General features: G+C 57.9%; 107 protein-coding genes and 1 pseudogene (1 of these 108 cut by a window edge). 55 read left to right on the top strand and 53 right to left on the bottom strand.

Translation table 11 applies throughout. The annotated features are described in order from the left end of the window. The 5 genes in view from mdcE to mdcA are tightly spaced (at most 9 nt apart) and all read right to left on the bottom strand, a layout consistent with a single transcriptional unit that may run on beyond the window. Positions 1 to 720: the 5' portion of a biotin-independent malonate decarboxylase subunit gamma gene (mdcE, locus tag HMPREF3143_RS03855; protein ID WP_070531851.1), read on the bottom strand. The gene continues 81 nt to the left of window position 1, outside the view; only the first 720 of its 801 coding nucleotides appear in the window; the start codon lies at positions 718 to 720; its stop codon lies beyond the left edge, outside the window. Next, positions 720 to 1553 (bottom strand): biotin-independent malonate decarboxylase subunit beta, encoded by an 834-nt coding sequence (locus HMPREF3143_RS03850; protein ID WP_021242213.1) that lies wholly within the window; start codon positions 1551 to 1553, stop codon positions 720 to 722. The genes mdcE and HMPREF3143_RS03850 overlap by 1 nt, the downstream gene beginning before the upstream one ends. After that, a complete protein-coding gene (gene mdcC, locus HMPREF3143_RS03845) occupies positions 1546 to 1845 on the bottom strand; it encodes a malonate decarboxylase acyl carrier protein (RefSeq protein ID WP_023294711.1) in 300 nt (99 codons plus the stop codon). The genes HMPREF3143_RS03850 and mdcC overlap by 8 nt, the downstream gene beginning before the upstream one ends. A gap of 9 nt (positions 1846 to 1854) precedes the next feature. Continuing rightward, positions 1855 to 2712, bottom strand: coding sequence for a triphosphoribosyl-dephospho-CoA synthase (locus HMPREF3143_RS03840; protein WP_021242211.1), 858 nt, complete (start codon positions 2710 to 2712; stop codon positions 1855 to 1857). Continuing rightward, a complete protein-coding gene (mdcA, locus tag HMPREF3143_RS03835; RefSeq protein ID WP_021242210.1) occupies positions 2712 to 4367 on the bottom strand; it encodes a malonate decarboxylase subunit alpha in 1656 nt (551 codons plus the stop codon). The genes HMPREF3143_RS03840 and mdcA overlap by 1 nt, the downstream gene beginning before the upstream one ends. 228 nt (positions 4368 to 4595) lie before the next feature. Between mdcA and HMPREF3143_RS03825 the strand changes: the two genes are divergently transcribed. Genes HMPREF3143_RS03825 through HMPREF3143_RS03815 form a run of 3 tightly spaced genes read left to right on the top strand, consistent with a single transcriptional unit; the run spans position 4596 to position 6733 of the window. Then, positions 4596 to 5618 carry a hydrolase gene (locus HMPREF3143_RS03825; RefSeq protein ID WP_045417897.1) on the top strand — a complete coding sequence of 341 codons (1023 nt, stop codon included), beginning with the start codon at positions 4596 to 4598 and terminating at the stop codon, positions 5616 to 5618. Then, positions 5615 to 5833, top strand: coding sequence for a YheU family protein (locus tag HMPREF3143_RS03820; RefSeq protein WP_008503016.1), 219 nt, complete (start codon positions 5615 to 5617; stop codon positions 5831 to 5833). Before HMPREF3143_RS03825 ends, HMPREF3143_RS03820 begins: the two co-directional genes overlap by 4 nt. Before the next feature lie 30 nt (positions 5834 to 5863). Further along, on the top strand, positions 5864 to 6733 hold the full coding sequence (locus HMPREF3143_RS03815; RefSeq protein ID WP_008503017.1) for a phosphoribulokinase: 870 nt from the start codon (positions 5864 to 5866) through the stop codon (positions 6731 to 6733). Positions 6734 to 6818: 85 nt separating this feature from the next. Here HMPREF3143_RS03815 and HMPREF3143_RS03810 read toward each other — a convergent pair whose 3' ends face one another. Continuing rightward, complete coding sequence (locus HMPREF3143_RS03810; protein WP_008503018.1) at positions 6819 to 7223, bottom strand: OsmC family protein; 405 nt, start codon at positions 7221 to 7223, stop codon at positions 6819 to 6821. A 311-nt stretch (positions 7224 to 7534) separates the two neighbouring features. On the opposite strand from HMPREF3143_RS03810, the gene crp reads away from it, so the two are divergent. Next, positions 7535 to 8167, top strand: a complete 633-nt coding sequence (crp, locus tag HMPREF3143_RS03805) for a cAMP-activated global transcriptional regulator CRP (RefSeq protein ID WP_000242758.1) — start codon at positions 7535 to 7537, stop codon at positions 8165 to 8167. A 57-nt stretch (positions 8168 to 8224) separates the two neighbouring features. Beyond that, positions 8225 to 10312, top strand: coding sequence for a YccS/YhfK family putative transporter (locus HMPREF3143_RS03800; protein WP_070531838.1), 2088 nt, complete (start codon positions 8225 to 8227; stop codon positions 10310 to 10312). On the opposite strand, the gene HMPREF3143_RS03795 is transcribed toward HMPREF3143_RS03800, so the two are convergent. The 4 genes from HMPREF3143_RS03795 to ppiA all read right to left on the bottom strand — a co-directional run bounded on the left by HMPREF3143_RS03795 (position 10309) and on the right by ppiA (position 13472). Beyond that, complete coding sequence (locus HMPREF3143_RS03795) at positions 10309 to 11529, bottom strand: bifunctional acetylornithine/succinyldiaminopimelate transaminase (RefSeq protein WP_021242207.1); 1221 nt, start codon at positions 11527 to 11529, stop codon at positions 10309 to 10311. The genes HMPREF3143_RS03800 and HMPREF3143_RS03795 overlap by 4 nt on opposite strands. Positions 11530 to 11615: 86 nt before the next feature. Further along, the gene (gene pabA, locus HMPREF3143_RS03790; protein ID WP_059363970.1) at positions 11616 to 12179 is read right to left on the bottom strand and encodes an aminodeoxychorismate synthase component 2; all 564 of its coding nucleotides are present in this window, start codon (positions 12177 to 12179) and stop codon (positions 11616 to 11618) included. A 30-nt stretch (positions 12180 to 12209) separates the two neighbouring features. After that, positions 12210 to 12794: a putative adenosine monophosphate-protein transferase Fic gene (locus tag HMPREF3143_RS03785; protein WP_070531835.1), complete on the bottom strand. Its 585-nt coding sequence runs from the start codon at positions 12792 to 12794 to the stop codon at positions 12210 to 12212. A gap of 105 nt (positions 12795 to 12899) precedes the next feature. Then, entirely contained in the window at positions 12900 to 13472 is a 573-nt protein-coding gene (gene ppiA / locus HMPREF3143_RS03780) for a peptidylprolyl isomerase A (RefSeq protein WP_014885514.1), read from the bottom strand. 278 nt (positions 13473 to 13750) lie between these two features. Here ppiA and tsgA point away from each other — a divergent pair, with 278 nt between their 5' ends. After that, positions 13751 to 14935, top strand: a complete 1185-nt coding sequence (gene tsgA, locus HMPREF3143_RS03775; protein WP_055321993.1) for an MFS transporter TsgA — start codon at positions 13751 to 13753, stop codon at positions 14933 to 14935. An 18-nt stretch (positions 14936 to 14953) separates the two neighbouring features. Here the strand turns inward: tsgA and HMPREF3143_RS03770 are convergent, their stop codons facing one another. Further along, positions 14954 to 16255 carry a cytosine deaminase gene (locus tag HMPREF3143_RS03770; protein ID WP_059361429.1) on the bottom strand — a complete coding sequence of 434 codons (1302 nt, stop codon included), beginning with the start codon at positions 16253 to 16255 and terminating at the stop codon, positions 14954 to 14956. Between the two features lie 239 nt (positions 16256 to 16494). Here HMPREF3143_RS03770 and nirB point away from each other — a divergent pair, with 239 nt between their 5' ends. The 4 genes from nirB (at position 16495) to HMPREF3143_RS03750 (ending at position 21183) form a co-directional block, all read left to right on the top strand. Continuing rightward, a complete protein-coding gene (gene nirB / locus HMPREF3143_RS03765; RefSeq protein ID WP_070531832.1) occupies positions 16495 to 19038 on the top strand; it encodes a nitrite reductase large subunit NirB in 2544 nt (847 codons plus the stop codon). Next, on the top strand, positions 19035 to 19361 hold the full coding sequence (nirD, locus tag HMPREF3143_RS03760) for a nitrite reductase small subunit NirD (RefSeq protein WP_008503027.1): 327 nt from the start codon (positions 19035 to 19037) through the stop codon (positions 19359 to 19361). Before nirB ends, nirD begins: the two co-directional genes overlap by 4 nt. A gap of 134 nt (positions 19362 to 19495) precedes the next feature. After that, positions 19496 to 20869: a siroheme synthase CysG gene (cysG, locus tag HMPREF3143_RS03755; RefSeq protein ID WP_023326222.1), complete on the top strand. Its 1374-nt coding sequence runs from the start codon at positions 19496 to 19498 to the stop codon at positions 20867 to 20869. A 143-nt stretch (positions 20870 to 21012) separates the two neighbouring features. Further along, entirely contained in the window at positions 21013 to 21183 is a 171-nt protein-coding gene (locus tag HMPREF3143_RS03750) for a YhfL family protein (RefSeq protein ID WP_008503029.1), read from the top strand. 143 nt (positions 21184 to 21326) lie between these two features. Here HMPREF3143_RS03750 and trpS read toward each other — a convergent pair whose 3' ends face one another. From trpS to pilM, 12 genes are all read right to left on the bottom strand, one after another. Next, complete coding sequence (gene trpS, locus HMPREF3143_RS03745; protein ID WP_023298773.1) at positions 21327 to 22331, bottom strand: tryptophan--tRNA ligase; 1005 nt, start codon at positions 22329 to 22331, stop codon at positions 21327 to 21329. Then, entirely contained in the window at positions 22324 to 23085 is a 762-nt protein-coding gene (gene gph, locus HMPREF3143_RS03740) for a phosphoglycolate phosphatase (RefSeq protein ID WP_070531829.1), read from the bottom strand. Before gph ends, trpS begins: the two co-directional genes overlap by 8 nt. Then, positions 23078 to 23755, bottom strand: coding sequence for a ribulose-phosphate 3-epimerase (gene rpe / locus HMPREF3143_RS03735; protein WP_008503032.1), 678 nt, complete (start codon positions 23753 to 23755; stop codon positions 23078 to 23080). Before rpe ends, gph begins: the two co-directional genes overlap by 8 nt. Positions 23756 to 23796: 41 nt before the next feature. Beyond that, on the bottom strand, positions 23797 to 24609 hold the full coding sequence (dam, locus tag HMPREF3143_RS03730) for an adenine-specific DNA-methyltransferase (protein ID WP_070531826.1): 813 nt from the start codon (positions 24607 to 24609) through the stop codon (positions 23797 to 23799). A 67-nt stretch (positions 24610 to 24676) separates the two neighbouring features. After that, positions 24677 to 25978 (bottom strand): cell division protein DamX, encoded by a 1302-nt coding sequence (gene damX / locus HMPREF3143_RS03725; RefSeq protein WP_023294719.1) that lies wholly within the window; start codon positions 25976 to 25978, stop codon positions 24677 to 24679. Positions 25979 to 26070: 92 nt separating this feature from the next. Next, the gene (aroB, locus tag HMPREF3143_RS03720) at positions 26071 to 27159 is read right to left on the bottom strand and encodes a 3-dehydroquinate synthase (RefSeq protein WP_024907920.1); all 1089 of its coding nucleotides are present in this window, start codon (positions 27157 to 27159) and stop codon (positions 26071 to 26073) included. A 57-nt stretch (positions 27160 to 27216) separates the two neighbouring features. Next, entirely contained in the window at positions 27217 to 27738 is a 522-nt protein-coding gene (gene aroK, locus HMPREF3143_RS03715; protein WP_003861630.1) for a shikimate kinase AroK, read from the bottom strand. Between the two features lie 286 nt (positions 27739 to 28024). Further along, positions 28025 to 29263 (bottom strand): DNA uptake porin HofQ, encoded by a 1239-nt coding sequence (gene hofQ, locus HMPREF3143_RS03710; RefSeq protein WP_070531822.1) that lies wholly within the window; start codon positions 29261 to 29263, stop codon positions 28025 to 28027. After that, positions 29175 to 29579, bottom strand: a complete 405-nt coding sequence (locus HMPREF3143_RS03705) for a HofP DNA utilization family protein (RefSeq protein WP_032664745.1) — start codon at positions 29577 to 29579, stop codon at positions 29175 to 29177. Before HMPREF3143_RS03705 ends, hofQ begins: the two co-directional genes overlap by 89 nt. Continuing rightward, positions 29569 to 30024, bottom strand: a complete 456-nt coding sequence (locus tag HMPREF3143_RS03700; protein WP_070531820.1) for a HofO family protein — start codon at positions 30022 to 30024, stop codon at positions 29569 to 29571. The genes HMPREF3143_RS03705 and HMPREF3143_RS03700 overlap by 11 nt, the downstream gene beginning before the upstream one ends. A 3-nt stretch (positions 30025 to 30027) precedes the next feature. Beyond that, a complete protein-coding gene (locus HMPREF3143_RS03695; RefSeq protein ID WP_070531818.1) occupies positions 30028 to 30522 on the bottom strand; it encodes a PilN domain-containing protein in 495 nt (164 codons plus the stop codon). After that, on the bottom strand, positions 30519 to 31295 hold the full coding sequence (pilM, locus tag HMPREF3143_RS03690) for a pilus assembly protein PilM (protein WP_070531815.1): 777 nt from the start codon (positions 31293 to 31295) through the stop codon (positions 30519 to 30521). The genes HMPREF3143_RS03695 and pilM overlap by 4 nt, the downstream gene beginning before the upstream one ends. Positions 31296 to 31415: 120 nt before the next feature. On the opposite strand from pilM, the gene mrcA reads away from it, so the two are divergent. Beyond that, positions 31416 to 33968, top strand: a complete 2553-nt coding sequence (gene mrcA, locus HMPREF3143_RS03685; RefSeq protein WP_023326230.1) for a peptidoglycan glycosyltransferase/peptidoglycan DD-transpeptidase MrcA — start codon at positions 31416 to 31418, stop codon at positions 33966 to 33968. An 80-nt stretch (positions 33969 to 34048) separates the two neighbouring features. On the opposite strand, the gene nudE is transcribed toward mrcA, so the two are convergent. Next, on the bottom strand, positions 34049 to 34609 hold the full coding sequence (nudE, locus tag HMPREF3143_RS03680; RefSeq protein WP_008503041.1) for an ADP compounds hydrolase NudE: 561 nt from the start codon (positions 34607 to 34609) through the stop codon (positions 34049 to 34051). 324 nt (positions 34610 to 34933) lie between these two features. Between nudE and HMPREF3143_RS03670 the strand changes: the two genes are divergently transcribed. The 5 genes from HMPREF3143_RS03670 to pckA all read left to right on the top strand — a co-directional run bounded on the left by HMPREF3143_RS03670 (position 34934) and on the right by pckA (position 41093). Further along, positions 34934 to 37069, top strand: coding sequence for an intracellular growth attenuator family protein (locus HMPREF3143_RS03670; RefSeq protein ID WP_008503042.1), 2136 nt, complete (start codon positions 34934 to 34936; stop codon positions 37067 to 37069). Between the two features lie 67 nt (positions 37070 to 37136). Further along, complete coding sequence (gene yrfG, locus HMPREF3143_RS03665) at positions 37137 to 37820, top strand: GMP/IMP nucleotidase (protein ID WP_070531812.1); 684 nt, start codon at positions 37137 to 37139, stop codon at positions 37818 to 37820. Continuing rightward, positions 37817 to 38218, top strand: a complete 402-nt coding sequence (gene hslR, locus HMPREF3143_RS03660) for a ribosome-associated heat shock protein Hsp15 (protein ID WP_008503044.1) — start codon at positions 37817 to 37819, stop codon at positions 38216 to 38218. Before yrfG ends, hslR begins: the two co-directional genes overlap by 4 nt. Before the next feature lie 18 nt (positions 38219 to 38236). Next, complete coding sequence (gene hslO, locus HMPREF3143_RS03655; protein ID WP_161958630.1) at positions 38237 to 39121, top strand: Hsp33 family molecular chaperone HslO; 885 nt, start codon at positions 38237 to 38239, stop codon at positions 39119 to 39121. 352 nt (positions 39122 to 39473) lie between these two features. Next, entirely contained in the window at positions 39474 to 41093 is a 1620-nt protein-coding gene (pckA, locus tag HMPREF3143_RS03650; RefSeq protein WP_021242192.1) for a phosphoenolpyruvate carboxykinase (ATP), read from the top strand. A 66-nt stretch (positions 41094 to 41159) separates the two neighbouring features. Here pckA and envZ read toward each other — a convergent pair whose 3' ends face one another. Then, positions 41160 to 42506 carry a two-component system sensor histidine kinase EnvZ gene (envZ, locus tag HMPREF3143_RS03645; RefSeq protein ID WP_008503047.1) on the bottom strand — a complete coding sequence of 449 codons (1347 nt, stop codon included), beginning with the start codon at positions 42504 to 42506 and terminating at the stop codon, positions 41160 to 41162. Then, a complete protein-coding gene (gene ompR / locus HMPREF3143_RS03640) occupies positions 42503 to 43222 on the bottom strand; it encodes an osmolarity response regulator transcription factor OmpR (protein ID WP_001157751.1) in 720 nt (239 codons plus the stop codon). Before ompR ends, envZ begins: the two co-directional genes overlap by 4 nt. A 228-nt stretch (positions 43223 to 43450) precedes the next feature. On the opposite strand from ompR, the gene greB reads away from it, so the two are divergent. The 5 genes from greB to feoC all read left to right on the top strand — a co-directional run bounded on the left by greB (position 43451) and on the right by feoC (position 49488). Further along, a complete protein-coding gene (gene greB, locus HMPREF3143_RS03635) occupies positions 43451 to 43924 on the top strand; it encodes a transcription elongation factor GreB (protein WP_008503048.1) in 474 nt (157 codons plus the stop codon). A gap of 88 nt (positions 43925 to 44012) precedes the next feature. After that, a complete protein-coding gene (locus HMPREF3143_RS03630; protein ID WP_070531809.1) occupies positions 44013 to 46340 on the top strand; it encodes a Tex family protein in 2328 nt (775 codons plus the stop codon). Between the two features lie 319 nt (positions 46341 to 46659). Continuing rightward, a complete protein-coding gene (gene feoA, locus HMPREF3143_RS03625) occupies positions 46660 to 46887 on the top strand; it encodes a ferrous iron transporter A (protein ID WP_008503050.1) in 228 nt (75 codons plus the stop codon). 30 nt (positions 46888 to 46917) lie between these two features. Next, positions 46918 to 49236, top strand: a complete 2319-nt coding sequence (gene feoB, locus HMPREF3143_RS03620) for a Fe(2+) transporter permease subunit FeoB (protein WP_021242189.1) — start codon at positions 46918 to 46920, stop codon at positions 49234 to 49236. Between the two features lie 12 nt (positions 49237 to 49248). Continuing rightward, positions 49249 to 49488, top strand: a complete 240-nt coding sequence (gene feoC / locus HMPREF3143_RS03615) for a [Fe-S]-dependent transcriptional repressor FeoC (protein WP_008503052.1) — start codon at positions 49249 to 49251, stop codon at positions 49486 to 49488. On the opposite strand, the gene bioH is transcribed toward feoC, so the two are convergent. Further along, complete coding sequence (bioH, locus tag HMPREF3143_RS03610; RefSeq protein ID WP_008503053.1) at positions 49460 to 50242, bottom strand: pimeloyl-ACP methyl ester esterase BioH; 783 nt, start codon at positions 50240 to 50242, stop codon at positions 49460 to 49462. The two genes, feoC and bioH, sit on opposite strands and share 29 nt — an antisense overlap. 35 nt (positions 50243 to 50277) lie before the next feature. Here bioH and gntX point away from each other — a divergent pair, with 35 nt between their 5' ends. From gntX to gntT, 3 genes are all read left to right on the top strand, one after another. Further along, complete coding sequence (gntX, locus tag HMPREF3143_RS03605) at positions 50278 to 50961, top strand: DNA utilization protein GntX (protein ID WP_023345036.1); 684 nt, start codon at positions 50278 to 50280, stop codon at positions 50959 to 50961. Between the two features lie 61 nt (positions 50962 to 51022). Beyond that, positions 51023 to 51598 (top strand): Fe-S biogenesis protein NfuA, encoded by a 576-nt coding sequence (gene nfuA, locus HMPREF3143_RS03600; RefSeq protein WP_008503055.1) that lies wholly within the window; start codon positions 51023 to 51025, stop codon positions 51596 to 51598. Positions 51599 to 51914: 316 nt separating this feature from the next. Further along, positions 51915 to 53231: a gluconate transporter gene (gntT, locus tag HMPREF3143_RS03595; protein WP_070531805.1), complete on the top strand. Its 1317-nt coding sequence runs from the start codon at positions 51915 to 51917 to the stop codon at positions 53229 to 53231. A gap of 87 nt (positions 53232 to 53318) precedes the next feature. Here gntT and malQ read toward each other — a convergent pair whose 3' ends face one another. Beyond that, a complete protein-coding gene (malQ, locus tag HMPREF3143_RS03590) occupies positions 53319 to 55397 on the bottom strand; it encodes a 4-alpha-glucanotransferase (RefSeq protein WP_008503057.1) in 2079 nt (692 codons plus the stop codon). A 9-nt stretch (positions 55398 to 55406) separates the two neighbouring features. After that, positions 55407 to 57800 (bottom strand): maltodextrin phosphorylase, encoded by a 2394-nt coding sequence (gene malP / locus HMPREF3143_RS03585; RefSeq protein WP_070531802.1) that lies wholly within the window; start codon positions 57798 to 57800, stop codon positions 55407 to 55409. 587 nt (positions 57801 to 58387) lie between these two features. On the opposite strand from malP, the gene malT reads away from it, so the two are divergent. After that, complete coding sequence (malT, locus tag HMPREF3143_RS03580; protein ID WP_070531799.1) at positions 58388 to 61093, top strand: HTH-type transcriptional regulator MalT; 2706 nt, start codon at positions 58388 to 58390, stop codon at positions 61091 to 61093. A 96-nt stretch (positions 61094 to 61189) separates the two neighbouring features. On the opposite strand, the gene HMPREF3143_RS03575 is transcribed toward malT, so the two are convergent. The 3 genes from HMPREF3143_RS03575 to glpE are packed head-to-tail and all read right to left on the bottom strand — an operon-like array spanning position 61190 to position 63175. Then, complete coding sequence (locus HMPREF3143_RS03575; RefSeq protein ID WP_008503060.1) at positions 61190 to 61948, bottom strand: DeoR/GlpR family transcriptional regulator; 759 nt, start codon at positions 61946 to 61948, stop codon at positions 61190 to 61192. 16 nt (positions 61949 to 61964) lie between these two features. Further along, positions 61965 to 62795, bottom strand: coding sequence for a rhomboid family intramembrane serine protease GlpG (gene glpG / locus HMPREF3143_RS03570; RefSeq protein ID WP_070531796.1), 831 nt, complete (start codon positions 62793 to 62795; stop codon positions 61965 to 61967). Between the two features lie 47 nt (positions 62796 to 62842). Beyond that, positions 62843 to 63175, bottom strand: coding sequence for a thiosulfate sulfurtransferase GlpE (gene glpE, locus HMPREF3143_RS03565; protein ID WP_008503062.1), 333 nt, complete (start codon positions 63173 to 63175; stop codon positions 62843 to 62845). Between the two features lie 188 nt (positions 63176 to 63363). On the opposite strand from glpE, the gene glpD reads away from it, so the two are divergent. Continuing rightward, positions 63364 to 64872, top strand: coding sequence for a glycerol-3-phosphate dehydrogenase (gene glpD, locus HMPREF3143_RS03555; protein WP_070531793.1), 1509 nt, complete (start codon positions 63364 to 63366; stop codon positions 64870 to 64872). A gap of 88 nt (positions 64873 to 64960) precedes the next feature. Here glpD and glgP read toward each other — a convergent pair whose 3' ends face one another. From glgP to asd, 6 genes are all read right to left on the bottom strand, one after another. Beyond that, the gene (gene glgP / locus HMPREF3143_RS03550; protein ID WP_008503064.1) at positions 64961 to 67408 is read right to left on the bottom strand and encodes a glycogen phosphorylase; all 2448 of its coding nucleotides are present in this window, start codon (positions 67406 to 67408) and stop codon (positions 64961 to 64963) included. Between the two features lie 18 nt (positions 67409 to 67426). Further along, the gene (gene glgA / locus HMPREF3143_RS03545) at positions 67427 to 68860 is read right to left on the bottom strand and encodes a glycogen synthase GlgA (protein ID WP_008503065.1); all 1434 of its coding nucleotides are present in this window, start codon (positions 68858 to 68860) and stop codon (positions 67427 to 67429) included. Beyond that, a complete protein-coding gene (gene glgC / locus HMPREF3143_RS03540) occupies positions 68860 to 70155 on the bottom strand; it encodes a glucose-1-phosphate adenylyltransferase (protein ID WP_070531790.1) in 1296 nt (431 codons plus the stop codon). Before glgC ends, glgA begins: the two co-directional genes overlap by 1 nt. A gap of 17 nt (positions 70156 to 70172) precedes the next feature. After that, positions 70173 to 72146, bottom strand: coding sequence for a glycogen debranching protein GlgX (gene glgX / locus HMPREF3143_RS03535; protein WP_039024281.1), 1974 nt, complete (start codon positions 72144 to 72146; stop codon positions 70173 to 70175). Then, positions 72143 to 74329, bottom strand: coding sequence for a 1,4-alpha-glucan branching enzyme (gene glgB / locus HMPREF3143_RS03530; protein WP_045408609.1), 2187 nt, complete (start codon positions 74327 to 74329; stop codon positions 72143 to 72145). The genes glgX and glgB overlap by 4 nt, the downstream gene beginning before the upstream one ends. Positions 74330 to 74577: 248 nt before the next feature. Next, complete coding sequence (gene asd, locus HMPREF3143_RS03525) at positions 74578 to 75681, bottom strand: aspartate-semialdehyde dehydrogenase (protein WP_021242179.1); 1104 nt, start codon at positions 75679 to 75681, stop codon at positions 74578 to 74580. A gap of 177 nt (positions 75682 to 75858) precedes the next feature. Here asd and yhgN point away from each other — a divergent pair, with 177 nt between their 5' ends. Next, entirely contained in the window at positions 75859 to 76452 is a 594-nt protein-coding gene (yhgN, locus tag HMPREF3143_RS03515) for an NAAT family transporter YhgN (RefSeq protein ID WP_003861574.1), read from the top strand. Between the two features lie 136 nt (positions 76453 to 76588). Here the strand turns inward: yhgN and HMPREF3143_RS03510 are convergent, their stop codons facing one another. Together HMPREF3143_RS03510 and tusA are read right to left on the bottom strand one after the other, a co-directional pair. Beyond that, entirely contained in the window at positions 76589 to 76849 is a 261-nt protein-coding gene (locus tag HMPREF3143_RS03510) for a hypothetical protein (protein ID WP_021242178.1), read from the bottom strand. A 44-nt stretch (positions 76850 to 76893) separates the two neighbouring features. Further along, on the bottom strand, positions 76894 to 77136 hold the full coding sequence (tusA, locus tag HMPREF3143_RS03505) for a sulfurtransferase TusA (protein WP_017693840.1): 243 nt from the start codon (positions 77134 to 77136) through the stop codon (positions 76894 to 76896). Between the two features lie 167 nt (positions 77137 to 77303). Between tusA and HMPREF3143_RS03500 the strand changes: the two genes are divergently transcribed. Beyond that, positions 77304 to 77969: a 7-cyano-7-deazaguanine/7-aminomethyl-7-deazaguanine transporter gene (locus HMPREF3143_RS03500; RefSeq protein ID WP_008503072.1), complete on the top strand. Its 666-nt coding sequence runs from the start codon at positions 77304 to 77306 to the stop codon at positions 77967 to 77969. 72 nt (positions 77970 to 78041) lie between these two features. Then, the gene (locus tag HMPREF3143_RS03495; protein WP_008503073.1) at positions 78042 to 78599 is read left to right on the top strand and encodes a DcrB family lipoprotein; all 558 of its coding nucleotides are present in this window, start codon (positions 78042 to 78044) and stop codon (positions 78597 to 78599) included. Between the two features lie 4 nt (positions 78600 to 78603). On the opposite strand, the gene HMPREF3143_RS03490 is transcribed toward HMPREF3143_RS03495, so the two are convergent. Then, complete coding sequence (locus HMPREF3143_RS03490; protein WP_070531785.1) at positions 78604 to 79821, bottom strand: MFS transporter; 1218 nt, start codon at positions 79819 to 79821, stop codon at positions 78604 to 78606. A gap of 145 nt (positions 79822 to 79966) precedes the next feature. On the opposite strand from HMPREF3143_RS03490, the gene HMPREF3143_RS03485 reads away from it, so the two are divergent. The 20 genes and pseudogenes from HMPREF3143_RS03485 to acpT all read left to right on the top strand — a co-directional run bounded on the left by HMPREF3143_RS03485 (position 79967) and on the right by acpT (position 97053). Continuing rightward, entirely contained in the window at positions 79967 to 81016 is a 1050-nt protein-coding gene (locus tag HMPREF3143_RS03485) for an AI-2E family transporter (protein ID WP_008503075.1), read from the top strand. 336 nt (positions 81017 to 81352) lie between these two features. Then, the gene (locus tag HMPREF3143_RS03480; protein ID WP_008503076.1) at positions 81353 to 81742 is read left to right on the top strand and encodes a lipoprotein; all 390 of its coding nucleotides are present in this window, start codon (positions 81353 to 81355) and stop codon (positions 81740 to 81742) included. 69 nt (positions 81743 to 81811) lie between these two features. Continuing rightward, entirely contained in the window at positions 81812 to 82876 is a 1065-nt protein-coding gene (locus HMPREF3143_RS03475) for a class I SAM-dependent methyltransferase (protein ID WP_008503077.1), read from the top strand. A gap of 68 nt (positions 82877 to 82944) precedes the next feature. Next, positions 82945 to 83667 (top strand): beta-ketoacyl synthase chain length factor, encoded by a 723-nt coding sequence (locus HMPREF3143_RS03470; RefSeq protein WP_070531782.1) that lies wholly within the window; start codon positions 82945 to 82947, stop codon positions 83665 to 83667. Continuing rightward, on the top strand, positions 83664 to 84479 hold the full coding sequence (locus HMPREF3143_RS03465; RefSeq protein ID WP_008503080.1) for a lysophospholipid acyltransferase family protein: 816 nt from the start codon (positions 83664 to 83666) through the stop codon (positions 84477 to 84479). The genes HMPREF3143_RS03470 and HMPREF3143_RS03465 overlap by 4 nt, the downstream gene beginning before the upstream one ends. Next, positions 84460 to 84717, top strand: coding sequence for a phosphopantetheine-binding protein (locus tag HMPREF3143_RS03460; RefSeq protein ID WP_008503081.1), 258 nt, complete (start codon positions 84460 to 84462; stop codon positions 84715 to 84717). Before HMPREF3143_RS03465 ends, HMPREF3143_RS03460 begins: the two co-directional genes overlap by 20 nt. 12 nt (positions 84718 to 84729) lie before the next feature. Then, entirely contained in the window at positions 84730 to 84981 is a 252-nt protein-coding gene (locus HMPREF3143_RS03455; RefSeq protein ID WP_008503082.1) for an acyl carrier protein, read from the top strand. A gap of 6 nt (positions 84982 to 84987) precedes the next feature. After that, a pseudogene (locus HMPREF3143_RS03450) lies at positions 84988 to 85575 on the top strand (hypothetical protein). Continuing rightward, on the top strand, positions 85568 to 86929 hold the full coding sequence (locus HMPREF3143_RS03445) for a class I adenylate-forming enzyme family protein (protein ID WP_070531780.1): 1362 nt from the start codon (positions 85568 to 85570) through the stop codon (positions 86927 to 86929). Before HMPREF3143_RS03450 ends, HMPREF3143_RS03445 begins: the two are co-directional and overlap by 8 nt. Then, positions 86916 to 87269, top strand: coding sequence for an ApeI family dehydratase (locus tag HMPREF3143_RS03440; protein WP_070531777.1), 354 nt, complete (start codon positions 86916 to 86918; stop codon positions 87267 to 87269). Before HMPREF3143_RS03445 ends, HMPREF3143_RS03440 begins: the two co-directional genes overlap by 14 nt. Next, positions 87260 to 88951, top strand: a complete 1692-nt coding sequence (locus tag HMPREF3143_RS03435; protein ID WP_070531774.1) for a glycosyltransferase family 2 protein — start codon at positions 87260 to 87262, stop codon at positions 88949 to 88951. Before HMPREF3143_RS03440 ends, HMPREF3143_RS03435 begins: the two co-directional genes overlap by 10 nt. A gap of 3 nt (positions 88952 to 88954) precedes the next feature. Further along, positions 88955 to 89377, top strand: a complete 423-nt coding sequence (locus HMPREF3143_RS03430; RefSeq protein WP_008503087.1) for an acyl-CoA thioesterase — start codon at positions 88955 to 88957, stop codon at positions 89375 to 89377. Beyond that, the gene (locus HMPREF3143_RS03425; protein WP_023615798.1) at positions 89374 to 89979 is read left to right on the top strand and encodes an outer membrane lipoprotein carrier protein LolA; all 606 of its coding nucleotides are present in this window, start codon (positions 89374 to 89376) and stop codon (positions 89977 to 89979) included. The genes HMPREF3143_RS03430 and HMPREF3143_RS03425 overlap by 4 nt, the downstream gene beginning before the upstream one ends. Continuing rightward, complete coding sequence (locus tag HMPREF3143_RS03420; RefSeq protein ID WP_070531770.1) at positions 89948 to 92272, top strand: MMPL family transporter; 2325 nt, start codon at positions 89948 to 89950, stop codon at positions 92270 to 92272. Before HMPREF3143_RS03425 ends, HMPREF3143_RS03420 begins: the two co-directional genes overlap by 32 nt. After that, entirely contained in the window at positions 92269 to 92847 is a 579-nt protein-coding gene (locus HMPREF3143_RS03415) for a DUF3261 domain-containing protein (RefSeq protein WP_045372071.1), read from the top strand. Before HMPREF3143_RS03420 ends, HMPREF3143_RS03415 begins: the two co-directional genes overlap by 4 nt. A gap of 1 nt (position 92848) precedes the next feature. Further along, a complete protein-coding gene (locus tag HMPREF3143_RS03410) occupies positions 92849 to 94018 on the top strand; it encodes a beta-ketoacyl-[acyl-carrier-protein] synthase family protein (protein ID WP_032664764.1) in 1170 nt (389 codons plus the stop codon). Beyond that, positions 94015 to 94488 carry a hotdog family protein gene (locus HMPREF3143_RS03405; protein ID WP_008503092.1) on the top strand — a complete coding sequence of 158 codons (474 nt, stop codon included), beginning with the start codon at positions 94015 to 94017 and terminating at the stop codon, positions 94486 to 94488. Before HMPREF3143_RS03410 ends, HMPREF3143_RS03405 begins: the two co-directional genes overlap by 4 nt. Then, the gene (locus HMPREF3143_RS03400) at positions 94485 to 95216 is read left to right on the top strand and encodes a 3-ketoacyl-ACP reductase FabG2 (RefSeq protein WP_008503093.1); all 732 of its coding nucleotides are present in this window, start codon (positions 94485 to 94487) and stop codon (positions 95214 to 95216) included. The genes HMPREF3143_RS03405 and HMPREF3143_RS03400 overlap by 4 nt, the downstream gene beginning before the upstream one ends. Beyond that, entirely contained in the window at positions 95213 to 96442 is a 1230-nt protein-coding gene (locus tag HMPREF3143_RS03395; protein ID WP_058654976.1) for a beta-ketoacyl-ACP synthase, read from the top strand. Before HMPREF3143_RS03400 ends, HMPREF3143_RS03395 begins: the two co-directional genes overlap by 4 nt. Positions 96443 to 96444: 2 nt before the next feature. Next, a complete protein-coding gene (acpT, locus tag HMPREF3143_RS03390) occupies positions 96445 to 97053 on the top strand; it encodes a 4'-phosphopantetheinyl transferase AcpT (RefSeq protein ID WP_023326249.1) in 609 nt (202 codons plus the stop codon). On the opposite strand, the gene arnF is transcribed toward acpT, so the two are convergent. The 8 genes from arnF to HMPREF3143_RS03350 form a co-directional block, all read right to left on the bottom strand. After that, positions 97010 to 97390, bottom strand: a complete 381-nt coding sequence (gene arnF, locus HMPREF3143_RS03385) for a 4-amino-4-deoxy-L-arabinose-phosphoundecaprenol flippase subunit ArnF (RefSeq protein WP_032653795.1) — start codon at positions 97388 to 97390, stop codon at positions 97010 to 97012. The genes acpT and arnF overlap by 44 nt on opposite strands. After that, a complete protein-coding gene (gene arnE, locus HMPREF3143_RS03380) occupies positions 97387 to 97722 on the bottom strand; it encodes a 4-amino-4-deoxy-L-arabinose-phosphoundecaprenol flippase subunit ArnE (protein ID WP_023294741.1) in 336 nt (111 codons plus the stop codon). Before arnE ends, arnF begins: the two co-directional genes overlap by 4 nt. Then, positions 97722 to 99377, bottom strand: coding sequence for a lipid IV(A) 4-amino-4-deoxy-L-arabinosyltransferase (gene arnT, locus HMPREF3143_RS03375; protein WP_070531762.1), 1656 nt, complete (start codon positions 99375 to 99377; stop codon positions 97722 to 97724). The genes arnE and arnT overlap by 1 nt, the downstream gene beginning before the upstream one ends. Further along, the gene (arnD, locus tag HMPREF3143_RS03370) at positions 99374 to 100276 is read right to left on the bottom strand and encodes a 4-deoxy-4-formamido-L-arabinose-phosphoundecaprenol deformylase (protein WP_023294743.1); all 903 of its coding nucleotides are present in this window, start codon (positions 100274 to 100276) and stop codon (positions 99374 to 99376) included. The genes arnT and arnD overlap by 4 nt, the downstream gene beginning before the upstream one ends. Next, a complete protein-coding gene (gene arnA, locus HMPREF3143_RS03365; protein ID WP_008503100.1) occupies positions 100273 to 102255 on the bottom strand; it encodes a bifunctional UDP-4-amino-4-deoxy-L-arabinose formyltransferase/UDP-glucuronic acid oxidase ArnA in 1983 nt (660 codons plus the stop codon). The genes arnD and arnA overlap by 4 nt, the downstream gene beginning before the upstream one ends. Continuing rightward, entirely contained in the window at positions 102252 to 103235 is a 984-nt protein-coding gene (gene arnC / locus HMPREF3143_RS03360; RefSeq protein ID WP_008503101.1) for an undecaprenyl-phosphate 4-deoxy-4-formamido-L-arabinose transferase, read from the bottom strand. The genes arnA and arnC overlap by 4 nt, the downstream gene beginning before the upstream one ends. Before the next feature lies 1 nt (position 103236). Beyond that, entirely contained in the window at positions 103237 to 104376 is a 1140-nt protein-coding gene (gene arnB / locus HMPREF3143_RS03355; RefSeq protein WP_008503102.1) for a UDP-4-amino-4-deoxy-L-arabinose aminotransferase, read from the bottom strand. A gap of 326 nt (positions 104377 to 104702) precedes the next feature. Then, a complete protein-coding gene (locus tag HMPREF3143_RS03350; protein WP_008503103.1) occupies positions 104703 to 105206 on the bottom strand; it encodes a phenolic acid decarboxylase in 504 nt (167 codons plus the stop codon). A 99-nt stretch (positions 105207 to 105305) separates the two neighbouring features. Here HMPREF3143_RS03350 and HMPREF3143_RS03345 point away from each other — a divergent pair, with 99 nt between their 5' ends. Together HMPREF3143_RS03345 and HMPREF3143_RS03340 are read left to right on the top strand one after the other, a co-directional pair. Then, positions 105306 to 106187 carry a LysR family transcriptional regulator gene (locus HMPREF3143_RS03345; RefSeq protein ID WP_063618190.1) on the top strand — a complete coding sequence of 294 codons (882 nt, stop codon included), beginning with the start codon at positions 105306 to 105308 and terminating at the stop codon, positions 106185 to 106187. A gap of 32 nt (positions 106188 to 106219) precedes the next feature. Continuing rightward, on the top strand, positions 106220 to 107014 hold the full coding sequence (locus HMPREF3143_RS03340; protein WP_021242161.1) for an SDR family NAD(P)-dependent oxidoreductase: 795 nt from the start codon (positions 106220 to 106222) through the stop codon (positions 107012 to 107014). 5 nt (positions 107015 to 107019) lie between these two features. Here the strand turns inward: HMPREF3143_RS03340 and HMPREF3143_RS03335 are convergent, their stop codons facing one another. After that, positions 107020 to 107466 carry an NlpC/P60 family protein gene (locus tag HMPREF3143_RS03335; RefSeq protein ID WP_175441106.1) on the bottom strand — a complete coding sequence of 149 codons (447 nt, stop codon included), beginning with the start codon at positions 107464 to 107466 and terminating at the stop codon, positions 107020 to 107022. Between the two features lie 320 nt (positions 107467 to 107786). On the opposite strand from HMPREF3143_RS03335, the gene HMPREF3143_RS03330 reads away from it, so the two are divergent. Next, on the top strand, positions 107787 to 108446 hold the full coding sequence (locus HMPREF3143_RS03330) for an HAD family hydrolase (RefSeq protein ID WP_008503107.1): 660 nt from the start codon (positions 107787 to 107789) through the stop codon (positions 108444 to 108446). 84 nt (positions 108447 to 108530) lie between these two features. Here HMPREF3143_RS03330 and HMPREF3143_RS03325 read toward each other — a convergent pair whose 3' ends face one another. Next, positions 108531 to 109556 (bottom strand): TerC/Alx family metal homeostasis membrane protein, encoded by a 1026-nt coding sequence (locus HMPREF3143_RS03325; protein ID WP_008503109.1) that lies wholly within the window; start codon positions 109554 to 109556, stop codon positions 108531 to 108533. Between the two features lie 163 nt (positions 109557 to 109719). Continuing rightward, complete coding sequence (locus HMPREF3143_RS03320; RefSeq protein ID WP_008503110.1) at positions 109720 to 110118, bottom strand: potassium channel family protein; 399 nt, start codon at positions 110116 to 110118, stop codon at positions 109720 to 109722. Positions 110119 to 110433: 315 nt separating this feature from the next. Between HMPREF3143_RS03320 and HMPREF3143_RS03315 the strand changes: the two genes are divergently transcribed. Further along, positions 110434 to 111771 carry an MFS transporter gene (locus HMPREF3143_RS03315; protein WP_070531755.1) on the top strand — a complete coding sequence of 446 codons (1338 nt, stop codon included), beginning with the start codon at positions 110434 to 110436 and terminating at the stop codon, positions 111769 to 111771. Between the two features lie 34 nt (positions 111772 to 111805). Here HMPREF3143_RS03315 and HMPREF3143_RS03310 read toward each other — a convergent pair whose 3' ends face one another. Next, complete coding sequence (locus tag HMPREF3143_RS03310) at positions 111806 to 112543, bottom strand: IclR family transcriptional regulator (protein ID WP_021242157.1); 738 nt, start codon at positions 112541 to 112543, stop codon at positions 111806 to 111808. 169 nt (positions 112544 to 112712) lie between these two features. Here HMPREF3143_RS03310 and HMPREF3143_RS03305 point away from each other — a divergent pair, with 169 nt between their 5' ends. Both HMPREF3143_RS03305 and HMPREF3143_RS03300 read left to right on the top strand, forming a co-directional pair. Further along, complete coding sequence (locus HMPREF3143_RS03305) at positions 112713 to 113405, top strand: RraA family protein (protein WP_023345059.1); 693 nt, start codon at positions 112713 to 112715, stop codon at positions 113403 to 113405. Beyond that, a complete protein-coding gene (locus tag HMPREF3143_RS03300) occupies positions 113405 to 114343 on the top strand; it encodes an NAD(P)-dependent oxidoreductase (RefSeq protein WP_070531752.1) in 939 nt (312 codons plus the stop codon). Before HMPREF3143_RS03305 ends, HMPREF3143_RS03300 begins: the two co-directional genes overlap by 1 nt. Positions 114344 to 114586: the final 243 nt, after the last annotated feature.

The raw sequence follows: 114586 nt of genomic DNA, 5'->3' as shown, positions 1-114586 counted from the left end.
GTCCTGACGAGCGTCACTGATGGCCTGTTGCAGGGTGGATTTCACCAGCGTCAGATCGTTATCGGAGGGGGCATCCGGGTTGCTGATATCCAGCAGGTTAGAGAGCAGCCCCAGCGTGGCGTAGTTGCTGATGTCGTAGGCCATTGGCGGAATGGTCGCCGCCAGTTTTTCCAGCGCCTCGACGGTACGCAGCGTGATGCGCGCCGCAGACTCTTTGCCCATCGCGTGGATCAGCACGCCTTTGTCGTTAAAGGCGATCAGACGGTTAGCCTGGTAGCCGTGCGCCAGGAACGCGCCGGACATCGCCTTGCCTACGATAAGCCCAATCACCGGGTGACCGACCAGGCGGGCATTCGCATAGGCTGCTGCCGCACCGGCCAGCGCCTGATGAATCCCAAACGCCTCTTCGCGTCGGCCATAGGCCTGGCTTGGGACGTCGATCACCGCCACAATCGGGCGCTTCACGGGTTTGTCAGCATCCGCCGCGACGGTTTCACTGACCACTTTCGCCAGGGTCCAGCCTTCCAGCAGCCCCACTTCCCCTTTCGCCGCACGCGGGAAGTGGTTGTTGGCATCCGGCACCACGGCAACAAAGCGCACCGCCTCGCCGTTCAGCTCGCCGTCTGCCGCCTGGACGGACGGGCATAGCCCCTCGATACGTTTGGCGTTCGGGGCGAGGATGTCCAGCCAGCGTTCGCCACGGCTTATTGCGTTACTCATCATTTCACCTCCCGGGCAAAAAGCGCGTTAATCTGTTCGGCATCAGCCTGTTTGCGGGTGTCGAAATTCGTCAGACGGTTCAGGTAATCGTCGTAGTTATCGGTGCGATGTTTCGCGGGAACGCCTTTAGCAATCGCGTCGTTCATCGCCTGTTTCACCGCGTTGATACCGTCGCCGACGAGCGCATCCACCAGCCCGCTTTGATAGCGCACTTCACCGCCGGTCATGCTCCAGATAAACGGACGATCGCGGGAGTCGTACTCCTCAATGCCCGCCTCCTGTTCGATAACCTGCGGGCCGTTGAGGCCAAGACGCGCTTCGCGGGTCACGATCAGGTAGCTGCAGAGCGCCGCCGCGATGGACATCCCACCGAAGCAGCCCACGGTTCCGGCCACAATGCCAATAACCGGCGTGTAGCGACGCAGGTCCACAATCGCCGCGTGAATATCGGCAATCGCCGCCAGGCCGAGGTTCGCCTCCTGCAGACGCACGCCGCCGGTTTCGAGGCACAGTACCGCCTGAGTCGGAATGCCGTTGCGGTTATCCTCCGCCGCCAGCTCCAGCGCCGCCGCCATTTTGGCGCCGGACACTTCGCCCATGCTGCCGCCCTGGAACGCGCCTTCAATCGCCACGACGACGGCAGGCTTGCCGTTGATGGTGCCCTTCGCCACCACCATGCCGTCGTCCGCCTGCGGCACAATGCCCTGTGGCCCAAGCCACGGAGAAATAATGCCTTCAAACGGATCCAGCAGTTCGCGGTAGCTGCCCTCGTCGAGCAGGGCCTGCGCGCGCTGGCGCGCTTTCAGTTCGATAAAGCTGCTGTCATCACGCATGGCTCACCCCCTCAAAAACCTGTTCGATGCGAATGCGCGCCACGCCCGGCGTCGCGCCGAAGTCGTGGATGGTCAGCTTCCCTGCGGGCAGGCTGCTGACGGTTTGCAGACGGTTGAACAGCGCCTCCCAGCGCCCCCGGCTGTTGTCCACGGAGGTGGTGATATCAATGGTTAACGTCTGGCCCGGTTCGGCGGTGAAGAGCACCTCCATATCCCCGGAACCGACTACCCCTGCCAGCGCCCTGCCGCTTAACGTGCGGCTGGCTGGCACGGTCAATGTGATTTTTTCCATAACATCCTCTTAATGCTTTGAATTTGGCGTTTCGATGCGGTCGAGAAACAGCGTGGCGGCAAGCAGGTCGGCAGCGCCGCCCGGTGAGGCGTTGAGCGCCAGCATCTGACGGTCTAACCTCGCCAGCGCCTGCTGGCCCGCAGGCGTTGCGCTGCCGCCGGCATTCAGCACCGCACGGGCGCCGTCCTGCATAGCATCAAGCCCTTCCATTCCGGCACGTGACAGCACGCAGGTGTCGGTGAGTGAGGTCATGATGGCCATCAGCGCGTCGAGCCTGGCGTGCGTTTCGCTGCTGCCGTTGAGGCGGCTCAGACGAAGCTGCGGCAGCGCGCGCTGCATAACGTGCGGGAACGCCTGCTGCGCCTCTTCACGCGCGCCCGGCACGCGGTAACGGTGCGTGGCGCGCAGGCCTTTACTGAAAACCTTCGGCGCCGCGTCGTCCGGCAGTCTCGCCAGCTGTGCGGCGGTGCGGGCGACGTCTTGCGCCCTGGCATCACCACCGAGCATCGCCACCGCGCTGACCAGCAGCCCCAGCGCCCAAATCGCGCCGCGATGGGTGTTTACGCCACCGGTTGCGGCCATCATCTGCTGCTCGCCTTCGCGACCGAGTCGCCCGACGGTTTGCCGAAGTGCGATATCTGCCGGGCGCTGCCAGCTTTGCAGCGCCAGTGCCTGAAACGTGGAGGTCAGGCTGTGCGCGGAGCACTCCATCAGCGCAAGGGATAAATCGTGGTGCGCGCCGTTCCCCCGACTGTCCACCAGACCGGGTTTCGGGCTTAAACGTGCTTCGTCAATCAGACACTGCGTGGCGGTTCGCGCCAGCCATTCGGCACCGCCTTCAACCTGAATCTGGGGGAGAAGTTTCATTACCAGCTCCGGAATTTCGCAGGTGGGTTATAGAGACCGCCGGACCATTCCACGAGATCAGACACGCTGCCTGCCGCCAGCAGAGAGCGGGTGGCATCAGTGCGGCGAATCCCCATATCTTCCGGATAGAGCACCTTGCCGCTCTGACGCAGTTCCGCCACGCGTTTGGCATCCACGCCCAGACCGATGTCGGTGATCCCCGCGACGGCGGCGACCATGGCGCGACGCTCTTCCAGATCTTTCGCCCGATAGAGGTAGGCAATCCCCTCTTCCGTCAGCACGTGGGTGACGTCATCGCCGTAGATCATCACCGGCGCCAGCGGCATACCGGAGGCTTTCGCCACGTCAACGGCATCGAGTTTTTCCACGAAGGTCGGCTTCACGCCCGCCTGGAAGGTTTCCACCATCTGCACGACGAGTTTTTTGCCGCGCTGCATTGGGTCAGGTTCGGTGATCATGTTCAGCCAGGCTGGCGTGGCGTGGCGACGACCGTGCGGGTCGTGACCCATGTTTGGCGCACCGCCGAAGCCGGACAGACGACCACGGGTCACGGTTGAGGAGTTGGCGTAGCCGTCCACCTGCAGCGTAGAGCCGATGAACATATCCACCGCGTACTGACCTGCCAGCTGGCAGAACGCGCGGTTGGAGCGCATGGAGCCGTCGGCACCGGTAAAGAAGACGTCCGGACGCGCGCGGATGTACTCTTCCATCCCCAGCTCGCCGCCGAAGCAGTGCACGCTCTCGACCCAGCCGCTTTCAATAGCCGGGATCAGCGTCGGATGCGGGTTCAGCGTCCAGTGTTTACAGATTTTGCCTTTAAGGCCGAGCTGTTCACCGTAGGTAGGCAGCAGCAGCTCAATCGCCGCAGTGTTAAAGCCGATCCCGTGGTTCAGGGACTGCACCTGGTGTTCCGCATAAATACCCTTGATGGCCATCATCGCCATCAGGATGTGTTCCTGTTTAATCAGGCGCGGGTCGCGGGTAAACAGCGGTTCGATAAAGAACGGCTTATCGGCCACCACCACAAAGTCAATCCACGAACCCGGAATGTCCACGCGCGGCAGGTCACACTCGTCATCCACCAGCTCGTTCACCTGCGCGATGACGATGCCGTCATGGAACGCGGCGGCTTCCACCAGCGCCGGGGTATCTTCGGTGCTCGCCCCGGTATAGAGGTTGCCTTTGCGGTCAGCTTTAAAGCCAGCAATCAGCGCCACGTTGGGCGACAGGTCGACGTAGAGACGGGAGTAGAGTTCGATGTAGGTGTGAATCGCGCCGATTTCGAGCTGACCATCCTCCAGCAGTTGGGAGATGCGCAGGCTCTGCGTCCCGGAGAAGGAGAAATCCAGCTTGCGGGCGATGCCTTTCTCAAAGATATCCAAATGTTCGCTACGGCCAACGCTCGGCATGATCATATGCAGGTCGTGGACGATCTGCGGGTTCACTTCGGCCAGCGAGCGGGAAAGGAAATCGGCCTGCTTCTGGTTGTTACCTTCCAGCACGACCTTGTCGCCTGGCGCGATCAGTTTTTCCAGCATGGCGACGAGATCGCCGGTTGGCAGTACCTTGCCCTGCACCGGTACGGAGGCCAGACGACGCGCTTTTTCGCTGCGTCGCGTGTTCCATTGCCGGGTGGGTGTTTGCCCAGATAACATTATTAACCTCCTGATTCAGCTAATCATTTTGATTTGCTTAACGTTGAGTAGAGTGTGCGCTCTGGTGAGAAAGGCATCAATTAAGCGTAGAGCTGAATCATTAGCCTGAGAGTAATAATCAAGGTAAATATTTGTGATCGGGATCAGTTCATGTTTCGGAAATTCAGGCTAAACGGAGTACAATTCGGAAAGTATCGTAAATTTCCGACAAGAATCAGCATCGCGCCTATGACCCAAATCATTCCATCAGGCTTCGACATTGCCGCCGAAGACAGCACTGAGTTCGTGCCTATGCGCGGCGTCGCCAATCGCCATTTGCAGACCATGCTGCCGCGACTGATCCGCCGCAAGGTTCAGTTCACCCCACACTGGCAGCGGCTAGATCTGCCAGACGGTGACTTTCTGGATCTCGCCTGGAGCGAAGCGCCGGATCAGGCTCGACATAAGCCGCGGCTGGTGGTTTTTCACGGTCTGGAAGGCAGCCTGCATAGCCCGTATGCACACGGGCTCATTGAGGCGGCCAAAGCGCGCGGCTGGCTCGGCGTGGTGATGCATTTTCGCGGCTGCAGCGGCGAGCCGAACCGGCAGAAGCGTATCTATCACTCGGGTGAAACCGAAGACGGTACGTGGTTTTTACACTGGCTGCGGGACAACTATGGCACCGTGCCCACCGCGGCCGTAGGCTACTCGCTGGGCGGAAATATGCTGGCCTGCCTGTTAGCTAAAGAAGGGGAAAGCGTCCCGCTGGATGCCGCCGTCATTGTCTCCGCCCCGTTCATGCTGGAGCAGTGCAGCTACCACATGGATAAAGGCTTTTCCCGCGTCTATCAGCGCTACCTGCTCAACCTGCTGAAGGCCAACGCGGCGCGTAAGCTGAAGGCCTACCCGGACACCCTCCCGGTCAGCCTGCGCCAGCTGAAAAAGGTACGCCGCATTCGCGAATTCGACGACCTGATCACCGCGAAAATCCACGGCTTCGCCGATGCGATTGACTATTATCGTCAGTGCAGCGCCATGCCGCTGCTCAGCAAGATCACGCAGCCGACGCTGATCATTCATGCCAAAGATGACCCATTTATGGATCATCACTCGATTCCCGCTCAGGAATTCCTGCCCGACAACGTTCACTATCAGTTGACCGAGCACGGCGGCCACGTCGGGTTTATCGGCGGCACGCTGCGCCGCCCGAAAATGTGGCTTGAGGCGCGTATTCCTGACTGGCTAACCCCTTATCTGGACGGTGCAACATGATTATTCCCTGGCAGGATCTGGCTCCCGAAACGCTCGATAATCTGATTGAAAGCTTTGTATTACGCGAAGGCACCGATTATGGTGAACAGGAACGCTCGCTTGAGCAAAAGGTCAACGATGTAAAGCGCCAGCTGAAAAGCGGCGACGTGGTGCTGGTGTGGTCAGAACTGCATGAGACGGTGAATATCATGCCCCGCAACGCGTTTCACGGCTGATCTTCCACCCTTTTCAGTCAGGGAGTTGCTATGTCTGCCAGACATCCGGTTATTGCCGTTACGGGGTCGAGTGGTGCGGGAACCACCACCACCAGCCTCGCATTTCGCAAGATTTTCGCCCAGCTGAATCTCCGTGCGGCGGAGGTCGAAGGCGACAGCTTTCACCGCTACACGCGCCCGGAGATGGACATGGCCATCCGTAAGGCGCGCGATCTGGGTAAACACATCAGCTACTTCGGTCCGGAAGCCAATGACTTCGGCCTGCTGGAACAAACCTTTATTGAGTACGGCCAGAGCGGTAAAGGGCAGTCCCGCAAGTATCTGCATACCTATGATGAAGCCGTTCCCTGGAATCAGGTGCCTGGCACCTTTACCCCCTGGCAGCCCCTGCCGGAACCTACCGACGTGCTGTTCTACGAAGGATTACACGGCGGCGTGGTCACGCCGCAGCACGACGTGGCGCGCCACGTGGATCTGCTGGTTGGCGTGGTGCCTATCGTTAACCTGGAGTGGATCCAGAAGCTGACGCGTGACATGAGCGAGCGCGGCCACTCGCGCGAAGCAGTGATGGATTCGGTGGTGCGCTCCATGGAAGACTACATCAACTTCCTGACGCCGCAGTTTTCCCGCACCCATATCAACTTCCAGCGCGTGCCGACGGTGGACACCTCCAACCCTTTCGCGGCCAAAAGTATCCCATCCCTGGATGAGAGCTTTGTGGTGATCCATTTCCGCAATCTCGAAGGCATTGACTACCCCTGGCTGCTGGCGATGCTGCAGGGCTCGTTTATTTCTCACATGAATACATTAGTCGTACCGGGCGGAAAAATGGGGCTGGCGATGGAGCTCATCATGACGCCGCTGGTGGAGCGACTGATGGAAGGGAAACAGATCGCGTGAGTATTTTGCCCGGTGGCGCTGCGCTTACCGGGCCTACGGTCGTGCTTTTGTAGGGCGGGTCAGCGAAGCGCCACCCGCCAAAACATTAAGCCTCGATCACTTCATACGAATGGGTGATTTTTACCGCTTTCTCCAGCATTAACGCGACAGAGCAGTACTTCTCCGCAGACAGGTCCACCGCACGTGAAACCGCCGCGTCTTTCAGTTCTTTACCGGTGACCACAAAGTGCAGATTGATGTGGGTGAACAGGCGTGGCGCCTCTTCGCGGCGTTCTGACGTGAGTTTGACCTCACAATCCGTCACGTCATGACGGCCTTTTTGCAGAATCGACACCACGTCAATGGCACTGCATCCCCCTGCCGCCATCAGCACCATTTCCATTGGGCTGGGCGCTTTATCGCCGGAGTTACCATCCATCAAAATCTGATGTCCTGACGCGGACTCGCCCAGGAACGTTAAACCTTCAACCCACTTCACGCGCGCTTGCATATTCTTAAACTCCAACGTTGCATTTTTGGTGACAGATTACGCGTGCGTTACATTTCTCGCAATGGAAGGCGACCTGCATCATGCTGAAGCGAGACACCAGGAGACACGCGGCGAAAGCTATGCTAAAACACTCAGGATGCTACAGTAATACATTGACGTTACACATGTATGCAGAGGACATCAAACTTTACTGGCTGCGAAACGTTACGGTAGCCGACTTCCCAGGGTATGGGTAAGAATTCGATTGCAACCCCAGAGTCCGGATGCATCTGATGACTCTGGTGACAGCTTATAACAGAGGATAACAGCGCATGGTGCTTGGCAAACCGCAAACAGACCCGACTCTCGAATGGTTCTTGTCTCATTGCCACATTCATAAGTACCCATCAAAGAGCACGCTGATTCACCAGGGTGAAAAAGCGGAAACGTTGTATTACATCGTTAAAGGCTCGGTGGCAGTGCTGATCAAAGATGAAGAAGGGAAAGAGATGATCCTTTCTTATCTGAACCAGGGCGATTTCATCGGTGAACTGGGCCTGTTTGAAGAGGGCCAGGAACGTAGCGCCTGGGTTCGTGCAAAGACAGCATGTGAAGTGGCTGAAATTTCTTACAAGAAGTTCCGTCAGCTGATTCAGGTTAACCCTGACATTCTGATGCGTCTCTCTTCCCAGATGGCGCGCCGTCTGCAGGTCACCTCAGAGAAAGTGGGCAACCTCGCTTTCCTGGACGTGACGGGCCGCATCGCACAAACTCTGCTGAACCTGGCGAAACAGCCGGACGCCATGACCCATCCGGACGGCATGCAAATTAAAATTACCCGTCAGGAAATTGGTCAGATCGTCGGTTGCTCCCGTGAAACAGTAGGCCGTATCCTGAAAATGCTGGAAGATCAAAACCTGATCTCCGCCCACGGTAAAACCATCGTGGTTTACGGAACGCGTTAATTCCGCTTAAACGGCGTGCCATCGCAAGGTGTCACGCCGTTTTTGTCTCTACTCCTCATGTGGCGCAGGCTGATCTATCACCCGGAAGTTAACTACGCACTGCGACAAACGCTGGTGTTGTGTCTACCCGTGGCCATCGGCCTGATCCTCGGACACCTTCAGCAAGGCCTGCTCTTTTCCCTCGTGCCCGCCTGCTGCAACATTGCTGGCCTGGACACACCGCATAAGCGCTTTTTCAAACGACTGATCGTGGGCGGCTGCCTGTTTGCTGGCTGTAGCCTTGCCGTACAGCTTTTACTGGCCCGGGATATCCCGCTGCCGCTGATCCTGACGGTGCTGGCGATGACGCTCGGCGTCACGGCGGAAATCAGCTCGCTGCACGCCCGCCTGCTTCCCGCCTCGCTGATTGCGGCCATCTTCACGCTGAGCCTCGCCGGGAATATGCCGGTGTGGGAGCCGCTACTGATCTACGCGCTGGGGACACTGTGGTACGGGCTGTTTAACTGGTTCTGGTTCTGGCTGTGGCGGGAACAGCCGCTGCGCGAATCCCTGAGCCTGCTCTATGTGCAGTTGGCGGAATACTGCGAAGCCAAATACACCCTGCTCACCCAGCATACCGATCCGGAAAAAGCCTTACCGCCGCTGCTGACGCGCCAGCAGAAGGTGGTGGATCTGATAAGCCAGTGCTATCAGCAGCTGCATATGCTCGCCGCCAACAAGAACCACGAATACAAACGGCTGCTGCGCACCTTCCAGGTAGGCCTGGATCTGCAGGAGCATATCTCCGTTAGCCTGCACCACCCGCAGGAGGTGCAAAAGCTGGTTGAGCGCAGCCACGCCGAAGCGGTGATCCGCTGGAACGCGCAGACCGTCTCGGCACGCCTGCGCGTGCTGGCTGACGATATTCTCTACCACCGCTATCCCACGCGCTTTAACATGGAAAAACAGCTCGGTGCGCTGGAGAAAATCGCCCGTCAGCATCCGGATAACCCGGTCGGCCAGTTTGCCGCCTGGCACTTCAGCCGCATCGCCCGCGTGCTGCGCACCCAGCGCCCGCTTTATTCCCGCGACCTGATGGCGGATAAACAAAAACGGCTTCCCCTGTTGCCCGCGCTCAAAAGCTATCTGTCTCTCAAATCGTCCGCCCTGCGCAATGCCGCACGAATTAGCGTCATGCTCAGTATCGCCAGCCTGATGGGCATGGCGCTGCATCTGCCGAAGCCCTACTGGATCTTAATGACCGTGCTGTTCGTCACCCAGAACGGCTACGGCGCCACGCGGGTGCGTATTCTGCACCGGGCGGGCGGCACCATGGCCGGGCTGATCATTGCAGGCGTAACGCTGCACTTCCACGTGCCGGAAGGCTATACCCTGGCAGGCATGCTGGCGATCACGCTGGTGAGCTACCTGATTATCCGCAAAAATTACGGCTGGGCGATGGTGGGCTTTACGGTGACGGCGGTATACACCCTGCAGCTGCTTACGCTGAACGGCGAACAGTTTATTATCGCCAGGCTGATTGATACCCTGATCGGCTGCCTGATTGCCTTCGGCGGCATGGTCTGGCTGTGGCCGCAGTGGCAGAGCGGGCTGCTCAGGCAGAACGCCCACGACGCGCTGGAGGCCGACCAGCAGGCCATTCGCCTCATCCTGAGCGACGACCCGCAGCCCTCCCCGCTGGCGTATCAGCGCATGAAGGTCCACCAGGCGCACAACGCCCTGTTCAACTCGCTCAACCAGGCGATGCAGGAGCCGGGCTTTAATTCGCACTATCTGGCGGACATGAAGCTCTGGGTAACGCACAGTCAGTTTATCGTTGAGCACATTAACGCCATGACGACGCTGGCGCGCGAGCATACGATGCTGACGCCGGATCTGGCGCAGCGCTACCTGCAGTCGTGTGAAATTGCGTTGCAGCGCTGCCAGCAGCGTCTGGAGTATGACTCACCGGGCGAGTCGGGGGATTTAAATATTCTGGAAGCGCCGGAGACGTTAACCCACGGGCCAATGAGCACCCTTGAGCAACACTTGCAGCGCGTGCTGGGGCATCTGAACACCATGCACACCATTTCGTCGGTGGCATGGCGTCAGCGTCCGCATCATGGGGTTTGGTTAACGCGCCGGTTGAAACGAACCGAATATTAGCCTTTAACGATCTTTGCAACCGCCGCGGCAAAGCGGGTTAAGCCGTCTTCGATGTCTTTGTCTTCCACCACCAGCGACGGCGCAAAGCGCATCACGTCCGGTCCGGCGTTGAGCACCATCACCCCTTCGCGAGCGGCGGCGTGCAGGAAGTCGCGCGCTCGGCCCTTGTACTGCGGCTTCAGCTCGGCGCCAATCAGCAGCCCCATCCCGCGGATCTCGCTGAACACGTCGTACTGCTCGTCAATCTGCTTCAGGTGCTTCACAAACAGCTCGCGCTTCGCGCTAACGCCGTTTAGCACCTCTGGCGTGTTGATGATGTCGAACGCGGCCCCCGCTACGGCGCTCGCCAGCGGGTTACCGCCGTAGGTAGAGCCATGAGAACCGACGTGGAACGCGGAGGCGATCTCCTGCGTCGTCAGGACCGCACTCACCGGGAAACCGCCGCCGAGCGCTTTCGCGCTGGTCAGAATATCCGGCGTCACGCCGTAGTGCATATAGGCAAACAGGTCCCCGGTACGCCCCATCCCGCACTGCACTTCATCAAACACCAGCAGCGCCTGATGTTCGTCGCACAGCGCGCGCAGCCCTTTCAGGAATTCCGGGGTTGCCGCGGTCACGCCGCCTTCCCCCTGAATAGGCTCGACCACCACCGCGCAGGTGTGGTCGTCCATCACCGCTTTCACCGCGTGCAGATCGTTAAACGGCACATGGATGATGTCGGCTGGTTTCGGACCGAACCCGTCGGAATACTTCGGCTGGCCGCCAACGGAGACGGTAAAGAAGGAGCGCCCGTGGAAGGCATTGTGGAAGGCGATGATTTTGGTTTTGTACGGGCTGTGGCGCGTGGTCGCGTAGTAGCGCGCCAGCTTAAAGGCGGTTTCGTTGGCTTCGGTGCCGGAGTTCATAAACAGCACGCGCTCGGCAAACGTGGCATCAATGATCTTACGGCCCAGGCGCAGCGCCGGTTCGTTGGTGAACACGTTGCTGGTGTGCCACAGGGTTTCACCCTGGGTTTTCAGCGCCTCCACCAGCGCGGGATGGCAATGACCCAGCGCCGTGACCGCAATACCGCCCGCGAAATCCACATACTCCTTGCCCTGCTGATCCCAGACGCGGCTGCCTTTCCCCTTCACCGGGATAAATTCAGCCGGTGCATAAATCGGCAGAATCACTTCATCGAATGTCGCGCGGGTAATTGCTGGTTGTTCAGTTGCCATGTCATGCCCATCCATTTTATGTCACATTGATTGTGAAAATATAATCACAAAATATGCATAAAAAATCACAGCAAGGCAACAGATATTCAGCGATTAAGGAAATTTGCCAGCAGCGCGTGCCCCTGCTCGCTGAGGATGCTTTCCGGATGGAACTGCACGCCTTCGAGATCCCATTCGCGGTGACGAATCCCCATGATCTCCTGCGTATCGCTCCAGGCGGTCACCTCAAAGCCGTCGGGCAGCGTCGACGGGTCAATGACCAGGGAATGGTAGCGCGTCACGGTTAACGGATTATTGAGCCCCGTGAACACTCCGGTGCCCGTGTGGGTGACCGGCGAGGTTTTACCGTGCATGACTTTGGCGGCGCGCACGATGGTGGCACCAAAGGCCTGGGCAATCGCCTGATGGCCCAGACAAACGCCGAGGATCGGCAGCTTGCCGGCATAGTGCTGGATAACCTCCAGCGAAATACCTGATTCCGACGGCGTGCAGGGGCCGGGTGAAATCACGATTTTCTGCGGAGCCAGCGTCTCGATATCGGCCAGGCCAATCTCGTCGTTACGACGGACAACCACCTCTGCACCCAGTTCGCAAAAATACTGGTAAAGGTTCCAGGTGAAGGAATCGTAGTTATCAATCAGCAGAATCATGGCGGCTCCCGAAAAAAATGCCGCCCTATTCTACTCAGATTCCCGCGCTTCGCTCACTACTTTGGCAAAGATCGCGTTTAGCGCGGTTAAATCCCCCGTTGCGCCGCTGCGGTTAGCGGACACCCACTCCTCGGGATCGATATCGCGCCAGTCCAGTGAATAGCCCGCATGGAGCGCCAGCTGCTCAAAGAAAACGCGCTGAGCAATACCGTTACCACTCGAAAAAGGATGCAGCATGTTGATTTCACAGTAATAATGGCTAATTTTTTCAATGAACGCCGCTTTCTCAAGGCCAGCCAGATACTTTTCGCTTTCCAGCGCCGCCATCAGTTCATTACCCATCTTTTCGATGTATTCGAAATGGCAGAAGGGAATATCACCTTTGAAAATATCGTCGGTCCGGAACTCACCTGCCCGCTTCATCTCTCTGCGGTAGAGATGGCGGTGAATAAGGCACAGATGGGGTAACCCGGGCGCGGAAGGCCCAAGCGCCAGGCTCTCAATCTCGGGATCCGATGGACCATTACCTTTCTCAAGGAGACAACTGGCCTGAAAGTTGACGCTACGCTGCTGCTCCCAGAGACGGGATTTTTGCTTGTCGGTGAGTTTTTTCACTTAACGCCTCCCTGAATAGTCCGTTTGCCACAAGTATAAGCAGCAAAACGCGCTTTCGCAGGGAGGGGTCACAACACGGGCGAGCATCGCCCGCGTCGAAGAACGTTACGGCAGAACTTTTGCGGAGAGGATCACGACAGGTTTAGACGGCACATTCTGATACGGACCGACGTCATGGGTAGGCACCTGAGAAATCTTATCGGCCACATCCATCCCTTTCACGATTTTACCGAACACCGCATAGCCGAAGTCGCGCTGGCCGTGGTCGAGGAAGGCGTTATCCGCCACGTTGAGGAAGAACTGGCTGGTCGCGCTATCTTTGTCTGCGGTACGCGCCATAGAGATCGTGCCGCGCTTGTTCAGCAGGCCGTTGTCCGCTTCGTTTTTGATTGGCGGGTTCGGCTGTTTCTGCTGCATCTGCTCGTTGAAGCCGCCGCCCTGAATCATGAAGCCCGGGATCACGCGGTGGAAGGTGGTGTTGTTATAGAAACCACTGTTCACATAGTCGAGGAAGTTTTTCACAGAAACCGGAGCTTTCTGGCTATTCAGTTCCAGCTCAATATTCCCGGCGGAGGTGGTCAGCAGAACGTGAGGGTCCCCTTTTGCTGCCAGCGCAGCAGGGGAAACGGCAGAAAGAGCAAACACAGCTGCGACAGCCGCCAGTGTTGATTTGAGCATGAGAATTCCTTAACAAAGCGCAGTATAAAAAGCGAATGGCTTGATTCTAAAGAGCAGTATGAACGTAGACCAGCCTTTTACCTAATTTTACGAAATTGAAACAATTATTACTGCGCAAACGATTGGTTAGACCGCCGTTTAATGTGATTTAGATCACGTTAAAACCTGCAATGACATAATCATTACCCTTAAAAGATAGGAATGGATCACTTTAGCGACTAAAATCTGCCCGCTCTCAGCGCCCCTTCGGCGCTTTTCTTTTTTTGAACAGGCCAGACATGACTAACAGCAATCGCATCAAGCTCACATGGATCAGCTTCTTCTCCTACGCCCTGACCGGCGCGTTGGTGATCGTCACCGGGATGGTGATGGGGAATATCGCAGACTACTTCCAGCTGCCCGTTTCCAGCATGAGTAACACCTTCACCTTCCTCAACGCAGGGATCCTGATCTCTATCTTCCTGAATGCCTGGCTGATGGAAATCGTGCCGCTGAAAACCCAGCTTCGCTTCGGCTTCGTGCTGATGGTTGCCGCCGTGGCGGGTCTAATGCTCAGCCACAGCATCGCCCTGTTCTCAGCCGCCATGTTCGTGCTCGGCCTGGTCAGCGGGATCACCATGTCGATCGGGACGTTCCTGATTACCCATATGTATGAAGGCCGCCAGCGCGGCGCGCGCCTGCTGTTTACCGACTCCTTCTTCAGCATGGCCGGAATGATCTTCCCGATGGTCGCTGCCGTTCTGCTGGCGCGCAGCATTGAGTGGTACTGGGTCTACGCCTGCATCGGTCTGGTCTACGTTGCAATTTTCATTCTGACCTTCGGCTGCGACTTCCCGGTTCTGGGTAAAAAAGCGCAAACCACGGCAGAGCCTGTGGCGAAAGAGAAATGGGGTATCGGCGTGCTGTTCCTCTCCATCGCCGCCCTGTGCTACATCCTGGGCCAGCTGGGCTTTATCTCCTGGGTACCGGAATATGCCAAAGGTCTGGGCATGAGCCTGAACGACGCGGGCAAACTGGTGAGCGATTTCTGGATGTCCTACATGTTCGGCATGTGGGCGTTTAGCTTCATCCTGCGCTTCTTCGACCTGCAGCGCATTCTGACCGTGCTGGCGGGCCTGGCGACCGTTCTGATGTATCTGTTCATCAACGGTTCGCCGGAGCATATGCCGTGGTTCATTCTGACCCTGGGCTTCTTCTCCAGCGCCATTTATACCTCGATCATCACCCTGGGCTCCCTGCAGACCAAAGTGGCCTCGCCGAAGCTGGTTAACTTCGTTCTGACCTGCGGCACCATCGGTACCATGCTGACCTTCGTGGTGACGGGCCCGATCGTTGCCCACAGCGGCCCGCTGGCCGCGCTGCACACCGCGAACGGTCTGTACGCCGTGGTGTTCATCATGTGCTTCATCCTGGGCTTTGTGACCCGCCACCGCCAGCACAACGCGACAGCGGCATCGCACTAAACCCTGCGCCCCTTTGCATTACGCAGAGGGGCTGTTTCTGGCGAAACTGACCTCTTCTCCTCCGGTATCCATCTGGATCCAGGTCTGCGCCAGCTGCGTAGTGGCAATAATCCGCCCCTGACGAATCGACCAGCGCACCGGCACCTGACAGCGCACCGCTTCAAACCCGCTCTCCGCAGGCAGAATAATCAGGTTTGCCGGATTTCCCGTTTCAATACCGTAATCGCTCAGGCCGAAGGTGCGGGCGCTGTTATGGGTAATCAGGTTCAGGCCGCTGTCGATTTGCGGATAGCCCATCATCTGGCAGACATGTAGCCCCATATGCAGCACCTGCAGCATGTTGCCGGTGCCGAGCGGATACCACGGGTCGAAGACATCGTCATGACCAAAGCAGACGTTAATACCTGCCTCCTGCAGTTCTTTCACGCGGGTGATACCGCGACGCTTCGGATAGTCATCAAAGCGCCCCTGCAGGTGGATGTTGACAAGCGGGTTCGCGACGAAGTTAATCCCCGACATCTTCAGCAGACGGAAAAGCCGCGAGGTGTAAGCGCCGTTGTAGGCGTGCATGGCGGTGGTGTGGCTGGCCGTCACGCGCGGGCCGATGCCGGCCTCGTACGCCAGCGTGGCCACCGTCTCGACAAACCGCGACTGTTCGTCGTCAATTTCATCGCAGTGGATATCCAGCGGGCGGTCATACTTCTTCGCCAGCTCAAAAGCGATATGCAGCGACTGGACGCCGTACTCACGGGTGAACTCAAAATGTGGGATCGCCCCCACCACGTCGGCCCCCAGTTTTAACGCCTCTTCCAGCAGCGCCGCGCCGTTCGGGTAAGAGAGAATACCTTCCTGAGGAAACGCGACGATTTGCAGCGTTACCCACGGGGCCACCTCCTGCTTCACCTCCAGCATCGCCTTCAGGGCGGTAAGCGTTGGGTCAGAGACATCCACATGGGTGCGGACAAACTGAATGCCGTTAGCGATTTGCCACTTCAGCGTTTTCCAGGCGCGTGCTTTCACGTCGTCATGGCTGAGCAGCGCTTTGCGCTCCGCCCAGCGTTCAATGCCTTCGAACAGCGTGCCGGACTGGTTCCAGTTCGGCTCACCCGCCGTCTGGGTGGTATCAAGATGAATATGCGGCTCGATGAACGGGGGAATAGCCAGCCCACCGCGCGCGTTCAGTACCTCATAACTTTCGGCGTGGGTGTCGTCCATGGGGGTGATGTCACCAAATCGCCCGTTCTCGATGGCAAGTTGCCACAGCCCATCCCGACCCGGTAAACGCACATTCTGAACAAGCCATAACGGTGATGTAGACATACCTTTCCCCTCATAAACGCAGCTGATATTCAGGCGTATCGATTTTTGCAAAACCGCCCCTGATTTGTACACAAATTCAACGAACACGAAAAGCCTGCGATTTCCGCCACTTATAAAAATCCTGACAAATCAGTCATATACCACCTAAGGAGTAGGCGAAGGCGTATTTGATTTGCATCAATAAGCGCCGCTGCTGAATCGTTAAGGTAGGCAATAATAGAAAAGAAATCGAGGCAATAATGAGCAAAGTCAGACTCGCTATCATCGGTAACGGCATGGTCGGCCACCGCTTTATTGAGGATCTTCTCGATAAAGCCGATGCTGAGCAGTTCGATATTACCGTGTTCTGTGAAGAACCCCGCAAGGCATACGACCGTGTGCACCTGTCTTCCTACTTCTCCCATCATACCGCCGAAGAGCTCTCTCTGGTGCGTGAAGGTTTCTACGAGAAGCATGGCGTAAAAGTGCTGGTGGGCGAACGCGCTATCACCATCAACCGTCAGGAAAAATTGATCCACTCCAGCGCCGGCCGTACGGTTTTTTACGACAAGCTGATCATGGCGACGGGCTCGTATCCGTGGATCCCGCCGATTAAAGGCTCTGAAACGCAGGATTGCTTCGTTTACCGTACCATTGAAGACCTCAACGCCATCGAATCCTGTGCGCGTCGAAGCAAACGCGGCGCGGTTGTCGGCGGCGGCCTGCTGGGTCTGGAAGCGGCAGGCGCGCTGAAAAACCTCGGCGTTGAAACCCATGTCATCGAATTTGCGCCGATGCTGATGGCCGAACAGCTCGACCACATGGGTGGCGATCAGCTGCGCCGTAAGATCGAAAGCATGGGCGTGAAGGTTCACACCAGCAAGAACACCAAAGAGATCGTTCAGGAAGGGACTGAAGCGCGCAAAACCATGCGCTTTGCCGACGGCAGCGAGCTGGAGGTGGACTTCATCGTCTTCTCCACCGGTATTCGTCCGCGCGACAAGCTGGCGACCCAGTGCGGCCTGGCCGTCGCGCAGCGCGGCGGGATCATGATTAACGACACCTGCCAGACCTCCGACCCGGATATTTACGCCATCGGCGAATGCGCCAGCTGGAACAACCGCGTATTCGGCCTGGTCGCGCCCGGGTACAAAATGGCGCAGGTCGCCGTGGATCATATCCTGGGCAGCGAAAACGCCTTCACCGGCGCAGACATGAGCGCCAAGCTGAAGCTGCTGGGCGTGGACGTAGGCGGTATTGGCGATGCGCACGGCCGCACGCCCGGCGCGCGCAGCTATGTCTATCTCGACGAAAGCAAAGAAGTCTACAAACGTCTCATCGTCAGCCAGGACAACAAAACCCTGCTCGGCGCGGTGCTGGTGGGCGACACCAGCGACTTCGGTAACCTGCTCCAGCTGGTGCTCAACGCCATCGAGCTGCCGGAAAACCCGGACGCGCTGATCCTCCCGGCGCATGCCTCCAGCGGCAAGCCGTCCATCGGCGTGGATAAACTGCCGGACAGCGCGCAGATTTGCTCCTGCTTCGACGTCACCAAAGGCATGCTGATCTCCGCGATCAACAAAGGGTGCCACACCGTTGCGGCGCTGAAAGCGGAAACCAAAGCCGGTACCGGCTGCGGCGGCTGTATTCCGCTGGTCACTCAGGTGCTGAACGCCGAGCTGGCGAAACAGGGCATCGAAGTGAACAACAACCTGTGCGAGCACTTCGCTTACTCTCGCCAGGAGCTGTACCATCTGATCCGCGTGGAAGGCATCAAGTCCTTCGACGAACTGCTGGCGAAGCACGGCCAGGGCTACGGCTGTGAGGTGTGTAAACCCACCGTCGGCTCCCTGCTGGCCTCCTGCTGGAACGAGTACGTGCTCAAACCCGAGCACACGCCGCTGCAGGACACCAACGACAACTTCCTGGCGAACATTCAGAAAGACGGCACCTACTCCGTGATTCCACGCTCTGCCGGTGGTGAAATCACGCCGGAAGGGCTGGTCGCGGTGGGCCGTATCGCGCGTGAATTTAACCTCTACACCAAAATTACCGGCTCCCAGCGTATCGGCCTGTTTGGCGCGCAGAAGGACGACCTGCCGGAAATCTGGCGTCAGCTGATTGAAGCGGGCTTCGAAACCGGCCACGCGTACGCCAAAGCGCTGCGCATGGCGAAAACCTGCGTGGGCAGCACCTGGTGTCGCTACGGCGTCGGCGATAGCGTGGGCTTCGGCGTTGAGCTGGAAAACCGCTACAAAGGCATCCGTACCCCGCACAAAATGAAGTTCGGCGTCTCCGGCTGTACCCGCGAATGTGCGGAAGCGCAGGGTAAAGATGTGGGTATTATTGCCACCGAGAAAGGCTGGAACCTGTATGTGTGCGGCAACGGCGGGATGAAACCGCGCCACGCGGACCTGCTGGCGGCGGATCTCGATCGCGACACGCTGATTCAGTATCTCGACCGCTTCATGATGTTCTACATCCGTACCGCCGATAAGCTGACCCGTACCGCCTCCTGGCTCGATAACCTCGAGGGCGGTATCGACTACCTGAAATCGGTCATTATCGACGACAAGCTGGGTCTGAACGAACATCTGGAAGCGGAAATGGCGCGCCTGCGCGAGGCGGTGATCTGCGAGTGGACGGAAACCGTCAACACTCCGGCGGCGCAGACGCGCTTCAAACACTTTATCAACAGCACCCAGCGCGACCCGAACGTACAGGTTGTGCCGGAGCGCGAACAGCATCGTCCGGCCACGCCGTATGAACGTATTCCGGTCACGCTGGTGGAGGAAAACGCATGAGCCAGTGGGTAAACATCTGCAATATTAACGACATTCTCCCCGCCACCGGCGTCTGTGCGCTGCTGGGCAACGAGCAGGTGGCGATTTTCCGCCCTCGCCACGATGAACAGGTCTTTGCCATCAGCAATATCGACCCGTTCTTTGAGGCCAGCGTGCTCTCCCGCGGACTGATTGCCGAGCACCAGGGTGAACTGTGGGTCGCCAGCCCGTTGAAAAAGCAGCGTTTCCGCTTAACCGACGGACTCTGCATGGAAGATGAAAGCTTCTCGGTCAAACACTACGACGTCCGCGTGAAGGACGGCGAGGTGCAGCTGAAAGCGTAACCCCTCGCCTTTTCAATAGGAAAGGCTTATGACCCCTTATGGGTAACGGCAGGAAAAACCGTATGTTCTGTACGATTCCTGCTGTTATCCTGACGTCAATTCTTCCCCCGCCATGAATGCTGTGAGGTAACGTCGTGGATCACCTGCCGATTTTTTGTCAATTACGCAACCGCGACTGCCTGCTCGTGGGCGGCGGCGACGTGGCCGAGCGCAAAGCGCGCCTGCTGTTAGAGGCTGGCGCCCGCCTGACCGTGAATGCCCTTTCCTTCGCCCCCCAGTTTGAGGTTTGGGCCCAGGAAGGGATGCTCACGCTGGAACAGGGCGCGTTTAATGAATCCCTGCTGGACACCTGCTGGCTGACCATTGCCGCGACGGATGACGATGAAGTGAACCAGCGCGTGAGCGACGCCTGCGAAGCGCGCCGTATCTTCTGCAACGTGGTGGATGCGCCGAAAGAGGCCAGCTTTATCATGCCGTCGATTATCGACCGCTCGCCGCTGATGATTGCGGTATCGTCCGGGGGACGTTCGCCGGTTCTCGCGCGTCTGCTGCGGGAAAAACTGGAAGCCCTGTTGCCCCAGCATCTTGGCCAGATTGCGCATTATGCCGGGCAGCTGCGCTCACGCGTGAAGCAAACCTTCGCGACCGTGGGCGAGCGCCGTCGCTTCTGGGAAAAATTCTTTGTGAACGACAGGCTGGCGCAGTCGCTGGCGAATCAGGACACCAAAGCCGTTGAAGAGACGACCGAGCAGTTGCTAAGCGAACCGCTGGACCATCGCGGCGAAGTGGTGCTGGTAGGCGCAGGCCCCGGAGATGCGGGTTTGCTGACGCTGAAAGGGCTACAGCAGATCCAGCAGGCGGATATCGTGGTGTACGACCGTCTGGTCTCCGATGACATCATGAATCTGGTGCGCCGCGACGCCGACCGCGTTTTCGTGGGCAAGCGCGCGGGCTACCACTGCGTGCCGCAGGAGGAGATTAACCAGATCCTGCTGCGCGAAGCGCAAAAGGGAAAACGCGTGGTGCGCCTGAAGGGGGGCGATCCGTTTATCTTTGGACGCGGCGGTGAAGAGCTGGAAACCCTGTGCGATGCGGGTATTCCGTTCTCCGTGGTGCCCGGCATTACGGCGGCGTCCGGCTGTTCAGCGTACTCTGGCATTCCGCTGACCCACCGCGACTACGCTCAGAGCGTGCGTCTGGTGACGGGCCACCTGAAGACCGGCAGCGAGCTGGACTGGCATAACCTGGCCGCCGAAAAGCAGACGCTGGTGTTCTACATGGGGCTCAATCAGGCCGCCACGATTCAGGCGAAGCTGCTGGAGCACGGTATGAATGCGGATATGCCCGTCGCGCTGGTCGAAAACGGCACCGCCATTACGCAGCGCGTGGTGAATGGCGTGCTGACGCAGTTAGGCGAGCTGGCGCAGCAGGTCGAAAGCCCGGCGCTGATCGTGGTAGGCCGCGTGGTTGAACTGCGCGACAGGCTGAACTGGTTCTCCAATCACTAACGCATATTCCTCCTCCCCGGAGTAGTCCTTAAGCGGACTACTCCCCTCTTACCGCTACCGATAACATATCGCCCCGAAGTGGAACTTTTCCCTTTATTCCCTTGAGTTACATCCAATTTTCGTTTTAAAGACAAGGAATGCGTATGTTCAAACTGGCAAAGGCCGCCGTTCTGGTTGGCCTGTTATCGACTCTGACGGCCTGCACCGGTCACGTTCAAAACACCAAAAATAACTGCAGCTACGATTACCTGCTGCACCCGGCGATCTCCATTTCGAAGATCATCGGTGGTTGCGGCCCGGCGGCACAGCAGTAAGCGTTTTACAGGCGTAAAAAAACCGGGATATCCCGGTTTTTTAGTTTTGGAGAGTGTGTTTTTTGTCGGGTGGCGCTGACGCTTACCCGGCCTACACGGTCCCGTAGGCCGGGTAAGGCGAAGCCGCCACCCGGCACAGCGGCTTAAGGTTTCGCCACAAACCCAATCGCTTCATACACCGCTTTCAGGGTTTCGGACGCGCGCGCGCTGGCTTTTTCCGCCCCCTCTTTCATCACTTTCTGCAGGAACGCTTCGTCGTTACGGTAGCGGTGATAACGCTCCTGCAGCTCGGTCAGCATGCCGGAAACGGCATCTGCCACTTCGCCTTTCAGGTGGCCGTACATCTTGCCTTCGAAGTGTTTTTCCAGCTCAGGGATGCTCTGGCCGGTGACGCCGGAGAGGATATCCAGCAGGTTGGAGACGCCCGCTTTGTTCTGCACGTCGTAGCGCACAACAGGCGGCTCGTCGGAGTCCGTGACCGCGCGCTTGAGCTTTTTGACAACCGATTTCGGATCTTCCAGCAGGCCGATAACGTTGTTGCGGTTATCGTCAGACTTGGACATCTTCTTGGTCGGCTCCAGCAGCGACATTACGCGTGCGCCGGACTTCGGAATAAACGGCTCTGGTACTTTAAACACATCGCCGTAGAGCGCGTTGAAGCGCTGGGCGATATCGCGGCTCAGCTCCAGGTGCTGCTTCTGGTCTTCGCCGACAGGTACCTGGTTAGTCTGGTACAGCAGGATGTCTGCCGCCATCAGCACCGGATAGTCAAACAGGCCGGCGTTGATGTTTTCAGAGTAGCGCGCGGATTTATCCTTGAACTGCGTCATGCGGCTCAGCTCGCCGAAATAGGTGTAGCAGTTCAGCGCCCAGCCCAGCTGCGCGTGCTCCGGCACGTGAGACTGAACGAAGATGGTGCTCTTCTCTGGATCGATGCCGCAGGCCAGATACAGCGCCAGGGTGTCCAGCGTGGCTTTGCGCAGCTTCTCAGGATCCTGACGGGCGGTAATCGCATGGAGATCGACGATGCAGTAAATGCAATGGTAGTCATCCTGCATGCTGACCCACTGACGTAACGCGCCCATGTAGTTACCAATGGTCAATTCACCTGAAGGCTGTGCGCCACTAAAAACGATGGGCTTAGTCATTGTTCAATTCCTGATGTTCACTGTGCGAAAGCCCGAGTGCGGGCAACAAATCTTTGAAGCGGTCGAAAACGACGTCCGGCTCACTCAGCGTAATGGCTTCACCGTAGTTGTAGCCATAGGTTAACCCCACGGAAGGACACCCGGCCGCGCGGGCAGCCAGAATATCATTGCGGGAATCGCCGACAAAGAGCAGCTCCGCAGGCGTTAAGGATAATTTTCCTGCCACCAGCAGCAGCGGTTCCGGATGGGGCTTTTTGTTTTGCACGTCGTCGCCGCCCACAATCACGGAGAAATACTTCGCGATATTGAGCGCTTCCAGCAGCGGTGCGACAAACGGCGTGGGTTTGTTGGTCACCAGACCCAGCGGGATGCCCTTCGCGTGCAGCGCGCTCAGCGTTTCCTGAACGTCAGGGAACAGGAAGCTGCCCTCCTCGACGGTCTCTTCATAGAAACGATCGAACAGTTTGCGCAGAATACGCAGCTGCTCTTCCTGCGGGATATCCGCGTGATCGACGCTCGGTTTCCCCTGGGCGGAACGCTGCGACGCACGCTCCTGACGCGCCCACGTCAACGCGCGCGCCATCAGAACATCGGCGCCGTTGCCAATCCACGTGACGACGCGTTCTTCACCCGCAACGGGGAGTTCAAGTGCATACAGCGCCTGGTCGACGGCGCTCGTTAAGCCCGGCGCGCTGTCAACCAGCGTGCCGTCGAGGTCGAATGCCACACCCCGAATAGCCTGTAATTTATCCATGACTTACCTTCGCCAGCTCGCGGCGCATTTCATCGATGACTTTTTTGTAATCCGGTTGGTCGAAAATGGCAGAACCAGCAACGAACATATCCGCGCCTGCCGCCGCAATTTCACCAATGTTATTCACTTTCACGCCGCCGTCTACTTCCAGACGAATGTCGTAGCCTGACTCATCGATACGACGGCGGACTTCACGCAGCTTATCCAGCGTGTGAGGAATGAATGACTGGCCGCCAAAACCGGGGTTAACGGACATCAGCAGGATCACGTCCAGCTTGTCCATGACATAGTCGAGATAGCTCAGCGGCGTGGCCGGGTTAAACACCAGACCCGCTTTACAGCCGTTCTCTTTGATCAGCTGCAGCGTGCGATCCACATGTTCAGAGGCTTCCGGATGGAAGGTGATGATGCTGGCACCCGCCGCGGCGAAGTCAGGCACGATGCGATCAACCGGTTTCACCATCAGGTGAACGTCGATCGGGGCGGTAATGCCATAGTTACGCAGCGCCTTGAGCACCATCGGACCGATGGTCAGGTTAGGAACGTAGTGGTTATCCATCACGTCGAAATGGACGACATCCGCGCCAGCCGCCAGTGCGTTGGCGGTATCTTCACCCAGGCGGGCAAAATCGGCCGACAGAATTGAGGGAGCAATCAAAAACTGTTTCATCCGCTTCTCCTTGAAATGTGTTTACCGGCGGGCAAAACGGCTCAGGGGCGATAAAGAGCCAGGAGTTCGTCCACCTTTTTACGTGTGCCGCCGTTGCTGCTAATGCTACGCCGCACCTTAACCTGAAAATGCTTCGCGGCTTTGTACCATTCGCGCGTATCAGGCGTGTCGTGATTCGAAATTAACACCGGAATTCTTTTGCTGACCAGCTTTTCCGCCATCTCCGCCAGACGCGCCTGCTCGGCAGGGCTGAAGCTGTTGGTGTGGTAGGCGGTGAAGTTCGCCGTCGCAGACAGCGGCGCGTATGGGGGGTCACAGTAAACCACCGAATTGACGCCTGCCAGTTCCATACACTCTTCATAGGAGAGGCAATGAAACTCCGCGTTCTGCGCTTTTTCAGCAAAGTGATAAAGCTCGTCCTGTGGGAAATACGGGCGCTTGTAGCGACCAAACGGCACGTTAAATTCCCCGCGCAGGTTATACCGGCACAGGCCGTTGTAACCATGACGATTAAGATAGAGGAACAGCAGGGCTCTGCGGAACGGATCCTGGCTCTGGTTAAACTCCGCGCGGAACTGGTAGTAAACGTCCGGGTTATTGTTCTCGGGCGTAAACAGCTTGCGCGCCTCTGCGACATACTCATCGGTACGGAGCTTAACGATTTTATAGAGGCTGATAAGGTCGCTGTTGATATCCGCCAGGATATAACGAGAAAAATCGGTGTTGAGGAACACCGATCCCGCACCCACGAAAGGTTCGATAAGACACTCGCCTTCAGGCAGGTGCTTTTTAATATCATCGAGCAGGGGGTATTTCCCCCCTGCCCATTTCAGAAAAGCGCGATTTTTTTTCATGCTGACTAACTGATTACACCTTCTCCGGCTGTGGAGAAAGCTCCGACAGCATCCTGCGCTTTAAACATTACTTCAGATCGGCCTGAACCTGATGAATCGGCTTCGCCCATGGGTTCTTCGCCTGAACGTCAGCTGGCAGCGCCGCTACGGCACGTTTTGCTTCATCTTTTGACGAATAAACACCGCTCACCAGCACATACCACGGCTGACCGTTACGGGTCGTCTGATAAACAACATAGTTTTTCAGATTTGATTTCTTCGCCCAGCTGTTGAGGTTGTCGTAGTTAGACGAACTGCTCAGCTGCAGCGTGTAGTTGCTGGAAGGCGCAGACTTCAGCGAACCGACGTTACCTGCCGTTTTACCTGCCGCGCTGCTGGATGCGGTTGCCGTCGCGGCTGGTGCCGCTGTGGCAGCCGGTGCCGTGGTGGTCGCCGTGGCTTTCGGCGCAGTCTGCGTGACGGGCGCTTTAGCAGGCTCGCTCACCGCAGCCGTTTCCGTGCGTTTCGGCTGGGCCGGTACGGCTTTCACTTCAGGCGCTTTTACCACTGCCTGAGGTTTGGTTTCACGCTTAGGCTCAATCACTGCCTGCTTACGCTCAGGACGTGTTGTAGTCTGCGTCTGGTGCGGTTTGGTTTCCGTCGCGGCCGTTTGCGGCTGAGCGTTACCGCCGCGAATCGGGGCAACGGTTGCAGGTTCAGTTGGCAGCGTAGAGTTAACCACGACGTTATCAACCTGCTGCTGGTTCTGCGGCTGCGTCAGCGCATTGTTCAGGTCTCCCTGAACTTCCACACGCTGCTGACCTTCTGGCGCAACAGGTGCCTGACCCTGAGCTGGGGTTGAAGAAACGGGCGGCAGAGAAACATCCTGCGGCGCTGTGGTGTTACCGGCGGTCTGCTCTGCGGAAGTAGCACCCGGCGCTGGCTGTGCGCCATTCGCCTGATTGGACGCATCGTTACCGGAAAGGTTGATGCTCTTCTCAGCGGAAGCCGTTTGCTCGGTTGAGTTCGTTGACGGTGCTTTAAGCGCGGAGCCAATGCCGACAATCAGCAGCACAAGCACCAGAACGCCAAGGCCCATCATAATGTACTGGCGGGACGCCGGTTTTGGCGCAGCGGCTTTTTTACGTTTACGCGGGCGACGCTCTACAGGCTGTTCGTCCATTGAATCTTCTTCGGACTCATAATCCTCTTCTGCTCGCTCTTCGTGCGCGTTGCGGCTGCGCGAAGGGCGACGATCGTCTGCATCCAGATCAACATCGTCAAAGTTGATCTGCGGCTCGTTATCACGTTCTGAAGATTGACGAGAACGACCAGTACGACGATCGCTGGGATCGGGTTTCAGCTCGTCTTCTGGTTTGAATTCATCCATTTAACACCCCACTCAAAGGCTTATGCCAACGACTTTGCATTTCACCTGAAGCTAAACGACCACCTGCGACAGTGGCCTGACCTTTCTAGTTGTTACGCCTGCTGACAATCAGCGATAGCGCCAAGAACGACATCGTGCGGCACTCCGCCGCGCACTTCACTCTTCCCTATTGCAAGCGGGAGTACAAGACGCATCTCACCTGCCAATACTTTTTTATCGCGCATCATGTGGGGTAAATACGCTTGCGCCGACATCTCCTGCGGCCCGGTCACCGGCAAACCTGCACGCTCAAGCAGCGCAATGATACGTGCCGTCTCTTCCGGTTTGAACTGCCCAAGGCGTTCAGAGGTGCGGGCAGCCATCACCATGCCGGCCGCGACGGCTTCACCGTGCAGCCAGTTGCCGTAACCCATTTCGGCTTCAATCGCGTGACCAAACGTATGCCCAAGATTCAGTAAAGCACGTAAGCCCGTTTCACGCTCGTCTGCGGCAACAACTTCTGCTTTCAGCTCACAGCAACGACGAATGCAGTATGCCAGTTTAGCCTCATCAAGGCCCAGCAGCGCATCCATATTCTCTTCAAGCCAGCTAAAGAACTCGCCATCCAGAATAATGCCGTATTTGATCACTTCCGCCAGACCCGAAGCCAGTTCGCGCTTCGGCAGGGTTTTCAGACAGTCGAGATCCACCACCACCGATGCGGGCTGATAGAACGCGCCAATCATGTTTTTGCCGAGCGGATGGTTCACTGCCGTTTTGCCACCGACAGAGGAGTCGACCTGGGACAGCAGCGTGGTAGGGATTTGAATAAAGCGGACACCACGCTGATAGCTTGCGGCCGCAAAGCCGGTCAGATCGCCCACAACACCGCCGCCCAGGGCAAGCAGTGTTGTATCGCGACCATGCGGTTTTTGCAGCAATGCGGTAAAGACGGTATCCAGTACCGTCAGGCTTTTATACTGCTCGCCATCGGGGAGAATCACACTGTCGACTTTTACGCCCGCCTGCTCAAGCAGGTGGCGTACGCGGTCGAGATAAAGCGGAGCCAGCGTCTCGTTGGTGACCAGCATCGCCTGATCACCCGCTTTCAGTGGTAAAAAGGAAGCTGGGTCGTTAAACAAACCAGCCGCGATGGTGATAGGGTAACTACGTTCCCCGAGAGTAACTGTAATCCTCTCCATGACGCGACATCCACCTTTAATGCTTTTACCCGCAGGCGAGTGTATATAAAGCCAGAATCAGTTGCTTTCCAGCATATGAATAATCTGGTTTGCAACCACTTTAGCGCTCTGGTCGTCAGTACGAATGGTCACATCGGCAATCTCTTCATACAGCGGATTGCGTTCATCGGCCAACGCTTCCAGAACTTCGCGTGGTGGCGTTTCAACCTGCAGCAGCGGGCGCTTTTTATCGCGCTGCGTACGTGCCAGCTGTTTCTCAATGGTCGTCTCAAGATAGACCACTACGCCACGGGCGGAGAGACGGTTGCGGGTTTCGCGAGATTTCACAGAGCCGCCGCCTGTTGCCAGAACGATGCCCTGTTTTTCCGTGAGTTCGTTGATCACTTTTTCTTCTCGGTCACGGAAACCTTCTTCGCCTTCTACGTCGAAAACCCAGCCCACATCAGCTCCGGTTCGTTTCTCAATCTCTTGATCAGAATCGTAAAATTCCATATTGAGTTGTTGAGCTAACTGACGCCCAATAGTGCTTTTGCCGGCACCCATAGGCCCAACCAGAAAGATATTGCGTTTCTCTGCCATTTTATCGGTACTACTAAGACTATTCGTTAATGGTAATCCCCGCTTCGCAGACACCCGGCGTAGCAGGACATGAACTGAAACCTCATATGCAATAGAGCGAGAGTCAGACTAAAAATTATCTCAATACTCCGGCTTGTTTGGCAACTGATTAAATCACCGCGCCGGGCGCATAAGGTAATAAGACGTAAGTCCAACTCAAATCGGTACTCCTTGTATGCTAATTCATGCCCCACGTCAAACATCTGCAACAAACTGAATGCAAAATCATTGCGGGGATCGTTACCCGTCAGCGAATACCGACCAGACGTGGTGTAATAAACACCACTAATTCACGCCGTTCGTTGTCTTTCCCGTCATGGCGGAAAAGCGACCCAATCCAGGGGATGCTCCCAAGCCCCGGTACGCTGTCAGTGCCGGTTTTGTTCTTCTGGGAAAATATTCCGCCCAACGCCAGCGTTTCTCCACTTTTTACCTCCACCTGGGTTTCTATCTCCTGCTTATCGATAGCCAGCGTTTCGCCATCGGCCTGCTGCAGAACCTGTCCCGGCATATTTTCGCTGATGTGTAATTTCAGGCGCACGCGTCCCCCCGGCAATACTACCGGTGTGACCTCCATTCCGAGTACCGCCTCTTTAAACTCAACGGAGGTGGCGCCGCTTTCCCCGCTTGAGACCTGATACGGAATTTCGCTGCCCTGCTTAATGCTGGCAGGTTGCCCGTGCGAGGCCAACAGCCGCGGGCTGGCAATAATATCGACCTGCTGTTTTTGCTCCAGCGCTGAGAGCTCCAGATCCAGCAGCCGACCATTGATCCTCCCGATATTAAAACCCACGTGGCTGGTGGCGCTGGCGACGGAAAGATCGCTGCCCAGCGTCGTCAGTTGTCCAACCTTGCCCGCGTCAGTAGCGTCGGCGAGATTCCACTTCACCCCCAGTTCGCGCAGGCTTTTTTCGTTGATGGTCACAATATGCGCCGCCAGTTCGACCTGCTCGACGGGAATATCCATCTCGGCGGCCCAGCGCTGCAGCGTATCCACCGCAGCCTGGTTATCCCGAATCAGCAGACGGTTAGTACGTTTGTCGACGGATAAGCTCCCCTTTGGGCTCAGGAGTTTTTCCGCGGCTTTTTGCAGCTCCCCGGCATCCGCATAAGAAAAGGGAATGCCCTGAGTGACCAGCGGGGCATCAAGCTGTCGACGCGCCTGTTCCTGTTCTGAACGCTCCCGCTGTTCACGCTGCCAGGCCGCGGTATGCACGTAAAAAATGCCGCCTTCCTCGCGCAAGACGAGTCCGGCGCTGGAGACGACCGTCCGTAACGCCTGCCTCCAGGGAACGCGCGTCAGGTTAAGCGAAAGCGTACCGCTGACATCAGGCGATACCACCAGATTACGGTTCTCCTGTGCAACCAGGGCCTGTAACACCTGGACCACAGGCACGTCATCCACCACCAGCGTGACCGGTTTTGGCGCGGCGGCCCACAGCGGTTGGCTGAACGCCAGCAGCCACAGCATTATCCGTAAATTCATTTTTGTCCGTTCCTTCTCGTTGCCACGTCCATTTTCCCGGGTCACAGGTGTCACCCACATCAACTGCCAGCTCCGCTGCATTGACGGCGGTTATCCTCCAGCCAGCCGGGAAGCGCTCATGCATTTTCAGCCGGTGCCAGCGCTTTTCCCCATCCTGTAAAATGCCGATAGTCTCCTGCCCTTCCACCAGGCCGCGAAAGCGCCACTGCGCCAGCTCGCCAATGGCGCAAGGATCGTCCGGAGGACGAAACGGATCGCGCATACCGGTCAATAGCAGCACTGAGCAAACCAGCAAACATCGCGCGCTATTTCGCATGTTCCAGCTCCAGCTGCAGGCGTAACGCCCTACCTTGTGGCGCAATCGCGAAAGCGGCGATCTCCACATCCTGCTGTGCCAGCCGGGAAAAAAGCGCTGGAATGGCCTGCCACTCCGCATCCAGCGTCAGCTCCCCTCCATTCTGCAGCGGCTTCCAGTGAACCAGCGTCGTCTCATCGCCCTGAAAATTGAGCGGGGAGAACGGCGCCAGCTCCCGAGCCTTCGCAGAGTCCGGACGAAACGGCCCCTTTCTGACAACAGGCCATAACGATGCGTTAGTGCTTACATCCTCAATCAGCTGGCGTTGTTGTTCAGCACACTGCCTGTCTACCGGTCTGAGCAACACGCCCCACGCGACCAGCCCTGCCAGGAGACTCCCCAGGCACCAGCAGAGTACCCGATGCCAGGGACGGCTTTCGCACCAGCGTTCTAACAAGGTATTCACGCGTTACCCCTCGCTTTTGAGATGAAGCGTAAACATCCAGCGCCCCCGGCTATCCTGCCGAAGCTCGCCCGGTGTCCCGGGCGTAAAGCCCGCTATTTGGCCAAGCGCATCGCGCAGAGCAGAGAGGGCCGGCAAGGTGATGGCATAACCAGTCAATATCAGCGCAGGCGGCTGATAGCGCAGCTCTGTCAGCCAGACCTGTGAAGGAATGGCGCTGGAAAGGGATTCCAGCACCGGTTGCCATGCGCGTCGTTGCCTGGTTTGCACGGGTAGCTGCGCCTGTGCGGCCAGTTTTTGCCGGGCGACAAGCGCGTGCTGCACGGACTGCATTCCCGTCAGATCCGTTTGCAGCACGCGCAGTTTCACGAACTGGTTCATCCGCAGACAAACAATGACTACGAACATCAACAGTACTGTGCCGATACACATTGCGCCCCAGAAGCGCAGGCATCGCGCGCGCCGCTGCTGTCGCCAGGGCAGAAAATTCAGGATGCTCATCCGGGCACCTCGCTCATGGCCAACGCCAGCGCGACGGTATAATCAGCCCCGCATTCCGGCAGCGGAGCATGGCAGCGTTCCAGGATTTCCCATGGATCACGTTGGCAATCAAACAGCGCGATGTCATCCGGACCAAGCGCCAGCAGCGCCGCCAGCTCGGCCACGTTTTCTGCTTCGGTAGTTAAGCGGCGTCCCCACTGGTGGCGCATCGCCCAGAGCCACTGCCGATCGTCCCGCCAGGCGAGGCACTTCGCTGGCGCCACTGCGGGAAGAAGATTCGTCAGCGCGCTGGCATCCGGGGTAATGGTCACCAGCCGCAAACGCAGCGTTTTCGCCAGCGCCAGAAGGGTATCGACCTCGTTGTTTTGTGCGGCCGTCACGTGAAAGGTATTGCTGAAGGTATCCTGCGCGTAGTCGAAACAGAGGGTATCGGCAGACATCTCCAGTTCGCGGGCGAGCGCGCTACCCAGCCATGAGAGCTGCTCGCTGTCGCGCAGCGCAACGGTCGGGCGAGGAAGCGACCGCTGCAGAGTACGTGCTGCCGGGAAAGAGAGGAACACCCGATGGGCGTGCGGCAGCGTTTTTCGCCAGTCGCGCAACGCATCAACCAGCTGTTCTGGCTGACAAATTTTGCCGTCACGAATGATGCCTTCAGCCAGCGGGATTGCCCACCAGCGCCGCAGACGCCAGCCGGACTTCTCCCGGTCCAGCGCCACGATCAGCACCCTATCCTGTTGAATATGAACGCCCGTTTGCCATGTTTTGAAGGCCATGCTTTACGATCTCCTTATCGCCCGTCGCCCTGACGGCTATATCAATGAATCAGGCTTGCCTTTATACTACCGCGCGATTGTTTAGAAACTGCCCAAGTGAAACCAAATGGGAAATCTCCGGTGAAGTTCGTAAAGTATTTATTCATCCTTGCAGTCTGTTGCATTCTGCTGGGAGCAGGCTCGATTTACGGTTTGTACAAATATATTGAGCCACAGCTACCTGATGTCGCCACGCTTCGCGATGTGCGTCTCCAGATCCCGATGCAGGTCTATAGCGCCGATGGCGAGCTCATGGCGCAGTATGGCGAGAAGCGTCGTATCCCGCTGACCTTAAACCAAATTCCACCCGTGATGGTGAAAGCCTTTATCGCCACGGAGGACAGCCGTTTTTACGAGCACCACGGTGTCGATCCGGTGGGGATTTTCCGTGCCGCGAGCATTGCGTTGTTCTCTGGTCACGCCTCTCAGGGGGCGAGTACCATTACGCAGCAGCTGGCGCGTAACTTCTTCCTCAGCCCTGAAAAGACGCTGACCCGTAAGATCAAAGAGGTGTTCCTGGCGATCCGTATTGAGCAGCTGCTAAGCAAAGACGAGATCCTTGAGCTGTACCTCAATAAAATCTACCTGGGCTACCGTGCCTATGGCGTGGGGGCGGCCGCGCAGGTGTACTTCGGTAAGCCTGTTGAGCAACTCACCTTAAGCGAAATGGCCACCATCGCCGGTCTGCCAAAAGCGCCGTCCACCTTTAACCCGCTCTACTCGCTCGATCGCGCCACCGCGCGTCGTAACGTCGTCCTGTCACGTATGCTGAGCGAAGGCTATATCAGCCAGAGCGAGTACGACCAGGCGCGCAACGACGTCATTGACGCTAACTACCACGCCCCGGAGATCGCCTTCTCTGCGCCTTACCTGACCGAAATGGTTCGCCAGGAGATGGTGAACCGTTATGGCGACAAGGCCTATGAAGATGGCTATCGCGTGTACACCACCGTCACCCGTAAAGTGCAGCAGGCGGCGCAGGACGCGGTGCGCAACAACGTGATGGACTACGATATGCGTCACGGCTATCGCGGCCCGTCAAACGTGCTCTGGAAGGTGGGCGAAAGCGCGTGGGACAGCAAAAAAATCATCAGTACGCTGAGAGCACTGCCTACCTACGGGCCGCTCCTTCCTGCCGTGGTGACGCAGGCCGATCCTCAGGAAGCCGTTGCGACGCTGGCGGACGGTACGTCCGTCTCCCTGCGCATGGACGGTATCCGTTGGGCGCGTCCGTACCGCTCGGATACCCTGCAGGGCGCCACGCCGCGTAAAGTGACCGATGCGGTACAGACCGGGCAGCAAATCTGGGTGCGCAAGGTTGGCGAATCCTGGTGGCTGGCGCAGGTGCCGGACGTCAACTCGGCCCTGGTTTCTATCAATCCGCAGAACGGTGCTGTACTGGCCCTGGTCGGCGGGTTCGATTTCAACCAGAGCAAATTTAACCGTGCCACCCAGGCGCTGCGTCAGGTCGGTTCCAATATCAAACCGTTCCTCTACACGGCCGCGATGGATAAGGGCCTGACCCTCGCCAGCATCCTCAACGACGTGCCAATCTCCCGCTGGGATGCGGGGGCGGGTTCCGACTGGCAGCCTAAAAACTCCCCTGCGGAATATGCCGGCCCGATTCGTCTTCGTCAGGGTCTGGGACAGTCGAAAAACGTGGTGATGGTGCGTGCCATGCGCGCCATGGGCGTCGACTATGCCGCAGAGTATCTGCAGCGCTTCGGTTTCCCGGCGCAGAACATCGTTCGCACCGAGTCGCTGGCGTTAGGCTCAGCCTCCTTTACGCCGCTTCAGGTCGCGCGTGGATACTCGGTGATGGCCAACGGCGGCTTCCTGATTGACCCGTACTTCATCAGCAAGATCGAGAACGATCAGGGCGGCGTGCTGTTCGAGGCGAAGCCGAAAATTGCCTGCCCTGACTGCGATATTCCGGTCATTTATGGCAATACGCCGAAATCTGAAGTACTTGAAAACAAGGACATGGAAGACCCTGCCGTGTCGCAGGAGCAGCAGAACGGCGTGGTGCCGCAGCCGCAGCTCGAGCAGGCGAACCAGGCGCTGGTGGCGCAGACCGGCGCACAGGAATACGCCCCGCATGTGATCAACACGCCGCTGTCTTTCCTGATCAAAAGCGCGCTGAACACCAACATCTTCGGTGAGCCAGGCTGGCAGGGTACCGGCTGGCGCGCAGGACGCGATCTGCAACGCCATGATATCGGCGGTAAAACGGGGACAACCAACAGCTCGAAAGACGCGTGGTTCTCCGGTTACGGTCCGGGCGTGGTGACCTCGGTCTGGATCGGCTTCGACGATCACCGCCGCGATTTAGGGCGTACCACGGCCTCCGGCGCGATTAAAGATCAGATTTCCGGCTACGAAGGCGGCGCGAAGAGCGCGCAGCCAGCCTGGGACGCCTACATGAAGGCCGTTCTTGAAGGCGTGCCGGAGCAGCCGCTGACGCCACCGCCTGGCGTGGTGACGGTCAATATCGACCGCAGCACGGGCCAGCTCGCCAACGGCGGTAATAGTCGCGAGGAGTATTTCATCGAGGGCACACAGCCAACCACACAGGCGGTGCATGAGGTGGGTACAGAGATTATCGATAACGGCGAAACGCACGAGCTGTTCTAAATGTAAAAATGCCCGGTAAAAACCGGGCAACACAGCGTAGGCCGGGTCAGGCGAAGCCGCCACCCGGCTTTTTTTATGGCCTACAGCCGCCCCTGCCCCTTCAGCCACTCCCTTACCAGGAACAGCGCGCTCACGTTGCGAGCCTCATTAAAGTCAGGGTCTTCCAGGAGGTCCATCAGATGCGCCAGCGGCCAGCGAACCTGCGGCAGCGGCTCCGGCTCATCCCCTTCCAGCGATTCAGGATAGAGATCTTCAGCCACCACGATATTCATTTTGCTGGAAAAATAAGACGGCGCCATGCTCAGTTTTTTCAGGAATGAAAGCTCATTCGCCCCGAACCCCACCTCTTCTTTCAGCTCGCGGTTTGCCGCTTCAAAGACGGTTTCGCCCGGGTCTATCAGCCCTTTCGAGAACCCAAGCTCGTAAGATTCCGTTCCCACAGCGTATTCGCGGATCAAAATCAGATGATCGTCGACAATCGGCACAATCATCACCGCTTCGCGCGACGAGGGGCGCATACGTTCATAAACGCGACGCACACCGTTGCTGAACTCCAGATCCACACTTTCGACATTAAACAGGCGCGATTTGGCGACTGTTTCAACATTCAGAATGGTGGGTTTTTGTAGTGGTTTGCTCATCGTGATGGGTCTTAGCAGTGAGAACTGGCGTTATTGTGCGATACGCCGCACGGTTTCGGCAATGTCAATCGTTCTTTATTTACATTTATGCAACGTAGCAGGGATCAATCCTCAATTCAAAACAAATGTCAAGAGGTTGAAATGTTTCCAGGAATTTGCTGATATCGCGCCATAACAGGCTTTGCTATCATCACCGGTCACTGGGATGCGCTTCAGAATGCTCAAGTTCGACTCCATACTTGCCGATAGCCAGCCACAGACTCTCATTCAATGTAAAGGTGCTACTGACTACACCTGTAAGAAGATAAGTAAGATGGGGAAAGCATGAGCACCATTTTGATTGTTCTCGCTGCTATGCTGGCCGGCGCATTGGTTGCAGGGTGGTTGTACAGGCGCCGCATACAGCGCCGTTATCGCCTGCCTTTTTTAACTGCATTTGCGGGCGCGACCACGCGTAAACTCACGCAAGACGAGCGCGATGCGGTTGAAAACTATCTCGAAATCCTGAACCGTACTCAGCTCACGCCTGGGCCAACGGGTGCCACCGCTGCGCCCGTGGCGTTAAAGCTTAATGCGCAGAGTGATACCGTGCTCTGCGTGACGCGATCCATCACGCGCTACGGCATCACGACTGATGACCCCAACAAGTGGCGCTATTACCTTGATTCCGTCGAAGTGCATCTCCCTCCGTCCTGGGAGCAATACATTAATGACGAAAACAGCGTTGAGCTGATTCACACCGATTCATTGCCTCTGGTTATCTCGCTTAACGGCCACACGCTGAATGAATATCTTCAGGAAGCCCCGCGTTTTGCGCTGGAGCGCGCCAGTTCGACGCAGGCTTCTATTCGTGGCGAAGAGACAGAGCAGATTGAACTGCTGAACATTCGTCAGGAGACGCATGAAGAGTACGCCCTGAGCCGCCCGGACGGCATTCGTGAAGCCCTGCTGATCGTCGCCGCCTTCCTGCTCTTTTTTTTCTGCCTGCTGACGCCGGATGTGTTTGTCCCCTGGCTGGCGGGCGGTGCGGTGCTGCTGCTGGCGGGCGGGCTTTGGGGGCTCTTTGCTCCGCCGGCCAAAACCTCGTTGCGCGAGATCCACTGCCTGCGCGGGACGCCAAAGCGCTGGGGTCTGTTCGGTGAAAACGATCAGGAACACCTCAACAATATCTCGCTCGGGATTATTGACCTGATCTACCCGCGCCACTGGCAACCGTGGATCGCGCAGGATTTAGGCCAGAAAACCGATATTGATATCTACCTTGACCGCCACGTTGTGCGTCAGGGACGCTTCTTATCCCTTCATGATGAAGTGAAAAATTTCCCGCTTCAGCACTGGCTTCGCAGCACGGTCATTGCCGGGGGCGCGGCGCTGGTCTTAGTCATGCTGCTGCTTTTCGTACCGCTGGATATGCCCATCAAATTCACCCTGTCGTGGATCAAAGGGGCGCAAACCATTGAAGCGACCAGCGTCAACAAGCTGGATGAAGCCGGTGTACGCGTGGGAGACACGCTGCGCCTGAAGGGAACCGGGATGTGTAATATTCACACGCCGGGGGCATGGAACACGCGTCAGAACTCGCCGTTCATGCCTTTCGATTGCTCGCAAATTATCTGGAACGACGCACCGCCGCTGCCGCTGCCGGAATCAGAAGTGGTGAATAAAGCCACGGCGCTTACCCAGACGGTTAACCGCCAGCTGCACCCGAAACCGGACGATGATTCGCGCGTTAGTCCCGCACTGCGTTCGGCCATTCAAAAATCAGGCATGGTTCTGCTGGATGATTTTGGTGACATCGTTCTGAAAACGCAGGATCTCTGTTCTTCGCAGGATGAGTGCATACGTCTTAAAAATGCTCTGGTCAACCTCGGGAACAGTAAAGACTGGGACTCGCTGGTAAAGCGCGCCGAAGCGGGACGACTGGATGGCGTCAACGTGCTGCTGCGTCCGGTGAGTGCTGAATCGCTGGATAACCTGGTCGCCACCTCCACATCACCGTTTATGATGCGCGAAACCACCCGGGCGGCTCAGGCGCTGAACAGCCCGGCACCGGGCGGCTTTGTGATTGCAAGCGATGAAGGCAGCGACCTGGTCGATCAGCCTTACCCGCAGGTGGCGCTTTATGACTACCCGGCGCAGGAGCAGTGGAGCCAGTTCCAGCGCCTGGCGCAGATGCTGATGCAAACGCCGTTCAGCGCAGAAGGGATTGTCACGAGTGTTTATACCGACGCCAACGGCACGCGCCATATCGGCCTGCACCGGATGCCGGATAGCGCAGGTTTATGGCGCTACATCGGCACCTCTCTGCTGATGACCGCGATGCTGATCGCCATTTTCTGGAACGGCTTTATGGCCCTGCGACGCTACCAGCGCTCGCGCACCCGGCTTGCAGAGATCCAGCAATATTATGAAAATTGCCTCAATCCTAAGCTGATCCCCTCCTCTGAGAGCCTGATCTGATAACGTCGTTGCGCGACAAGATGTGCTACCCTGTCGCGCACGTTTCTTCTGGCTGGAGTTCCCCCCTATGCATCTTGATATCGACTGGCAGCAGGTCGACACCGTTCTGCTGGATATGGACGGCACGCTGCTCGATCTCGCCTTTGATAACTATTTCTGGCAAACGCTGGTGCCGGAAACCTATGGCGAGCAGCAGGGAATCTCCCCGGCAGAAGCGCAGGCATTCATTCGTTCGCAATATATCGCCGTGCAACATACGCTAAACTGGTACTGTCTGGACTACTGGAGCGAGCGCCTCGGTCTGGATATTTGTGCCATGACCACCGCCCAGGGACCACGCGCCGTGCTGCGCGAGGATACGGTTCCCTTCCTGGACGCGCTGAAAGCCAGCGGCAAGCGCCGTATTTTGCTGACTAACGCGCATCCACATAACCTGGCCGTGAAGCTGGAGCATACGGGACTGGCGTCGCACCTTGATTTATTACTTTCCACCCACACATTTGGTTATCCGAAAGAGGATCAGCGGTTGTGGCATGCGGTGAAGGAAGAGACCGGCCTGCAGCCGGAGCGCACGCTGTTCATTGACGACAGCGAGCCCATTCTGGATTCCGCGGCAAGGTTTGGCATTCGCTATTGTCTGGGCGTCACCAATCCTGACTCTGGCCTGGCTGAAAAAAGCTATCTGCGCCACCCGGGACTGAACGACTACCGCCAGATGATCCCCTCACTGACCGTGAAGGAGAGGCCATGAAAGAAAAACCCTCTGACGGGGTAAGACTGGATAAATGGCTGTGGGCGGCGCGTTTTTATAAAACGCGCGCTCTTGCCCGCGAGATGATTGACGGCGGAAAGGTGCATTACAACGGCCAGCGCAGCAAACCAAGCAAGCTGGTTGAGCTGAATGCCACCTTAACGCTGCGTCAGGGCAACGATGAACGTACGGTAGTGATTAAAGCCATTACCGAACAACGACGGCCCGCCCCGGAAGCCGTCCTGCTTTATGAAGAGACGGCGGAAAGCATTGAAAAGCGCGAGAAGACCGCGCTGGCGCGCAAAATGAATGCGCTGACCATGCCCCACCCGGACCGGCGACCGGACAAAAAAGAGCGCCGCGATCTGATGAAATTTAAACACGGTGAGAGCGAGTAACCCTCACCCGCACGAGAGATGAAAATGGCCCAACACGACCAATTACACCGCTATCTGTTTGAACAATTCGCCGTGCGCGGCGAACTGGTCACCGTATCCGAAACCTGGAAACAGATTCTGGAAAACCACAACTACCCGCTGCCGGTGAAGACCCTGTTGGGCGAACTGCTGGTTGCCACCAGCCTGCTGACCGCAACGCTGAAGTTTGCCGGCGATATCACCGTGCAGCTGCAGGGTGACGGCCCAATGTCGCTGGCGGTGATCAACGGCAATAACCAGCAGCAGATGCGCGGCGTGGCGCGCGTTCAGGGCGACGTGCCTGAAAATGCTGACCTCAAAACGCTGGTAGGTAATGGCTACCTGGTGATCACCATCTCCCCGGAGGAAGGTGAACGCTATCAGGGCGTGGTGGGTCTGGAAGGCGATACCCTGGCAGCCTGCCTGGAAGATTACTTCATGCGTTCTGAACAGCTGCCGACGCGTCTCTTCATCCGCACCGGTGAAGTGGACGGTCAGCCTGCTGCTGGCGGCATGCTGCTGCAGGTTCTGCCTGCGCAGGACGCGCAGACCAATGATTTCGAGCACCTGGCGACGCTGACCGAAACCATCAAGGCGGAAGAGCTGTTCAACCTGTCGGCGACCGACGTGCTGTGGCGTCTGTACCACGAAGAAGAAGTGACCGTCTACGACCCGCAGTCCGTGGAGTTTAAGTGCACCTGCTCCCGCGAGCGCTGCGCTGGCGCACTGAAAACCCTGCCGGATGAAGAGATCGACAGCATCATGGCGGAAGACGGCGAAATTGATATGCACTGTGACTACTGCGGTACGCACTATGTGTTCAATTCGATGGATATCGCTGAGATCCGCAACAACGCCTCCCCGGCGGATCCGCAGGTTCACTAAACCTCTTTCCCCTCACCCTCTTCCGTTTGGGAAGAGGGCTGGGTTGAGGGGTAAAAACCCCCCCCAAGCTGAATCGTTTTCCCAATGTAACTCTTACGTAATTTTCTTACGTGTATGCGATTACATTCACATTCTTTCCGATAAAATCACCAGCCTTTAACCTTTTCGGAACATTTTCCCCAACAAAAAAGCGATTCCTGCGATAATCCGCCTGCGCTGTGACTGGAGTCGCAGCGTTTTCCGTTAGTAAGGGTTTTGTCCAGATGCGTGAATCTATGAGCCCCGTCGCGGTAAACAACCTCAGAAAAACCCTACAATTTCAGGCAGTACATATTGGCTAAGGAGCAGTGATATGCGTGTTACTGGTTTAACCCCGCAAGATCTCAAGGCTTATGGTATTCACGACGTCCAGGAAGTCGTCTACAACCCCGACTACGATACGCTGTATCAGGAAGAGCTCAATCCAGCACTGGAAGGATACGAGCGCGGTGTGTTGACGAATCTTGGTGCTATCGCCGTCGATACCGGTATTTTTACCGGTCGTTCGCCGAAAGATAAGTATATCGTCCGAGACGAAACCACCCGCGATACGCTGTGGTGGGCTGACAAGGGCAAAGGGAAGAACGACAACAAACCGCTCTCTCCGGAAACCTGGCAGCACCTGAAAGGGCTCGTCACCCATCAACTTTCCGGCAAGCGTTTGTTTATTGTCGACGCTTTCTGCGGCGCTAACGCCGACACCCGTCTCTCCGTACGTTTTATCACCGAAGTGGCCTGGCAGGCGCATTTCGTGAAAAACATGTTTATTCGTCCAACCGACGAAGAGCTGCAGGACTTCACCCCTGATTTCATCGTGATGAACGGCGCGAAATGTACCAACCCACAGTGGAAAGAGCAGGGTCTGAACTCCGAAAACTTTGTTGCCTTCAACCTGACCGAGCGTATCCAGCTGATCGGCGGTACCTGGTACGGCGGCGAAATGAAGAAAGGGATGTTCTCGGTCATGAACTACCTGCTGCCGCTGCGGGGCATTGCCTCCATGCACTGCTCGGCGAACGTCGGTGAAAAAGGCGACGTGGCGGTCTTCTTCGGCCTGTCCGGCACCGGGAAAACCACCCTGTCTACCGATCCAAAACGTCGTCTGATTGGTGATGACGAACACGGCTGGGATGACGACGGCGTATTCAACTTTGAAGGCGGCTGCTACGCGAAGACCATTCGCCTGTCTGAAGAGGCCGAGCCGGATATCTTCCACGCGATCCGTCGCGATGCGCTGCTGGAAAACGTCACCGTGCGTGCCGACGGCTCCATCGACTTCGACGATGCGTCGAAAACGGAAAACACCCGCGTCTCTTACCCGATCTACCACATCGACAACATCGTGAAGCCGGTGTCAAAAGCGGGTCATGCCACGAAGGTTATTTTCCTGACGGCGGATGCGTTTGGCGTGCTGCCGCCGGTGTCTCGCCTGACGGCCAGCCAGACGCAGTACCACTTCCTCTCCGGCTTTACCGCCAAGCTGGCGGGTACCGAGCGCGGCGTGACGGAGCCAACCCCAACCTTCTCCGCCTGCTTCGGCGCAGCCTTCCTGTCGCTGCACCCGACGCAGTACGCTGAAGTGCTGGTGAAACGCATGCAGGCATCCGGCGCGCAGGCATACCTGGTGAACACCGGCTGGAACGGCACCGGCAAACGTATCTCCATCAAAGATACCCGCGCCATTATCGACGCCATTCTGGATGGTTCTCTGGACGACGCCGAAACCTTCACGCTGCCGATGTTTGACCTGGCGATCCCAACGTCGCTGCCGGGTGTGGATACGCATATCCTCGACCCGCGCAATACGTACGGTTCGCCTGAACAGTGGCGCGAGAAAGCGGAATCGCTGGCGAAGCTGTTTATCGAGAACTTCGAGAAGTATACCGATACCCCGGCGGGTGCTGCGCTGGTGAGCGCGGGTCCAAAACTGTAGCCCATGTCGGGTGGCAGCTTCGCCTTACCCGACCTACAAAAAAGGGTGGCTCGTGCCACCCTTTTTTCAACTCTCTTTCACCTGCCCCCGCGTGACCGGAACCGGCAACCAGGCGCGAATGCTCAACCCGCCCCGCTCGCTGGTACCAATCTCCAGCAACCCGTTATGGTTATCCACAATACGCTGCACAATCGCCAGGCCTAAGCCCGTACCGCTGGTGCTGCGCGCGCTGTCGCCGCGCACAAACGGCTGAAACAGATGCTTACGCTGCTCGGGCTTGATGCCCGGACCGTCGTCTTCCACCTGGAACCAGGCGCGGTTGAGTTCAGACCCGCTGCTGACTTTGATCCAGCCGTTACCGTAGCGCGCCGCGTTGACCACCATGTTCGCCACCGCGCGCTTAATGGAGAGCGGGTGCATACGAACCTGAATTTCACCGGCCTGAAGGTCAGTATCAATTTCACGCTCGTAGCCGCTTTCTGCCGCCACCACTTCACCCAGCACCGCGTTCAGGTCCGCCATTTCCATCGGCATCTCCTGGCCGGTGCGCAGGTAGTCGATGAACTGCTCGATGATGGCGTTGCACTCTTCGATGTCCTTGTTGATGGACTCGGCGAGATAACCGTCCTCTTCCCCCATCATCTCCGTCGCCAGACGAATACGCGTCAGGGGGGTGCGCAGGTCATGGCTCACGCCCGCCATCAGCAGCGTACGGTCATCCGCCAGCTGCTTCACGCCTGCCGCCATATGGTTAAACGCACGCGTCACCGAGCGGACTTCCGAGGCGCCATACTCGCGCAGCGGAGGAGGAATAATGCCTTTACCGACCTGCAGCGCAGCGTGCTCCAGGTCGACCAGCGGTCGGTTCTGTATTCGGATAAACAGCCAGGCTCCGCCTATCGCCAGCAGCATAATCGCCAGGGTATAGCGGAACAGCGGCGAGAAATCGCCCTGATGGATTTCGGTCAGCGGGACGCGCACCCAGATGTTGGGTGACAGCCAGGTTTTCAGCCAGACAACGGGCGAGCTTTTGTTGACCTCGACGCGCACTTCCGTCGGGCCACCCAGCTGCTGCGCCATCTGCTGGCTGAGAAATTCGTAGTGCTGCGCCCAGCGCAGACCCGCGTCTTCCGCCGCTTCATTCGAATAGAGCGAGATGCCCAGTTCACGGTAGATTTCACGACGAAACGCCGGGGGAACAACCAGCTGCGTGCCGTCCTCCAGCTGCAGCTTATCGGTCATCAGCATACGCACTTCGTAGGCCAGGACCTTATTAAACTGCTGGAGGCTCGGCAGGATCGCAAAGTTCAGCACCACCAGGTAGGTCGTCACCAGGCTGACGAACAGCAGGGTGACGATCAGTAACAGGGTGCGGGCAAACGAGCTTCGCGGCGAGAAGCGCATTCGCCTCATGCTTTAGAGCCGTCCGGGACGAACACGTAGCCCAGACCCCACACGGTCTGAATATAACGAGGATGCGCCGGATCTTCTTCCACCATGCGGCGCAGACGGGAGATCTGCACGTCGATGGAGCGTTCCATTGCGGAGTATTCGCGACCGCGCGCCAGGTTCATCAGCTTGTCGCGGGAGAGCGGCTCACGCGGGTGGCTAACCAGCGCTTTCAGCACCGCAAACTCGCCGCTGGTGAGCGGCATTGGCTCGTCTTCACGGAACATTTCGCGCGTGCCGAGGTTCAGCTTGAACTTGCCGAAGGCAATAACGGCTTCTTCCTGCGACGGTGCGCCCGGCAGCTCGTTCGCCTGACGGCGCAGCACGGCGCGAATGCGCGCCAGCAGTTCACGCGGGTTAAACGGTTTTGGAATGTAGTCGTCGGCGCCGATTTCGAGGCCCACGATACGGTCAACTTCTTCGCCCTTCGCCGTTACCATAATGATCGGCATCGGGTTGCTCTGGCTGCGCAGACGGCGGCAGATAGAGAGCCCGTCTTCGCCTGGCAGCATCAGGTCGAGAACCATCAGATGGAAAGATTCACGGGTCAACAGACGATCCATTTGCTCAGCGTTCGCGACGCTGCGAACCTGGAAGCCCTGCTCGGTCAGATAACGCTCCAGCAGCGCACGCAGGCGCATGTCGTCATCCACGACCAGAATTTTATAGTTTTCTTGCATTGTGTGTACTCCCAAAGGTTCGGATAGTCTTTGTAACAGCGTATTCTAAAAAAGTGCACGTATTCGACCAGTTAATTCTGGTATAAATTCTAGTCGAAATTGTTACAAAGCATATTTAACAGCAGCTTATCTTTTCATTTCACCACATAAATTATTATTAATCCTGTCTGTTACACTGTGTGGTACGTATTGTGCGCAAAACAGAGAACCGGCAGCAAAGGCAGCACCATGAAAACGCCCCTGATCACCCGCGAAGGGTACGAGAAGCTCAAAAAAGAGATGGATTTCCTCTGGCGCGAAGAGCGTCCTGAGGTGACCAAAAAAGTGACCTGGGCCGCGAGCCTGGGCGATCGCAGCGAAAACGCTGACTACCAGTACAACAAGAAGCGGCTGCGCGAAATTGACCGCCGTGTACGCTATCTGACGAAGTGCCTTGAGAACCTGAAAATCGTCGATTACTCCCCGCAGCAGGAGGGCAAGGTCTTCTTCGGCGCGTGGGTGGAGATTGAAAACGACGACGGTGACACCCTGCGTTTTCGCATCGTCGGTTACGATGAAATTTTTGGTCGTAAGGATTACATCTCCATCGACTCCCCGATGGCCCGCGCGCTGCTGAAAAAGGAAGTGGGCGATCTGGCCGTCGTGCAAACCCCAGCCGGTGAAGCCAGCTGGTACGTTAATGAGATCGTCTACGTAAAATAGTCCGAGAGCGCCCTCCCCGGCTGGCATTTTGCCGTGTCAGCCCGTATAACTATCCCCTGATTTTTTCGACTCAACAGATGATAAAGCCATGATGAAAGATTCGCTCTGCCGCATTATTGCGGGTGAACTTCAGGCCAGAGCCGAACAGGTAGAAGCTGCCGTTCGCCTGCTTGATGAAGGGAACACCGTGCCGTTTATTGCACGCTATCGTAAGGAAGTCACCGGCGGTCTGGATGACACGCAGCTGCGTAACCTGGAGACCCGTCTGGGCTATCTGCGCGAGCTGGAAGAACGTCGTCAGGCGATCCTCAAATCTATCGGCGAACAGGGCAAGCTGACCAGCGAGCTGGAAAGCGCCATTAACGGCACCCTGAGCAAAACCGAACTCGAAGATCTCTATCTGCCGTACAAGCCGAAGCGCCGCACGCGCGGACAAATTGCAATTGAAGCGGGTCTTGAGCCGCTGGCCGACCTGTTGTGGAACGAGCCGTCCCACGATCCGGATACCGAAGCGGCGAAATTCATCGACGCCGACAAAGGCGTAGCGGACACCAAGGCCGCCCTCGACGGCGCACGCTACATTCTGATGGAGCGCTTCGCTGAAGATGCCGCCCTCCTCGCTAAAGTGCGTGATTATCTGTGGAAGAACGCCCACATCGTCTCTACCGTCGTCGCGGGTAAAGAGGAAGAAGGCGCGAAATTCCGCGACTACTTCGATCACCACGAACCGATTTCCACCACCCCTTCCCACCGCGCGCTGGCAATGTTCCGCGGCCGTAACGAAGGCGTGCTGCAGCTCTCCCTGAACGCCGACCCGCAGTTTGACGAGCCGCCGAAAGAGAGCCACTGCGAGCAGATCATCATCGACCATCTTGGCCTGCGCCTGAACAACGCCCCGGCTGACAGCTGGCGCAAAGGCGTGGTGAGCTGGACCTGGCGCATCAAGGTGCTGATGCACCTCGAAACCGAGCTGATGGGCACCGTGCGCGAACGCGCCGAAGATGAAGCCATCAACGTCTTCGCCCGCAACCTGCACGACCTGCTGATGGCCGCCCCTGCTGGCCTGCGCGCGACCATGGGTCTCGATCCGGGTCTGCGTACCGGTGTAAAAGTCGCTGTCGTTGACGGCACCGGCAAGCTGGTCGCCACCGACACCATCTATCCGCACACCGGCCAGGCAGCGAAAGCGGCCGTCGTGGTGGCGGCGCTGTGCGAAAAATACAACGTCGAACTTGTCGCCATCGGCAACGGTACGGCGTCCCGCGAAACCGAACGTTTCTATCTCGACGTGCAGAAGCAGTTCCCGAAAGTGACGGCGCAGAAAGTGATCGTCAGCGAGGCCGGGGCGTCCGTCTATTCTGCGTCCGAGCTGGCGGCCCAGGAGTTCCCGGACCTGGACGTTTCCCTGCGCGGTGCGGTCTCGATCGCTCGCCGCCTGCAGGATCCGCTGGCGGAACTGGTGAAGATCGATCCGAAATCGATCGGCGTGGGCCAGTATCAGCATGACGTGAGCCAGACTCAGCTGGCGCGCAAGCTGGACGCGGTGGTGGAAGACTGCGTAAACGCCGTTGGCGTTGACCTGAACACCGCCTCCGTCCCTCTGCTGACCCGCGTAGCGGGCTTAACCCGCATGATGGCGCAAAACATCGTCGCCTGGCGCGATGAGAACGGCCAGTTCCAGAACCGTCAGCAGCTGCTGAAGGTAAGCCGTCTGGGGCCAAAAGCGTTTGAGCAGTGCGCGGGCTTCCTGCGCATCAACCACGGCGATAACCCGCTCGATGCCTCCACCGTTCACCCGGAAGCGTACCCGGTGGTGGAACGCATCCTGGCCGCCACCCAGCAGGCGCTGAAGGATCTCATGGGCGACAGCAGCGCCCTGCGCAACCTGAAAGCCGTTGATTTCACTGACAACAAATTTGGTGTGCCAACCGTTACCGACATTATTAAAGAGCTGGAAAAACCGGGCCGCGATCCGCGTCCTGAGTTCAAAACGGCGACCTTTGCTGACGGTATCGAGACCATGAACGACCTGCTGCCAGGGATGGTGCTGGAAGGTGCGGTGACCAACGTCACCAACTTTGGCGCGTTTGTGGATATCGGCGTGCATCAGGATGGCCTGGTCCATATCTCATCCCTTGCCGACAAGTTCGTTGAAGACCCGCACACCGTGGTCAAAGCGGGCGACATCGTGAAGGTCAAAGTGCTGGAAGTGGATCTGCAGCGCAAGCGTATCGCCCTGACCATGCGTCTGGACGAGCAGCCGGGTGACACCAACGCGCGCCGCGGCGGCAACGGCGGGGGCCGCGAGCAGCGTCCGGCCGCGAAAGCCGCGAAGCCGCGTGGACGTGACGCCCAGCCTGCAGGCAACAGCGCGATGATGGATGCGCTGGCGGCCGCGATGGGTAAAAAACGCTAAGGTTGTACATGCCCGGTGGCGCTACGCTTACCGGGCCTACGGTTTTGTAGGCCGGGCAAACGCAGTGCCGCCCGGCAAGCAGGCCGCAGGGAATTAAAATAAATAGCGTGTAGCCATATTTAAACCACGAATTATCACCACGTTAACAAATACCTCTCTTTTCGTTTTCCCGGCATTTCAGCAAATATTGAGCAAGGTCAAACAGGCCGTAAATTAATACCGTAAACAACATTCCGTCACAGTTTTAATATTGCTGATAAAAACTATTCTCATTATCATCGCATAGTAGATAATTTAACCTTTCGTGGAATCAGGCGTTATGCAATTCACTCCAGACAGTGCATGGAAGATTACCGGTTTTACCCGCGAAATTAGCCCGGCCTATCGGCAAAAGCTGCTGTCGCTTGGCATGCTGCCCGGCTCGTCATTCCAGGTCGTACGCGTGGCGCCGTTAGGCGATCCGGTTCATATCGAAACCCGACGCGTGAATCTGGTCCTGCGTAAAAAAGACCTCGCGTTAATAGAAGTCGAAGCCTTATCCCGATAACAAGCCAGCGGTTTCAGTGAGTCCAGAAAAATGAAAAAGTTAACTATTGGCTTAATTGGCAATCCTAATTCCGGCAAGACTACGCTTTTTAACCAGCTGACCGGGGCTCGCCAGCGCGTGGGCAACTGGGCGGGCGTAACGGTTGAACGTAAAGAGGGCCAGTTCACGACGACAGACAACCAGGTGACGCTGGTTGACCTTCCCGGCACCTACTCCTTAACCACCATTTCGTCGCAAACTTCGCTCGATGAGCAAATCGCCTGTCACTACATTCTTGGCGGCGATGCGGATCTGCTGATCAACGTGGTCGATGCCTCGAACCTCGAGCGTAACCTCTATCTGACGCTGCAGCTGCTGGAGCTGGGTATCCCCTGCATCGTGGCGCTCAACATGCTCGACATCGCAGAGAAACAAAAGCTACGCATCGACGTTGATGCCCTCTCCGCGCGCCTCGGGTGCCCGGTCGTTCCGCTGGTCTCGACGCGCGCGCGCGGTATTGATGCGCTGAAGCTGGCCATTGACCGTCACGCGGGAAATCGCGACGTTGAGCTGGTGCATTACGCCCAGCCTCTCCTGCGCGAAGCCAACGTGCTGGCGCAGGAGATGGACAAAGCCATGCCTGCGAAACAGCGCCTGTGGCTTGGCCTGCAGATGCTGGAAGGGGATATCTACAGCCGCGCTTATGCCGGTCATGCGGCCGATAAGCTGGACGTGACGGTGGCCCGTCTTAGCGACGAGCTGGACGACCCGGCGCTGCACATCGCCGATGCCCGTTACCAGGCTATCGCCTCGATCTGCGACGTGGTCAGTAACGCACTGACGGCAGAACCCAGCCGCTTTACAGCGGCGGTGGATAAGATTGTGCTCAACCGCTTCCTCGGTTTGCCCATCTTCCTGCTGGTGATGTACGTGATGTTCCTGCTCGCCATTAACATCGGTGGCGCGCTGCAGCCGATTTTTGACGCCGGTTCCGTCGCGGTCTTCGTGCACGGCATTCAGTGGGTGGGCTACACCCTGCACTTCCCGGAATGGCTCACCATCTTCCTCGCGCAGGGGATCGGCGGCGGTATCAATACCGTTCTGCCGCTGGTGCCGCAGATCGGCATGATGTACCTGTTCCTCTCGTTCCTGGAAGATTCCGGCTACATGGCGCGCGCGGCGTTCGTGATGGATCGTCTGATGCAGGCGCTGGGCCTGCCGGGCAAATCCTTCGTCCCGCTGATCGTCGGCTTCGGCTGTAACGTGCCGTCGGTGATGGGCGCACGCACGCTGGATGCACCGCGCGAGCGTCTGATGACCATCATGATGGCGCCGTTTATGTCCTGCGGTGCCCGACTGGCGATCTTTGCGGTCTTTGCGGCAGCCTTCTTTGGCCAGCAGGGCGCGCTGGCGGTCTTCTCGCTGTACGTGCTGGGCATCGTGATGGCGATCCTGACCGGCTTAATGCTGAAACACACCATCATGCGCGGTGAAGCGTCGCCGTTCGTGATGGAGCTGCCGGTGTACCACGTCCCCCATCTGAAAAGCCTGGCGATCCAGACCTGGCAGCGCCTGAAAGGCTTCGTCCTGCGCGCCGGTAAGGTGATTGTGATCGTCAGCGTTTTCCTGAGCGCCCTGAACAGCTTTACCCTGAGTGGACAGGCAGCGGATAACATTAACGACTCTGCCCTCGCCTCCGTCAGCCGCGTCATCACGCCGGTCTTCAAACCAATTGGCGTGCATGAGGATAACTGGCAGGCAACCGTCGGGCTATTTACCGGCGCGATGGCAAAAGAGGTGGTTGTCGGTACCCTGAACACGCTCTACACCGCCGAGAACATTCAGGAGCAGGAATTTAACCCGGCGGAGTTTCACCTCGGTGACGAACTGCTGGGTGCCGTAGAGGAAACCTGGCAAAGCCTGAAGGACACCTTCAGCCTGAGCGTGCTGGCGAACCCGATTGAGGCGAGCAAAGGCGACGGCGAGATGGCGACCGGTGCCATGGGCGTGATGGGCGAGAAGTTTGGCAGCGCGTCCGCGGCCTACAGCTACCTCATCTTCGTTCTGCTCTATATTCCATGCATCTCCGTGATGGGGGCGATTGCCCGCGAGTCCAGCCGCGGCTGGATGGGCTTCTCCATCCTCTGGGGATTAAACATCGCGTATTCACTGGCGACGCTGTTTTATCAAACCGTCAATTTCAGCCAGCACCCGCGCTACAGCCTGGTCTGCATTCTCGCGGTTGTGCTGTTTAACGTGATCGTTCTCGGCCTGCTGCGGCGGGCACGCAGCCGCGTCGACATCGACCTGCTGGCAAACCGTAAAACCGCGGCGACCTGCTGCAACAGCCCGGCAGGCGACTGTCACTAAGGAGCACACCCCATGGCATCGTTGATTCAGGTTCGTGACCTGCTGGCACTGCAGGGGCGAATGGAGGCGAAACAGCTGAGCCTCAGCCTGCATACGCCGCAGCCGATGATCGACGCCATGCTGGAAAGACTGGAAGCCATGGGGAAAGCGGTGCGCATTCAGGAAGAGCCGGACGGTTGTCTGTCCGGCAGCTGTAAACATTGCCCGGAAGGAAAAGCCTGCCTCAGGGAGTGGTGGGCACTGCGCGAATAAAGGCGGAAAGCGCCGAACAAAACTCGCCAGGATGTGAAATAAATGGCGCGTGTGCCGCTTTAGCTACCACCATTGATTGGCTTTCCGGCCACAGGTTATCCAGCAGTGGCACCACCTTACGCGGAACCAGCCCGTCCAGATAGCCATACATACGCAGGTGCGGAAGCGCCAGCGACGCCAGCGGTTCACGCAGATCGATCGTCTTGAGTATCTCAAGCCCCCCGTTAAGCACCTCAACGTCAGGCATCGGCAGCGACAGCACGGTCTGCTTCAGCGTGCGCGCGTCCTGACGCGCGGTTTCTGTACCCATCGTCTGCAGCGCGAGAAAACGCTCGACCGTCCGCTGGAAATCGTCGCTTAGCTGCTGCTGGAATCCTGCCAGCACTTCAGGCTTGATCCCCGGCCACGCGTCCTGCGCGCTAAAGCAGGGTGACGAGGCAACGGTAACCAGCGCGCTCACGCGCCCGGGGTTATCCAACGCAATCTTGCTTGCCACCAGCCCGCCCAGGCTCCAGCCCAGCCAGACAGCGTTTTGCGGCGCGGCGTCCAGAACCTGCTGCGCCATCTCATCAAGCGACATCGCGCCAAAGCCGCGGCTGCGGCCATAACCCGGCAAATCCACCAGATGCAGCGTAAATTGCGAGGCAAGTTCCTCGCTTACGCAACGCCACACTTCAGCATTCAGTCCCCATCCGTGCAGCAGCACAAGATGGCAATTTCCCGTTCCGACGGTCTGCCACCACAGCGTCTTCATCAGTTACTGTTCTCTTTTTCACATGGAGGTTGCACATGCTAACAGTACCTGGGTTGTGCTGGCTATGCCGAATGCCGCTGGCACTCAGCAGGTGGGGCATCTGCTCCGTCTGTACGCGATCGCTGCAATGGCGTATCGGGATCTGTCCACAATGTGGTTTACCGGCCACAAATCCCTCTTTGCCCTGTGGCCGGTGCCTGAAAAAATCCCCGCCGTGGAGCGCGCTGGTGGCGGTGGATGATTATGTTCCGCCGCTGAGCAGGCTGATTCACGCGCTGAAGTTTTCCGGCCAGAGTTCCCTGGCACAGCCCCTTGCGCGACTGCTACTGCTGGCGGTTTTGCAGGCGCGGCGCCACCGCGCACTGCCGAAAATCGACAGGTTGGTGAATGTCCCCCTCTACCGACGCCGCCACTGGCGACGCGGTTACAATCAGAGCGACCTGATCTGCCGTCCCCTCGCCCGGTGGCTTGGCTGTCAGTATGATGCCCGCGCGCTGACGCGTGTTCATGCCACCGCCATCCAGCATCAGCTCAGCGCCCGGCTTCGCAAAAGAAACCTCAAAAATGCCTTTCGCCTTGAATTGCCGGTCGACGGTCTCCATATCGCGATTGTGGATGATGTCGTCACCACAGGCAGTACCGTTGCTGAACTTTCCCGACTGCTTTTGCAAAGCGGCGCCGCGTCGGTTCAGGTATGGTGTCTGTGCCGTACCTTGTAGCCCTTCTTCAATGGGCGTATGATTATACCCAGGTAATTTAGTCAACTATTAGGCCAAAGCTATGATCCGTATTTCCGATTCTGCACAAGCGCACTTTGCCAAACTGCTGGCAAATCAGGAAGAAGGGACGCAGATCCGTGTGTTTGTGATCAATCCAGGCACGCCGAATGCAGAATGTGGTGTTTCTTATTGTCCTCCGGACGCCGTGGAAGCCACCGACACTGCCCTTAAATTTGAACAGCTCACCGCCTATGTTGATGAGCTGAGCGCACCGTATCTTGAAGATGCGGAGATCGACTTCGTCACCGATCAGCTGGGTTCTCAGCTGACCCTGAAAGCACCGAACGCGAAAATGCGTAAAGTGTCTGACGATGCCCCGCTGATGGAGCGCGTTGAGTATCTGCTGCAATCCCAGATTAACCCGCAGCTGGCTGGCCATGGCGGTCGTGTTTCCCTGATGGAAATCACCGACGAAGGTTTTGCCATTCTGCAGTTTGGCGGCGGCTGTAACGGCTGTTCAATGGTCGATGTCACCCTGAAAGAAGGGATCGAGAAGCAGCTGCTGAACGAGTTCCCGGAACTGAAAGGCGTGCGTGACCTGACCGAACACCAGCGCGGCGAGCACTCTTACTACTGATTCATTGCCCGTCTGTATTGCCCGGTGGCGCTGCGCTTACCGGGCCTACAAAACCCTGCTCCCCCTCTTCGCTCCCCTCTATATGTTGACCTGCGTCTCATAATTCACATTTTGCCTTCCAGGGTGATTCTCAATCACGCCATGTTACCCGTATCATTCTCATGGGCACTAAGCACACTCATAACAGCCGACTAAACTTAATCGTTTAAAAGGCATCAGTATTAGTGCCGTTACTTCTCTGTTCCCAGTTGGGACAACCGGAATTTGTCGTTGAAACAATGACGTTACCCATAACAATTCAAAGGCCAGGTAAATCATGCCATTAGTCATCGTTGCTATCGGTGTTGTGTTATTACTGCTCTTGATGATCCGCTTCAAAATGAACGGATTTATCGCTCTGGTTCTGGTGGCACTTGCAGTCGGTCTGATGCAGGGGATGCCGCTGGTAAAAGTTATCAGCTCGATTAAAGCCGGTGTCGGCGGCACGCTCGGCAGCCTGGCGCTGATCATGGGCTTCGGCGCCATGCTCGGTAAAATGCTGGCGGACTGCGGTGGCGCGCAGCGTATTGCCACCACGCTTATCGACAAATTTGGTAAGAAGAACATTCAGTGGGCAGTGGTGTTAACCGGCTTTACCGTTGGTTTCGCGCTGTTCTATGAAGTAGGCTTCGTGCTGATGCTGCCGCTGGTGTTCACCATTGCGGCTGCCGCGAGCATCCCGCTGCTGTATGTCGGTGTGCCAATGGCCGCGGCGCTGTCCGTGACCCACGGCTTCCTGCCGCCGCACCCGGGCCCAACCGCTATCGCGACCATCTTCCACGCCGACATGGGTAAAACCCTGCTGTTCGGTACGATTCTGGCGATCCCAACGGTGATTCTGGCAGGCCCGGTTTATGCCCGCTTCCTGAAAGGGATTGATAAGCCTATCCCGGAAGGTCTGTACAGCGCTAAAACCTTCACCGAAGAAGAGATGCCTAGCTTTGGCGTCAGCGTCTGGACCTCTCTGGTACCGGTGATCCTGATGGCGATGCGCGCCGTGGCAGAGATGGTTCTGCCAAAAGGTCATGCGTTCCTGTCCGTTGCAGAATTCCTGGGTGACCCGGTGATGGCAACGCTGATTGCCGTGCTGATCGCGATGTTCACTTTCGGTCTGAACCGCGGCCGCTCCATGGATCAGATCAACGACACGCTGACCTCTTCCATCAAAATCATTGCCATGATGCTGCTGATCATCGGCGGTGGCGGTGCGTTCAAACAGGTTCTGGTCGACAGCGGCGTGGACAAATACATCGCTGCCATGATGCATGAAACCAACGTGTCGCCGCTTCTGATGGCCTGGTCTATTGCCGCGGTTCTGCGTATTGCGCTGGGTTCTGCGACCGTTGCAGCGATCACCGCAGGCGGCATCGTTGCGCCGCTGATTGCCACCACGGGCGTGAGCCCTGAGCTGATGGTTATCGCCGTCGGTTCCGGTAGCGTGATTTTCTCTCACGTAAACGATCCGGGCTTCTGGCTGTTCAAGGAGTACTTCAACCTGACGATCGGTGAAACCATCAAGTCCTGGTCCGCGCTGGAAACCATTATTTCGGTGTGCGGTCTGGTCGGGGTGCTGCTGCTGAATATGGTGGTCTGATGCCCTAAGTCGGGTGGCGGCTACGCCTTACCCGACCTACATGAGCACTGCCTGATAATAAAAAACCCGCCACTGGCGGGTTTTTTATTACTTCTTACCAGCAGCTTTTCGCCGCTTATCCAAATCCTTGATCAGCCTGTTCACCCCATCATCGGCAAACATCGCCTCAAGCGTGGTGGACAGCTTGCGACGCCAGTTCTTGTACTGATAGCTGGTACCCGGAATGTTCACCGGCTCCGCCATATCAATCCAGTCTTCCGGCTGCAGGCCCAGCAGGGCGCTATTGCTGTCGGCAATATAGCGCTGCAAACCGCGGTTGAGTGTCGCAGTCATCGCCATCAGCGACGCTTTATGCCCGGCGCGCTTCGGCAGACAGCCATGCTTATGCAGCGCATCCAGCAGCCCCTGTTTGGAGAGCTCGCGATCCTGATACAGGCCGCGTAACACCTCTTCGTCAGGATACAGGCCCAGCGTTTTGCCAAGGGTCAGATCGCCGCTTTCCCAATAGCCACGAAGCGTAGGAAGGTCATGCGTCGTCGCGACTGCCATTGACTGTTCAGGGTACGCTTGCGGCGCGCGGAAGGTTTTCTCATGGTCGTTTTCAAAATAGAGCACTTTATAGGAGTAGACGCCGCTGTCGCGGAGCTTGCTGACAATCTCCACCGGCACGGTACCGAGATCTTCACCGATCACCATGCACTGGTGACGCTTGCTTTCCAGGGCCAGGATCGACAGCAGATCGTCAACCGGATACTGCACGTATGCCCCGTGATCCGCCGTTTCACCGTACGGGATCCACCACAGGCGCAGCACGGACATCACGTGGTCAATACGCAGCGCCCCGCAGTTCTGCATGTTGGCGCGCAGCAGGTCGATAAACGGCTCGTAGGCGCGCGCCGCCATGACGTGTGGATCCATCGGCGGTAAGCCCCAGTTCTGGCCGAGCGGCCCCAGGATATCCGGTGGCGCGCCGACGGAGGCCTTCAGGCAGTAGAGTTCACGGTCGCACCAGGTTTCCGCGCCGCCCTCTGCCACACCTACGGCCAGATCGCGGTACAGGCCAATCGGCATTTTATAGCCCTGGCTCACCTGCCAGCAGGCGGCAAACTGGCTGTACGCCAGCCACTGCAGCCACAGGTAGAAGTCCACTTCATCGGCATATTTTTTACAGAATGCTTTCACTTCCGGCGTGTCGACGGATTGATACGCTTCAGGCCAGACCGGCCAGCCCCAGCGCATTTCGTCCTCTTTCACCTGATACGCGTGCAGCGCATCGAACGCCGCCTGCCAGTACAGGCTCTCGCCCTCCTGCGTCACGAACTGGCGGAACGCCGCCATCTGCTCGTCATCGCGCTGCGAAAAGCCTTTCCACGCCAGACGCAGCGCGGCCATTTTCAGCGCCGTGACGGTGGAATAGTCCACCCAGTCGGCTTCGCGCGCCTGCTTCAGCGCCTGCTGCGTGGTACTGAGTTTCCACCAGGCCTGCGCCTCTTTGCTGTTTTTGAAGTCATCTAAGGCGTTAACGTCGATATAAATCACGTTCAGCCAGCGACGGGAGGACGGGCTGTACGGGCTGGCGCTCTCCGGGTTGGCCGGATAGAGGGCGTGGATCGGGTTGAGGCCGATAAACGCGCCGCCGCGCTCGCCCACGGATGCCAGCATGTTCTTCAGATCGCCAAAATCACCGATCCCCCAGTTGCTGTCGGAGCGCAGCGTGTAGAGCTGCACGCAGGCGCCCCACAGCTTTTTCCCTTCGAGCAGCGCCTGCGGCTCGTAGCAGCGTTTTGGCGCGACGATCACCCGGCAGTGGAAACGCCGATCGTCCTGGGTGAGCGTCAGGGTGTGGTAGCCCTCCGGCAGCTTCGCCGGAAGGTTAAGGGTTTTGCCGCCGGTGGCGTGGCCTTTGTGCTGATGCCCCTCTTCGGTCGTGAGCAGCCAGCTAAACTCGCCGCGCCCTTCCACCGCGAGCGGCATCTTTTTACCTGCGGTGAATACCTTCACGTTCGGCACCGGCGCAGCCGACGCTTTCGCGTCGGTTTTGTGCATGGCATCCAGCAAACGTCTTTTGGTGTCGGCGCCAATAGACTGTGGTTTGCCGTGAGCATTAATGTAACTGAGGCTAATTCCCGCCGCCTGCGCGGCACTGTCCAGACGTTTACTCTCCATCGCGCTTCCTTAGCGTTTTGCCTGCCAGATACGGGCCTGATAATCACGGATTGAGCGGTCAGAGCTGAACATACCGCAGCGCGCGGTGTTCAGGATGCACGCGCGGGTCCACGCTTCCTGGTCGCGATACAGCACGTCGACCTGTTTTTGCGCTTCAACGTAGGCCGTGAAGTCCGCCATCACCAGATACGGGTCACCGCCGTGTTTGTCCATGCTGTGCAGCATCTGGTCAAACGCGTGCTTGCCGCCGTCGCTGTATTTGCCGCTCTCCAGCTCCTTCAGCACCGCGTCCAGCACTTTGTCTTTTTTACGCCATTTCACCGGGTCGTAGCCTTTGGCCTTGATGGCTTTCACCTCTTCCACGGTGTGGCCGAAGATAAAGATATTCTCTTCGCCCACCTTCTCGGCGATTTCGACGTTCGCCCCGTCCAGCGTGCCGACGGTCAGCGCGCCGTTCAGCGCCAGCTTCATGTTGCCGGTACCGGAGGCTTCTTTTCCTGCGGTTGAGATCTGCTCGGAGATATCCGCCGCCGGGATCAGCATTTCAGCCGCCGAGACGCAGTAATCCGGCAGGAACACCACCTTCAGCTTGTCGCCCACGTTCGGATCGCTGTTGATCGCCTCCGCCACTTTATTGATGGCGAGGATAATGTTTTTCGCCAGGTAGTAGCCCGGCGCCGCCTTCGCGCCGAACAGGAACACGCGCGGCACGCGGTCAGCCTGCGGGTTCTCGCGGATCTCTTTGTACAGCGCCAGAATGTGCAGCAGGTTCAGGTGCTGACGTTTGTACTCGTGCAGGCGTTTGATCTGGATATCGAAAATCGCATTTGGGTTGATCTCAATCCCGGTGCGCGCTTTCACGAACGCCGCCAGGCGAACTTTGTTCTCCAGCTTGATCGCGCGGTACTGTTCGCGGAATTTCGCGTCGTCAGCGTATTTTTCCAGGTTGATGAGCTGGTCCAGATCGTTCGCCCACTCTTTCTTCAGGGTCTTGTCCAGCAGCCCAGCCAGCAGCGGGTTGCACTGCTTGATCCAGCGACGCGGCGTAATGCCGTTGGTCACGTTGTGGAATTTGGTCGGCCACAGCTGGTGGTATTCCGGGAACAGATCTTTGACCACCAGATCCGAGTGCAGCGCCGCCACGCCGTTCACCGCAAAGCCGCTCACTACGCACATGTTCGCCATGCGTACCTGCTTATCGTGAACCACCGCCAGCTTCGCCCAGACCGCTTTGTTGCCCGGCCAGGTTTTATCCACCAGGGTTTTAAACTGGTCGTTAATCTTGTTGATGATCTGCATATGGCGCGGCAGCAGCGCTTTCACCAGCTTCTCATCCCAGCACTCAAGCGCTTCCGGCATCAGGGTGTGGTTGGTGTAGGCAAAGGTACGGCTGGTGATGGCCCAGGCGTCGTCCCAGCTCAGCTGATGCTCGTCAATCAGCACGCGCAGCAGTTCCGGGATGGCAATGGTCGGGTGCGTGTCGTTGAGCTGAATGACTTCGAAGTCCGGCAGCTGCGCCAGCTTGCGGCCCGCCAGGTGATGGCGACGCAGAATGTCCGCCACGGAGCAGGCGCACTGGAAGTACTGCTGCATCAGGCGCAGCTTTTTACCGGCCCGGTGGTTGTCGTTCGGGTAGAGGACTTTGGTCAGCTTCTCGGCGTCGATGCCCTGCTGCTCGGCACGCAGGAAATCGCCGTCGTTAAATTTGGTCAGGTTAAACGGATGGGCGTGCTTCGCCTGCCACAGACGCAGCGGCTGCGCCACGCCGTTACGGTAGCCAAGCACCGGCAGATCCCAGGCTTCGCCGGTAATGGTGAACGCAGGCTCCCAGAGACCTTGTTTCGTCACTTTCCCGCCAATGCCAACCTGCACGTCCAGCTGCGCGTTATGGCGGAACCACGGGTAGGTATTGCGATGCCAGTCGTCCGGCGCTTCCATCTGATGGCCGTCAGCGAAGGACTGACGGAACAGGCCGTACTGGTAGTTCAGACCGTAACCAATCGCCGACTGGCCGACGGTCGCCATGGAATCCAGGAAACAGGCCGCCAGACGACCCAGGCCACCGTTGCCCAACGCCGGGTCAATCTCTTCTTCCAGCAGATCGGTCAGGTTAATGTCGTGTTCTTTAAGAACGTCACCAACCTCCTGATACCAGCCGAGGTTCAACAGGTTGTTGCCCGTCAGACGGCCAATCAGGAACTCCATTGAAATGTAGTTTACATGGCGCTGCCCGTTTGCCGGTTTTGCCAGAGGTTGAGCATCCAGCTGCTCTGCGAGCGCACCGCTCACTGCCTGCCACCACTGGTGAGGCGTCATCTCGTTTGCAGCATGAAGGCCAAAACGCTGCCACTGACGCGTCAGGGCAGCCTGGAATTGAGCTTTGTTGAAGGTAGGCTGTGACATAGGGGATCGGCATCCTTTAGAAAGAAAACACAAGTTGGCGCTAGTGTGCCTGGCTCATTTCACCTCTTCCTCCTCCCGTAGGGGATTAGACAGGGAGGAGTAGCGGGGATGAGCAGAAAAGTGTGATCAAGGCCACTCTCAGAGCATAGTTCGAGTGTGCCCGGAAGATAAAAAAGTAACCGAGGAGAATGTCAAAGAAATGAAATGCAGTTTCGGATGAAATTAAACCCTGCCGAAATAATTACTTACCTGGAATAATATTTTTGCAACAGGATGTCATGACCAGGAAAGGTATTATTCTCGCTGAACTTTACCCACCCTTTATTAAATTTGACGTCACTATCCCTTCCTGAAACCAGTTTCAGCGCAGCCGCAGCACAACCATACAAGCCAGCATTGACGCGGCATTAAAGCCCTTTCCAGAAAGTTCCATCATCTGCCTGAATGTTTTGTGACAGAGTGCAAATTCAGAGCCACCAAATCCAGACATAACTTGCAATAGTTCTCTTTCTGACCGACCTTATATCGTATTAATTACGAAGCGCAAAAAAATAAAATCTCTCGTTCCCCACAGTGAAGTGAAACCTATGTTGATTCCGTCTAAATTAAGTCGCCCGGTTCGTCTTGACCATACAGTGGTCCGCGAGCGTCTGTTGGCTAAACTTTCCGGCGCGCATAATTTCCGACTGGCGCTGGTTACGAGCCCTGCAGGTTATGGAAAAACAACGCTCATCTCGCAATGGGCCGCAGGTAAGAGCGATCTTGGCTGGTACTCCCTTGATGAGGGCGATAACCAGCAAGAACGTTTTGCCAGCTATCTGATTGCCGCCATACAGCAAGCCACCCATGGACACTGCGTCGCCAGTGAGGTGATGGTGCAAAAGCGCCAGTACGCCAGCCTGTCCTCCCTTTTCTCTCAGCTGTTTATCGAACTGGCTGAATGGCATCGCCCGCTTTACGTGGTGATTGATGATTACCATCTCATCACTAACCCGGTGATTCATGAATCGATGCGTTTCTTCCTGCGCCATCAGCCGGAAAACCTGACGTTAGTGGTGCTGTCACGCAACCTGCCGCAGTTGGGTATTGCCAACCTGCGCGTGCGCGATCAGCTTCTGGAAGTGGGTAGCCAACAGCTTGCTTTTACCCACCAGGAAGCGAAACAGTTCTTCGACTGCCGCCTGAACTCACCGATTGAGGCCGCCGAAAGCAGCCGTCTGTGTGATGACGTCGCGGGCTGGGCCACGGCGCTGCAGCTGATTGCCCTCTCTGCCCGGCAAAACAACAGTCCGGCGCATCAGTCAGCGCGCCGTCTGGCCGGCATCAACGCCAGCCACCTCTCTGATTACCTGGTGGATGAGGTGCTGGACAGCGTCGATCCCTCGACGCGTAATTTCCTGCTGAAAAGCTCGCTGCTGCGCTCCATGAACGATGCGCTGATCGTGCGGGTGACGGGCTGTGAAAACGGTCAGCTTCAGCTCGAAGAGATTGAACGTCAGGGCCTTTTCCTGACGCGCATGGACGATCCCGGCGAGTGGTTTAGCTATCATCCGCTGTTTGGTAGCTTCCTGCGCCAGCGCTGTCAGTGGGAGCTGGCGGTTGAACTGCCGGAGATCCACCGCGCCGCTGCCGAAAGCTGGATGGCACAGGGCTTCCCGAGCGAGGCCATCCACCATGCGCTGGCCGCCGGTGATGCCAGTATGCTGCGCGATATCCTCCTCAATCACGCGTGGGGCCTGTTTAACCACAGCGAGCTGACCCTGCTGGAAGAGTCACTCAAAGCCCTGCCGTGGGAAAGCCTGCTGGAGAATCCGCGTCTGGTGCTGCTGCAGGCCTGGCTGATGCAGAGCCAGCATCGCTACAGCGAAGTGAACACCCTGCTGGCGCGCGCCGAGCAGGAGATGGAAAGCGAGATGGATACGACCCTGCACGGCGAGTTCAACGCGCTGCGCGCTCAGGTGGCCATTAACGACGGCGACCCGAACGAAGCGGAACGGCTGGCGATGGTCGCGCTGGATGAACTGCCGCTGGCCAACTTCTACAGCCGCATCGTGGCGACCTCCGTACACGGCGAAGTGCTGCACTGCAAGGGCGATCTCACGCGCTCGCTTTCACTGATGCAGCAAACCGAACAGATGGCGCGTCGTCATGATGTCTGGCACTACGCGCTGTGGAGCCTGATCCAGCAGAGCGAGATTTTATTCGCGCAGGGGTTCCTGCAGGCCGCCTGGGAAAACCAGGAGAAAGCGTTCCAGCTGATTCGCGAGCAGCATCTGGAACAGCTGCCGATGCACGAGTTCCTGCTGCGTATTCGCGCTCAATTACTGTGGGCATGGTCGCGTCTGGATGAAGCAGAAAGCTGCGCCCGCCAGGGTGTGGATGTTCTTTCCAGTTTCCAGCCTCAGCAGCAGCTGCAGTGCCTGGCGCTGCTGGTGCAGTGCTCGCTGGCGCGCGGCGATCTCGATAACGCCCGCAACCATCTTAACCGCCTGGAAAACCTGCTCGGCAACGGCCAGTATCATAGCGACTGGGTGTCAAACGCCGACAAGGTCCGGGTGATTTACTGGCAGATGACCGGCGATAAAAAATCCGCCGCCAACTGGCTGCGTCAGACGCCAAAACCGGAATTTGCCAACAACCACTTCCTGCAGAGCCAGTGGCGTAACATTGCCCGCGCGCAGATCCTGCTCGGTGAATTAGAGCCCGCAGAGATTGTGCTGGAAGAGCTGAACGAAAACGCGCGCAGCCTGCGCCTGATGAGCGACCTGAACCGCAACCTGCTGCTGCAAAACCAGCTCTACTGGCAGGCGGGCCGTAAAAACGATGCCCAGCGCGTGCTGCTGGAGGCGCTACAGCTGGCTAACCGCACCGGGTTTATCAGCCACTTTGTGATTGAAGGGGAAGTGATGGCCCAGCAGCTGCGTCAGCTGATTCAGCTCAACACGCTGCCGGAGCTGGATCAGCATCGCGCCCAGCGTATTCTGCGCGAGATTAACCAGCATCATCGCCACAAGTTTGCGCATTTCGATGAGAACTTCGTTGAACGTCTGCTAAACCACCCGGAAGTGCCGGAGCTTATCCGCACCAGTCCGCTTACCCAGCGCGAATGGCAGGTTCTGGGGCTGATCTATTCTGGCTACAGCAACGAGCAGATTGCCGGCGAGCTGGCGGTGGCGGCGACCACCATCAAAACGCATATCCGCAACCTGTACCAGAAGCTGGGCGTGGCGCATCGACAGGATGCGGTGCAGCATGCGCAGCAGCTGTTGAAGATGATGGGGTACGGCGTTTAGTTTTGTGCGGCCTGATGCCCTCACCCCGCCCTCTCCCACAGGGAGAGGGAGAACAATTTGTAGGTCGGGTAAGCGCAGCGCCACCCGACACAACCGTTAGCACAGTTCCAGCTGCAAATTATTATCTTTAATTACCTGCATCACGCCCGCTGGCGGCATCACGTCGGTATAGACCGCATCCACCATGCTGATGCTGCCCATGTTCACCATCGCGTTACGGCCAAACTTCGAGTGATCCACCACCAGCATCACGTGGCGTGAGTTTTCAATGATCGCGCGCTTGGTGCGCACCTCGTGGTAATCAAACTCCAGCAGCGAACCGTCGCTGTCGATGCCGCTGATGCCCAGAATGCCGAAGTCGAGGCGGAACTGAGAGATAAAGTCGAGGGTCGCTTCACCGATAATCCCGCCGTCGCGGCTGCGTAGCTCGCCGCCCGCGAGGATGATGCGGAAATCGTCTTTTTGCATCAGGGTATTGGCGACGTTCAGGTTGTTGGTGACCACGCGCAGGTTCTCGTGATCCAGCAGCGCATGGGCGACCGCTTCCGGCGTGGTGCCGATATCAATAAACAGCGTCGCCCCGTTCGGGATCTGACTGGCGACCTTGCGGGCAATGCGCTCTTTCTCCGCCGTCTGCGTCGCTTTTCGGTCGTGCCAGGAGGTGTTGACCGAGCTGGACGGCAGCGCCGCGCCGCCGTGGTGGCGAAGAATACGGTTCTGATCGGCCAGGTCGTTCAGGTCACGACGGATGGTTTGTGGGCTGACGGCAAACTGCTCCACCAGCTCTTCGGTGCTGACGTATCCCTGTTTTTTTACCAGTTCGATAATGGCATCATGACGTTGTGTTTGTTTCATCAATTATCCCTGAGAATTATGTTCGTTTTCGCGCATGGAGGGTGTCGGCAAAGGCCATCGCCGGCCCCACGGCCAGCCCGGCGACGTGCGCACCGTTGGCGATAGACATACCAAACAGATCAAACCATCCGGCAATTAGCCATATTAACGCAAAGGTTATCAATCCGCGTTGCAGATAGATGCCGCTTTGCGGATCGCGCTCCCCGCGAAGCCAGACGTAGCCCATCAGGGCATAGACGACACCCGACAGCCCGCCAAACCACGGGCCGCTGAACTTGTGCTGTACGTAGCCGCTCAGCAGGGCGCTGATGATGGTGATAACGATCAGCTTGCCGCTGCCCAGACGCTTTTCAACGGCACCGCCGAGATACCACCACCAGAGCAGGTTAAAGAGGATATGCATCACCGAGAAGTGCATCAGCGCGTGGCTAAAGTAGCGCCATACGTCAAACTCAAGCGACGGATCATAGGGCCACGCCAGGGCAATCATCACGCTCTGGTCGCCGACCACGTTCATGATAATGAAGACAATGATGCAGGCCGCCATCAGCAGCAGCGTAAACGGGCCCGCGCGCTCGCGAAGGGTGGCGAGGAAGGGGAAGCGGCTGTAGTGCAATCCGCTGCCGGTCTGGCCGGACTGCCAGCTTGCCGCCAGATAGCGCGGGTCGCCAGGGTTCTCAAGAAAACGCGCCAGCTCCTCGTTTACCCGCCCGGCCTGGCTCTCATCGGCCAGCCAGACGTCGGTCTGCGTATGTTGCTGAATAGTGAGAATAACGCCCTGCGTCGCCATATAGTCGACAAACGCCTGGGCGACGCGCGGGTTGGTAAAAGAGGTGATCATCAACATGGGCAGCGGTCGCTTATTTCCACACAAAAGGGGACAGTATAGCGGGATCAGCGCTCAAACGCGTATTCCACTTCCGCCGGGAAATGACGATGCCAGGCATCGAAACCGCCGTCGACGCTGTAAACCGCGTCGTAACCCTGCTGAAGCAGATACTGCGCCGCGCCTTTGCTGCTGTTGCCGTGGTAGCACATGACCATCACCGGCGTGTCGAAGTCGTTATCGCGCATAAACGCGCCCAGCGTGTCGTTGGTAAGATGAAACGCGCCCGGCGTATGGCCCATCGCAAAACTCTGCGGATCGCGGATGTCCACCAGCACCGCTTTTCCCTGGTGCATCTTCTGGTGGGCTTCTTCTACGTTAATACATTCAAACTGATCCATGGTGTTCTCTTAACAGTGGTCAACGACAAGATTTTACCCCGTAGTGTACGTCCTGGCGGCGGGTAAACGCCATTATGTTATCCATATCACTCTAAATTGTTTTTTTGATGTTACCAAAAGCGCGTTCCTTTGCTATTATGAGCGATATCGAACATTTCTGAGCTTTAACGAAAGTGCATGAGGGTGTTATGGAAACCAAAGATCTGATTGTGATAGGCGGTGGCATCAACGGTGCCGGTATTGCGGTCGATGCCGCAGGACGCGGTTTATCCGTACTGATGCTGGAAGCTAACGATCTCGCCTGCGCGACGTCGTCCGCCAGCTCCAAACTGATTCACGGTGGCCTGCGCTACCTGGAACACTACGAATTCCGCCTGGTCAGCGAAGCGCTGGCCGAACGTGAAGTGCTGCTGAAAATGGCCCCGCATCTGGCGATTCCGATGCGCTTCCGCCTGCCCCATCGCCCGCATCTGCGTCCGGCGTGGATGATCCGCATTGGTCTGTTTATGTACGATCATCTGGGTAAACGCACCAGCCTCCCGGGTTCGAAAGGGTTGCGTTTTGGCTCAGAATCGGTCCTTAAGCCTGAAATCGTGCGCGGATTCGAATATTCCGACTGCTGGGTGGATGATGCCCGCCTGGTGCTGGCGAACGCGCAGATGGTTGAGAAGAAAGGCGGCGAGGTGAAAACCCGCACCCGCGCGACCGCTGCCCGTCGTGAAAACGGCCTGTGGATTGTCGAAGCGGAAGATATCGATACCGGCGAGAAGTTCAGCTGGAAAGCGCGCGGCCTGGTGAACGCCACCGGCCCGTGGGTGAAGCAGTTCTTTGACGAAGGTATGCATCTGCCATCCCCGTACGGCATTCGCCTGATAAAGGGTAGCCACATTGTGGTGCCGCGCGTGCATACCCAGAAGCAGGCCTACATCCTGCAGAACGAAGACAAGCGCATCGTGTTCGTCATCCCGTGGATGGACGAATTCTCGATCATCGGTACCACCGACGTGGGGTACAAAGGCGATCCGAAGAACGTCGAGATCGACGAGAGCGAAGTGAACTACCTGCTCAAAGTGTATAACGCGCACTTTAAGAAACAGCTGTCGCGCGACGACGTGGTCTGGACCTACTCCGGCGTGCGTCCGCTGTGCGATGACGAATCCGACTCACCGCAGGCCATCACCCGCGACTATACGCTCGATATTCACGACGTAGACGGTCAGGCGCCGCTGCTGTCCGTGTTTGGCGGCAAGCTCACCACCTACCGCAAGCTGGCCGAGCACGCGCTGGAAAAACTGGCGCCGTACTATAAAGGCATTGGCCCGGCATGGACCAAAGGTGCGGTACTGCCCGGCGGTGATATCGGCGATAACCGCGATGATTACGCCGCGAAGCTGCGCCGTCGCTTCCCGTTCATCACCGAAGGGATGGCGCGCCACTATGCCCGCACCTACGGCAGCAATACCGAGCTGATCCTGGGTGATGCAAAAGAGATTGCCGATCTGGGCGAGCATTTCGGCCACGAGCTGTACGAAGCCGAGCTGCGTTATCTGGTTGAGCACGAGTGGGTGCGTCGTCTGGATGATGCTATCTGGCGCCGTACCAAAGAAGGGATGTGGCTCAACGCCGAACAGCAGTCTCGCGTGGCGCAGTGGTTACTGCAACATGCGGGAAAGCGTGAGCTGTCGCTGGCGTCCTGATGTGAAAAAACGCCCGGTGGCGCTACGCTTACCGGGCCTACGGGATCAAGTAGGCCGGGTAAGGCGAAGCCGCCACCCGGCTTTGTTTTTACAACCTCACCGGATCAATATGCCAGATCGTCTCGGCATACTCCTTGATGGTCCTGTCTGACGAGAAATAGCCCATATTGGCGATGTTGTACATCGCGGCGCTGGTCCACTTCTCAGGCTGGCGATACAGTTCGTCCACCTTATCCTGACAGTCGACGTAGCTACGGTAATCCGCCAGCACCTGGTAGTGATCGCCAAAGTTAATCAGCGAATCCACCAGATCGCGGTAGCGGCTCGGTTCATCAGGGCTAAACACGCCGGTTGCAATCTGCGTCAGCACCTGACGCAACTCTTCATCCTCTTCGTAATACTGACGCGGCGAGTAGCCTTTCCTGCGCAGCGCCTCTACCTCTTCCGTCGTATTACCGAAGATAAAGATATTCTCTTCGCCCACGTGCTCCAGCATCTCGACGTTCGCCCCGTCCAGCGTGCCGATGGTCAGCGCGCCGTTAAGGGCAAATTTCATGTTACTGGTGCCGGATGCCTCCGTGCCCGCCGTGGAAATCTGCTCAGAGAGATCCGCCGCCGGGATGATCAGCTGCGCCAGGCTGACGCTGTAGTTCGGAATGAACACCACCTTCAGCTTGTCGCCAATGTCCGGATCCTGGTTAACCACCTTCGCCACGTCGTTGATGAGATGAATAATGTGCTTCGCCATGTAGTAGGCCGACGCCGCCTTACCGGCGAAGATCTTCACACGCGGCACCCATTCGGCCGTCGGGTCGGCCTTAATGCGGTTGTAATGGGTGATCACGTGCAGCACGTTCATCAGCTGACGCTTGTATTCGTGGATGCGTTTGATCTGAACGTCAAACAGCGCTTTCGGGTTTGCCACCACGTTCAGGTGCATCGCCAGCCAGACCGCCAGACGCTTTTTGTTCAGCAGCTTGGCTTCGCGCACGGCTTTGTTCACCGTCGGGAAATCAATATGCTGTTCCAGCTCGCTCAGCTGGCTCAAATCGGTACGCCAGGTGCGGCCGATATTCTCGTCCAGCACCTCAGAGAGCGGCTGGTTGGCCAGCGCCAGCCAGCGGCGCGGGGTGACGCCGTTGGTCACGTTGCAGAACCGCGTCGGGAAGATCTTCGCGAAGTCCGCAAACAGCGACTGCACCATCAGGTTCGAGTGGAGCTCGGACACGCCGTTGACCTTGTGGCTGATGACAACCGCCAGCCAGGCCATGCGCACGCGACGACCGTTCGACTCATCAATGATGGACGCGCGGCTCAGCAGGCCGGTATCGTTCGGATACTGCTCCTGCAGCGTCTTGAGGAAGTAGTCGTTAATCTCAAAGATAATCTGCAGATGGCGCGGCAGGATTTTGCCAAGCATGTCCACCGGCCACGTCTCCAGCGCTTCGCTCATCAGCGTGTGGTTGGTGTACGAGAACACCTGGCAGGTCACCTCAAAGGCGTCGTCCCAGCTGAACTTATGCTCGTCGATCAGCAGGCGCATCAGCTCCGGAATAGAGAGCACCGGGTGGGTGTCATTAAGGTGGATCGCGGTTTTCTCCGCCAGGTTGGCGTAGGTTTTGTGCAGCTGATGGTGGCGGCTGAGGATGTCCTGAATGGTCGCCGAAACGAGGAAATACTCCTGACGCAGGCGCAGCTCGCGGCCTGAGTAGGTCGAGTCATCCGGGTACAGCACGCGGGATACGTTCTCGGAGTGGTTTTTATCCTCCACCGCCGCGAAGTAGTCACCCTGGTTAAATTTACCGAGGTTAATTTCGCTACTGGCCTGAGCGCTCCACAGGCGCAGCGTGTTGGTGGCATCGGTGTCGTAGCCGGGGATGATCTGGTCGTAGGCCACGGCCAGGATCTCTTCCGTTTCCACCCAGCGGGATTTTTTTCCTTCCTGCTGAATACGCCCGCCAAAGCGCACCTTGTAGCGCGTGTTGTGGCGCTTGAACTCCCACGGGTTGCCATACTCCAGCCAGTAGTCCGGGGACTCTTTCTGACGCCCGTCGACGATGTTCTGTTTGAACATGCCGTAATCGTAGCGAATACCGTAGCCGCGGCCCGGCAGCGCCAGCGTCGCCAGCGAGTCGAGGAAGCAGGCGGCAAGACGTCCCAGACCGCCGTTACCGAGGCCCGGGTCGTTCTCTTCGTCGATCAGTTCTTCTAAATCTAACCCCATCTCTTCCAGTGCGGTTTTGACGTCGTCATAAATACCGAGCGACAACAGCGCATTGGACAGCGTGCGGCCAATCAAAAATTCCATCGACAGATAGTAAACCTGACGCGTCTCCTGCGAGAGCTGGGCGCGGTTTGAGCGCAGCCAGCGTTCAACTAAGCGGTCGCGCACCGCAAACAGGGTGGCGTTCAGCCACTCGTGCTTGTTGGCAATAACCGGATCTTTCCCGATGGTGAACATCAGCTTGTAGGCGATGGAGTGCTTTAACGCCTCAACGCTGAGCGTGGGTGAAGAGTAGCTAAATGGAGCGTTCATATCAGTAACTTCGCCTCGTTACATCAAGCGTTGATAGAGATCGCGGTATGACTGCGCCGCAACGTGCCAGCTAAAGTCCATGGACATCGCCTGGCGTTGGACGTAGCGCCACAGCGATGGACGGGACCACAAGACGAAAGCACGCCGAATCGCCCGAAGCAGCGACCAGGCATTACTGTCCTCAAAGACAAACCCGCTGGCGATACCGTCCGCCAGGTTTTCCAGTGAGCTATCCGATACCGTATCCGCCAGCCCGCCCGTGCGGCGCACCAGCGGCAGGGTGCCGTATTTCAGGCCGTAAAGCTGCGTCAGGCCGCAGGGTTCGAAACGGCTCGGCACCAGGATGACGTCCGCGCCGCCCATAATGCGGTGCGAAAATGCCTCGTGGTAGCCAATCTGTACGCCCACCTGCCCCGGATGTTCCGCGGCGGCGGCAAGGAAACCTTCCTGCAATACCGGGTCGCCCGCGCCGAGCAGCGCCAGCTGCCCGCCCTGCTCCAGTAAACCGGGCAGCGCCTCCAGCACCAGATCCAGCCCTTTCTGGCTGGTCAGGCGGCTTACGACGGCGAACAGCGGCACTTTGTCGTTAACCTTCAGGCCCATCGCAATCTGCAGCTGGCGTTTGTTTTCCGCTTTGTCTTCCACGGAATCACGACCGTAGCGCGCCGCCAGCAGGAGATCGGTTTCCGGGCTCCAGATCTGTTCATCCACGCCGTTCAGAATGCCCGACAGGCGGCCTTCGCGGTGGCGCTGCTGCAGCAACCCTTCCATGCCGTAGCCAAACGCCGGCTGGGTGATCTCACGCGCGTAGGTTGGGCTCACCGCCGTGATGTGATCGGCGTAGTACAGCCCCGCCTTCAGGAACGAGATCTGCCCGTTAAACTCCAGACCGTGCATGTTAAAGAACGACCATGGCAGATCGATGTCATTCATGTGATGGGCGTAGTACATCCCCTGATAGGCCAGGTTATGCACGGTAAAGACCGATTTCGCCGGGTGGCCGCGCGCGGCGAGATACGCCGGGGCAAGCCCGGCGTGCCAGTCGTGCGCATGCACCACATCCGGACGCCAGAACGGATCCAGCCCCGTCGCCATTTCTGCTCCAACCCAGCCGAGGAGCGCAAAGCGCAGCACGTTGTCGGTATAGGCGAACAGGTTCGTATCGTGATACGGGCTACCCGGGCGATCGTATAAATGCGGCGCGTCGATCAGGTAAATCCCTACGCCATTGTAATGTCCAAACAGCAGGGTAATGCGTCCGGCAAACGTTTCACGGCGGGTCACCACTTTTGCATCAGGTATACCGCGCCGGATATCCGGAAAGGCGGGCAGCAGGACTCGGGTATCCACGCCTCCGGCGATTTGCGCCGCCGGTAATGCGCCAAGCACATCTGCCAGACCGCCCGTTTTTAATAACGGGAACATCTCAGAACATACGTGTAAAACCTGCATCATCGCTCCTGTTTGATTTGCAGCTTCCGCAACATTTCCCGTGTGACTAACACGATCCCCTCTTCCGAACGGTAGAAACGACGCGCGTCTTCTTCCGCATTCTCCCCAATGACCATCCCTTCAGGGATGACGCAGGCACGGTCGATCACGCAACGACGCAGACGACACGAGCGCCCTACCCAGACGTCCGGCAACAAGACTGCCGAATCGATATTACAGAATGAATTTATCCGCACGCGCGGGAACAGCACCGACTGCACCACGACCGAACCGGAGATGATGCACCCGCCGGACACCAGCGAGTTCAGCGTCATGCCGTGGCTACCGGAGCGGTCCTGCACGAATTTGGCTGGCGGCAGCGACTCCATATGGGTACGAATCGGCCAGTTCTGGTCGTACATATCCAGTTCAGGCGTGACCGATGCCAGATCGAGGTTCGCTTTCCAGTACGCTTCCAGCGTGCCCACATCGCGCCAGTACGGTTCCGCATTCGGGTCGGACTGCACGCAGGACAGCGGGAAAGGATGTGCATACGCCATGCCAGCTTTGGTGATTTTCGGAATGATGTCTTTACCGAAGTCGTGGCTTGAGTTTTCGTCTTTGTCGTCTTCTTCCAGCAGCTCATAAAGATAATCTGCGTCAAAGACATAGATCCCCATGCTGGCGAGCGATTTGGTGTCATCGCCCGGCATGGTTGGCGGGTTCGCCGGTTTTTCAACGAAGTCGATAATTTTGTCGTCGGCATCCACGTGCATGACGCCAAACGCCGTCGCTTCAGCAACGGGCACAGGCAGACACGCCACGGTGCAGCGCGCCCCTTTTTCGACGTGGTCGATCAGCATGTGGGAGAAATCTTGCTTGTAAATGTGGTCCCCGGCGAGGATCACAATGTATTCCGCGTTATAGCGACGAATGATGTCGAGGTTCTGGGTGACCGCATCCGCCGTTCCGCGATACCAGTTCTCGCCGTGAACGCGCTGCTGCGCAGGAAGGAGATCGACAAATTCGTTCATCTCTTCGCTGAAGAATGACCAGCCGCGCTGAATATGCTGCACCAGGGTGTGCGACTGATACTGCGTGATGACGCCAATGCGGCGAATGCCCGAGTTCAGGCAGTTGGAGAGCGCAAAGTCGATAATACGGAACTTACCACCAAAGTGAACGGCCGGCTTGGCGCGCTTGATGGTCAAATCTTTCAGACGGGTACCACGCCCGCCCGCAAGTATCAGGGCAACCGTTTTTAATGGTAGCTGGCGTGCCAACATTAAGGGATCGTTCTTCTCTAATCTAACCATGACTAACTCCTTTTTTATCATCTTTGGAATACGCACACTCCGTGCGCAGGCCCGTGCCAGACAGCCATTACTACCGGATTATCCGCTCCGGCAAAGGGGGGAACGGCTCGCCACTCCCCGTCAGGTAAAACAATCTCTGCGACGTCATCCGTCGCGTTCAGCGTGACCAGCCATTTATCCGACAGCAGGATTTGCAGGCGGGGTACGCCGTGTTGCCACTCTTGCGCGCTTAACGGTTGCGCGTCTTTATTCAGCCAGCGAACGTTGCCGTCACCCTCTTCCCACCAGCTGTTGGCGGTCAGCGCGGGGATCTGCTGGCGAAGATGGATCAGCGCAGCGGTAAAATGAATCAGCCCGCTGTTGGCTTCACCCCAGTCGAGCCAGGTTAAGGTGTTGTCCTGGCAATAGGCGTTGTTGTTACCGTGCTGGCTGTGACCATGCTCGTCGCCTGCCAGCAGCATCGGCGTGCCCTGCGACAGTAAAAGCGTTGTCAGCAGCGCATGAACGCTGGCGCGTCGCCGCTCTATCACATCCAGACTTCCGCCTAACCCTTCTATACCATGATTAAAGCTATGGTTATTGTTAGTGCCATCGCGATTCTCTTCGCCGTTCGCCTCATTGTGTTTCTGATTGAAACAAACGCAGTCCCTGAGCGTAAAACCGTCGTGCGCCGTCAACAGATTAACGGTGGCCGACGGACGTTTGCCGTCGCGCTTAAAGAGATCGCTCGACGCGGCAAAGCGCCCGGCAAATTCCCCCAGCGACAGGTTCCGCTCCAGCCAGAAGCGGCGTACGGCGTCGCGGTAGTGGTCGTTCCACTCGGCAAACAGCGGCGGGAAATTCCCGACCTGATAACCGCCTTCACCGATGTCCCACGGCTCGGCAATCAGCTTCACCTGCGAGAGCACCGGACAGTTTTTTATCGCCTCAAACAATGGCGCCTGCTGGCTGAACGCCGGCGTGCGTCCCATCACCGGCGCCAGGTCGAAACGAAAACCGTCGACGTGGAACGTCTGCACCCAGTATTTCAGGCATTCATACGCAAAGTGCGTGACCGCCGGATGGCTGAGATTGAGCGTGTTACCGCAGCCGGTCCAGTTCTCATAATCGCCATCGTGCCTGATCCAATAATAGCTACGGTTATCAATTCCGCGCATGGAGAGCGTCGGGCCGTCGAGATCGCTTTCTGCGCTGTGGTTCAGCACCACGTCCAGAATGACCTCAATGCCCGCCGCGTGGAGCGCCTTCACCGCATCGCGGAACTCGTCCCGCGCCTTTTCCGGATGGACGGCATAGCGCGGCTCGAGCGCGAACATCGCCAGCGGGTTATAGCCCCAGTAGTTGCTCAGCCCCAGCCGCTGCAGACGCGGCTCGCTGGCAAAATGGGCGACGGGGAGCAGTTCCAGGGCGGTGATGCCGAGGTGTTTCAGGTAGGCGATCATGGTGGGATGCCCGAGCGCCTTGTAGGTGCCGCGCATCTCTTTGGGGATCGACGGATGCAGGTACGTCAGCCCTTTGACGTGGGCTTCATAAATGACGGTCTTGCCCCACGGCGTCTGCGGCGGGGCATCGTCTTCCCAGTCATAAAGATCGTTCACCACCACGCTTTTTGGCGCGACGGGCGCGCTGTCGCGGTGGTCAGGCTCGCCGTAGCCCACGTGGAAGAGCGGGTCATCTTTAAATTCACCGTCCACGCGGTGCGCGCACGGGTCAATCAGCAGCTTCGCCGGGTTAAACCAGTGCCCCTGCGCGGGATCCCACGGACCGTGAACGCGAAAGCCATAGTGCATACCGGGCCGTCCTCCGGCCAGGTAGCCGTGCCAGGTATCCCCCGTGCGCGCGGGTAAATCGTAACGGTGCTCGTTACCTTCCCCGTCAAACACGCACAGTTCAACCCGCTCGGCGTGAGCGGAAAAGAGGGTGAAGTTCACCCCTTTTCCGTCAAAATGCGCCCCGAGCGGTTCGGGTTTACCTGCCGTAAGCTGCGTCATTCGCCCTCCCGCATCAGCCAGATGGTGCCAAGCGGCGGCAGCGTCAGGCTCAGGGAGTTGGGTCGCCCGTGGCTTTCAATGGCGTCGCTCTGTACCAGCCCACCGTTACCGGCGTTGCTGCCGTGGTAGTGCATCGAGTCGGTATTCAGAATTTCGCGCCATTTGCCCGGCTGATTAATGCCGAAGCGGTAATGTTCGCGCGGCACCGGCGTAAAGTTGCTGGCGACGATGATCTCGTTACCCGCTTTGTCACGACGCACAAAAACAAACACCGAGCGCTCGTGGTCGTCCACCACCAGCCATTCAAAGCCGTACGGATCGAAGTCGAGCTCGTGCAGCGCTTTGTGGTGGCGATAGGTCAGGTTCAGATCGCGCACCAGACGCTGCACGCCGTGGTGCCAGTTGTCGCCGCCTTCCAGCAGATGCCAGTCGAGGCTGGCGTCGTGGTTCCACTCGCGCCCCTGGGCGAACTCATTGCCCATGAACAGCAGTTTCTTGCCCGGGAAGGCAAACATCCAGCCGTAATAGGCGCGCAGGTTGGCAAACTTCTGCCACGCGTCGCCCGGCATGCGGTCGAGAATCGATTTTTTACCGTGTACCACCTCATCGTGCGACAGCGGCAGCATGAAGTTTTCGGTGTAGTTGTAGAGCATCCCGAACGTCAGCTTATCGTGATGATACTTACGGTAAACCGGATCCAGCTTCATGTAGTCGAGCGTGTCGTGCATCCAGCCCAGGTTCCACTTATACCAGAACCCCAGGCCGCCCAATGACGGCGGACGGGAGACGCCCGCAAAGTCGGTGGACTCTTCCGCCATGGTCACGGCACCGTCCACCTGCTCGCCGATAATGCGGTTGGTATTACGCAGGAATTCAATCGCTTCCAGGTTTTCGCGGCCGCCAAACTCGTTCGGGATCCACTCCCCCTCTTTGCGGCTGTAGTCGCGGTAGATCATCGACGCCACCGCATCCACGCGCAGGGCGTCAATACCAAACCGCTCGATCCAGTACAGGGCATTCCCGACCAGGTAGTTTGAGACCTCACGGCGACCGTAGTTGTAGATCAGCGTGTTCCAGTCCTGGTGATAGCCCTCGCGCGGATCGCTATGCTCGTACAGCTTCGTGCCGTCAAACTCTGCCAGCGCAAAATCATCCGCCGGGAAATGGCCCGGCACCCAGTCGAGGATCACGTTCAGCCCGGCGGCGTGCGCGGCATCAATGAAATAGCGGAAGTCGTCGCGGGTGCCGAAGCGGCGGGTCGGCGCATACAGCCCGGTGGGCTGATAGCCCCAGCTGCCGTCGAACGGATGCTCGTTGACCGGCAGCAGCTCAAGGTGGGTAAAGCCCATCCATTTGGCGTATGGCACCAGCTGGTCGGCAAGCTCCCGGTAACTCAGCCAGAAGTTGTTATCGGTATGGCGGCGCCAGGAGCCGAGATGGACTTCATAGACGGATATTGGCGCATCAAAACGGTTGGCCTGTTTACGCTCCTCCGTCTGGACGACCTTCTCCGGCAGGCCGCAGATCAGCGACGCGGTATCCGGGCGCATCTGCGCTTCGAAGGCATACGGGTCGGCTTTAATGCGCAGCTTGCCGTGGGCGTCGATCATCTCGAATTTATAAAGCTGCCCGTGGTGCGCCCCGGGGATAAACAGCTCCCAGATGCCGGTTTCCCGACGCAGGCGCATCGGGTGACGGCGGCCGTCCCAGTAGTTGAACTGGCCGACAACGGAGACGCGCTGGGCATTGGGCGCCCACACGGAGAACCGCGTGCCGGTGATGCCGTCCATGGTATCGGCATGGGCGCCCAGCGTTTCATAAGGACGCAGATGCGTCCCCTCGGAGAGCAGCCAGGCATCCATCTCTTTAAGCAGAGGGCCAAAGCTGTAGGGATCGTCAATCAGGTTCTGCTGGCCGTGCCAGAGAACGGCGAGCTGATAGCGAAAAGGGTTTTTACGACGGGGCATCACGCCCGAGAAGAAGCCACGGGAATCGAGGCATTCAAGGTTACCGACTTTGCGGCCGGTTTTGGGTTCAATCACCCAGACTTCTGTGGCATCCGGCAACAGGGCACGAACTTCCAGACCTGCCTCAGTACGGTGCATCCCAAGCACAGAAAAGGGGTCAGCGAAATGACCCGCAATAAGCGCATTAATCACGTCTCTATCCACACGATCGGACATGGTATTCATCCTGTTTTTATGTCGTCCTTTTTAAGCGCTCCGGGACGACTTTTAATGTGACCTGAACGGGACAGCACAAAAATGTGCATCCATTCTGCTCCGTTCGAACCTCAGGTAAGAAATGACTCTTCCTTAAAGCATAGCCAACGCTCTAAATGACTCCTGATAAAAAATAAGACATACGCGTGTTACTCCATGTAGTACGCAAAAAAAAGGGGTGAAAATCACCCCCGGTATTTAACAAATTATTACGCCAGCTGGCGCAGCATGCGGCGCAGCGGCTCAGCGGCGCCCCACAGGAGCTGGTCACCGACGGTGAACGCGGAGAGATACTCCGGCCCCATGTTCAGCTTACGCAGACGGCCAACCGGCGTGGTCAGCGTGCCGGTCACCGCTGCCGGGGTCAGCTCGCGCATGGTGATATCGCGATCGTTTGGCACCACTTTCGCCCACGGGTTGTGCGCGGCCAGTAGCTCTTCCACGGTCGGAATAGACACATCTTTTTTCAGTTTAATGGTGAAGGCCTGGCTGTGGCAGCGCAGCGCGCCGATACGCACGCACAGACCGTCAACCGGAATGGTGTTCGCGGTATTGAGGATTTTGTTGGTCTCGGCCTGGCCTTTCCACTCTTCGCGGGTCTGGCCGTTATCCAGCTGCTTGTCGATCCACGGGATCAGGCCGCCGGCCAGCGGTACGCCAAAGTTATCCACCGGCAGCTCGCCGCTGCGGGTCAGCTCGGTCACTTTACGCTCGATATCGAGAATAGCCGACGCCGGGTTTGCCAGCTCGGTCGCGACGCTCTGGTGCAGCTGGCCCATCTGGGTCAGCAGCTCGCGCATGTGACGCGCGCCGCCGCCGGACGCCGCCTGGTAGGTCGCCACGGAGACCCACTCCACCAGATCCTGCGCGAACAGGCCGCCGAGGGACATCAGCATCAGGCTGACGGTGCAGTTACCGCCAACAAAGGTTTTTACGCCGTTGTTCAGGCCATCGGCGATCACGCCCTGGTTAACCGGGTCGAGAATGATGATGGCATCGTCTTTCATGCGCAGCGAAGAGGCCGCGTCAATCCAGTAGCCCTGCCAGCCGCTTTCACGCAGCTTTGGATAGATTTCGTTGGTATAATCGCCGCCCTGGCAGGTCACAATAATGTCGAGTGCCTTCAGCGCTTCCAGATCGTAAGCATCCTGCAACGTGCCTGTGGTACCACCAAAGGACGGAGCAGCCTGGCCGAGCTGAGAAGTGGAGAAGAAGACCGGGCGGATAGCGTCGAAATCGCGCTCTTCAACCATGCGTTGCATGAGTACAGAGCCGACCATACCGCGCCAGCCGATAAAACCAACGTTTTTCATAGCATTTTTTTCCTGCTGAGGGTGTGTGCTGATTGTGCAAGCCAGTATTGAACTGGGATATGCTTCACATTACAAAATGCTGCCAAAGTCGCAAGCGAAATTAATCGATGATTGCCCGGCAATCAGAAATACAGCTAATCATCATAATAACCTTAGAGAAATTCAGGGATAATTTACATGAGTGAAATCATTTCCGCAGCGGTTTTATTGATCCTGATAATGGATCCCCTGGGTAACCTGCCGATCTTCATGTCGGTGTTGAAGCACACCGAGCCGAAGCGCCGCCGGGCGATCATGATCCGCGAGCTGCTTATCGCCCTGCTGGTGATGTTTATCTTCCTGTTTGCGGGTGAAAAAATCCTCGCGTTCCTGAACCTGCGCGCCGAAACCGTGTCGATTTCCGGCGGGATTATTCTGTTCCTGATTGCGATTAAGATGATTTTCCCGAGCGCGGAAGGCAGCAGCAGCGGCCTGCCTGCGGGTGAAGAGCCGTTTATTGTGCCGCTGGCGATCCCGCTCGTCGCGGGGCCAACCATTCTGGCGACGCTGATGCTGCTGTCGCACCAGTATCCGAACCAGATGAGCCATCTGGTCATTGCCCTGCTGATTGCCTGGGGCGGGACGTTTATCATCCTGCTGCAGTCGTCCCTGTTCCTGCGCCTGCTGGGCGAAAAAGGGGTAAACGCGCTGGAGCGCCTGATGGGGCTCATTCTGGTGATGATGGCAACGCAGATGTTCCTGGATGGGATCAGGGCGTGGATGAAAGGATGACGTTCTCCCTCTCCCTGTGGGAGAGGGCATCAGGCCGCAGAGGCCGTATGCTTGCCGGGTGGCGGCTTCGCCTTACCCGGCCTACAACGGCTCTAGTCCCGTAGGTCGGGTAAGCGTTAGCGCCACCCGACTTTTTTCACAGTGGCAAGATGCCTTCATTTGTACGCAACCAGCGCGGTGCTTTCAACATACCGCTATACAGCCCAACTAAGCCTTGCAACAAATCTCCAGCCACTCTTTCATCACTCTCTGAAAGTGAACGAGCCAACAGCAACTGTGTTAATAGCGGGCAATAGCTTCCCAACTGTTCAACTTCCGGTTCGAAGGCAGGGACGTCCAGAGGCAGGTCATCTACCGTTAAACTCGCTTTTAAATATTCAGGAACAGGTTCAAGCATGGGTGCGGCCTGATACCCTCAACCTCCCCCCAAATAAGTGAGGGCTACCCCTTACGAATCAAATACCGGTACGGCAGCGTTTCCGTCTGCTGTGCCACCAGCTCATGCTCCATAAAGGTACAAAAACCGGGAATGTCGCGGGTCGTGGCCGGGTCGTCGGCAACGATCAGCAGCGTTTCACCGGTCTGCATGTTGCGCACGGTTTTACGTACCATCATTACCGGTTCCGGGCAGCGAAGGCCCTGGGCATCAAGAGTGTGGTCTGGGCTGGAAAACAGGTCGGTCATGATCTTCTCGGTCAGGTAAAAACGGCTGTAGTTTACGCCCCGTTGCGGTCAATGCAAACCAGGTTAACGATTGCGTAAAAACTAACCATTGCAATGTCCCGCCAAAGCAGTATCATGCTGCGGTTTTTATTGGGTTCCCTCACCCCAACGTATAAAAAGGTCACAATATGACGCAGTTTTCTGAATCACAGCGCGTAAAAGCGTTGTTCTGGCTTTCGCTTTTCCATTTGCTGGTGATCACCTCCAGCAACTATCTGGTGCAGCTCCCTATCTCCATCTTTGGTTTTCATACCACCTGGGGCGCGTTCAGCTTTCCGTTTATTTTCCTCGCCACCGATCTGACCGTGCGTATTTTTGGCGCACCGCTGGCTCGCCGCATTATTTTTGCGGTCATGCTCCCGGCGCTGTTCATCTCGTACGGGGTTTCGTCCCTGTTTTATATGGGAAGCTGGCAGGGTTTTGAGGCGTTAACCCACTTCAACCTGTTTGTCGCCCGTATCGCCGCAGCAAGCTTTATGGCCTACGCGCTGGGGCAGATTCTGGACGTGCACGTGTTTAATCGCCTGCGTCAGAATCATCGCTGGTGGATGGCACCCACCGCCTCCACGCTGTTCGGTAACGTGAGCGATACGCTGGCCTTCTTCTTCATCGCCTTCTGGCGTAGCCCGGATGCGTTCATGGCCGAACACTGGATGGAAATCGCGCTGGTGGACTACTGCTTCAAGGTGCTCATCAGCATTGTGTTCTTCCTGCCCATGTACGGCGTGCTGCTGAATATGCTGCTGAAAAGGCTGGCAGATAAATCTGAAATCACGGCATTGCAGGCTGGTTAAGGGTTCGCTTTATCAGTTGTGATAAGATGAGCGAATGAGCCGTTATGGCCGTTTATCGAAAGGAAGAAGTCAATGCGCAATCTGGTTAAATATGTCGGGATTGGCCTGCTGGTTGTGGGTCTTGCAGCCTGTGATAACAGCGACACGAAAACGCCTGCTCAGGGCGCATCCGCAGAAAGCAATGCGACCGGCCAGCCGGTGAATCTGATGGATGGCAAACTCAGCTTCTCTCTGCCAGCCGATATGACTGACCAGAGCGGCAAGCTGGGCACTCAGGCGAATAACATGCACGTTTACTCCGACGCAACCGGGCAGAAAGCGGTCATTGTGATTGTGGGCGACGACACCAGCGAAGATCTGGCCGTCCTGTCCAAACGTCTGGAAGATCAGCAGCGCGGCCGCGACCCGCAGCTGCAGGTCGTGACCAATAAATCCATCGAGCTGAAAGGCCATAAGCTGCAGCAGCTGGACAGCATCATCTCCGCGAAAGGCCAGACCGCGTACTCCTCTGTCGTGCTGGGCAAGGTCGATAACAAACTGCTGACCCTGCAGATCACCCTGCCAGCGGAAGATCAGCAGAAAGCGCAGACGGCTGCTGAAAACATCATTAACACCATCGTAATTCAGTAACGTTTCACGATGATGACGTGGCCTCCGGTGCCTGCACCGGGGGCCATTTTTTTAGCCGCCACGTCAGCAGCAATGCCATCATGACCAGACCCGCCGCGGCGAGATAGATCACCGGTACCCCCGCTTGGGCCATTACCAGCCCTGCCAGCGGCCCGGTAATGCCCAACGACATATCCATAAACACCGTATAGGTCGCCAGCGCCGCCCCCTGGTTCTGCTGCGGCACCGCTTTCACCGCGACCACGCCCAGCGCCGGAAAGACCAGTGAAAAACCGGCTCCCGCGAGAAATACGCCCATTTTCGCCATCCAAGGCGCGCTGGCTACGCCGGTCAACAGCAGCCCGACAATCTCTACCGCAAAGCAGATCGTCGCCACGTTCAGCCCGCCCAGACGGTTGATGCCGTTAGGGAAAAGCAGGCGCGCGCCAACAAACGCACAGCTGAACAGGGTTAACGCAAAGGCCGCGCCGTCCCAGCCTTTGGCGTCATAGAAGAGGGTAATGAAGGTGGCGATGACACCGAAGCCGGTGGTCGCCAGCGCCAGCGCCATCCCGTATGGCCAGACCCGCCCGAGCACCGCCCGGAACGGCAGCGGTTTGCCCTTGCTGGCCTTCACTGTCGGGCGCGGCAGCGCAAACAGTATCGCCACAAGCGCGACCGCCATAATGGTGACGGCCAGGCCATACAGCCCGCCAAACGCATAGCAGGCCACGCCGAGCGGCGCGCCGAGCGCCATCGCGCCGTAGGTGACAATCCCGTTCCAGGAGATCACCCGACCAATGTGTGGCGTCCCGACAACCCCCACGCCCCAGAGCGTCGAGCCGGTTCCCGCCAGGCTTTGCCCGATACCGAGGATGACGCGGCCCAGGCAGAGCAGCACCAGGCTGACCAGCGGCCAGTGGCTGGCTGAGGCAGCCAGCAGGTAGCTCAGGCCACTGAGGAAACAGCCGCACAATCCCACCACCACGATGCTTTTTGGACCGAACGTGTCCGCGTAGCGCCCGGCATGCGGGCGGCTCAGGAGCGTGGCGAAATACTGCAGGCTAATCACCAGCCCCGCCCAGAAGGCACTGAAGCCCATGACGTCATGGACATAGCCCGGCAGAACCGCCAGCGGCAGGCCGATGGTGAGATAGCTGGCAAAGTTAAAAATCACAACGGAAACGATGCGCAGATTGAGGCGCAGTCCGCTCAGTGCCGGTTCAGCGGCAGGTTCGGGCATGGGGTTCTACCTGGATTTTTTACAACAGTGTTTCACTATTACCACGCCCCAATAAGAAAATCAGCAGCGACTTTCAGATTAACGGTGCCAGACGAAGCGAGGCCCGGGCACTACACTTACCGGGTCATCACATTAAGGAACGCGCATGATCGCTAACCCGTCCGACAAAGCAGGACTCCACATCTTATTAAAGCTCGCCTGTCTGGTGGTTATCCTTGCGGGTATCCATGCGGCCGCCGACATCATAGTTCAGCTCCTGCTGGCGCTCTTTTTTGCCATTGTGCTTAATCCTCTGGTCACCTGGTTTCTGCGCCGGGGCGTTAGCCGCCCGGTAGCCATCACTATCGTCGTCATCGTGATGCTGATTGCCCTGACGGCGCTCTTCGGCGTGCTGGCGGCCTCGCTGAGTGAATTCTCCACCATGCTGCCGCAGTACAACAAAGAGCTGACGCGGAAGATCGTCGCACTCCAGGAGATGGTGCCTTTCCTTAATCTGCATATCTCACCCGAACGGATGCTGCGCAGGATGGACTCCGAGAAGGTCATGACCTACGCCACCACCTTGATGACGGGGCTTTCCGGCGCGATGGCCAGCATTCTGCTGCTGGTCATGACGGTGGTGTTTATGCTGTTTGAAGTCCGCCACGTCCCGTATAAGCTGCGCTTTGCACTGAATAACCCACAAATTCACATTGCTGGCTTACACCGGGCGCTGAAGGGCGTCTCTAAATATCTTGCGCTGAAAACGCTGCTGAGCGTCTGGACCGGGATCATCGTCTGGCTGGGGCTGATGCTGATGAACGTGCAGTTCGCGCTAATGTGGGGCGTGCTGGCGTTTCTGCTGAACTACGTGCCCAACATTGGCGCGGTGCTTTCCGCCGTGCCGCCAATGATTCAGGCGTTTCTGTTTAACGGTTTCTACGAATGTATGCTGGTCGGCGCGTTATTCCTCGTGGTGCACATGGTGCTGGGCAATATTCTCGAACCACGCATGATGGGGCACCGGCTCGGCATGTCGACGCTGGTCGTGTTTTTATCCTTACTGGTTTGGGGATGGCTGCTGGGCCCGGTCGGTATGCTGCTCTCGGTCCCCCTGACCAGCGTGTGTAAGATCTGGATGGAGACCACCAAAGGCGGCAGCAAGCTGGCCATTTTGCTCGGGCCGGGAAGGCCGAAAAGCCGGTTGCCCGGGTAGCTGACCTACCTTTATAGGTAGGTTTAAACCGCCAATAATCCGCCTTAAATTACCGCGTTCATAACCTGTCGCGGTATTTTTATTTGCGTTAAGGAAATATTAATTCTGTTTTTGTTTACGTCGGTCGCATTACGTTGAAACGCATATCATGATTTAACGCAAATTAAAAAAAATGAAATTGTTAATTATTTTCCATGTTATTATGCCCGCCTTCGCGTCAACGTAATGCAAACCTTAATATTGATTAAAAAAACATCTGGCACATAAGAAACGCCGGATGAATATTATTTGTAAAAACCACTACCTTTAATTGTTATTATTGATATGGAGTTGTTGATGAAAAAGATCGTTAAATGGTGTGCTGCCGCCGTATTCGTTGGCGCACTGGCAGGCTGTGCGCGTACTGCCCCAATCGCTCAGGTTCACTCTACTGTGAGCGCGGGTCATACCGCCGACCAGGTAAAAACAGCGATTTTGAAAGCAGGACAAAAACGTGACTGGATCATGACGGAAGCCGGTCCGGGCGTTATCAAAGGTCGTCTGCAGGCGCGCGACCACTCGGTCGACGTTCGTATTCCTTATTCCGCAACAAGCTATTCCATTAACTACGAAAGCAGTATGAACCTGAAAGCGGCTGACGGTAAAATTCACAAAAATTATAACCGTTGGGTGAATAACCTCGACCACGATATTCAGCTGAACCTCTCCGCGGGCGCCGCACTGTAATATTTTTCTAAAGTCGGGCCGCATATGGCCCGATAACCCTTATTTCTTGCCCTGAAAGGTTACGCAGCAATGTACGAAAAGGATACGCTCAGCGCACTGGATGCCATTACCGAAGCGCAACGCATCGCTTTTGCTCCGATGTTATTTCAGACCGCGCTTTGTCTGCGTAACTCAGGCATTCTCGCCTGGCTCGATAAACAAGGTAAAGAGGGTGCCAGCCTCGAGGAAATAACCGAACACAGCACGCTCGGCAGCTATGGCGTCAGCGTACTGCTGGATATGGGATTAAGCGGGCGGATCGTTACCCAACAGCATGGACGTTATTTTCTGGCGAAAGTGGGCCACTTTTTACTGCACGATGAAATGACCCGCGTAAATATGGATTTCACTCAGGACGTTTGTTACAAAGGGCTATTTCACCTGGCGGACGCCCTGAAGGAAGAAAAACCTGCGGGCTTAGCGGTGTTTGGCAACTGGCCAACCATCTATCCGGCATTATCCCAATTACCGGCACAGGCGAAAGAGAGCTGGTTCGCCTTTGATCATTACTATTCCGACGCCGCGTTTGATGCCGCTTTGCCATATATATTCGCAAGCTCGCCGACAAAATTGTACGATGTGGGCGGAAATACGGGTAAATGGGCGTTACGCTGCTGCCGCTATGACGAAAATGTTGCCGTGACGATCCTCGACCTGCCGCAGCAGATAGCGCTGGCGCAGGAAAACATCGCAAAAGCAGGTTTTTCTCATCGTATTGGATTCCATGCTGTCGATATGCTTAGCCCAGCAGCCTTGCCGGGTGAGGCCGACGTCTGGTGGATGAGCCAGTTTCTGGATTGTTTCTCTCCGGATCAGATTGTCGCCATGCTGACGCGCGTCGCACAGGTCATGAAGCCAGGCGCACGTTTGTGCATCATGGAGCTTTTCTGGGATGCCCAGAAGTTTGAAGCGGCCTCTTTCAGCCTGAATGCCACCTCGCTCTATTTCACCTGTATGGCGAATGGCAATAGCCGGTTTTACAGCGTAGAGGCGTTTTATCGTTACCTGGAGAGCGCAGGTTTCAGCGTTGAACAGCGTCTGGATAACCTTGGGGTCGGTCATACCCTGCTGATATGCACCAAACGTGAACAATAGAGCAGCTTAGCTGCCCGGGTGGCCAGGTCTGCCCTTTGAATACGGTTTTTTTTCGCGGACGCGCGTAGATGAAATTTTCACTGAACATTATCGACTGGCAGGCGAGAGCCCCAGGACTCAGCGATGCCACAGAGTGGCAGGCGTGGTCACGCCTGCAGCTGCCCGTCGATCCAGCGGCCCCGCTTCCCCGGCTGACCGCTTTACCCATGATGACCGCGCGCCGCCTCAATTCAGGCAGTAAGCTGGCGGTGGACATTGGTCTCGCTATGCTGCAACACCACGCCATTGATGCCGTCGTCTATTCCAGCCGCCACGGCGAGCTAGAGCGCAACTACCGTATTCTGCATGCTCTGGCGACGGGGCAATCCGTATCGCCTACCGACTTCGCCATGTCCGTGCACAATTCGGCGGTGGGCAATCTCACGATTACCGCACGCCAGGCTATCGTCTCGTCATCCATTTCTGCCGGGCTGGACACCTTCCAGCAGGCATTATGTGAAGTCCTGAGCCTGCTGCAGGCGGGCTACTCCCGCGTCTTGCTGGTCGATTTTGACGGCGCACTGCCGGAATTTTACCACCCGGCGTTACCGCACCAGATGCCCACCTGGCCCTACGCGCTGGCGCTGGTGATTGAATCCGGCAAGGAATTGCAGTGTGAAACCCGCAGGGGCAGCACGGGGGATGAACCCGCCCTTCCGCAAAGCCTGGTGTTCCTGCAACGCTATCTCAGCGAGGCACGCCAGTTTGTGGTACCCGGCGAACGTTTGCTGTGGCAATGGACGCGCGCATGAACCGCCTGACTGCCCGAATTAACTGGTTATGGCGTCTGGTGATGACCGGATTCTGCTTCGTGCTGTTTGGCGTGGGCGGGCTGCTGCTGTCACTGGTATGGTTCAACCTGCTGCTGATCGTCCAGCGCGACCGCACCAACCGCCGTCGCCTTGCGCGGCGCAGCATTGCGGCCAGCTTCCGCTTCTTCCTGACCGTTGCCCGTGGCCTCGGGGTACTGGACTATCGCATTCACAATCTTGACGCCCTGCGCAACGATCGGGGTTGTCTGGTGGTGGCTAACCACCCCACGTTAATTGACTACGTGATTCTGGCATCGGTGATGCCGGAAACCGACTGTCTGGTTAAAAGCGCGCTGCTGCGCAATCCGTTTGTCAGCGGCGTCATCCGCGCGGCGGATTACCTGATTAACAGCGAAGCCGAGCCTCTGCTGGCTGCAAGCCAGCAGCGTCTGGCTCAGGGCGACACGCTGTTAATCTTCCCGGAAGGCACACGTACCCGGTCTGGTGAAGCTATTTCCCTCCAGCGCGGCGCAGCAAATATCGCCGTGCGCTGTAACAGCGATCTGCGGGTGGTGCTGATCCACTGTAGCGAACATCTGCTGGATAAAAAAAGTCGCTGGTATGATGTGCCGCCAGAAAAACCTGTCTTCACCGTGGATGTCCGCGACCGCGTGAACATCGACGAATTTTACGATGCAAATGAACAAGAACCGGCGCTGGCGGCAAGGCAGTTAAACCGGCATCTACAGCATCGATTAACATCAGGCCTTCAATCTTTGTCAGGAATTAATGATGCAAGCGCTTTATCTTGAAATTAAGAATCTCATTATCACCACGCTGAATCTGGACGAGCTTACCGCAGAGGATATTGATACCGATGCCGCGCTGTTTGGCGATGGGCTGGGTCTCGACTCTATCGACGCGCTGGAACTGGGTCTGGCCGTGAAAAACCAGTATGGCGTGGTGCTTTCTGCTGAAAGCGAAGAGATGCGCCAGCACTTCTTTTCCGTCGCCACGCTGGCGTCCTTTATCAACGCTCAACGCGCCTGAGATGTGATCACGATGACCGAACAAGAAACCATTTATCAGGAAGTCTGTGGCCTTCTGACCCGACTGTTTGAAATCGACCCGCAGGATATTACCCCTGAAGCCCGTCTTTACGAAGACCTGGAGCTGGACAGCATTGATGCGGTGGACATGATTGTTCATCTGCAGAAGAAAACGGGCAAGAAAATCAAGCCGGAAACCTTCAAATCGGTTCGTACCGTTCAGGATGTGGTAGACGCCGTCGAACAGCTTCTGCGCGAAGAGTAAGACGTCGTGCGCGGCGGACGGACATTCCCGATCATCCCACTTCTGACGGGGTTGATGCTGCTGGCGTGGCCCTTCCTGATTGGATTTGGGCTGGCGCATAACAGCCTGCAGTGGCTATTACCCGTGATGGCTCTGGTGTTACTGCTGCGGCTGCGTCAGGCGCAGCGGAACACAAGCCCGATGCGGTATGTGGTGCAGTGCGTGGCGCTGGCGGGGATCGCCCTCTGCACGGCAAGCTACCTGCTGAAAGCCCACCAGTGGCTGCTGCTCTACCCGGTGGTCGTCAACCTTGTCATGCTGGCCGTGTTTGGCGGCTCGCTGTGGACAGCGATGCCGCTTGTCGAACGACTGGCGCGCTTGCGCGAGCCAAACTTGCCCCCGGAGGGCGTGCGCTATACCCGTTAGGTGACCCTCGTCTGGTGCGGTTTTTTCGTCGGCAACGGCACGATGGCGCTGTTTACCGTCCTCCACGGCGACATGCATCTGTGGACGCTATGGAACGGTATGGTGGCTTACATCCTGATGGGGATGCTGATGGCAGCAGAGTGGCTGGTGCGCCAGCGGGTGATAAAAAAAGAGATGCACAATGACTAACCCCCTTCCGCTGGGCCAGTGGTTAAATGCGCCGCGCCCTGACGACACGCCTGTTGCCTGGCTTGACGATCGTACCTGGACGCTGGGCCAGTTGCGCCACGATGTAACCTTACTGGTCGAGACCCTGCGTCAGCAGGAAGGCGAGCGCTGGGCGCTGTGCTTTGAAAACAGCTACCTGTTTATTGTTGCGCTGCTGGCCTCGCTGCACGCCGGTAAAACACCGGTCATTCCCGGCCATAGCCGCGTCTCGCAGCTTGAAGAACAGCAATCTTTGTTTAGCGGCGTTCTGAGCGATCGAACGCTTGGTTTTCATGGGAAACAGATTGTGGTGGCCTCCAGCCACCAGACAGCCAGCCACTGGGTGCCTCTGTCAGCCATTGACGAAAACCGCTTCGTTGAACTGTTCACCTCAGGCTCCACGGGCACGCCGCGCCGGGTGGTTAAGCACATCGTCAGTCTGGATCGCGAAGCCCGCCTGCTGGCTAACCGCTTTGGTGAGCGTCTGGCCGGATGCAGCATTGTGGCCTCGGTCGTACCGCAACACCTGTATGGCCTGACATTCCGTATCGTCTTGCCGATGGCGCTGGGCCTGCCGCTGCATGCCGCGATGCTCTATTACGCAGAACAACTGGCCGCTCTGCCTCCTGACAGGCAATACCTGTTCATCAGCAGCCCGGCGTTCCTGAAGCGCCTGGATACCGAGCTTGCCGCGCCGCCCGTCAGGATGCTGATTTCAGCAGGTGGAATGCTGCCCTGGCGTGACGTCTCGACCACCTCCGGCTGGCTTAACCTTTGGCCGGATGAAATTTATGGCAGTACCGAAACCGGGATCCTCGCCTGGCGCCATCGTCAGGAGGATAACGTGCCCTGGCTACCGTTCCCCGGCGTGATCTTCCATCAGGAAGATGACGCCTGTCGCGTTACGTCGCCACTGATCCATGAGCCAGAAGGGCTCCAGCTCGACGATATCCTGCACTTCGACAGCGAGGGGCTTTTCAGCATCGCCGGTCGCCGCGGGCGAGTGGTCAAAATTGAAGAAAACCGCATCTCGCTTAACGAGATCGAACGCCGCCTGCTGGAGCTCGACGGTATTTGCGAAGCGGCCGCCCTGCCGGTCACGCGCGGGGGTCGTCAGGGGATTGGCGCCCTGCTGGTTCTGGATGAAACGGCCCGTCAGCGCGGGTATGTGCAGGATAAAAAAGCGCAGGAGTTCGCCTGGCGTCGCGCCCTGCTGCCGTGGCTTGAACCTGTCGCGGTGCCGCGCTACTGGCGCATCGTTGATGAAATGCCGGTAAACAGTATGAACAAGCGTGTCTATGCGCAGTTAGAGGAGTTATTTCATGAAAATTCATGAAATTGAGCGCCACCAGACACAGCCGGAGAAGCTGGAGATCGTTTTGCATCTCGACGCAACGCTGTTCTGGTTTCAGGGCCATTTCGCCGTACAACCGCTGCGGCCCGGCGTTGCGCAGCTTGACTGGGTGATGCACTACGCCACGACGTTACTGGCACCGGGCTATCGCTTTCACAGCATTCAAAACGTGAAGTTTCAGGCACCACTGCTGCCGGAAACCACGGTGACGCTGATGCTTGAGTGGCATGCCGAACGTCAGATGCTGACCTTCAGCTATCAACGCCATGCCGGGGCTGAGCGCCACACCGCCAGCAGCGGGAAAATTCGTCTATGTCAGTAATCTTTCGTCCCTGCGTGCTGATCCCGTGCTACAACCACGGCGCGATGATTGCCAGCGTATTGTCACGTCTCGCGCCGTTCGGCCTGCCGTGCCTGGTGGTGGATGACGGCAGCGACGCAGTCACCCGTCAGGAGCTTGAGCGCCTGGCGGCGGCGGAGCCACAGATGACGCTGGTTCGTCTGGCGCAAAACGCCGGAAAAGGTGCCGCGGTCATCAGAGGGCTGGAGGAGTGCGCGCGGACGGGCTACACCCACGCCGTGCAGGTGGATGCGGACGGTCAACACGCCATCGAAGATATCCCCAAACTGCTGGCGCTGGCGGAGCGCCACCCGGACGCGCTGATTTCCGGCCAGCCCATTTACGATGACTCTATTCCGCGCTCACGACTTTACGGGCGCTGGATCACCCACGTCTGGGTGTGGATTGAAACCTTATCGCTGCAGCTTAAAGACAGCATGTGCGGCTTTCGGGTCTATCCGGTTTCACCCACGCTGCGGCTGGCAGCGCGCGAACCGCTCGGCAAGCGGATGGACTTTGACACCGAAGTGATGGTTCGTCTCTACTGGCAGGGCAACACCAGCGTCTTTCTGCCCACGCGCGTGACCTATCCGCAGGACGGTTTGTCCCACTTCGACGCGCTAAAAGATAACGTGCGGATCTCCCTGATGCATACCCGGCTCTTCTTCGGCATGCTGCCCCGCATGCCCGGCCTGCTTTTCCGTCGACGCCGCCAGCACTGGGCGCAGCAGGACGAGGTCAAGGGTCTGTGGGGGATGCGCCTGATGCTGCGCGTCTGGGAACTGCTGGGTCGGCGGGCCTTTACCGTGCTGTTGTGGCCGGTTATCGGCGTGTACTGGCTTATCGCGCGTCCGGCGCGGCAGGCCTCGCGGCAGTGGATGGCGAGAGTGAAGCAAGAACTGGGTCAGCGGAGCATGCCTGTTCCCTCACGGCTTAACAGCTTTTTCCATTTCATGCGCTTCGGCAACGCGATGCTGGATAAAGTCGCCAGCTGGCGCGGCGAACTGAAGCTTCATCGCGATATTGTCTTTGCCCCCGGCGCGAGCGAAGCGTTGAACATCGCGGCTCCACAGGGCAAACTGCTGCTGGCCTCGCACCTTGGCGACGTAGAGGCCTGCCGGGCCCTGGCTCAGCTGGAAGGCAGTAAAATCATCAACGCCCTGGTTTTCAGCGAGAACGCCCAGCGCTTTAAGCAAATCATGAGCGAAATGGCGCCCGAAGCTGGCGTGAATTTGATGTCGGTCACCGACATCGGCCCGGACACCGCCATTGCCATCAAAGAGAAGCTTGAGCGCGGTGAATGGGTCGCGATTGTGGGGGATCGCATCGCGGTGAATCCGCAGCGCGGCGGCGAATGGCGCGTGATCTGGAGCCGATTCATGGGCCAGCCTGCACCGTTCCCACAGGGGCCGTTTATCCTGGCCTCCATCCTGCGCTGCCCGGTGGTGCTGATTTTCGCCCTGCGCCAGCAGGGTAAGCTCGTCCTGCACTGCGAGCCGTTTGCCGACCCGCTGCGCCTGCCGCGCGGTGAACGCCAGCAGGCACTGCAAGATACCGTCGATCGCTATGCGCAGCGGCTGGAACATTACGCCCTCATGTCGCCGCTCGACTGGTTTAATTTTTTCGATTTCTGGCATCTGCCAGAGTCCAGTGAGAAGGAGTAAAGGGTGCTGACCGATCCCCGCTTTACGACTGAAGTCGAAATCACCGTTCCGTTCCACGACGTCGATATGATGGGCGTGGTCTGGCACGGTAACTATTTCCGCTACTTTGAGATCGCCCGCGAGGCGCTGCTCAATCAGTTTGATTATGGCTATCGCCAGATGAAGGCCTCCGGCTACGTCTGGCCCGTCGTCGACACCCGGGTGAAATACCGCGATGCGGTGACCTTTGAGCAGCGTATTCGCGTCCGCGCGCACATTGAAGAGTATGAAAACCGCCTGCGCATTGCCTATCAAATTTTCGATGCGCAGACCGGCAAACGCACGACCACCGGTTACACCATTCAGGTGGCGGTGGAAGAAGCGACCCGCGAAATGTGCTTTGTGAGCCCGGCAATACTGTTTGAACGTATGGGAGTAACACCATGAAATGGTTGCCTTTACTGGCGCTGATCGTCAGCCCGCTGGTCAGCGCCGTGACGCTGGATGAGCTGCAGCAGCGCTTCACCGAGCAGCCCGTGGTGCGCGCGCACTTCGAACAGGTTCGCACGATAAAAGATATGCCGCAGCCGCTGCGCTCGCAGGGCGAGATGCTGATCGCCCGCGACAGCGGCCTGCTGTGGGATCAAAAAGCGCCGTTTCCGATGACGCTCCTGCTGGACGACAAGCGGATGGTTCAGGCGATTAACGGCCAGCCGCCGCAAACCATCACTGCCGACAATAATCCGCAGATGTTCCAGTTCAACCATCTTCTGCGCGCCCTGTTCCAGGCCGACCGCAAGGTGCTGGAAGAGAACTTCCGCATCGATTTTAAAGACCGGGGAGCGGGCCGCTGGTCGCTGGTGCTTACGCCAAAAACGACGCCGCTGGACAAGATTTTCGCCACCCTCGATCTGGGCGGCGCGACCTATCTGGAAACGATTCGCCTCAACGACAAACAGGGCGACCGTACCGATATCGCCCTTTCTCGCCACCAACTGACGCCCGCCAGCCTGACCGATGACGAACGCCAACGCTTTGCCGCACCGTAAATCCCTGCGCCCGGCGCTGCTGTGGGCCACGCTATGCCTGATTCTGCTGGGCGTGTTGCTGTCGCTGCTGTCCGGCGCGCGATTGAACAGCAGCGTGCTGGCCATGCTGCCGAAGCAGACGCTGGGGGCTATCCCGCCGGCGCTCAACGACGGGTTTATGCAGCGTCTCGACCGCCAGCTGGTCTGGCTGGTCAGCCCCGGCAAAGAGCCGGATCCGCGCGTGGCACAGCAGTGGCTGGCGCTGCTGCAAAGCACTGATTCGCTCAGCGAGGTCAAAGGCCCGATGGACGCCGCCGGGCAAAAGGCCTGGGGAGAGTTCTTCTGGCAGCACCGAAATGGTCTGATTGACCCCGCCACCCGCGCCCGCCTGCAAAACGGCGGAGAAGCGCAGGCGCAGTGGATTTTATCTCAGCTCTACTCGGCCTTTTCCGGCGTCAGCGGCAAAGAGCTGCAAAACGATCCCCTGATGCTGATGCGCGGCTCGCAGCTCGCTCTGGCGCAAAACGGCCAGAAGCTGCGGCTGATGGACGGCTGGCTGGTCGCAAAAGATGAGGCGGGAAACTACTGGTATCTGCTCCACGGCGAGCTGGCGGGCTCATCATTTGATATGCAGCAGACCCACAGGCTTGTGACGACGCTTAACGCGCTGCAGGAGACGCTGAAAACCCGCTACCCTCAGGCACAGCTGCTTTCCCGCGGGACCGTGTTCTACAGCGATTACGCCAGCCAGCAGGCCAAACGTGATGTTTCGACGCTGGGTATCGCCACCCTGCTTGGCGTGTTCCTGCTCATCGTGGCGGTGTTCCGCTCTCTGCGCCCGCTGCTGCTGAGCGTGCTCTCCATTGCCATCGGCGCGCTGGCGGGGACGGTGGTGACGCTGCTGCTCTTTGGCGAGCTGCACCTGATGACGCTGGTGATGAGCATGAGCATCATCGGAATTTCGGCAGACTACACGCTTTACTACCTGACCGAACGGATGGTACACGGCGCGGAGCATACTCCCTGGCAAAGCCTGGCCAAAGTTCGCAATGCGCTGCTGCTGGCGCTGCTGACGACCGTCGCCGCCTACCTGATTATGATGCTGGCCCCCTTCCCCGGGATCCGCCAGATGGCGGTGTTCGCTGCCGTGGGACTCAGCGCCTCCTGCCTGACGGTGATTTTCTGGCATCCGTGGTTGTGCCGCGGGTTACCGGTGCGCCCGGTTCCCTTTATGGTCCTGATGCTGCGCTGGCTGGCCGCCTGGCGACGCAGTAAAAAACTGTCAATTGGTCTTCCCGTCGCGCTGGCGCTGCTCTCCGCCGTGGGAATAAGCACGCTGAAGGTGGACGACGACATCGCCCAGCTGCAGGCGCTGCCGAAAGATATTCTGGCGCAGGAGAAGGCCATTACCGCCCTGACCGGACAGAGCGTGGATCAGAAATGGTTTGTGGTTCATGGCGCTTCGCCTCAGCAAACGCTGGAGCGGCTGGAAGCCTTTACCCCGGCGCTGGCAGAGGCGCAGAAAGCGGGAGAAATTACCCGCTGGCGCACCCTGCCGCTGAACTCGCTGGCCCGCCAGAAAAGCGATCTTACGCTGCTGCAAAACGCCGCGCCTGCGGTAACGAACGTGCTGAAAAGCGCAGGGCTCAACGCCGTCTCCCCGAATCTGGACGCCATGCCGGTCAGCGTGGACGCGTGGCTTAAAAGCCCGGCCAGCGAAGGCTGGCGTCTGCTCTGGCTGACCCTGCCCGACGGTCAAAGCGGCGTGCTCGTGCCGGTGGACGGCGCAAAAAACAGCGCGGCCCTCGGCGAGCTGGCCGCGCGCCATGACGGTGTCGTCTGGGTCGATCGCAAAGCCAGTTTTGACACCCTGTTTGCCCTCTACCGCGCGCTGCTGACGGGGCTTCTGTTTGCCGCGCTGGCGGTGATTGCCTGCGGGGCGATGGTGCGCCTCGGCTGGCGTAAGGGGCTGATAAGCCTGGTGCCGTCCGTGCTGTCGCTGAGCTGCGGGCTGGCGGTACTGGCCGCAACGGGCCACCCGGTAAACCTGTTTTCACTGCTGGCGCTGGTGCTGGTGCTCGGCATTGGCATTAACTACACGCTGTTTTTCAGCAACCCGCGCGGCACGCCGCTGACCTCGATGCTGGCGATTACGCTGGCGATGATGACCACGCTGCTGACGCTGGGCATGCTCGTCTTCAGCGCCACGCAGGCTATTAGCAGCTTTGGTATCGTGCTGGTGAGCGGTATTTTTACCGCCTTCCTGCTGGCGCCGCTGGCGATGCCGGATAAGAAAGAGAGAAAACGTAAATGAACGCTTTTTACCGCGCCGTCGCGCTAACCGCGGCGCTGCTGCTGGCAGGCTGCAGCCATTCGACCAATACCCAAGAGACGCGTCCCCAGGCCTGGCTCCAGCCGGGAACCCGCGTTACGCTCCCGCCGCCCGGCATTAGCCCGGCGGTAAGCTCCCAGCAGCTGCTGACCGGCAGCTTTAACGGGCAAACGCAGTCCCTGCTGGTGATGCTCAACGCGGATGCGCATAAAGTGACGCTGGCCGGGCTCTCTTCCGTGGGCATTCGTCTGTTCCTGGCGACGTACGATGAGACCGGTATTCATACCGAGCAGTCGATCGTTGTGCCGCAGTTGCCGCCCGCCAGCCAGGTGCTGGCCGACGTGATGCTCAGCCACTGGCCGATTAGCGCCTGGCAGCCGCAGTTGCCGAAGGGCTGGACGCTGACTGACACGGGCGATCGGCGCGAACTGCGTAACGCCAGCGGCAAGCTGGTGACGGAGATTGTCTACCTGCAGCGTAAAGGCAAGCGCGAGCCGATCAGCATCGAGCAACACGTTTTTAAATACCACATCACCATTCAATATCTGGGTGACTGAGATGATTTATATTTCCGCTGTTGGCATGGTCAACGCGCTGGGCAACTCGCATGATGAAATCGCTGCCAACCTGGTGACGGGCGTAGCGCCGGGTATGCATGCCCGAACCGGCTGGTTACAGGGTTCACCCGATGCCGTGCTGGGCGGTGTGGAAGGCGAACTGCCGCCCATCCCGGAAACGCTGTCCGCACACCGCACCCGCAACAACCAGCTTCTGCTGGCCGCGCTGGCGCAGATTCAGTCGACCGTCGAGGAGGCTATCGCCCGCGTCGGCCGCGATCGGGTGGCCGTGGTGCTGGGGACCAGCACCTCTGGGCTGGATGAAGGCGATGAGCACGTGCAGCGCATGACCCATGGCGAAGTGAGCACGCACTGGCAGTACCCGCAGCAGGAGCTCGGCGATCCGTCCCGCTTCCTCGCCAACTGGCTTCAGCTCGAAGGCCCGGCCTATACGATCTCGACAGCCTGCTCTTCCAGCGCGCGGGCGATGATCGGCGGCAAACGTCTGATTGAAGCCGGGCTGGTGGACATCGCCATTGTAGGCGGAGCAGATACCCTGAGCCGGATGCCCGTCAACGGGTTTAACAGCCTTGAATCCTTCTCCCCTTCGCTCTGCGAGCCTTTTGGTCGCGACCGTCGGGGGATCACCATCGGTGAAGCCGCCGCGCTGATGGTGCTTAGCCGTGAGCCCGCGGACGTGGCGCTGCTCGGGACGGGGGAATCCAGCGATGCGTACCATATCTCCGCTCCGCATCCGCAGGGCGAAGGGGCGATCAGGGCCATCACGCAGGCGCTCAACGAAGCGGGTATGCAGCCCGGAGATATCGGCTACATCAACCTGCACGGCACGGCCACGCCGCTTAACGATCAGATTGAATCGCAGGTGGTACACGATCTCTTTGGGGAAAGCGTGCCCTGTAGCTCTACCAAACACCTTACCGGCCATACGCTGGGCGCTGCCGGTATCACCGAAGCGGCCCTGAGCTGGCTGATTCTGACGCGCGATCTGCCCTTACCGCCGCAGGACTTCGCCCGCTACGCACCGGACGACACGCTGGCGCCGTGCGGTCTGCTGCACCAGCGCACCGCGCTGACAAAGCCGGTCATTCTGTCTAACTCGTTCGCGTTTGGCGGCAACAACGCCAGCATTCTGCTGGGGAGAGCGTCATGAGCTACTTATCACCCGAAGCCTATTTGCCGCACGATGCGCCCATGATGTTGCTGGAGTCCGTTGAGAATGTGACGGACGACATGGCGGTATGCCGCGTCGCGATAGACAGACAAAGCGTGCTGGCACCCTTTCTGAATGCCGATGGCGACCTGCCGGGCTGGTACGCGCTCGAGCTGATGGCGCAGACCGTCGGCGTCTGGTCCGGCTGGCATCGCCAGCAGCAGGGGCAGGAGCATATTGCGCTGGGCATGGTGCTCGGCGCGCGTGAACTGATCTGCGCCAGCGGGCGTTTCGCCGCAGGCTTGACGCTGGACATCACCGTTAAGCTGCTGATGCAGGACGAACGCTTCGGCAGTTTTGAATGCGCAATTTCCGCTAATGAAGAGACGCTGGCCACGGGCCGGGTCAACACCTTCCAGCCAAGCGCAGAAGAATTAACCTCGCTTTTTAATCAGGGATCTAACGCATGAGTCGTTCCGTACTGGTCACCGGGGCCAGCAAAGGCATAGGGCGCGCCATCGCCCGCCAGCTTGCCGCCGACGGGTTTACCGTAGGCGTGCATTACCATCGTGATGCCGCAGGCGCGCAGGAGACGCTGGACGCCATCACGCAGGCGGGCGGCAACGGCCGTTTACTCTCGTTTGATGTGGGCAACCGCGAACAGTGCCGCGAGGTGCTGGAACAGGACATTGAAGCCCATGGCGCATGGTATGGCGTGGTCAGCAACGCGGGTATCACCCGCGATGGTGCCTTTCCGGCATTGAGTGAAGACGACTGGGACAGCGTGATCCACACCAATCTCGACAGTTTTTATAACGTCATTCACCCCTGCATTATGCCGATGATTGGCACCCGTAAAGGGGGACGCATTATCACCTTATCGTCCGTGTCCGGCGTGATGGGTAACCGCGGGCAGGTGAACTACAGCGCGGCAAAAGCGGGCATTATCGGTGCCACCAAAGCGCTGGCGATTGAGCTGGCAAAACGCAAAATCACCGTGAACTGCATTGCGCCGGGGCTGATTGATACCGGAATGATTGAAATGGAAGAGGCCGCGCTGAAAGAAGCGATGTCCATCATTCCAATGAAACGCATGGGCCAGGCTGAGGAGGTCGCCGGGCTGGCAAGCTATCTGATGTCAGATATTGCGGGTTACGTCACCCGCCAGGTCATTTCCATTAACGGAGGAATGCTATGACGCGTCGCGTGGTGATTACGGGCATGGGCGGCGTGACCGCCTTTGGCGAAAACTGGCAATCCGTGTCCAGCAGGCTGCTGGCGTATGAAAACGCGGTGCGTAAAATGCCGGAGTGGCAGATCTATGATGGCCTGCACACCCTGCTGGGCGCGCCGATTGATGACTTCACGCTGCCGGAACATTATACCCGCAAACGGATCCGCGCCATGGGCCGCGTGTCGTTGATGTCGACCCGCGCCACCGAGCTGGCGCTGGAGCAGGCGGGGCTGATTGGCGAGGCGGTGCTCACCAATGGGCAAACGGGTATCGCGTATGGCTCATCCACAGGCAGTACCGGGCCCGTCAGCGAATTCGCCACTATGCTCACCGAAAAGCACACCAATAACATCACCGGCACAACCTACGTGCAGATGATGCCGCACACCACCGCGGTGAATACCGGACTGTTCTTCGGATTACGTGGCCGCGTCATCCCGACCTCAAGCGCCTGTACGTCCGGCAGCCAGGCAATTGGCTACGCCTGGGAGGCGATTCGCCACGGCTATCAGACCGTTATGGTTGCGGGGGGCGCTGAGGAGCTGTGTCCGTCTGAAGCGGCGGTGTTTGACACGCTGTTTGCCACCAGCCAGCGTAACGATGAACCCAAAACCACCCCTTCGCCATTTGATACGCAGCGCGATGGTCTGGTGATTGGGGAAGGCGCGGGCACCCTGATACTCGAAGAGCTGGAGCATGCCAAAGCGCGCGGGGCCACTATCTACGGCGAAATCGTGGGCTTTGCCACTAACTGTGATGCGGCCCATATCACCCAGCCTCAGCGTGAAACCATGCAGATTTGTATGGAGCAGTCGCTGGCCATGGCGGGATTAAGCGCCCTGGATATGGGGTATATCTCCGCACACGGTACTGCCACCGATCGCGGCGATATTGCTGAAAGCCAGGCCACTGCCGCTATCTATGGTGACAACGTGCCGATTTCATCGCTGAAGAGCTATTTTGGCCACACGCTCGGAGCCTGCGGCGCGCTGGAAGCATGGATGAGTTTACAGATGATGCGTGAAGGCTGGTTTGCCCCGACACTCAATTTAAGGCAACCGGATGAGCAATGTGGTGCTTTAGATTATATTATGGGAGAAGCCCGCCAGATCGATTGCGAGTATCTGCAGAGCAATAACTTCGCGTTTGGCGGCATCAACACCTCGATTATCATTAAACGCTGGGCGTAACTATGTACCAGTTTGTACTGGGAAAAATATCCACCCTTTGCGCGGACCCGCTGGCGTCAACGCTCGCAGACAGCGCACCTCAGGGTGCTCGCAATGCCTCATGGCTGGCTGGCAGGATGCTGCTCGCCAGAGCGTTATCCCCTCATCCGCTCCCCGACATTATTTACGGCGAGCAGGGGAAACCGGCCTTTGCGGAGGGCCATCCGCTGTGGTTCAACCTGAGCCACAGCGGTGACGATATCGCCTTGCTGATGAGCGATGAAGGCGAAGTCGGCTGTGATATCGAAGTGATTCGCCCCAGGAAGAACTGGCAGGCGTTAGCGAATGCCGTCTTCAGCATGACGGAGCATGATGAGCTTGAGCGCGAAGCGCCAGAGGAACGGCTTGCCGCCTTCTGGCGTATCTGGACGCGAAAAGAGGCGATCATCAAACAGCGTGGCGGTAGCGCATGGCAGATTGTCAGCATCGACAGCACGGCGCCGTCGCACTCGGTCAGCCAGGTGCAGATCGGCTCACTCAGCCTGGCCGTTTGTACGTCGACCCCTTACACCCTGACCACCGAGTCGATTATCCACGTCGGGGCAGGAAAATCACCAGTACACCCAACATAATAAACACGACGCCGACCAGCCCGTGCCAGGAGAAGCTTTCTCCCCAGCCCGGCAGCAGGATCGCGGCGCCCCACACCAGGATATAGCTAAGACTCAGCAAGGCATACGCTTTGCTGAGCGCCATGCGATGCAGCGCCAGGTACCAGCAGCCCATAGAAGCCACATACCCCATCAACCCCAGCAGCAGCGCGCCCGTGCCGGACGAGACGTGCCACAGCGCGGAAATAAACGTCAGAAGCTCGCTGACCGGAGGCAGAGCCTGCATGGCATCGCGCAGCAACAGCTGCGCGGCGCTGACTAACAGCACGCTGCATAAGGCCCAGAACGCCCCTTTCACAGGCTCCCTCCCAGGATAACAATCCCAATGATGATCAACCCCACCCCCAGCCAGTGATGCAAGGCGACGTTTTCACGCCAGAATACCTTCGCCGCCAGCGTTACCCAGACAAAATTGAGGCTCAGCATAGGGTAGGCAATGCCGACAGGCAGGCGCTGCAGCACCACCAGCCAGACCAGCATTCCGCTGCCCAGCGCCAGCAGAGCCAGGCCAAGCCACAGCGCGATATGCACGCCACGCCGCCCGGCTTTCGCCGGACGGGTAGCCTGTTTCTGGCACAGCTGTCCTGCACAGCTGAGCAGGCTTGCCAGTATCAGCCAGATCCAGGTCATCACTTCGGCAGATACTGCAGGTAGGCCAGACGGCCCTGGATATACAGGCTGTCCGGTTCTGGCAGATTCGCCCGCGAAAGGTCATCGCGTTTTGACAGCAGAATCACCAGCGATACGCGTCCCTGCTGACGGTGCTCAGCCAGCCACTGCGCGAAGTCATCTTTACCGACAAAACGATCTTTCACATCAGGATAATCCAGCCCGTAGCGCAGTTCGCCACTCTGGCCAAACAGCGTGATGTCATTGCGCTTCAGCTCCCACGCCAGGCCAGCGGCCAGGCCGACGTTATTGGCCAAGACAAATCGGCTGTCCTGAAGCGGCTCGCGCACGGTGTCGACCAGCGACTGCGGCTGTTTGGAATCCACCACCAGGTTAGGAATGGCAAAACCGATCAGCAGCGCCAGGCCCGCAGGGCAGAGCGCCGCAAGCCACCAGCGCTGCTGACTCTGCCTGAACGTAAACCAGCCGACCGCGGCCCAGATGAGGAACGCGACCACCGCGCAGAACACTTTATACAGTTCAACCGAGGACCAGACCGGATGCTTAGCGAACCCCCACGGGGAGACCACCAGCGCCGCCACCATGCCGATAACGCCAAACGCCAGGTTGATCCCGCCATTAATGCGTAACGCTCTGGCGCCCTTCTCCGCCGCGAGGCAGGCATAGCGCGCCATCAGGATCGCCAGCGGGGCAAAGCACGGCAGGATATAGGTCGGCAGCTTGCCTTTGGCGATGCTGAAGAACAGCAGCGGCATCACCACCCAACCCAGCAGATAGAACCCGCCGCCCGCGTTTTGTCTGTCATGCCAGCCGAGACGAAACGCGCCGGGCAGCAGCGCCAGCCACGGCAGGCTACCCGCGATCAGGAACGGCACGTAGTACCAGAACGGGGCTTTGTGCTGCGCGTCGCTCTGGGCGAAACGCTGAATATGCTCAACCCAGAAGAAGTAACGCCAGAAGTCAGGCTCACGCTGCGCAATCGCCAGCCCCCATGGCAGAACAATCAGCACGCAGCTCAGGATCGCGAGCCAGCCAAAAATCAGCACCTCTTTCCAGCGCTTCTGGGCGATCACCCACGGCAGCACGCCAATCACCGGTACCGCCAGCGCCAGGAAGCCTTTGGTCATCACCCCCATCCCGCAGGCCAGCCCAAGCAGCACATAGCCGCCCGCTTTTCCGGCAACGGTTTGGGCCTGTGACGCCAGCCAGAAGCTGCACATCGCCGCCACCAGCCACAGGGTGATGATGGGATCCAGCACCGCATACGTGCCGATGCCATACACCAGGAACAGGGTCAGGAAGATCAGGCCGGAGAAAAGGGCTGTCCGCTTATCCCGCCAGAGACGCCAGGCCATCCAGATGACCAGCAGCGCCGCTAAACCGGTGGAGAAGATAGACCCGGCGCGCACGGCGAGGTTCGTGTGCCCGAACAGCATCTGCCCGATGCTGTTGATCCAGTAGCCGGCAATCGGCTTTTCAAAGTAACGCAGCCCCAAAAAATGCGGGACAACCCAGTCTCCGGAGGCCAGCATTTCGCGGCTGATTTCCGCATAGCGCGTTTCATCAGGCTGCCAAAGCAGGCGGATATCAACCGGGATGAGGTAGTAAACGATAAACAGTGCGAGAAGCGCTAAGCCATAACGGGCTGTTTTCATTGGACCGGACTCACGGTTTGTTGATAGCCAAGCCAGCCTTCCCGGCCAGCCAGTTCATTGCGGACCACTTTGCCCACGGGCAGGGTGCTGAGGTCGTCTGGCAGCAGCTCGCTTAACGGGCAAAACGCAATGCCTTCCTGAGCGGCCATCGTCAGCAGTTCGTCGAAATCATGCTGATACGCAATCCCTTCCACTTCGGCATGGATGGTATACACCGGCGTACCGGCGTCACGATGAATGCGGTCCAGGATGTAGCGATTGAACTCATCAGCTTTCACCTCGCGCCCGACCACTTCATCCCAGGTGGGAAGCGTGACCGGAATTTGCACCGTACCGTAGCGATTTTCGCCCAACAGCGGCAAAAAGGGCCCGGTTCCGCGGCAATCGCTGTTGTAGCGAAACGCAAAGGCTTCTTTGGCCTTCACGACGCGCTGATCCGCACGCCATCCCGCCACGGCGGAGCAGCGCACGGGCTGACCGATAATGGCCTCCAGCTCCAGCATCCCACGCTCGACCTCACGGGACAGGCGCGGGATATCCCAGACGCCCGCCCAGGCTTGCCAGGCATGGTGATCCCAGGCATGCAGACCCACCTCATGATGCTGTGCCGCCTCACGGATAACCGCTTCATTACCCGCGCCGATGCGTCTGCCGGGCCAGGCGGTGCCGGCCAGCAAAATATCCCAGCCGTAGAGGGATGCTGCGCGCGAGCGCAGCATTTTGAACAGAAATGCCGGTTTAACCAGACGCCATAAATGGCGTCCCATGTTGTCAGGCCCCACGCTGAAGAAAATGCTGGAGCGCACGCCGTGCTTGCTCAGCAGTTCCAGCAGTTTGGGTACGCCGTCACGCGTTCCCCTGAAGGTGTCGACATCAATGCGTAAACCGACTTTTTTCATGAGACCTGTTCCGACAGCTCCACGGTGCGCAGGAAGAAATCAAGCGTTTCATCAATGGTTTGTTCCATCTTCACCGTCGGCGTCCAGTTCAGGCAGCGCTTCGCATTGCGAATGCTTGGCTTACGGTGCTCAACGTCCTGATACCCTTTACCGTAGTAGCTGCTGCTTTCCACTTCGCGGAAGCCGGCAAACGGCGGGAATTTATCGCGCAGCGGGTGGCGCTCAAAGCTGGCCAGCAGCATCTCGGCCAGTTCGCGAATGCTCGCTTCGTTGTCCGGGTTGCCGATGTTAATGATTTCACCGTTGCAGCGATTATCTTTGTTTTCGATGATGCGGAACAGCGCTTCGATACCGTCGCTGATATCCGTAAAGCAGCGTTTCTGTTTCCCGCCTTCGATAAGCTTGATTGGCGAGCCTTCCACCAGGTTCAGGATCAGCTGGGTGATCGCACGGGAGCTGCCGATACGCGCTGCGTTCAGGTTATCCAGACGCGGACCCATCCAGTTGAACGGACGGAACAGGGTAAAGCGCAGGCCCTCTTTCTCACCGTAGGCCCAAATCACGCGGTCCAGCAGCTGTTTGGAGACGGAGTAAATCCAGCGCTGTTTGTTGATCGGCCCGACCACCAGGTTGGAGGTGTCTTCATCGAAGTTCTTATCGGTACACATGCCGTACACTTCAGAGGTGGACGGGAAGATGATGCGCTTGTCGTATTTCACGCAGTCGCGGATGATCTTCAGGTTCTCTTCGAAGTCCAGCTCGAACACGCGCAGCGGGTTACGGGTGTACTCGATTGGCGTGGCAATAGCGACCAGCGGCAGCACCACGTCGCATTTCTTAATGTGGTATTCAATCCACTCGGAGTGGATGCTGATGTCCCCTTCCACGAAGTGGAAGCGCGGGTTGTCGAGGAAACGGCTGATCGCATCCGCGCCAATATCCAGGCCGTAGATTTCGTAGTTATCGTCTTTGAGCAGACGTTCGGTCAGGTGGTTACCGATAAAACCGTTCACGCCGAGGATCAGCACGCGGGTACGGCGTTTGATGGCCACCACCGGCGCGCTGGTGATCAGCGCCCCGGCCACCAGCCCCAGCGACTGCGCCAGCTGGGTGCCCTGAACGTACAGGCCGTTGTCGGTTTGGCCGGTAACGATCTCCAGCGCCTGCTCGCCGCAGCTCACAATCAGCGGGGAGACGGAGACGACGGTGCCCGGTTTTGCCGCCGGAATGTCGTCACGCACGCGGGATTTCCAGACGATGAACTTGCTGACGCCCGCAAAGCTGTAGGCGCCCGGCCACGGGTCGGTCACGGCGCGCACCAGGTTGTGCAGCTGGCGGGCCGGTTTGTTCCAGTCCAGACGACCATCTTCCGGCGCGCGGCGGCCAAAGCAGCTTGCCTTGCTCTCGTCCTGCGCGGTCTCGCTGAAGGTGCCGTTAAGGATGCCCGGCAGCGCATCGCGCAGCAGCGTCTGTGCCGTCGCGTTCAGCTTTTGATGCAGCTGCAGCGCGGTATCGTCCGCATCAATAGCGACCTTCTGCTGCGCCACGATAGCGCCCGCATCCGCACGGCGTACCATGCGGTGCAGCGTCACGCCCGTTTCCGTTTCACCGTTCACCAGCACCCAGTTCAGCGGGGCGCGGCCACGGTAGGCAGGCAGCAGAGAACCATGAAGATTAAAGGCGCCTTTTGCAGCCAGGCCTAAGATCTCGTCGGAGAGCAGGTTGCGATAGTAAAACGAGAAGATGACGTCAGGCGCGAGGGCGCGGATGCGCTCCACCCACAGCGGGTGGTTGACGTCGTCTGGCGCATAAACCGGGATACCGCGCTCGGCGGCGATACGCGCCACGGAGCCGAAAAAGTTATTCTCTCCAGCCGTGTCCGGATGGGTAAAGATTGCCGCAATGTCATAGCCCGCTTCCAGCAGGGCCTGCGTGCCCGTGCACCCCATATCGTGATAGGCAAATACAACAGCTTTCATGGGTGAATTTCCTCTTGAGATGCTTTGTGTTCCTGACGGACAACACGTTGAATAAAGTAGCGCGGACGCGCGCGAACGTCGTTATAGATTCGGCCAATGTATTCACCGAGGAGCCCCATCCCGACAAACTGGGCGCCGATGAACATAAACAGCACGGCAAAGAGCATGAAGACCCCTTCCGCCGCCCACTGCGGGCCAAAGACCAGTCGCAGCACCACCAGCAGAACGGACAGCGCGAAACCGGCCACGGCGATGATGCTGCCGAACACGCTCAGCAGACGCAGCGGCGTGGTGGTCAGGCAGGTGATGAGGTCGTACATCAGGTTGATGAGGCGCATAAAGCTGTACTTCGACTCCCCGTGCTCGCGCTCGGCGTGCAGGACCGGGATTTCCGTTGCCTTACGGGCAAAGGTATTCGCCAGAATCGGAATGAAGGTGCTGCGCTCGTGGCAATGCAGCATGGCGTCGACGATATGGCGGCGGTAGGCGCGCAGCATGCAGCCGTAATCGCCCATCGCTTTACCGGTCGTGCGCTGGATCAGACGGTTGATGGTGCGCGAGGCCAGCTTGCGGAACAGGCTGTCCTGACGGTTCTGACGGACCGTGCCGACCACGTCATAGCCTTCGTCGGCTTTGGCCACCAGGCGCGGGATCTCTTCCGGCGGGTTTTGCAGGTCCGCGTCCAGGGTGATAATCAGATCGCCCGTGACGTGGCTAAACCCCGCCATAATCGCCGAGTGCTGGCCGTAGTTACGGTTGAGCAGCACGGCAACGATGTGGCTGCCTTCGGCCTGCGCGGCTTCGGTCATCATCAGCGCGGAATTATCGCTACTGCCATCATCCACCAGCAGAATTTCGTAGGCCTTGCCCATCGTGTCGCAGGCGGCCGTTGTACGGCGGATCAGTTCGGGCAGGCTCTCCTGCTCGTTATAAACCGGGATGACCACGGATACTTTTTGTACAGGCGGTGCACTGAACATATCAATGTCCTGCAAGCTGATGGAGTGCGGTAATGACGCGGGTTGTGTCGTCATGAGTCATGTCCGGGAAAAGAGGGAGAGAACAAATACGCGCGCTATTCCATTCAGAATTCGGGAGCGATACATCAGGAAAACGCTCGCGGTAGTATTTTTGCGTGTGGGCCGCGCGGAAATGGAGGCCGGTACCGATGCCTTTCTCTTTCAGTGCCGCCATCAGGTTGTCGCGTGAGATCCCGCAGCGCGCTTCATCCACGCGAATAATAAACAGATGCCAGGCGTGAACGTGCGGCCATGACGGAATAGTGAGCGGCTGGAACGGCGTATCGGCAAGCTCCCGCAGGTAGCGTTGTGCTATTTCCTCACGGCGCCTGTTGGCCTCTTTCAGTTTGCCTAACTGCACCAGCGCCAGCGCGGCGTTGATGTCCGCCAGGTTGTATTTGTAGCCCGGCGCGATCACTTCCGCCTGCGGCGCGCGACCGTGCGTCTGGCGATCATAGGCATCTACGCCCAGGCCATGGAATTTCAGACTGCGGATCCGCTGTGCCAGCTGCGCGTTATCGGTGACCACCAGGCCGCCTTCCGCGCAGGTCATGTTTTTAATGGCGTGGAAGGAGAAAATTGCCGTTCCTTTCCAGCCCACGTGACGGTTTTTGTAATACGTTCCGGCGGCATGGGCCGCATCTTCAATCACCGGAATACCGTGACGTTCACCGATGGCATGAATTGCGTCGATATCACACGGCGCGCCGGCATAGTGAACGGGAATAATGGCTTTAGTGCGCGGGGTAATAGCGGCTTCCACGGCTTCTGGCGTCACCATTAATGTGTCTTTATCCACATCAATCATGACCGGCGTGGCGCCCAGCAATACGATCATATTCAGCGTGGAGACCCAGGTCTGGGAAGGGGTAATAACTTCATCGCCCGGGCCAATATCCAGCGCCATCAGCGTAACGTGCATGCCCGCGGTGGCGGAACAGACGGCAATCGCATGCTGATTCCCGGTAAGTTGACAGAATGCCTCTTCAAGTTGCTGATTTTTAGGCCCAGTGGTGATCCAGCCCGACATCAAAACGTCCTGAAGCGCCGCAATTTCCTCAGCGCCCATCGACGGCCGCGAAAAAGGCAGAAAATCACTCATTATTAATTTCCTTGCAATCAAAATGGCATGTTTTTGATATTAACCAAATGCCAGCCCGCTTATTTCAACGAACCATAAACTCATATCAAAGTAGCTCTCTTTCCTTAGGGAAAAATTAAGACAGCGTTTACAACGCTATAAGACAACTAGCAGCCAATTGAAAAACAACAAGTTAATTTTATATTAAATATTTTTGATGTGATCTTCCGCAACATTTTGAAATGGAAACATTTAAACCAATCCTCAACAAACAAAAAAAATCCCGGCTATTTCAAAATAATATGAAATAGCCGGGAACTTTTCTATTTAGTTAATTGTCGCGCTTATTACAGGTTATCTGGAAAGTTTTTCGGTAATTCACTGGCCGCGCAGGCGATCACGCTTTCATTATTGGCACCACAGTCGCGTACAAAGGTGATTGTGGCAAATTCATCAATCACTTCGGTTGGATACGCCGGGCCCGCATCACGGTAGCTGTTCATCAGCGGAATATGATCGTTCTGGAAGCAGACGGTTTTTTCCGGGTTGTTCATGACCCAGCGCGGGAAGAAAATGGTGCCGTGGAACAGTTTGTCGCCCAGGTTCACAATCAGGCTGACGTCGGTACCGGTTGGCTCGGTCCAGGAAATTTTATAGATGCTCTCCCCTACCCGCACGATGTAAGCCTGCTGATCTTTCACCCAACGGTTTGCCACCAGACCGCTGTGAATACGGTAATCCAGGGTCGTCTCGTTTTTGACGTAAATCTCGTAGTTCCAGCCGTTGTCGTAGGTGTAAACAAGGTGTTTGCCAACGAAGCCGCTTAAGTCGTGTTTGTCGAAGGTGTTCATAAGATGTCTCCTTTGTTTTGATGAGACGATCGTACCCATTCAAAAAATGAATGAATAACGCTATGTTTTAATCAAATTCATCCAAATTTTAGATAAATTATGCATAAGACGACGCTGGAACAATGGTCTTTACTGGAAAGAGTGGTCGAGGCGGGCAGCTTTGCCAAAGCCGCAGAAGAAACCCACCGCAGCCAGTCTTCGGTGAGCTATAACCTGTCGCTGCTGCAGGAGCGGCTCGGCGTGGCGCTGCTGGTCCCGGAGGGGCGACGGGCGGTGTTAACGCCGGCAGGAGAACTGCTGCTCAACCAGGTTAAACCGCTGCTGAAAGCCTTTTCGTACGTTGAGACGCGCGCAGCGACCCTTCGCAACGGAATGCGCACGCGGCTGGATCTGGTGGTGGATTCCATTTTCCCTCGCCGCCGCCTGTTTGCCATTCTGCGCCAGTTCCAGCAGCAGTATCCGCAAACCCAGGTACGCCTCACCGAGGTGCTGGAAAACACCCGGAACGATGCCATTAACGACGAAGCCGATGTGATGGTTCTCACCCGCCGCCAGGACATGACCGGGCTCGGCGAATGGCTGATGAATATCGATTTTGTTGCCGTGGCCCACCATCAGCATCCTCTCTTTCACCTCGACGCGCCGCTTAACGACGACATGCTACGCCCGTGGCCGCTCATTCAGATTGCGGACAGTCAGCCCGCCGCGCGCGCGGCCGGTGAGTCATGGACCTTCTCCACCATCGATGCCGCCATTGAGGCCGTCCTCTCTCAGGTCGGCTACGGCTGGCTGCCAGAGGAACGCATCCAGACCCAGCTGGATCAAGGCATCCTGAAACGCCTGCCGCTGAGCCACGGTGCACGCAGAGCGACGCCGCTTCACCTGATTGTTAAGCGCTCCCTCGCCCCGCTTGACGAGCAGGTGGAGACGCTGCTGCGCCTTTTTAGCCAGGAGCCGTCATCCTCACCTGCTACGCTTTAAGGTCCGAACGTTAAAACGATAAGGAGCGGATGATGAAAATCGACTTTACGGGGAAAGTGGCGCTGGTGACCGCCTCAACCGGCGGGATCGGGTTCGCCATCGCCAGAGGGCTGGCAGAAAGCGGTGCCGAGGTGATCGTCAATGGCCGCAGCACGGAATCGGTGAACAAAGGCATTCAGCAGCTGCAGCAGGTGGTGCCGGGCGTGCAGGTGCGCGCCGCGATTGCCGATCTCAGCACGGCGGAAGGGGTCGAGTCGCTGCTGAAGGTGGCGAATAACGTTGATATTCTGGTTAACAACGCCGGGATTTACGGCCCGCAGGATTTCTATGCCACCGACGATGAGACCTGGGAGCGTTACTGGCAGACCAACGTGATGTCCGGCGTGCGTCTTTCCCGCGCCCTCCTGCCGGGCATGGTGCAAAAGGGCTGGGGACGGGTGGTGTTTATCTCCTCCGAGTCGGCCTGCAATATCCCGGCGGATATGATCCACTACGGCGTGACCAAAACGGCGCAGCTCTCCCTGGCGCGCGGGCTGGCGAAGTTCGTGGCGGGAAGCGGCGTGACGGTCAACAGCGTCTTGCCGGGGCCAACGATGTCGGACGGTTTCGCAGAGATGATGAAGGATGAAATCGAAAAAACCGGTAAATCGCTGGAGCAGCTGGCGAAAGAGTTTGTGATGGCCAACCGCCCCAGCTCGGTGATCCAGCGCGCGGCCACGGTTGAAGAGGTGGCCAATATGGTGATTTATGTCTGTTCGCCCCAGGCTTCCGCCACCTCGGGCGCGGCGCTGCGCGTCGATGGCGGCGTGGTAGATGACATCATCTGAGGCTGTCAGGCCGCACTGCCTGCAACCCGACGGGCAGTAATGTAGTGCGCCTGCCAGTAAGCATCCGTCAGGGTTGAGACCGTGACGCCCTGGCTGCTTGAGGCATGAATAAACTGGCTATTGCCAATATACACGCCGACATGCCTGCGGTTCGGACCCGTCTGGAAGAACACCAGATCTCCGGGCCTCAGGCGGTATTGCGTCACCTGCACCCCGCGGTGGATCTGCTCGCCGGTCGTGCGCGGTAAGTTAAGATGCGCCACATCGCTGAACAGGTGCTGCATCAGCGCGGAGCAGTCCACGCCGCGGCGCGTGGTTCCGCCCCACTGATACTGGGTCCCCTTCCACTTTTGGTATTGATCAAGGATGCGCGCGCGCAGCGGGCCCGTATCCTGTTGCATCAGTGCAGATTTCGCTGGCGAGACGGCCAGGTTACTGTTCATCGATAGCATCGACGCGGGGAGTTGAAAACTGAATGCAGAAAACGAAGCAAAACTTAACGTCAGGATTGAAATAAACGATCTAAGAGTCATATCAAGAAAGCAGTAGTGAGTGAGTTTTTCCTTACCTGTGGGGCCAAAGGGTTCCCCTGAATATCGTGCGATGTGGCGATAATATAGACAGATCGTTTTTTCACCAATTCTTATCGAGGCCAAAAATGGACTCACTTTGAGATCGCAAGATCGAGAAAAAAATGGTGGTGATGTAAGGACTGTCCTGGTAAAGCAGGTAAACTGATCCACAGAATGTGTATTTCAGCTAAGACGTATTTATGACCAATATGATTGCCGACGAGACGGTGGCGAAATCCAGCGTGCTCTCTGTCTTTGACTTTGATGGGACGTTAACACACCACGACAGCTTTATTCCTTTCCTGCGCTTTGCCTTCGGGAAACGCTACTTCGCGGGCCGTCTGGTGCGTATGGCGCTGCCCACGCTCCACTGCGTGCGTCGCAAGCTGACGCGCGATGAGCTAAAGGAAGTGCTGATCAAAACGTTCCTGACGGGCGTGGATGAACACTGGTTGCGCCAGCAGGCGGAAGCGTTTTGCGAAAAATACTGGAGCAAGCTGATGCGCCCCGAAGGGGTTCTGGCCGTGGCGGCAGAGGTGAATTCCGGTGCGGAGGTGACCATCTGTTCCGCGTCTCCGGCGCTGGTGCTTCAGCCGTGGGCTGACAAACTGGGCATTAAGCTGATTGGCACGCAGCTGGAAGTGAAAGACGGCAAGCTGACGGGGCGCATCACGGGCCATAACTGCCGCTGCGCCCAGAAGGTGGCCAGGCTGGAAAAAGTGTATGGCGATCTGAACGCCTATCACCTGCGCGCCTGGGGGGACACCCGCGGCGACCACGAGCTGCTGGCAGCGGCGCAGGATCCGCACTGGCGGCACTTCCACCCGCCGCGCAAGCGCCGCAATTCACCCATCAAGTAGCCTTTTTGCCGGGTGGCGGCTGCGCCTTACCCGGCCAACATTCGAACTGTAGGTCCGGTAAGCGAAGCGCCACCGGGCGGTACATCAGGCTTCTCGTTTCCCCGGGAACATCACGCTCGCAATAATTCCCAGCGCCAGCACGCCCAATACCACAAACAGGCTGGCCGTCGCGCCAATGCTGTAACCGTGATGCCAGAAGTGATCGGTGGCATTTAACCCCAGCTTGAACGCCACGAAGAACAGCAGCAGCACCACCGCTTTCTCGAGATGCACCAGATACTGCTTCAGCGCTTCCAGCACGAAGTAAAGGGTACGCAGGCCGAGAATAGCGAACATCATGGCGCTGTAGATAATCAGCGGCTCGCGGCTGACGGCGATAATGGCCGGCACGGAGTCAAACGCGAACATCACGTCTGAGAGTTCCACCACCGCCACGCAGAGCAGCAGCGGGGTCGCATAGCGCTTCGCCTTCTTCACGCGCCCAACCATCACGTCCTGGTTTTCCGGCTTTTCAAGCTCCGCATCCACCTCTTTCTGCGTCAGAATAAAGGCGTTGCTGCTGATTTTCGGCCAGACCGGATAGAAGCGTTTTACCAGGCGATAGGCGAGATGACCCGAGTAATCTTCCACTTCGTCACTCTCTTCATTGCGTCGGAGCATCATTACCGCCGTCCAGCCGACGACCAGCGCGAAAATCACCTCGACGTAAGGCCCCAGACTTAACAGGCTGGTGCCGATAGCCACGAAAATACCGCGGAAGACAATCGCCCCCAGCACGCCCCAGTAGAGCACGCGGTGACGGTACTTATCCGGCACGCCGAACCAGGCGAAGATCGCCATCATCACAAACAGGTTATCGACGGAGAGCACCTCCTCCAGCGCATAACCGGTGAGGAACAGGCTCGCCATCTCGGCGCCATGGTGAACGTACAGGAACCCGGCGAAGGCCATCGCCATCATGACCCAGAAGAGGGACCACATTGCGGCGCTTTTCAGCGAGATCGGTTTATCGTGACGGTGCATAAAGAGGTCGATAAACATCGCCCCAACGGCCATCACTACAAAGACAACAACGGTTTCCGTCGGGAAACCGAGATGAGCAGCAGACATACATAACCCTTTTATAGAGGCAAAGCACAGCACCATGCAGGCTGGCGTAAACCAGCAGAGAAAAAGGGTGGGCTGTTTATCACATCCACCCTCAAAACCGCAGCGCGACGGCCGCGTAAGGGGTGTACTTTACCTTACCAGATGGGGAATGCACATCTACCGTTTAGGCGCTCATGCCACGCAAACGCTGCAGCACTGCGACCAGAACCGCCACAGACCAGCCTACCATCAACGCGCCCACCAGTCCTTCCACCCCGCCGATGAGCCGCCAGTGCTGGGGTAACGTGACGTCGCCGTACCCTACCGTCGCATAGCTCACCAGCGAAAAGTAGAAGCTGGTGTTCCAGTCATTAAACGCGTCGATGACAAAATAAAAGGCAGCAAACAGCCCGGCCTCCAGAAGATGGGCGAAAATCATAGAGATCACGATACCGACATTGCGTAAAACAATGCGTACCGCAGAATCGACGTCTAACGTGATGAATTTTAAAACACCAAACATCCACAGCGAATGAATGACCACGGTTAGGGTAAGCAAAATAATAATGCTGAGTAGCTGCATGGTACGTGCTCTGACCAAAAGGGATATGGCCCCGCGAGCGCGGCGGGGCATCTGGTCGAAGCTTAGTCGAAGGGAGAGGAAAAGTTGGGGCAATAATTGCGTTACGTGATTATTTCTCTGCCAGCACGTCCTGCTTGCGGCTGGTCAGCAGCCTTGAGCGATATCCGTAGCGCACTATCTGTGAGTCACCTCTTATTTACATCATTTAAACCTTCCATTAACTGGATAAAAAGAACGCGCCGTCGCTATAGTGGTTTTGTTTAATAAAACTAAGTTGTACCTAATAAAACAAAGAACACACCCTGCGAGGATACAATGACAGAACATTTACGTAACGGCGCGACCGCCACCGAGGACATAGAAAGAGAGACGATGCGGAAGGTGATCTGGCGTATTCTCCCGTTTCTGATTGTCAGTTACCTGGTCTCGATTATCGATCGCGGGAATATCGGCATGGCTTCGCTGCAGATGAATGAGGACCTTGGCCTCAGCAAAGCGGCGTTTGGCTTCGCCAGCAGCCTCTACTTCGTGGCCTATTTCCTGTTTGAGGTGCCGAGCAACCTGGCCATGCAGAAAGTCGGCGCCCGGCTGTGGATCCCGCGCATTATGATCAGCTGGGGCATCGTCTCCATGGGCATGGCGCTGGTTCAAAATACCACGTCGCTCTATATCGTCCGTTTTCTTCTCGGAGCAGCGGAAGCAGGCTTCTTCCCGGGCGTCGTGCTGTATCTGACCTGGTGGATCCCTGCCCGCTACCGCGCGCGCATTATTGCGTCCTTTATGGTTGCCATCCCGCTCGCTAACTTCATCGGCTCCCCTCTTTCCGGATTGATACTGTCGCTGGATGGCTGGCTGGGTCTTCGCGGCTGGCATCTGCTGTTCATTATTGAAGGCTTACCTGCGGTGCTGCTGGGTATTGCGGCCTGGTTTATTCTCCGGGATCGCCCTCATCAGGCGAAATGGCTCAGCGATGAACAGAAAAAGTGGCTGGAAACCACCCTTGAGACCGAGCGTAGCCAGCAAAAGAACATTGGACACCAGACGACGTGGCAGCTGCTGAAGCATCGTCAAATCTGGCTGATGGCGCTGATTTACGCGGGCGCATCGTCCGCGGGCACCACTATTAGCGTCTGGTCTCCTCAGCTGCTGAAATCCTTCCATCTTGATAATCTGCAAACCGGTCTGTTTAACGCCATTCCTTACGGTCTGGCATCGGTTCTGACGATTGTCTGGGGACGACACTCCGATCGCACGAATGAACGCCGCTGGCATACTGCGCTGACGCTGTTCATGATTGCCGCCGGCGTGTTCGCTGCCTTTGTCAGCGTCTCGCTCTTTGCCACTCTCGCGATCCTGAGTATTATCCTGACGGGCGCGTATTCGATGAAAGGGCCTTTCTGGGCGCTGGCGTCCGGCTGGATGAGCAGCTCCTCGGCGGCGGCAGGGCTGGCCGCAATTGGCGCCATCGCGAACCTGATTGGCGGGGCGGTCATGGTAAATGCCTACGGCATGATCAGCGAGCAAACGGGCAGCTACACGCTGGCTATGCTTCCGCTGGCCGTGCTGTGCCTGGCCGGGGGTATCGCGGTACTCATTATGGGACGGCAGGCACGCAACGCTCAGCTACACGAAAAACAGGTCACACATTCGTGATGACAGAAGCGGGACACATGTCCCGCTTCTGCGTTTAAAGATTTTCTTCCGCCGCGTCGCTCGTTTCACCAAAGAACTGCTGACAGAAGGGCTTACTGGCTCCCATTTTCTGCGACAGACGGCTGGCCGCCGCCTTCATCAACGGGCCTATCTCCTTCTCACGACGATCTTCCGTCAGCCGTGAGATGGGGCCGGTCAGGGCTAACGCCGCAACCAGCTTGTCGTGAACGCCGAAGACAGGCATCGCAAACGCCGCGGTGTGGGGATCGCGTGCGCCTGACGTGTAGAAAGGGAGTTCAGCGTCTCCCTCCGGCAGGCTCTCATTGAGCCCCCAGTGGCGCAAGACCTTACTGATGGCCGAATTATCGAGCGGGAACTGGCTGCCGGGAAGATTGCTGTGTCGCAGGCCGTGCGACGCTTCCGCGCGAAACAGGCAAAGGCGCTGCCCGCCCTCCAGCACATACCAGCTGGCGCTCTCCTGAGACGCCAGGGATAAGGCCTGAAGCTCTGGCTGAACCACCCGCGAAAGATGGAAAGATTGTTCATACAGCTTGCCGAGGTAAAGCAGACGTGGGCCAAGCGCATAATTGCCGTCTTCATGCCTGACGACGTAATTCATCCGTTCAAGAGAATTCATCAAGCGGTAAACCGTGGTTTTGTGATAACCCGACAGCTGTGCCAGCGCGGTCAGCGTCAGGCTCTCATCCCCAGGACGGAAGCAATCCAGTAAAGCCAGCGCTTTTTCAACCGCTACAACGCCTTCATTCCCCATCATTATCTCCTTGTTAGCCCGGCAGTGAGTGTACCTCAAATTTTGTGAGTCACTTCGTGTTTACATCACAAACGCCACCTCGGGTCTGGCTAAAAGGAAAGCAACACCGCTATAGTTGTTTTGTTCTGTACACCTGCGTTGTACCAAGTAAAAAAATATGGAGGCATTCATGTCCGTTTCTGAAAAAAAACCGATTAATCGCCAGTTCGAACGCGTTTCTGCCGAGGACGTTCGTCGGGCTGCCGAGTATCAGGCCGCCATTCTGGCCGACGTGGCCGGTCGCCGCGGTACGCTTCACGGCCGCATCAAACCGCTGGCTCCTCACATGTCCGTTGCGGGTCCGGCCATCACCGTGGAAGTCCGTCCGGGTGATAATCTGGCGATTCATGCCGCGATGGCGGTTGCGCAACCCGGCGATGTCCTGGTCGTCGATGGCAAAGGCGACCTGAGCTGCGCGCTGCTGGGCGAAATCATGGCCACTCAGGCTCAGGCGAGCGGCATTGCGGGCATCATTATTGACGGTGCTGTACGTGACGCCGATTCCCTGAGCAAAGGTCACTACCCTGTCTTTTCTGCCGGTCTGAACCCCTGCGGCCCGACAAAGTTAATTTCTGGCCGGGTGAATCATCCCATTTCAGTCGCCGGGGCGACGGTTCAGGCCGGGGATCTGGTTGTCGCGGATATCGACGGCGTGGTCGTCATCCCGCGCGATGAGGTTCAGCAGGTTATCGCGCTGGCAAAAGAAAAGCTGGAGATGGAGACCCGGCGTCTTGCCGCCATTCGTGAAGGCGATTTGCGTCCACACTGGCTTGATGACGCGCTTCGTAAGGCAGGTATGTTAGCCGACGGGGAGACGCTGTGATGGGGGGCAAAGACGTAATTCTGGTGACCGGAAGCGACCTGGCGGAGCAGGCCATGGTGATGCTGCAGGGCTTTGAGGTGGTGTTTGCGGGCCGCCAGCCGACAGAAGATGACCTGATCGCGCTGTGTGAACGACACAATCCCGTGGCGATTCTGGTTCGTTACGGCCGGATCACCGCGAAAGTCATGGATGCCGCCCCGGCTCTGCAGGTTATTTCCAAGCACGGAAGCGGGATCGATGTGATAGACCAGACGGCAGCGGCCGAGCGCAATATCGCCGTCCGCGCGGCCCCAGGCGCAAACGCGGCGGCAGTGGCTGAGCATACATGGGCGCTGATCCTCGCCTGCGCAAAGTCCGTGGTGCCTCTGGACAAGCGGCTGCGGGACGGGCACTGGGATAAGGCGACGCATAAATCCATTGAGCTGGAGGGATTAACCCTGGGGCTAATCGGATTGGGCGCTATCGGCTCGCGCGTGGCAACTATTGGTCATGCCTTCGGCGTGAAGGTGCTGGCTTACGATCCCTATGCTAAATCGATGCCTGCCCTGTGCGAACGCGCAGAGACGCTGACCGGACTTCTTTCCCGTTCCGATGTCATCTCTTTGCACTGTCCGCTAACCGATGAGAATCGGGGAATGATCAATAGCGAGGCGCTCGCACACTGCAAGCGGAACGCCATTCTGGTCAATACGGCACGCGGTGGACTGATCCACAGTGAATCGTTACTGGCTGCGCTTCGGGATGGCACGCTGCACAGCGCAGCGCTGGACAGCTTTACCCAGGAGCCGCTGACGGCCCCGCACCTCTGGCAGTCCGTAGAAAACGTGGTGATTTCACCGCATATCGGCGGCGTGACCGCCGCGTCATACATCAAGATGGGGACCGTGGCCGCGGGCAATATTCTGGCCGTGACGGACGCCGCCACCGTCAGCCCGTAAAACCAAGCGTGACGAGTGGCAGCGCGCTGATGTCACTTGTCTTCTGCTGTGTAGAGACATTAAAGTTGTATCCTTTAACCTGAAAAAGACTTTAAAGTTGTAAAGTTTTAAAAAAACACATACAAAACATGATGCTAAGTGTGTATCACACGCTGTTCCAACATTATGCCTTGATGTTCTTGCAGGAACTGCAATTTACAGGAGGAAAAAGGTGTTTTTGTAGTTATCTGGCGTTACGTGACA

This window comes from Enterobacter sp. HMSC16D10 (genome assembly GCF_001807145.1).
In the GTDB taxonomy this organism is placed as follows: Bacteria; Pseudomonadota; Gammaproteobacteria; order Enterobacterales; family Enterobacteriaceae; genus Enterobacter; species Enterobacter roggenkampii.
The sequence above is the reverse complement of the archived record's forward strand: the minus strand, read 5'-3'. Positions and strand labels throughout refer to the sequence as shown.

Bases quoted from the DNA above. Each gene is read 5' to 3' on its own strand.
- HMPREF3143_RS03850 (WP_021242213.1), bottom strand. From the start codon at position 1,553: ATGCGTGATGACAGCAGCTTTATCGAACTGAAAGCGCGCCAGCGCGCG.
- mdcC (WP_023294711.1), bottom strand. From the start codon at position 1,845: ATGGAAAAAATCACATTGACCGTGCCAGCCAGCCGCACGTTAAGCGGC.
- HMPREF3143_RS03840 (WP_021242211.1), bottom strand. From the start codon at position 2,712: ATGAAACTTCTCCCCCAGATTCAGGTTGAAGGCGGTGCCGAATGGCTG.
- mdcA (WP_021242210.1), bottom strand. From the start codon at position 4,367: ATGTTATCTGGGCAAACACCCACCCGGCAATGGAACACGCGACGCAGC.
- HMPREF3143_RS03825 (WP_045417897.1), top strand. From the start codon at position 4,596: ATGACCCAAATCATTCCATCAGGCTTCGACATTGCCGCCGAAGACAGC.
- HMPREF3143_RS03820 (WP_008503016.1), top strand. From the start codon at position 5,615: ATGATTATTCCCTGGCAGGATCTGGCTCCCGAAACGCTCGATAATCTG.
- HMPREF3143_RS03815 (WP_008503017.1), top strand. From the start codon at position 5,864: ATGTCTGCCAGACATCCGGTTATTGCCGTTACGGGGTCGAGTGGTGCG.
- HMPREF3143_RS03810 (WP_008503018.1), bottom strand. From the start codon at position 7,223: ATGCAAGCGCGCGTGAAGTGGGTTGAAGGTTTAACGTTCCTGGGCGAG.
- crp (WP_000242758.1), top strand. From the start codon at position 7,535: ATGGTGCTTGGCAAACCGCAAACAGACCCGACTCTCGAATGGTTCTTG.
- HMPREF3143_RS03800 (WP_070531838.1), top strand. From the start codon at position 8,225: ATGTGGCGCAGGCTGATCTATCACCCGGAAGTTAACTACGCACTGCGA.
- HMPREF3143_RS03795 (WP_021242207.1), bottom strand. From the start codon at position 11,529: ATGGCAACTGAACAACCAGCAATTACCCGCGCGACATTCGATGAAGTG.
- pabA (WP_059363970.1), bottom strand. From the start codon at position 12,179: ATGATTCTGCTGATTGATAACTACGATTCCTTCACCTGGAACCTTTAC.
- ppiA (WP_014885514.1), bottom strand. From the start codon at position 13,472: ATGCTCAAATCAACACTGGCGGCTGTCGCAGCTGTGTTTGCTCTTTCT.
- tsgA (WP_055321993.1), top strand. From the start codon at position 13,751: ATGACTAACAGCAATCGCATCAAGCTCACATGGATCAGCTTCTTCTCC.
- HMPREF3143_RS03770 (WP_059361429.1), bottom strand. From the start codon at position 16,255: ATGTCTACATCACCGTTATGGCTTGTTCAGAATGTGCGTTTACCGGGT.
- nirB (WP_070531832.1), top strand. From the start codon at position 16,495: ATGAGCAAAGTCAGACTCGCTATCATCGGTAACGGCATGGTCGGCCAC.
- nirD (WP_008503027.1), top strand. From the start codon at position 19,035: ATGAGCCAGTGGGTAAACATCTGCAATATTAACGACATTCTCCCCGCC.
- HMPREF3143_RS03750 (WP_008503029.1), top strand. From the start codon at position 21,013: ATGTTCAAACTGGCAAAGGCCGCCGTTCTGGTTGGCCTGTTATCGACT.
- trpS (WP_023298773.1), bottom strand. From the start codon at position 22,331: ATGACTAAGCCCATCGTTTTTAGTGGCGCACAGCCTTCAGGTGAATTG.
- gph (WP_070531829.1), bottom strand. From the start codon at position 23,085: ATGGATAAATTACAGGCTATTCGGGGTGTGGCATTCGACCTCGACGGC.
- rpe (WP_008503032.1), bottom strand. From the start codon at position 23,755: ATGAAACAGTTTTTGATTGCTCCCTCAATTCTGTCGGCCGATTTTGCC.
- dam (WP_070531826.1), bottom strand. From the start codon at position 24,609: ATGAAAAAAAATCGCGCTTTTCTGAAATGGGCAGGGGGGAAATACCCC.
- damX (WP_023294719.1), bottom strand. From the start codon at position 25,978: ATGGATGAATTCAAACCAGAAGACGAGCTGAAACCCGATCCCAGCGAT.
- aroB (WP_024907920.1), bottom strand. From the start codon at position 27,159: ATGGAGAGGATTACAGTTACTCTCGGGGAACGTAGTTACCCTATCACC.
- aroK (WP_003861630.1), bottom strand. From the start codon at position 27,738: ATGGCAGAGAAACGCAATATCTTTCTGGTTGGGCCTATGGGTGCCGGC.
- hofQ (WP_070531822.1), bottom strand. From the start codon at position 29,263: ATGAATTTACGGATAATGCTGTGGCTGCTGGCGTTCAGCCAACCGCTG.
- HMPREF3143_RS03705 (WP_032664745.1), bottom strand. From the start codon at position 29,579: ATGCGAAATAGCGCGCGATGTTTGCTGGTTTGCTCAGTGCTGCTATTG.
- HMPREF3143_RS03695 (WP_070531818.1), bottom strand. From the start codon at position 30,522: ATGAGCATCCTGAATTTTCTGCCCTGGCGACAGCAGCGGCGCGCGCGA.
- pilM (WP_070531815.1), bottom strand. From the start codon at position 31,295: ATGGCCTTCAAAACATGGCAAACGGGCGTTCATATTCAACAGGATAGG.
- nudE (WP_008503041.1), bottom strand. From the start codon at position 34,609: ATGAGCAAACCACTACAAAAACCCACCATTCTGAATGTTGAAACAGTC.
- HMPREF3143_RS03670 (WP_008503042.1), top strand. From the start codon at position 34,934: ATGAGCACCATTTTGATTGTTCTCGCTGCTATGCTGGCCGGCGCATTG.
- yrfG (WP_070531812.1), top strand. From the start codon at position 37,137: ATGCATCTTGATATCGACTGGCAGCAGGTCGACACCGTTCTGCTGGAT.
- hslR (WP_008503044.1), top strand. From the start codon at position 37,817: ATGAAAGAAAAACCCTCTGACGGGGTAAGACTGGATAAATGGCTGTGG.
- hslO (WP_161958630.1), top strand. From the start codon at position 38,237: ATGAAAATGGCCCAACACGACCAATTACACCGCTATCTGTTTGAACAA.
- pckA (WP_021242192.1), top strand. From the start codon at position 39,474: ATGCGTGTTACTGGTTTAACCCCGCAAGATCTCAAGGCTTATGGTATT.
- envZ (WP_008503047.1), bottom strand. From the start codon at position 42,506: ATGAGGCGAATGCGCTTCTCGCCGCGAAGCTCGTTTGCCCGCACCCTG.
- ompR (WP_001157751.1), bottom strand. From the start codon at position 43,222: ATGCAAGAAAACTATAAAATTCTGGTCGTGGATGACGACATGCGCCTG.
- greB (WP_008503048.1), top strand. From the start codon at position 43,451: ATGAAAACGCCCCTGATCACCCGCGAAGGGTACGAGAAGCTCAAAAAA.
- HMPREF3143_RS03630 (WP_070531809.1), top strand. From the start codon at position 44,013: ATGATGAAAGATTCGCTCTGCCGCATTATTGCGGGTGAACTTCAGGCC.
- feoA (WP_008503050.1), top strand. From the start codon at position 46,660: ATGCAATTCACTCCAGACAGTGCATGGAAGATTACCGGTTTTACCCGC.
- feoB (WP_021242189.1), top strand. From the start codon at position 46,918: ATGAAAAAGTTAACTATTGGCTTAATTGGCAATCCTAATTCCGGCAAG.
- feoC (WP_008503052.1), top strand. From the start codon at position 49,249: ATGGCATCGTTGATTCAGGTTCGTGACCTGCTGGCACTGCAGGGGCGA.
- bioH (WP_008503053.1), bottom strand. From the start codon at position 50,242: ATGAAGACGCTGTGGTGGCAGACCGTCGGAACGGGAAATTGCCATCTT.
- gntX (WP_023345036.1), top strand. From the start codon at position 50,278: ATGCTAACAGTACCTGGGTTGTGCTGGCTATGCCGAATGCCGCTGGCA.
- nfuA (WP_008503055.1), top strand. From the start codon at position 51,023: ATGATCCGTATTTCCGATTCTGCACAAGCGCACTTTGCCAAACTGCTG.
- gntT (WP_070531805.1), top strand. From the start codon at position 51,915: ATGCCATTAGTCATCGTTGCTATCGGTGTTGTGTTATTACTGCTCTTG.
- malQ (WP_008503057.1), bottom strand. From the start codon at position 55,397: ATGGAGAGTAAACGTCTGGACAGTGCCGCGCAGGCGGCGGGAATTAGC.
- malP (WP_070531802.1), bottom strand. From the start codon at position 57,800: ATGTCACAGCCTACCTTCAACAAAGCTCAATTCCAGGCTGCCCTGACG.
- malT (WP_070531799.1), top strand. From the start codon at position 58,388: ATGTTGATTCCGTCTAAATTAAGTCGCCCGGTTCGTCTTGACCATACA.
- HMPREF3143_RS03575 (WP_008503060.1), bottom strand. From the start codon at position 61,948: ATGAAACAAACACAACGTCATGATGCCATTATCGAACTGGTAAAAAAA.
- glpG (WP_070531796.1), bottom strand. From the start codon at position 62,795: ATGTTGATGATCACCTCTTTTACCAACCCGCGCGTCGCCCAGGCGTTT.
- glpE (WP_008503062.1), bottom strand. From the start codon at position 63,175: ATGGATCAGTTTGAATGTATTAACGTAGAAGAAGCCCACCAGAAGATG.
- glpD (WP_070531793.1), top strand. From the start codon at position 63,364: ATGGAAACCAAAGATCTGATTGTGATAGGCGGTGGCATCAACGGTGCC.
- glgP (WP_008503064.1), bottom strand. From the start codon at position 67,408: ATGAACGCTCCATTTAGCTACTCTTCACCCACGCTCAGCGTTGAGGCG.
- glgA (WP_008503065.1), bottom strand. From the start codon at position 68,860: ATGCAGGTTTTACACGTATGTTCTGAGATGTTCCCGTTATTAAAAACG.
- glgC (WP_070531790.1), bottom strand. From the start codon at position 70,155: ATGGTTAGATTAGAGAAGAACGATCCCTTAATGTTGGCACGCCAGCTA.
- glgX (WP_039024281.1), bottom strand. From the start codon at position 72,146: ATGACGCAGCTTACGGCAGGTAAACCCGAACCGCTCGGGGCGCATTTT.
- glgB (WP_045408609.1), bottom strand. From the start codon at position 74,329: ATGTCCGATCGTGTGGATAGAGACGTGATTAATGCGCTTATTGCGGGT.
- asd (WP_021242179.1), bottom strand. From the start codon at position 75,681: ATGAAAAACGTTGGTTTTATCGGCTGGCGCGGTATGGTCGGCTCTGTA.
- yhgN (WP_003861574.1), top strand. From the start codon at position 75,859: ATGAGTGAAATCATTTCCGCAGCGGTTTTATTGATCCTGATAATGGAT.
- HMPREF3143_RS03510 (WP_021242178.1), bottom strand. From the start codon at position 76,849: ATGCTTGAACCTGTTCCTGAATATTTAAAAGCGAGTTTAACGGTAGAT.
- tusA (WP_017693840.1), bottom strand. From the start codon at position 77,136: ATGACCGACCTGTTTTCCAGCCCAGACCACACTCTTGATGCCCAGGGC.
- HMPREF3143_RS03500 (WP_008503072.1), top strand. From the start codon at position 77,304: ATGACGCAGTTTTCTGAATCACAGCGCGTAAAAGCGTTGTTCTGGCTT.
- HMPREF3143_RS03495 (WP_008503073.1), top strand. From the start codon at position 78,042: ATGCGCAATCTGGTTAAATATGTCGGGATTGGCCTGCTGGTTGTGGGT.
- HMPREF3143_RS03490 (WP_070531785.1), bottom strand. From the start codon at position 79,821: ATGCCCGAACCTGCCGCTGAACCGGCACTGAGCGGACTGCGCCTCAAT.
- HMPREF3143_RS03485 (WP_008503075.1), top strand. From the start codon at position 79,967: ATGATCGCTAACCCGTCCGACAAAGCAGGACTCCACATCTTATTAAAG.
- HMPREF3143_RS03480 (WP_008503076.1), top strand. From the start codon at position 81,353: ATGAAAAAGATCGTTAAATGGTGTGCTGCCGCCGTATTCGTTGGCGCA.
- HMPREF3143_RS03475 (WP_008503077.1), top strand. From the start codon at position 81,812: ATGTACGAAAAGGATACGCTCAGCGCACTGGATGCCATTACCGAAGCG.
- HMPREF3143_RS03470 (WP_070531782.1), top strand. From the start codon at position 82,945: ATGAAATTTTCACTGAACATTATCGACTGGCAGGCGAGAGCCCCAGGA.
- HMPREF3143_RS03465 (WP_008503080.1), top strand. From the start codon at position 83,664: ATGAACCGCCTGACTGCCCGAATTAACTGGTTATGGCGTCTGGTGATG.
- HMPREF3143_RS03460 (WP_008503081.1), top strand. From the start codon at position 84,460: ATGCAAGCGCTTTATCTTGAAATTAAGAATCTCATTATCACCACGCTG.
- HMPREF3143_RS03455 (WP_008503082.1), top strand. From the start codon at position 84,730: ATGACCGAACAAGAAACCATTTATCAGGAAGTCTGTGGCCTTCTGACC.
- HMPREF3143_RS03445 (WP_070531780.1), top strand. From the start codon at position 85,568: ATGACTAACCCCCTTCCGCTGGGCCAGTGGTTAAATGCGCCGCGCCCT.
- HMPREF3143_RS03440 (WP_070531777.1), top strand. From the start codon at position 86,916: ATGAAAATTCATGAAATTGAGCGCCACCAGACACAGCCGGAGAAGCTG.
- HMPREF3143_RS03435 (WP_070531774.1), top strand. From the start codon at position 87,260: ATGTCAGTAATCTTTCGTCCCTGCGTGCTGATCCCGTGCTACAACCAC.
- HMPREF3143_RS03425 (WP_023615798.1), top strand. From the start codon at position 89,374: ATGAAATGGTTGCCTTTACTGGCGCTGATCGTCAGCCCGCTGGTCAGC.
- HMPREF3143_RS03420 (WP_070531770.1), top strand. From the start codon at position 89,948: ATGACGAACGCCAACGCTTTGCCGCACCGTAAATCCCTGCGCCCGGCG.
- HMPREF3143_RS03415 (WP_045372071.1), top strand. From the start codon at position 92,269: ATGAACGCTTTTTACCGCGCCGTCGCGCTAACCGCGGCGCTGCTGCTG.
- HMPREF3143_RS03410 (WP_032664764.1), top strand. From the start codon at position 92,849: ATGATTTATATTTCCGCTGTTGGCATGGTCAACGCGCTGGGCAACTCG.
- HMPREF3143_RS03405 (WP_008503092.1), top strand. From the start codon at position 94,015: ATGAGCTACTTATCACCCGAAGCCTATTTGCCGCACGATGCGCCCATG.
- HMPREF3143_RS03400 (WP_008503093.1), top strand. From the start codon at position 94,485: ATGAGTCGTTCCGTACTGGTCACCGGGGCCAGCAAAGGCATAGGGCGC.
- HMPREF3143_RS03395 (WP_058654976.1), top strand. From the start codon at position 95,213: ATGACGCGTCGCGTGGTGATTACGGGCATGGGCGGCGTGACCGCCTTT.
- acpT (WP_023326249.1), top strand. From the start codon at position 96,445: ATGTACCAGTTTGTACTGGGAAAAATATCCACCCTTTGCGCGGACCCG.
- arnE (WP_023294741.1), bottom strand. From the start codon at position 97,722: ATGACCTGGATCTGGCTGATACTGGCAAGCCTGCTCAGCTGTGCAGGA.
- arnT (WP_070531762.1), bottom strand. From the start codon at position 99,377: ATGAAAACAGCCCGTTATGGCTTAGCGCTTCTCGCACTGTTTATCGTT.
- arnD (WP_023294743.1), bottom strand. From the start codon at position 100,276: ATGAAAAAAGTCGGTTTACGCATTGATGTCGACACCTTCAGGGGAACG.
- arnA (WP_008503100.1), bottom strand. From the start codon at position 102,255: ATGAAAGCTGTTGTATTTGCCTATCACGATATGGGGTGCACGGGCACG.
- arnC (WP_008503101.1), bottom strand. From the start codon at position 103,235: ATGTTCAGTGCACCGCCTGTACAAAAAGTATCCGTGGTCATCCCGGTT.
- arnB (WP_008503102.1), bottom strand. From the start codon at position 104,376: ATGAGTGATTTTCTGCCTTTTTCGCGGCCGTCGATGGGCGCTGAGGAA.
- HMPREF3143_RS03350 (WP_008503103.1), bottom strand. From the start codon at position 105,206: ATGAACACCTTCGACAAACACGACTTAAGCGGCTTCGTTGGCAAACAC.
- HMPREF3143_RS03345 (WP_063618190.1), top strand. From the start codon at position 105,306: ATGCATAAGACGACGCTGGAACAATGGTCTTTACTGGAAAGAGTGGTC.
- HMPREF3143_RS03340 (WP_021242161.1), top strand. From the start codon at position 106,220: ATGAAAATCGACTTTACGGGGAAAGTGGCGCTGGTGACCGCCTCAACC.
- HMPREF3143_RS03335 (WP_175441106.1), bottom strand. From the start codon at position 107,466: ATGCTATCGATGAACAGTAACCTGGCCGTCTCGCCAGCGAAATCTGCA.
- HMPREF3143_RS03330 (WP_008503107.1), top strand. From the start codon at position 107,787: ATGACCAATATGATTGCCGACGAGACGGTGGCGAAATCCAGCGTGCTC.
- HMPREF3143_RS03325 (WP_008503109.1), bottom strand. From the start codon at position 109,556: ATGTCTGCTGCTCATCTCGGTTTCCCGACGGAAACCGTTGTTGTCTTT.
- HMPREF3143_RS03320 (WP_008503110.1), bottom strand. From the start codon at position 110,118: ATGCAGCTACTCAGCATTATTATTTTGCTTACCCTAACCGTGGTCATT.
- HMPREF3143_RS03315 (WP_070531755.1), top strand. From the start codon at position 110,434: ATGACAGAACATTTACGTAACGGCGCGACCGCCACCGAGGACATAGAA.
- HMPREF3143_RS03310 (WP_021242157.1), bottom strand. From the start codon at position 112,543: ATGGGGAATGAAGGCGTTGTAGCGGTTGAAAAAGCGCTGGCTTTACTG.
- HMPREF3143_RS03305 (WP_023345059.1), top strand. From the start codon at position 112,713: ATGTCCGTTTCTGAAAAAAAACCGATTAATCGCCAGTTCGAACGCGTT.
- HMPREF3143_RS03300 (WP_070531752.1), top strand. From the start codon at position 113,405: ATGGGGGGCAAAGACGTAATTCTGGTGACCGGAAGCGACCTGGCGGAG.